The 89,198-nt window shown below is 39.1% G+C and carries 77 protein-coding genes and 1 pseudogene; 35 read left to right on the top strand and 43 right to left on the bottom strand.

What is annotated here, in order from left to right:
• Positions 1 to 153: 153 nt before the first annotated feature.
• The 4 genes from AC1M9D_RS06380 to AC1M9D_RS06365 all read right to left on the bottom strand — a co-directional run bounded on the left by AC1M9D_RS06380 (position 154) and on the right by AC1M9D_RS06365 (position 5,908).
• Positions 154 to 873 carry a carbonic anhydrase gene (locus AC1M9D_RS06380; protein WP_481611757.1) on the bottom strand — a complete coding sequence of 240 codons (720 nt, stop codon included), beginning with the start codon at positions 871 to 873 and terminating at the stop codon, positions 154 to 156.
• Positions 874 to 1,231: 358 nt separating this feature from the next.
• On the bottom strand, positions 1,232 to 2,953 hold the full coding sequence (locus AC1M9D_RS06375; RefSeq protein ID WP_481611756.1) for a thiamine pyrophosphate-dependent enzyme: 1,722 nt from the start codon (positions 2,951 to 2,953) through the stop codon (positions 1,232 to 1,234).
• Positions 2,954 to 3,141: 188 nt separating this feature from the next.
• Positions 3,142 to 4,188 carry a molecular chaperone DnaJ gene (locus AC1M9D_RS06370; protein ID WP_481611755.1) on the bottom strand — a complete coding sequence of 349 codons (1,047 nt, stop codon included), beginning with the start codon at positions 4,186 to 4,188 and terminating at the stop codon, positions 3,142 to 3,144.
• Between the two features lie 58 nt (positions 4,189 to 4,246).
• Positions 4,247 to 5,908, bottom strand: coding sequence for a sensor domain-containing diguanylate cyclase (locus tag AC1M9D_RS06365; protein WP_481611754.1), 1,662 nt, complete (start codon positions 5,906 to 5,908; stop codon positions 4,247 to 4,249).
• Between the two features lie 310 nt (positions 5,909 to 6,218).
• On the opposite strand from AC1M9D_RS06365, the gene AC1M9D_RS06360 reads away from it, so the two are divergent.
• Positions 6,219 to 6,896 carry a YetF domain-containing protein gene (locus AC1M9D_RS06360; RefSeq protein WP_481611753.1) on the top strand — a complete coding sequence of 226 codons (678 nt, stop codon included), beginning with the start codon at positions 6,219 to 6,221 and terminating at the stop codon, positions 6,894 to 6,896.
• Positions 6,897 to 6,978: 82 nt separating this feature from the next.
• On the opposite strand, the gene AC1M9D_RS06355 is transcribed toward AC1M9D_RS06360, so the two are convergent.
• Positions 6,979 to 7,971 (bottom strand): NAD(P)H-quinone oxidoreductase, encoded by a 993-nt coding sequence (locus tag AC1M9D_RS06355; RefSeq protein WP_481611752.1) that lies wholly within the window; start codon positions 7,969 to 7,971, stop codon positions 6,979 to 6,981.
• A gap of 131 nt (positions 7,972 to 8,102) precedes the next feature.
• Here AC1M9D_RS06355 and AC1M9D_RS06350 point away from each other — a divergent pair, with 131 nt between their 5' ends.
• The 3 genes from AC1M9D_RS06350 (at position 8,103) to AC1M9D_RS06340 (ending at position 13,676) form a co-directional block, all read left to right on the top strand.
• Positions 8,103 to 8,393 (top strand): hypothetical protein, encoded by a 291-nt coding sequence (locus AC1M9D_RS06350; protein ID WP_155756968.1) that lies wholly within the window; start codon positions 8,103 to 8,105, stop codon positions 8,391 to 8,393.
• Between the two features lie 138 nt (positions 8,394 to 8,531).
• Positions 8,532 to 10,991 carry a glycerophosphodiester phosphodiesterase family protein gene (locus AC1M9D_RS06345; protein WP_481611751.1) on the top strand — a complete coding sequence of 820 codons (2,460 nt, stop codon included), beginning with the start codon at positions 8,532 to 8,534 and terminating at the stop codon, positions 10,989 to 10,991.
• 264 nt (positions 10,992 to 11,255) lie between these two features.
• Positions 11,256 to 13,676 (top strand): glycerophosphodiester phosphodiesterase family protein, encoded by a 2,421-nt coding sequence (locus tag AC1M9D_RS06340; RefSeq protein ID WP_481611750.1) that lies wholly within the window; start codon positions 11,256 to 11,258, stop codon positions 13,674 to 13,676.
• Positions 13,677 to 13,732: 56 nt separating this feature from the next.
• Here the strand turns inward: AC1M9D_RS06340 and AC1M9D_RS06335 are convergent, their stop codons facing one another.
• The 4 genes from AC1M9D_RS06335 to cysD form a co-directional block, all read right to left on the bottom strand.
• The gene (locus AC1M9D_RS06335) at positions 13,733 to 14,608 is read right to left on the bottom strand and encodes an SDR family oxidoreductase (RefSeq protein ID WP_481611749.1); all 876 of its coding nucleotides are present in this window, start codon (positions 14,606 to 14,608) and stop codon (positions 13,733 to 13,735) included.
• A 121-nt stretch (positions 14,609 to 14,729) separates the two neighbouring features.
• Positions 14,730 to 14,978: a DUF2798 domain-containing protein gene (locus tag AC1M9D_RS06330; protein WP_481590616.1), complete on the bottom strand. Its 249-nt coding sequence runs from the start codon at positions 14,976 to 14,978 to the stop codon at positions 14,730 to 14,732.
• Positions 14,979 to 15,568: 590 nt separating this feature from the next.
• A complete protein-coding gene (gene cysN / locus AC1M9D_RS06325; protein ID WP_481611748.1) occupies positions 15,569 to 17,185 on the bottom strand; it encodes a sulfate adenylyltransferase subunit CysN in 1,617 nt (538 codons plus the stop codon).
• A 125-nt stretch (positions 17,186 to 17,310) separates the two neighbouring features.
• Positions 17,311 to 18,225, bottom strand: a complete 915-nt coding sequence (cysD, locus tag AC1M9D_RS06320) for a sulfate adenylyltransferase subunit CysD (RefSeq protein ID WP_035266686.1) — start codon at positions 18,223 to 18,225, stop codon at positions 17,311 to 17,313.
• Between the two features lie 141 nt (positions 18,226 to 18,366).
• Between cysD and AC1M9D_RS06315 the strand changes: the two genes are divergently transcribed.
• Together AC1M9D_RS06315 and AC1M9D_RS06310 are read left to right on the top strand one after the other, a co-directional pair.
• Entirely contained in the window at positions 18,367 to 18,810 is a 444-nt protein-coding gene (locus AC1M9D_RS06315) for a GNAT family N-acetyltransferase (RefSeq protein WP_481611747.1), read from the top strand.
• Positions 18,811 to 18,825: 15 nt separating this feature from the next.
• Positions 18,826 to 19,353 (top strand): hypothetical protein, encoded by a 528-nt coding sequence (locus AC1M9D_RS06310; protein ID WP_481586517.1) that lies wholly within the window; start codon positions 18,826 to 18,828, stop codon positions 19,351 to 19,353.
• A 48-nt stretch (positions 19,354 to 19,401) separates the two neighbouring features.
• On the opposite strand, the gene AC1M9D_RS06305 is transcribed toward AC1M9D_RS06310, so the two are convergent.
• On the bottom strand, positions 19,402 to 20,850 hold the full coding sequence (locus AC1M9D_RS06305; RefSeq protein WP_481611746.1) for a capsule assembly Wzi family protein: 1,449 nt from the start codon (positions 20,848 to 20,850) through the stop codon (positions 19,402 to 19,404).
• 301 nt (positions 20,851 to 21,151) lie between these two features.
• A complete protein-coding gene (lysS, locus tag AC1M9D_RS06300; RefSeq protein ID WP_092766879.1) occupies positions 21,152 to 22,681 on the bottom strand; it encodes a lysine--tRNA ligase in 1,530 nt (509 codons plus the stop codon).
• 247 nt (positions 22,682 to 22,928) lie between these two features.
• Here lysS and AC1M9D_RS06295 point away from each other — a divergent pair, with 247 nt between their 5' ends.
• The gene (locus AC1M9D_RS06295; RefSeq protein WP_035266673.1) at positions 22,929 to 23,441 is read left to right on the top strand and encodes a YqiA/YcfP family alpha/beta fold hydrolase; all 513 of its coding nucleotides are present in this window, start codon (positions 22,929 to 22,931) and stop codon (positions 23,439 to 23,441) included.
• A gap of 31 nt (positions 23,442 to 23,472) precedes the next feature.
• Here the strand turns inward: AC1M9D_RS06295 and AC1M9D_RS06290 are convergent, their stop codons facing one another.
• Positions 23,473 to 24,009: an adenine phosphoribosyltransferase gene (locus AC1M9D_RS06290; protein ID WP_481611745.1), complete on the bottom strand. Its 537-nt coding sequence runs from the start codon at positions 24,007 to 24,009 to the stop codon at positions 23,473 to 23,475.
• Between the two features lie 492 nt (positions 24,010 to 24,501).
• Between AC1M9D_RS06290 and rubA the strand changes: the two genes are divergently transcribed.
• The 4 genes from rubA (at position 24,502) to oxyR (ending at position 27,843) form a co-directional block, all read left to right on the top strand.
• Complete coding sequence (rubA, locus tag AC1M9D_RS06285; protein WP_000760495.1) at positions 24,502 to 24,666, top strand: rubredoxin RubA; 165 nt, start codon at positions 24,502 to 24,504, stop codon at positions 24,664 to 24,666.
• Positions 24,667 to 24,745: 79 nt separating this feature from the next.
• Positions 24,746 to 25,924: an NAD(P)/FAD-dependent oxidoreductase gene (locus AC1M9D_RS06280; protein ID WP_035266666.1), complete on the top strand. Its 1,179-nt coding sequence runs from the start codon at positions 24,746 to 24,748 to the stop codon at positions 25,922 to 25,924.
• Positions 25,925 to 25,985: 61 nt separating this feature from the next.
• Positions 25,986 to 26,921 (top strand): alpha/beta fold hydrolase, encoded by a 936-nt coding sequence (locus AC1M9D_RS06275; RefSeq protein WP_092766881.1) that lies wholly within the window; start codon positions 25,986 to 25,988, stop codon positions 26,919 to 26,921.
• Positions 26,922 to 26,937: 16 nt separating this feature from the next.
• Complete coding sequence (oxyR, locus tag AC1M9D_RS06270; RefSeq protein WP_035266662.1) at positions 26,938 to 27,843, top strand: LysR family transcriptional regulator OxyR; 906 nt, start codon at positions 26,938 to 26,940, stop codon at positions 27,841 to 27,843.
• A gap of 51 nt (positions 27,844 to 27,894) precedes the next feature.
• On the opposite strand, the gene ppk1 is transcribed toward oxyR, so the two are convergent.
• Entirely contained in the window at positions 27,895 to 29,973 is a 2,079-nt protein-coding gene (gene ppk1 / locus AC1M9D_RS06265; protein WP_035266707.1) for a polyphosphate kinase 1, read from the bottom strand.
• 123 nt (positions 29,974 to 30,096) lie between these two features.
• Positions 30,097 to 30,771 carry a monofunctional biosynthetic peptidoglycan transglycosylase gene (gene mtgA, locus AC1M9D_RS06260; protein WP_035266660.1) on the bottom strand — a complete coding sequence of 225 codons (675 nt, stop codon included), beginning with the start codon at positions 30,769 to 30,771 and terminating at the stop codon, positions 30,097 to 30,099.
• Positions 30,772 to 30,847: 76 nt separating this feature from the next.
• On the opposite strand from mtgA, the gene AC1M9D_RS06255 reads away from it, so the two are divergent.
• Entirely contained in the window at positions 30,848 to 31,660 is an 813-nt protein-coding gene (locus tag AC1M9D_RS06255) for a rhomboid family intramembrane serine protease (RefSeq protein ID WP_481611744.1), read from the top strand.
• A gap of 31 nt (positions 31,661 to 31,691) precedes the next feature.
• Here AC1M9D_RS06255 and AC1M9D_RS06250 read toward each other — a convergent pair whose 3' ends face one another.
• Both AC1M9D_RS06250 and AC1M9D_RS06245 read right to left on the bottom strand, forming a co-directional pair.
• Complete coding sequence (locus AC1M9D_RS06250) at positions 31,692 to 34,178, bottom strand: ABC transporter permease (protein WP_481611743.1); 2,487 nt, start codon at positions 34,176 to 34,178, stop codon at positions 31,692 to 31,694.
• Positions 34,175 to 34,888 carry an ABC transporter ATP-binding protein gene (locus AC1M9D_RS06245; protein WP_373683294.1) on the bottom strand — a complete coding sequence of 238 codons (714 nt, stop codon included), beginning with the start codon at positions 34,886 to 34,888 and terminating at the stop codon, positions 34,175 to 34,177. Before AC1M9D_RS06245 ends, AC1M9D_RS06250 begins: the two co-directional genes overlap by 4 nt.
• A 41-nt stretch (positions 34,889 to 34,929) precedes the next feature.
• Between AC1M9D_RS06245 and AC1M9D_RS06240 the strand changes: the two genes are divergently transcribed.
• A complete protein-coding gene (locus AC1M9D_RS06240; RefSeq protein ID WP_481586523.1) occupies positions 34,930 to 35,574 on the top strand; it encodes an arylesterase in 645 nt (214 codons plus the stop codon).
• A gap of 76 nt (positions 35,575 to 35,650) precedes the next feature.
• Here the strand turns inward: AC1M9D_RS06240 and AC1M9D_RS06235 are convergent, their stop codons facing one another.
• The gene (locus AC1M9D_RS06235) at positions 35,651 to 36,265 is read right to left on the bottom strand and encodes a carbonic anhydrase (RefSeq protein WP_481611742.1); all 615 of its coding nucleotides are present in this window, start codon (positions 36,263 to 36,265) and stop codon (positions 35,651 to 35,653) included.
• Positions 36,266 to 36,584: 319 nt separating this feature from the next.
• On the opposite strand from AC1M9D_RS06235, the gene AC1M9D_RS06230 reads away from it, so the two are divergent.
• Both AC1M9D_RS06230 and AC1M9D_RS06225 read left to right on the top strand, forming a co-directional pair.
• Complete coding sequence (locus AC1M9D_RS06230; protein WP_481595816.1) at positions 36,585 to 37,595, top strand: alpha/beta fold hydrolase; 1,011 nt, start codon at positions 36,585 to 36,587, stop codon at positions 37,593 to 37,595.
• A 17-nt stretch (positions 37,596 to 37,612) separates the two neighbouring features.
• The gene (locus tag AC1M9D_RS06225; protein ID WP_481611741.1) at positions 37,613 to 38,614 is read left to right on the top strand and encodes a hypothetical protein; all 1,002 of its coding nucleotides are present in this window, start codon (positions 37,613 to 37,615) and stop codon (positions 38,612 to 38,614) included.
• Positions 38,615 to 38,642: 28 nt separating this feature from the next.
• Here the strand turns inward: AC1M9D_RS06225 and AC1M9D_RS06220 are convergent, their stop codons facing one another.
• From AC1M9D_RS06220 to nfuA, 3 genes are all read right to left on the bottom strand, one after another.
• Entirely contained in the window at positions 38,643 to 39,914 is a 1,272-nt protein-coding gene (locus AC1M9D_RS06220) for a class I SAM-dependent methyltransferase (protein WP_481594414.1), read from the bottom strand.
• Between the two features lie 70 nt (positions 39,915 to 39,984).
• Positions 39,985 to 42,243 carry a TonB-dependent receptor domain-containing protein gene (locus AC1M9D_RS06215; RefSeq protein ID WP_481611740.1) on the bottom strand — a complete coding sequence of 753 codons (2,259 nt, stop codon included), beginning with the start codon at positions 42,241 to 42,243 and terminating at the stop codon, positions 39,985 to 39,987.
• 223 nt (positions 42,244 to 42,466) lie between these two features.
• The gene (gene nfuA, locus AC1M9D_RS06210; RefSeq protein WP_035269609.1) at positions 42,467 to 43,105 is read right to left on the bottom strand and encodes a Fe-S biogenesis protein NfuA; all 639 of its coding nucleotides are present in this window, start codon (positions 43,103 to 43,105) and stop codon (positions 42,467 to 42,469) included.
• Between the two features lie 159 nt (positions 43,106 to 43,264).
• On the opposite strand from nfuA, the gene AC1M9D_RS06205 reads away from it, so the two are divergent.
• From AC1M9D_RS06205 to AC1M9D_RS06195, 3 genes are all read left to right on the top strand, one after another.
• Positions 43,265 to 43,882: a rhomboid family intramembrane serine protease gene (locus AC1M9D_RS06205; protein ID WP_035269610.1), complete on the top strand. Its 618-nt coding sequence runs from the start codon at positions 43,265 to 43,267 to the stop codon at positions 43,880 to 43,882.
• A 156-nt stretch (positions 43,883 to 44,038) separates the two neighbouring features.
• The gene (locus tag AC1M9D_RS06200) at positions 44,039 to 44,992 is read left to right on the top strand and encodes an ABC transporter substrate-binding protein (RefSeq protein ID WP_481611739.1); all 954 of its coding nucleotides are present in this window, start codon (positions 44,039 to 44,041) and stop codon (positions 44,990 to 44,992) included.
• A 159-nt stretch (positions 44,993 to 45,151) separates the two neighbouring features.
• Entirely contained in the window at positions 45,152 to 46,693 is a 1,542-nt protein-coding gene (locus tag AC1M9D_RS06195; RefSeq protein WP_481611738.1) for a hypothetical protein, read from the top strand.
• Between the two features lie 74 nt (positions 46,694 to 46,767).
• On the opposite strand, the gene AC1M9D_RS06190 is transcribed toward AC1M9D_RS06195, so the two are convergent.
• On the bottom strand, positions 46,768 to 48,390 hold the full coding sequence (locus AC1M9D_RS06190; RefSeq protein ID WP_481611737.1) for an inorganic phosphate transporter: 1,623 nt from the start codon (positions 48,388 to 48,390) through the stop codon (positions 46,768 to 46,770).
• Positions 48,391 to 48,848: 458 nt separating this feature from the next.
• Between AC1M9D_RS06190 and metH the strand changes: the two genes are divergently transcribed.
• Complete coding sequence (gene metH, locus AC1M9D_RS06185) at positions 48,849 to 52,535, top strand: methionine synthase (protein ID WP_481611736.1); 3,687 nt, start codon at positions 48,849 to 48,851, stop codon at positions 52,533 to 52,535.
• 55 nt (positions 52,536 to 52,590) lie between these two features.
• On the opposite strand, the gene AC1M9D_RS06180 is transcribed toward metH, so the two are convergent.
• Positions 52,591 to 53,691 (bottom strand): RelA/SpoT domain-containing protein, encoded by a 1,101-nt coding sequence (locus tag AC1M9D_RS06180; RefSeq protein WP_481611735.1) that lies wholly within the window; start codon positions 53,689 to 53,691, stop codon positions 52,591 to 52,593.
• A gap of 20 nt (positions 53,692 to 53,711) precedes the next feature.
• Positions 53,712 to 54,886 (bottom strand): IS3 family transposase gene (locus AC1M9D_RS06175; protein ID WP_481611209.1). Its coding sequence is split into 2 segments (ribosomal slippage): positions 53,712 to 54,634 and positions 54,634 to 54,886, totalling 1,176 coding nucleotides; the frame shifts between segments, so codons are not numbered across the junction.
• A 584-nt stretch (positions 54,887 to 55,470) separates the two neighbouring features.
• On the opposite strand from AC1M9D_RS06175, the gene dhaK reads away from it, so the two are divergent.
• The gene (dhaK, locus tag AC1M9D_RS06170) at positions 55,471 to 57,201 is read left to right on the top strand and encodes a dihydroxyacetone kinase subunit DhaK (protein ID WP_481611734.1); all 1,731 of its coding nucleotides are present in this window, start codon (positions 55,471 to 55,473) and stop codon (positions 57,199 to 57,201) included.
• 73 nt (positions 57,202 to 57,274) lie between these two features.
• Here dhaK and AC1M9D_RS06165 read toward each other — a convergent pair whose 3' ends face one another.
• The 9 genes from AC1M9D_RS06165 to pnuC form a co-directional block, all read right to left on the bottom strand.
• Positions 57,275 to 57,568 carry a cold shock domain-containing protein gene (locus AC1M9D_RS06165; protein WP_481594426.1) on the bottom strand — a complete coding sequence of 98 codons (294 nt, stop codon included), beginning with the start codon at positions 57,566 to 57,568 and terminating at the stop codon, positions 57,275 to 57,277.
• A gap of 70 nt (positions 57,569 to 57,638) precedes the next feature.
• The gene (locus AC1M9D_RS06160; RefSeq protein WP_481611733.1) at positions 57,639 to 58,898 is read right to left on the bottom strand and encodes a glutaminase; all 1,260 of its coding nucleotides are present in this window, start codon (positions 58,896 to 58,898) and stop codon (positions 57,639 to 57,641) included.
• Positions 58,899 to 58,939: 41 nt separating this feature from the next.
• A complete protein-coding gene (locus AC1M9D_RS06155) occupies positions 58,940 to 59,503 on the bottom strand; it encodes a GGDEF domain-containing protein (protein WP_481611732.1) in 564 nt (187 codons plus the stop codon).
• 24 nt (positions 59,504 to 59,527) lie between these two features.
• The gene (locus AC1M9D_RS06150) at positions 59,528 to 60,157 is read right to left on the bottom strand and encodes a hypothetical protein (RefSeq protein ID WP_481611731.1); all 630 of its coding nucleotides are present in this window, start codon (positions 60,155 to 60,157) and stop codon (positions 59,528 to 59,530) included.
• A gap of 226 nt (positions 60,158 to 60,383) precedes the next feature.
• Entirely contained in the window at positions 60,384 to 61,544 is a 1,161-nt protein-coding gene (locus AC1M9D_RS06145; RefSeq protein ID WP_481611730.1) for a GGDEF domain-containing protein, read from the bottom strand.
• Positions 61,545 to 61,600: 56 nt separating this feature from the next.
• Positions 61,601 to 62,089, bottom strand: a complete 489-nt coding sequence (def, locus tag AC1M9D_RS06140; protein WP_481611759.1) for a peptide deformylase — start codon at positions 62,087 to 62,089, stop codon at positions 61,601 to 61,603.
• A 151-nt stretch (positions 62,090 to 62,240) separates the two neighbouring features.
• Positions 62,241 to 63,374, bottom strand: a complete 1,134-nt coding sequence (locus AC1M9D_RS06135) for a GGDEF domain-containing protein (protein ID WP_481611729.1) — start codon at positions 63,372 to 63,374, stop codon at positions 62,241 to 62,243.
• Between the two features lie 357 nt (positions 63,375 to 63,731).
• Positions 63,732 to 63,998 carry a hypothetical protein gene (locus tag AC1M9D_RS06130; RefSeq protein WP_481611728.1) on the bottom strand — a complete coding sequence of 89 codons (267 nt, stop codon included), beginning with the start codon at positions 63,996 to 63,998 and terminating at the stop codon, positions 63,732 to 63,734.
• A 101-nt stretch (positions 63,999 to 64,099) separates the two neighbouring features.
• Positions 64,100 to 64,681, bottom strand: a complete 582-nt coding sequence (gene pnuC / locus AC1M9D_RS06125; protein WP_481611727.1) for a nicotinamide riboside transporter PnuC — start codon at positions 64,679 to 64,681, stop codon at positions 64,100 to 64,102.
• 191 nt (positions 64,682 to 64,872) lie between these two features.
• On the opposite strand from pnuC, the gene AC1M9D_RS06120 reads away from it, so the two are divergent.
• Both AC1M9D_RS06120 and AC1M9D_RS06115 read left to right on the top strand, forming a co-directional pair.
• The gene (locus AC1M9D_RS06120; protein ID WP_481611726.1) at positions 64,873 to 65,646 is read left to right on the top strand and encodes a crotonase/enoyl-CoA hydratase family protein; all 774 of its coding nucleotides are present in this window, start codon (positions 64,873 to 64,875) and stop codon (positions 65,644 to 65,646) included.
• A gap of 22 nt (positions 65,647 to 65,668) precedes the next feature.
• Complete coding sequence (locus tag AC1M9D_RS06115) at positions 65,669 to 66,568, top strand: alpha/beta hydrolase family protein (protein WP_481611725.1); 900 nt, start codon at positions 65,669 to 65,671, stop codon at positions 66,566 to 66,568.
• 8 nt (positions 66,569 to 66,576) lie between these two features.
• Here the strand turns inward: AC1M9D_RS06115 and AC1M9D_RS06110 are convergent, their stop codons facing one another.
• Positions 66,577 to 67,026, bottom strand: a complete 450-nt coding sequence (locus AC1M9D_RS06110; RefSeq protein ID WP_481611724.1) for a hypothetical protein — start codon at positions 67,024 to 67,026, stop codon at positions 66,577 to 66,579.
• A gap of 353 nt (positions 67,027 to 67,379) precedes the next feature.
• Between AC1M9D_RS06110 and AC1M9D_RS06105 the strand changes: the two genes are divergently transcribed.
• The 3 genes from AC1M9D_RS06105 (at position 67,380) to AC1M9D_RS06095 (ending at position 69,905) form a co-directional block, all read left to right on the top strand.
• Positions 67,380 to 67,580, top strand: a complete 201-nt coding sequence (locus AC1M9D_RS06105; RefSeq protein ID WP_481611723.1) for a hypothetical protein — start codon at positions 67,380 to 67,382, stop codon at positions 67,578 to 67,580.
• A gap of 267 nt (positions 67,581 to 67,847) precedes the next feature.
• Complete coding sequence (locus tag AC1M9D_RS06100) at positions 67,848 to 68,912, top strand: aromatic ring-hydroxylating dioxygenase subunit alpha (protein ID WP_035269112.1); 1,065 nt, start codon at positions 67,848 to 67,850, stop codon at positions 68,910 to 68,912.
• Between the two features lie 51 nt (positions 68,913 to 68,963).
• Complete coding sequence (locus AC1M9D_RS06095) at positions 68,964 to 69,905, top strand: PDR/VanB family oxidoreductase (protein WP_481611722.1); 942 nt, start codon at positions 68,964 to 68,966, stop codon at positions 69,903 to 69,905.
• Positions 69,906 to 69,955: 50 nt separating this feature from the next.
• Here the strand turns inward: AC1M9D_RS06095 and AC1M9D_RS06090 are convergent, their stop codons facing one another.
• The 3 genes from AC1M9D_RS06090 to mhpT form a co-directional block, all read right to left on the bottom strand.
• Positions 69,956 to 70,645, bottom strand: coding sequence for a GntR family transcriptional regulator (locus AC1M9D_RS06090; protein WP_180028003.1), 690 nt, complete (start codon positions 70,643 to 70,645; stop codon positions 69,956 to 69,958).
• Between the two features lie 126 nt (positions 70,646 to 70,771).
• On the bottom strand, positions 70,772 to 71,230 hold the full coding sequence (locus AC1M9D_RS06085) for a MarR family winged helix-turn-helix transcriptional regulator (RefSeq protein WP_179997673.1): 459 nt from the start codon (positions 71,228 to 71,230) through the stop codon (positions 70,772 to 70,774).
• A gap of 64 nt (positions 71,231 to 71,294) precedes the next feature.
• Complete coding sequence (mhpT, locus tag AC1M9D_RS06080; protein WP_481590589.1) at positions 71,295 to 72,527, bottom strand: 3-(3-hydroxy-phenyl)propionate transporter MhpT; 1,233 nt, start codon at positions 72,525 to 72,527, stop codon at positions 71,295 to 71,297.
• A 269-nt stretch (positions 72,528 to 72,796) separates the two neighbouring features.
• Here mhpT and AC1M9D_RS06075 point away from each other — a divergent pair, with 269 nt between their 5' ends.
• From AC1M9D_RS06075 to tnpC, 10 genes and pseudogenes are all read left to right on the top strand, one after another.
• Entirely contained in the window at positions 72,797 to 73,630 is an 834-nt protein-coding gene (locus AC1M9D_RS06075) for a p-hydroxycinnamoyl CoA hydratase/lyase (protein WP_035270071.1), read from the top strand.
• A gap of 49 nt (positions 73,631 to 73,679) precedes the next feature.
• Complete coding sequence (locus tag AC1M9D_RS06070) at positions 73,680 to 75,131, top strand: aldehyde dehydrogenase (RefSeq protein ID WP_481611721.1); 1,452 nt, start codon at positions 73,680 to 73,682, stop codon at positions 75,129 to 75,131.
• Positions 75,132 to 75,209: 78 nt separating this feature from the next.
• Positions 75,210 to 77,096 (top strand): feruloyl-CoA synthase, encoded by a 1,887-nt coding sequence (locus AC1M9D_RS06065; protein ID WP_481611720.1) that lies wholly within the window; start codon positions 75,210 to 75,212, stop codon positions 77,094 to 77,096.
• Between the two features lie 72 nt (positions 77,097 to 77,168).
• A complete protein-coding gene (locus tag AC1M9D_RS06060) occupies positions 77,169 to 78,308 on the top strand; it encodes an acyl-CoA dehydrogenase family protein (protein WP_035270077.1) in 1,140 nt (379 codons plus the stop codon).
• Positions 78,309 to 78,356: 48 nt separating this feature from the next.
• Positions 78,357 to 79,610, top strand: coding sequence for an OprD family outer membrane porin (locus AC1M9D_RS06055; protein WP_481611719.1), 1,254 nt, complete (start codon positions 78,357 to 78,359; stop codon positions 79,608 to 79,610).
• A gap of 52 nt (positions 79,611 to 79,662) precedes the next feature.
• On the top strand, positions 79,663 to 80,196 hold the full coding sequence (locus tag AC1M9D_RS06050; RefSeq protein ID WP_481586546.1) for a DUF3237 domain-containing protein: 534 nt from the start codon (positions 79,663 to 79,665) through the stop codon (positions 80,194 to 80,196).
• A gap of 22 nt (positions 80,197 to 80,218) precedes the next feature.
• Positions 80,219 to 80,605 carry a PaaI family thioesterase gene (locus AC1M9D_RS06045; RefSeq protein WP_481611718.1) on the top strand — a complete coding sequence of 129 codons (387 nt, stop codon included), beginning with the start codon at positions 80,219 to 80,221 and terminating at the stop codon, positions 80,603 to 80,605.
• Between the two features lie 14 nt (positions 80,606 to 80,619).
• On the top strand, positions 80,620 to 81,012 hold the full coding sequence (locus tag AC1M9D_RS06040) for an MFS transporter (RefSeq protein ID WP_481611717.1): 393 nt from the start codon (positions 80,620 to 80,622) through the stop codon (positions 81,010 to 81,012).
• Positions 81,005 to 81,472, top strand: coding sequence for an IS66-like element accessory protein TnpA (gene tnpA, locus AC1M9D_RS06035; protein WP_481611716.1), 468 nt, complete (start codon positions 81,005 to 81,007; stop codon positions 81,470 to 81,472). Before AC1M9D_RS06040 ends, tnpA begins: the two co-directional genes overlap by 8 nt.
• A gap of 87 nt (positions 81,473 to 81,559) precedes the next feature.
• Positions 81,560 to 83,094: pseudogene (gene tnpC / locus AC1M9D_RS06030) on the top strand (IS66 family transposase).
• Positions 83,095 to 83,183: 89 nt separating this feature from the next.
• On the opposite strand, the gene pcaG reads toward tnpC, so the two are convergent.
• The 7 genes from pcaG to AC1M9D_RS05995 form a co-directional block, all read right to left on the bottom strand.
• A complete protein-coding gene (gene pcaG, locus AC1M9D_RS06025) occupies positions 83,184 to 83,813 on the bottom strand; it encodes a protocatechuate 3,4-dioxygenase subunit alpha (protein ID WP_092766915.1) in 630 nt (209 codons plus the stop codon).
• A 14-nt stretch (positions 83,814 to 83,827) separates the two neighbouring features.
• Positions 83,828 to 84,553: a protocatechuate 3,4-dioxygenase subunit beta gene (gene pcaH / locus AC1M9D_RS06020; RefSeq protein WP_092766916.1), complete on the bottom strand. Its 726-nt coding sequence runs from the start codon at positions 84,551 to 84,553 to the stop codon at positions 83,828 to 83,830.
• A 35-nt stretch (positions 84,554 to 84,588) separates the two neighbouring features.
• Positions 84,589 to 84,987: a 4-carboxymuconolactone decarboxylase gene (gene pcaC / locus AC1M9D_RS06015; protein ID WP_035269644.1), complete on the bottom strand. Its 399-nt coding sequence runs from the start codon at positions 84,985 to 84,987 to the stop codon at positions 84,589 to 84,591.
• Positions 84,988 to 85,034: 47 nt separating this feature from the next.
• A complete protein-coding gene (locus AC1M9D_RS06010) occupies positions 85,035 to 85,817 on the bottom strand; it encodes an alpha/beta fold hydrolase (RefSeq protein ID WP_481611758.1) in 783 nt (260 codons plus the stop codon).
• Positions 85,814 to 87,172 (bottom strand): 3-carboxy-cis,cis-muconate cycloisomerase, encoded by a 1,359-nt coding sequence (pcaB, locus tag AC1M9D_RS06005; RefSeq protein ID WP_481611715.1) that lies wholly within the window; start codon positions 87,170 to 87,172, stop codon positions 85,814 to 85,816. Before pcaB ends, AC1M9D_RS06010 begins: the two co-directional genes overlap by 4 nt.
• 62 nt (positions 87,173 to 87,234) lie before the next feature.
• Entirely contained in the window at positions 87,235 to 88,440 is a 1,206-nt protein-coding gene (gene pcaF, locus AC1M9D_RS06000; protein WP_481611714.1) for a 3-oxoadipyl-CoA thiolase, read from the bottom strand.
• A gap of 126 nt (positions 88,441 to 88,566) precedes the next feature.
• A partial coding sequence (locus AC1M9D_RS05995; protein ID WP_481611713.1) for a 3-oxoacid CoA-transferase subunit B occupies positions 88,567 to 89,198 on the bottom strand: 632 nt, incomplete at its 5' end.

Below are 89,198 nucleotides of genomic sequence, written 5' to 3'. Positions count from 1 at the left end.
CCGCAAACGGCTGGTTAAGCCCAGAAGCCTTTGAACAGAAATATTTTAAGAATTTAGAGGGATTTGTTGTCCACGATACTGTCTAGGATCAGGAGAGGAGAAAATTATTAGAGAACTCTATGCTCTATCAATATTTCCTCCACTCCCTTTTTATCAATTCTCCACAACTACACGGCCATTCAACGGCTGAATAGGACGATTATTCGGATGACCAAGCAACTTAGCAAAGTCCTCAATCTGCTTGACTGAGGCTGTTTGGATCTCTTTTAAAATTAGCCAGCGAACACCCTCAGAACATGGTGGTGTAGTAAGCGACCCACTAAAACGATAATAATTCAAATTCTTTGGCAATAAATGATTAACAGACTGGGGCTGTTTTAACACAACAGTTTGCCCTTTTAGCTTCGGTAATGAATTCCATATTCTTGCCAACTGCGGATTCTCGGCACCTTGTGCATACATCATACCCACAACAGCCAGCTCTCCTTTGGCATTGGCATGTACAAAATGAATTTCTAACGGATATTGCTTCCCATGAATTTTATTTTCACTCGGGGTATGCAAATGAAATTGTTTGAGTTGAAAACGATCACCATCCAGCATCAACTCTCCGCCCTCTTTAAAGTCGACTTGAACCGTATGACCATTGTTATGAATACGTTGAATCAAAGTTTGATAGCTAAACTGCAATGGTTTCAAATCCGCTTTTACAGAACGCTCAATGTTAATTGGTGACTGATTCTGACCAGAACAGGCTGCAAAATTGGGACTCAGTGTGTTCCATTGTTCAGGGTGGTGATAATCCCAATCTGCACCTGCCCATACACTTGAAGAAAGAATAGAAAGTGAAAATACTTGAAAAAAACTTCTCATCATTAAACCTTAATACGCGAACCGTTCATTAATTTATGTGATTTTTACCATTATTATTTTAATCTATTTGATATTCTCATAGATCAAATGAACTCCACATCTTGATCATGACTGAATCAAAAATGGAACACAGTTATAGAAACTATGAGCAGTTTGAACAATGACGATATTGATCAAAATGATTTTATGAAGGGTTAATACTTATTTTTTAAGATAATTTTTATTGTAAATTTACTGTATTTTTTATTATAATTTTACTTAACGGTATAAAAAAAGCTTCTTCAAGACTAGCAGATATAAATATCGCGTGAGTACTTGAAGAAACTGTCATAAAAAATGATTAAAGAGACGAACGATTTTATTTAATAAAATTATTCACGATTAGATCTTTAACCTCATCTCCTCGACCAGCTAAAACCGCCTTCATCGCATACAATGAAGTCGCCTTCACTTGCTCAAATTTTGGTTCTGGTGGCATCACCAACTCTACAGGGTTGGTATGAATATCGATTAGTGCAGGACCATCATGAGCTAAAAACTTCTGAATAGCTGTTTCCAAACCATGACCATCTTTTTGAGTCATGCCATAAATCCCGATCGCTTCAGCGACTTTGCCAAAATCAGGGTTCGCTAATTTGGTAAAATTATCCAGTAAGCCATCAACTTTTTGTTCAAGCTCTACAAAATTGAGCGAATGGTTATTAAAGACAACAATTTTGATCGGCAACTTTTCCTGTACGATGGTCATGAGATCACCCAACAGCATACTCAGACCACCATCACCACATAGCGCAATCACCTGACGTTCAGGAAAGGCTTTTTTAATCCCGAGTGCTTGAGGCATCGAGTTTGCCATCGTACCGTGCAGTAAACTACATAGCAATTTACGCTTACCATTGGTATCGATGTGACGAAGCATCCATAGTTTCGATGAGCCTGCATCTCCAGTGAAAAATGCATCATCATCTGCATATTTGTTGAGAAGCGCCACCACATATTGCGGGTGGATCAAACCATCTTTACCTATACGCTCTTCTTTCAAACGAGCTGCATCTGCAACTTTCTTTAAATCTAAGCACTCTTGAATAAAGTGTTGGTTCTGCTTGTTTTCAACTAAAGGGATTAATGCACGCAGCGTTGGTGCAATATGTCCAACAGCACCAAAATCTATAGGATAGCGACGACCTAAATGAGTAGCATCGACATCGATTTGAATAATCTTCGCGTGTTTAGGATAAAACTGTGGCCACGCAAAGTCCGTTCCAAGCAGTAACAATACCTCACTATGATTAATCGCATGTAAGGCTGCTTTATTACCATACATACCATTCATCCCCATATTATGAGGATTATCATATTCAATAAAATGTTTCGCACGTGAGGTATGCACAACGGGTGCATTTAATTTTTTCGAAAGTTCAACCACTTCATCGTGAGCATGCTGAGCTCCAATACCCGCATAAATCGTGACTTTTTGATGAGCATTGATGACGTTTTTAATCTGATCAAGTTCAGCAGGATTAGGCGTAGTTTCAGGCTGCGGATGATGTACCTTGAAATCCAATGTTTCCTGAATATATTGACTGCTGATATTGGTTGGCATAATGACCACCGCTACGCCACGTTTATTCAGTGCTGCCTGACAGGCCAATGTCATCACATGTCTGACTTGACTGGCTGCTTTGATCTCCTCGCAATATACAGAACAACTTTTATAAATTTCTTTAAAGTCGACATATCGGGGAAAATCTAAATAGCCTGCTTGTTCGGTTGAAAGTTGGCTTGCGATCAAAACCACAGGAGCACCATTACGGTGTGATTCGTACAGACCATTAATAAAATGCAAGCTTCCAGGACCACATGAGCCAGCACATACTGTCAAATTGCCACTCATCAATGAATCTGCACCTGCTGCAAATGCACCTACTTCTTCATGGCGAACATTGATCCATTGAATAGAACTACTTGATAAAGAATCGGTAAAGTGATTAAGCGTATCTCCAACGATGCCGTAACAGTGCTTTACGCCGACTTGTTCCAACACTTCAATCATAATGTCTGAGACTTTTTTACTTTTCATGTTATTCCTAGTTTTAGTTTTTAGAGCATTATCGTTATATTATGGTCAATACATCAAATAAATGCGACAAAATACACATTTTATATAAATTATAATATTAATTTTTTAATAATAGGACAATCAACCATTGAGAAATACGGAATGAGTAGATGTCATTAACAGCTATTTATAGCTCGTATGTTTTAGATTCAAAGAAGTGAATGTTCAATCAAAAATGCTAACCCGGAAGCTTTTGACATTTCAATTAAACGCTGCTTTTCCAATTTGAGTTGTTGTTTTAACGATGAAACATCTTGGTCAATCTGTTGATAGAGTTTTTGAATATTTAAAGCACCTTGTGTTTTTTGTACTCCAATTTTTGCCTTGTTTGACCACACTAAGCTATTAATCAATATCTGGATTTGCTTTTCTAAAGTTAAACTCTGTGCTTGCAATACTTGTTGATAGTACTTCAATTGATCTTGCTGAATAGCTTTCTGTATACCGACTTGAAGTTGCTCAACTTCAAGTTGTAACTTCAATAGCGTGAATAAATCCTCTTGCTCATAAGCTTCATTAACACGTTGTAATAATGCCGTCTTTGCAGCCTTTTTGGATTCATCAGGTTCACGGTCTGGATGAATGATAGATGCAGTTTTGAGATATACTGTTTTCAGGGATTGATTCACTAACTTTTCTGCTTCGGCTTGTTTATCTTGCTGCCGTTTAAGTTTGGCTTGCTGCCTTGCTTGTTGATACTGCGCTTTGTCCCACAATGAATCGTCATCAATCGTTGAATCATTTTGTTCACCATGAGCATCTGGTGCTTGACTAGATTCTAAGTTGTTCTTTTTATCTTGCTTATTTCGTGGTTGAGCAAACACCTGTTCGAAATAAATATGTAATTTTTCAACTGTCTCAATTTGAGTTTCATTGAGCATATTTGATTTGCTCAACATTTGGGTCAAGTTAAAACACTTCTCTTCTACTGCCTTTTGAGACGACTTATTTAAATCAATTTGACTTAGGCTATTCCATAGACTTTGTAATTGCTGAAACAGCACTTGATAAACATCACGATAGACAGGAATAAGTTTCTTCTGCGTGTAGGCACGAATTTCTTCTTGCGCGTGTTGCCATGCGGATAATTGTAATTTTTGCTGTTCAATTTGATCAATCAAAATCCGTAACTTATGATCTTGAGGAACTTGAACAAGTTGTGCAAAAGAACTGGTTTGAATTTTGAATGAAGTCACGTTAGGTGCTTAGTCCAATGAGAGAATACTGAGTTTAGCAAAATGTGGATGCTTTATTTTAAGCATCGATTACAGTTTGATTTCGACCATTGGCTTTTGCTTGATAAAGATGTCGATCTGCTCGTTTAAGAATGGCATAAGCATCAGTATCGTTGAGATCAGTCACACTGACACCAATACTGACGGTCAAAGTTTTCTCTGCCAAAATAACAGCTTGTTCCACCAATGTACGAATTTTCTCTGCCAAAATTTGCGCACCCATTAGATGTGTTGCTGGCAATAAAATTACAAATTCTTCACCACCATAACGTGCCACAAAATCGGTCTCACGTGTTGCTTGATCAAGGATTTTTGCCACTTGTTGTAACACTTGATCCCCTTGATCATGACCATATCGATCGTTGACTTGCTTAAAATAATCGACATCCAATATAAGTGCTGCATAGCCAATTTGATTTCTTTTATGTTGAGCAAACAGGTCTTCAAGTTGTTCGTTTAAAGCACGGCGATTGTGTAAACCTGTTAATGCGTCATGTCGTGACAATCGAATCAACTCAAGATTAGCCAATTCAAGTGCTCGAGTGCGCTCTTGAACCTTACGCTCTAGAGATTGGTTTGCCTCAAGCAATTGTTGTTTCTGTTCCAATAAGGTATGCGTCATGCTTTGTAGAGAATGTGATAATCCTTGGATTTCACGGATGCTGCTTTGACTATGAAATGCCGTATGCACGTCTCCCTGTTCGACCGCATAAGCCGATTTAGCTAAAGCCTCAATGGGTCTGCTCAATTTATTGGCAAGTTGATAAATCACATAAAAGATAAATAGCGAGACGAATAAACCAATCAGGAAGATTTTGAACTGCAAATCACGCATATCTGCCAAAGCAATCGCCAAAGGTTGACGAATTACCACATGCCAACCAATATCACTTTTTGTCTCAGACTCCACCGCAATATTTGCGGTTAAGAAATCCTGCCCTTCATTCCAATCATCAATATAATAAAGTGCATCGTTGACTTGAAGTTGAGGTGGCTTGACTCGTCCAATACTTTTAAATGGATACAGCAGTTCACCCTGTTTGTTTAAGATAAAGACTTCTATGCCACGCTGAGATGCTGTTTGAGATAATGCTTTATTGAGAATATGACGTGCCCACTCCCAATCTGCATGTGCAGCTAACACTCCTTTTAATTTTTGAGTATTTGGATCATAGATTGGTGTTGCGAAATCAATAAAACGCATCGGCTCATGAGGATTTAAAGCTTGAATTTTTTTTGCCAATAACACAGCTTCATGCACATCACCTAAGTATGTACCCTGTAAACCTGCCTTAAACCATGGCCGTGAAGAAACGTTTTCACCTTCAAGAATACCATCCGCAGCAATTTGAACATCACCGTTTAAATCTGTTACCCCCATCCAAGCATAATAGACATACGCATTTTTGACTTGTTCCAAGCGTGTACGAACACGTGGATCATCTAGACTTGCTTCTGAAAAGAATGGAGATTGGCTGAGCAGCACCATTTCGCGCTCGCGTTCAGCAAGAGAAGTTGCCAAGGCATTACTGATATTTTTTGCTGCGACATGTAGGGTCTGTCCACTGGCTTTAGCCAAGTGCTGAGATGCGATATTTCCAATATACAGGGATACGCATATCCCAAGGATAATGGTTAACCCAGCAAATATGAACAGAACGCGATTACGGAATGAATCCAAAATACACCTTAACTCTTGGTTAAACACCGAAACATGCAACCATAAGAATATAACAGAATATTACAAATACATAACAAACATTTCAGCTCATTGTAATGAATAAAAAATGCCAACCTTATCTCATATATTCAAAATCCTGATTAACATTAACAACTGTAATTCCACTCCCTATCTTTTTAAACAACATGATTTAATATTCAAGTCACGCACCACATCTACATACAGTCATAATAATTCGACAATAATTCTGTATTTCTTTTTTTTGGCGCTTGATAGCTTAAGTAGAATCACCTAGAAAATTGAGGAACAAATGGATTTTGCTTCTATCTTTTTTTACGACACCACATGGGTATTTGTTTTCGAGATTTTAATCCGATGTGTGGTGATGTATTTACTCATCATTCTTTTTCTTCGTTTGACAGGCAAGCGAGGGGTTAGACAGCTGTCTATCTTTGAAGTTGCCATTATTCTTTGTCTTGGATCGATTGCTGGAGATCCAATGTTTACGGAGGATTTACCCTTAATTCAAGCCGTAGTCGTCATGAGTGTGATCATCTTACTTTACCGCACCACAACGTGGTTAATGATGAAATATCAGCCTTTCGAAGACTTAGTCGAAGGTAAATCCTGCTACATCGTGAAAGATGGCATGCTCGTCCTTGAAGCATTCAAGCAAGGCAATATGTCGCATGATGAGTTCTTTTCGGAAATGCGTCGTCAATCTGTTGAGCATTTAGGTCAAATTCGAGTCGGTCTATTAGAGTCCGATGGGAATTTCAGTATTTTGTTTTATCCCGATGAACAAGTTAAATATGGCTTACCAATTTTTCCAGATCAAGCTCAATCAATATACAAGGTAAAACCTAGCGTAATATATGCGTGTACACATTGTGGATTCTGTACTGAACTTCAACAACCACTTCAAGATTGTCCGCGCTGTTCTTGCCAAGATTGGACGCAAGCAATGAACAGTCTAAGAATTGGTTAGCAGATGAATAATCTACAGTCTGTTGGGACGAAGCAGATTATTCATCCTCAGCGCTGACTCAATCGAACATAGGTGGTTGAGATTAATCCAAGACTTTCACCACAATTTTACCAATGTGATCACCTGCATCCATTGCCAAATGAGCCGCTTGAATCTCATCAAAATTAAAAGTTTTATAAATCATCGGTAGACATTCACCTTTTGCCCATAACGGCGCAACATGTGTCTTTAAATCTTGAGCGATTTTGGCTTTTTCTGCTGTGGTACGTGCACGCATGGTTGAGCCAGTAATGGTTAAACGCTTCATCATGATTTGACCTAATTTTACGCCGTCAGCTTTAGCTCCTCCAAGAAATGCGATATAAACCAAACGCCCATCACGACGTAATACATTCAAGTTTTGGGCTAAATAAGGCGCTCCAACTATATCTAAGACAATATCTACGCCATTTTCTTCTGTCGCTTGCTGAATGACCTGTTCAAAGTCTTCCGTTTTATAATTAATTGCATGCGTCAAATCTTGAATTGCTTTTACTTTCTCATCTGAGCCAACAGTCGCAAAAGTTTTTAAGCCAAATGCGTTACACAACATTAATGCTGTTGTTCCAATCCCACTGGTTCCGCCATGGATTAAAGCCGTTTCCCCCGCTTTAGCTTTGCCCATTTGAAAAATATTCGCCCAAACGGTAAAAAATGTTTCTGGAATTGCAGCAGCTTGAATATGACTCACCCCTGCAGGAATATTAATCAGCTGAGATTCAGGCACCACACAGTATTCGGCATAACCACCACCATTGGTGAGTCCACACACTTGATCCCCCACCTGATAGGCGTTTACCTCAGCCCCTACTGCAACGACTTCCCCTGATACCTCTAACCCAGGTACAGGTGTGACCCCTTTAGGCATTGGATATAAACCTTGGCGCTGTAAAATATCAGGACGGTTAATGCCGAAAGCATGTACTTTCACCAAGACTTCATTGTCTTTAGGTTGCGGAATATCAACCGTTTCATAAGCCAACTTCTCAACGCCGCCTGGTTCAGTAATGATCACATGTTGCATGCTTTGTGCCATAATCAAATCCTTTATTTACAATACTTTTCATTCATTTCAATCAATTTCATCATAGTTGATCGCATTGATAAAGTCCTGTATTACTTATGTATAAGGATGAAAACGAATCATTATTTTTTGGGGAAAATAATATGCGTTACTTGCTGCAATTTATTTTGCCATGCAGTTTTGCTGCCTTGGTCATCATCTGTTGGACTTTTTTGTTAAGTTTTCCATGGGATTCAGCAGTAATTGCGATGATCTACTTCCAAATTGGGCTGGTGTTGTTATTGCTATACATTGAATACGATGCGAGCAAAGTGGATGGTGCAGCAGGTTGGACTTTTTTAGTTTTCTGTTTTTTTGAAATGATATTGTTCGTCGCTTTGGGGATCATTCGTGTCATTATTGGTGGATGGCAAGTTTTAAATCTTTTATTTTGAACCTTGCCTCAGACACGAATATTAAAATAACTCAATAATATAAACAAAGCTTCGTATTTTTTTGATTTACAACGGAATTGTAACCTTAATTTCATCGATTTTAAGGTCGTCATGGATCGTACACTCGAGAATTTTAAAATGAAAAAGCAGACTCTAGTTGTCACACTATCGCTCATGCTCGGTTTAGCAGGATGCTCTGGGGAAGATCAACCTAAATCAACATTACCAAATACCCCTGAGCCACCCATACCAATTCAACCTGAAGATCCAAAACCATCCCTACCACCAGATCTCGAACCTGAAACACCGATCAATGTTCCACAACCAAACACTTATTTAAATCTGGATTTTACTGAACTTTATTCAATACCTTCTGATTGGAATATTCTGCCTTCAAATCCAGGTAGCATTCAATTTAAAGAAGGTGCCTTACTGATTGATGGTCGCAAAGATTTAACCAAACCCACCACCATCATGTTAAGTTCGGATTTTCAAAAGCTTCGCAACTATAAAATTGAGTTAGAATTTGAATACCTTGAGCGTAATAACGGTACTCGTTGGGGAAGTATTATTTATAGAGCTTCAGATGTGTTTGCTCAACCTGAATATACACCATACTACCAATTTGCTATTCGTGCAGATGCATCTGCTTATAATGGTCTAGAACTCGCACTTAGACGCTCAAATAACACATGGAATGTCATCAATACATCCAAATTCGAATCAAACATTGCTTTAAATACACCTTATAAGGCTACAGTTGTTGTTCATGATCAACGTGTTCGTCATTACTTGAATGATCAATTGGTTTTTGATGGTGAATTACCCACCAACCTAAACCAAGGTGCCATTGGACTTTCAGCAGCAGGATTGCTGATGAAGGTCAACACAATACAGGTGATTGAACAACTTGATGCCCTCCCTACTCAAGATCGGATTACAGATGTCATTGATCACAAATATCCGGTTGCAATGGCGCCTGCTTTAGCGCAACCAGCCGACTCATTAACAAATGATAACGCTCATACCGCCACTTATATTGCTTACCAACTTGATGAACAATTATTTTTAAAAGATTTCGACAATAAGACCTCGATGCGCCTCAGAAGTCTTCTTTCTGATCAAACCAAAAGAACACTTCCTCTTCTGCATATCGACTCTGAAAACACACTGGCTGAATTAAGATCTTTGTCTTCAGATTATGATTTTAGTGATGTCACGCTAGTCTCTGATGATCCATATCTATTAAGAAAAGCGCGTGTGGAGATTCCAGAAATCCGTACAGCATTGGACTGGTCTGAAAAGGGCAATTTGATTTCAGATCAAAATAGTGTTGTGAAAATTGCACAGGCAACCAATACATCACTTTCTAAAATTGTGATTTTACCAGCCCATTTGGTTCAGTCTCATGTAGTTGCACACTTGCAACGTTTATTGATCACACCTTGGGCAGGTTTTACCCACAATATTTCTGGACAGACCAGTCCTAAGCTTGATGCCTATCAAGCTGCTGAGATATTAACAACAGGCGTAAATGGCATTTATACACATCAGCCTGAATTATTTCATTCCATCATGCGCTCAATGGCGCCCAACACCCTACTTCGTAAACCACTCATTACAGGTCATCGTGGAATTCCATCTCAAGTTGATGAAAATACCCTTGAAGGTATTCTTAAGGCGATAGAAGTTGGTGCTGATGCCGTGGAATATGATGTCTATCTGACGAAAGATGACCATGTCGTTTTAATGCATGATAAATCGGTTTTACGCACAACGGGTATCGCAAAAAATATTGAGAACATGACGCTCGAAGAAGTTCGTAAACTAAAAACGACCGGGCAGCGACTTGCCATACCAACGATGGATGAAGTATTGGCTGCAGTAGTTAAAAAGTACCCACATGTCACCAATTTTATCGAGATTAAGAGTGCAAAACCCGAAATAATTTTAAAAATTAAAGATTTACTTGATAAATATGATGCATATGGTCAAGCCATTGTCATAAGTTTTGATGGGCAACAAATTCTTGAAATGAAGAACACTCTAAAAGGTGTATCAACGGGTTTATTGGTATATCCACCAAAGGAACAAACTACTTTTCTAAACATTCGAAGAATTTTGGAAACAACACGACAATTTTCTTCGACATTCAATCCGAATTATAGTGGTTTGAATCAGGACGTCATGTATCTGGCAAGTTTACGTGGGGTGACCTTCTGGCCTTGGACGTTCCGTTTAATAAAAAATGATTTCTATCGTATGTACATTCAAGGTACACATGGGTTGACCACAGATTATGCGCAAGATGCATCTAATTTTGTGGTCAAAATTAAAACTCCACGACAAATAACAGCAACTGTTGGTCAACCTTTACAAATCGCTGGGCAAAAATTAACGCAACTGGGTCAATCTAGTTACCAAAGCTTCAATACGATGCTCGTACTATCAGGCTCTGCAAAATATACTCTAAATGGTCAATCTGTGAGTTTCAGTGAACGTGGTACAGCCTATGTCATGCCAAGCTACCAATACACCATAGCACCCAATTTCACCTATACCATCTATGCAAAACCCGTGACTGTGACCATTCAATAAGCACATCACATTGATATTTGGAGACCAATTCAGTTCGCTGAGTTGGTTTTTTTCGAAAATCGCATTTTCCCTCATCTTTTCATAAGATTTCAACTGGACTTTTAATGATGTTCACCGCTTAAACACGACAGTATTTAAAACTGATGAATTTCATAAATATTTAATATGTAATATTTTTTTTACTTTATGACAAATCCATAGAATTGTCATTTTATGTACTTAGATTGTGTCTCGCTTAGGGACATACTTTTCGAGTACTTTTTAATGATGAAATTTACAACACTGACGTCAGCAATATTATTAACATTAAGCTTAACGGCTTGCTCCGATGATGATCAAAAAAATGCTGTATCAAATCCAGATCAAACGGAAAATCCTAATCCATCTCCTGAACCAGAAACACCAGACATTGAAGTACCTGTACCCGAAATACTTTTTGAAGAAAATTTCAATGCTTTAACTACTATTCCAAACAATTGGACTCAACTTCGTAGCAATCCAGGGAATATTGAAGTTAAAGATGGAGCACTACTCATCAATGGTACGGCGCACGATACACAAATGACGACCATCATGTTGCCAAACGAACTACAGCAACATCGTAATTATCGTATCGATATGGATTTTGCTTTCTTAGAAAATAACAATGGCGGGCGTTGGGGTAGCATCATCTATCGTGCCGCTGATCAATATGCTGATCCAGCTTTTACGCCGTATTACCAATTCGCATTTCGTGTTGATGCAACCGCTGCAAGTGGTCTTGAACTTTCTATGCGTCAACCTAACAACACATGGAATGTTTTACAGAAATCTGCATATAAAGAGAATTTTGAGTTAAATAAAACCTACAAAGCAACAGTCATCGTACATGGCCAACGCGTACGCCATTATATTAATGATGAACTCGTACTCGATAGCACGCTACCTTACAATTTAAATCAGGGTGGCATTGGCATTTCTACAGCTGGCGCTTTGATGCGTGTAGATTCAATTAAAGTGACTGAGCAACTTGAAGCCCTACCAGAGTCTAATCGAGTTACAGATCTAATCGATCAGCAATTGCCAGTCTCTATGGCACCAGCACTCGCTCAGCCTGCTGGCGCAACTACACTGAACTCAGCTCCATTAGCAACTCATGTTGCCTACCAACTGGATGAGCAACTCAATCTTCTTAACCAAGATCAAAAGAAAATTACTCATTTAAAAGATTATTTAAATGATTCAACACGACGTCATATTCCGCTATTAACGATCAATTCAGAAACAACAATTCGTAATCTGAAAACGTTGACAGAAAACTATGATCTCGCTGATATCACCTTGGTGTCGGATCAGCCTGAACTCTTACGTAAAGCTCGTGTTGAAATCCCTGTATTGCGTACAGCACTCGACTATTCAAAACAATCTGGTTTAACCAATAGTAAATCAGATATTGTAAAAATTGCTCATAATACCAATTCTTCTTTATCAAAAATTGTCATTTTACCGTCGCACTTAGTGCAATCAGAAGTCGTATCTCATCTACAACGCTTATTAATTACACCTTGGGCAAGCACACTTCATCCAGATCAAAAAGATGGCATTGATGCATTCAAAGCAGCTGATATTTTAAGCACTGGGATTAATGGGATCTATACACAACAGCCAGATGTTTTCCAAAACATTATGAAGCAGATGGCACCGAATACCCTGTTAAGAAAACCCCTCATCACAGGCCATCGTGGCATTCCAGCTTTAGAGGATGAAAATACTTTAGAAGGAACAATTAAAGCTATTGAGGTGGGTGCTGACGCAGTTGAATATGATGTCTATCTATCGAAAGATGGTCATGTTTTCCTAATGCATGATGGAACATTAACTCGTACCACAGGTGATAATAGAAATACTGAAGATCTCACCTTAGCTGAAATTCGTCAGTTACGTACGATTCCCAATGGTCGCCCAGTTCCAACCATGGATGAGGTTTTGGCTGCAGTCAAAAAATACCCCCATGTGACCAATTTCATCGAAATTAAAAGTGCTAAGCCTGAAATTGTAGCGAAGATTAAAGAGCTTTTAGATAAGCATAATGCCTATGATCAATCGATTGTTATTAGTTTTAATGGTGATCAAATCTTACAGATGAAAAATACCTTACCGGGTGTTTCTACAGGCTTCTTAACGAGTACGCCGAACGCACAAAGCAATATTGTAAACACACGTCGAATATTAGACGCGACTCAAAAATATTCTTCTACATTTAACCCGTCTTTTGCAGGATTAAGCAAAGAGTTAATGTCAATGGCGAGCTTACGTGGCGTAACTTTCTGGCCTTGGACATTCCGTACCAATAAAGATGATTTTAATCGTATGTATGTACAAGGAACACATGGCTTAACCACCGATTATGCTCATGAATCTTCTGATTTAGTCGTCAAGATCAATACTCCAGGTCAAATTAATGCGAAAGTGGGACAGCCTGTTGTTTTTAGTGGAGAAAAAGTTACTCAAATAGGTAAGGCTTCAGCACAAAACTTTAATTCAATGATTGTTCTGCCTGGTTCTGCCAAATATAGTAAAAATGGTCAGTCGATTACGTTTAGTGAAAAAGGCAAAGCCTATGTCATGCCGAGCTATCAATACACGATTGCTCCGAATTATAGCTACACCCTGTACGGTAAACCCGTGACAGTCACGATTCAGTAAGAAACTTTAAATTTACATGCCCAATTGTTAAGTTTAAAGCTTCAATTGGGCATTTCTTATTTTTTTAAATTTTGAATCACTTCGGGTAAAAAAGAACGGTGAAATCCATCATAGGCTTGATTATTCTCAGCCGGACTTAATGGAAATATACGTGTGCCTTGAGAAGCTGCGCCATCAATCCGTATCGTGACACCCGATATAAATTTAGATGCTTCAGACAATAAATAGACGATAGCTGATGACACCTCAGCTTCTGTTCCCATGCGTTGCAAAGGAACTTTCTCCGCCATACTTGGAATCACTTTTTCAGCCATTTCACCAGTATATGTATCCATACCTGATGACAAAATCCATCCAGGTGCTACGGCATTCACACGAACTCCTGATTTACCCCATTCGACAGCAGCTGTCTTGGTCAGATTATCAACCCCTGCACGGGCTGCGCCTGAATGTCCCATATTCGGCATACCTCCCCACATATCAGCAGTCATGTTGACAATACTTCCACCATGCTTATTCATCCATTGATTGTAAGCTTCGCGCATAAGATAGAATGTAGCGTGTAGATTGTTTCGAATGACAGCATCAAATCCATTGGCTGAGATTTTTTCTAAATGCGCTGGAAATTGTCCGCCTGCATTATTCACCAAGCCATCAATTCGTCCGAATTTTTCAATTACTTCGCTTATCATGGCTTTCACTTGTGCTTCATCACGATTATCACAAGCGATGCCATAGGCCCTACCACCATCTTCCATGATTTCAGCAACAACTTTATCGAGTTTTTCTTGGGTACGCCCTGTAATAATCACTTGTGCACCCAATGATGCAAGCTCATGAGCTGTACAACGTCCAATACCAGAACCACCTCCTGTCACAATGATGACCTGATTCTGAAATAAGTTTTCCTTGAATACTGAGTTATATGTCATGCCAATCCTTAGGTTGTAGTTTTTATCGACTTGCAAAATTATCCCGATTTTTTAACAGTTGCAAGATCATAGAATTTTATAATTGTTGTTTTAAATGCTAATCAAACCTTTCATTCAAGGGCTATGGTATCGTTTTTACAAAACGCATTAAGATTTTTCTTACCACAGGTAAAAATATTAAAATCAATGGAAATGCGATTAACCAAGACATTGCCCACGTCTTTATCCAGACCACCCAGATCCCATCAAAAATTCCACGATTCATTACAATATTAATTAAAGAAATTGAACCACTCATCAAACATGACAAAATTAACGGCATCAGCCAATTGAGATGTTTGGGGTGAAATTTTGGGAGTGCTTTATTCATTGTAGCGCCTAATCATTTCATCTCATTTAATTTAGCACCAATGCAATCACTATTCCTATATTTTTCAAGTTTCAAGCACACAAAACTAATCCAATATCGTTAAAATTTTGAACCTTGAGGCATGATTTAATATTTTTTCTTAGTAAATGACTATTAAATAGAATGGATTAGTTTCCATCTTAATCAAGACTCATGAGCAATAAAAAAATATTTAACTTTAAACGATGATTTTATTTTTTAGCTTTTCTACTCTACGAAAATGTTTTAAGTTTTTAGTTCAATTTTACCGTTAATCTCTATTCTTTAGATTCGAAGCATTTTTTTTTCAGTTTTTGCATAGCTTCTCTAGGCATAGGCGCTGTCATCATTTGTTGGTATTCTAAACAAGCTTTACTAGGGTGTTTTTGTTGTATCGGAGCATTAACACATGCCGTTAAGAGCATCAAAAGCAAATACGCTACTATTTTCATCATATCTCGAATTTATCGTTAATGTTCATTCTATCTTAGCTCATTAGGGCTAGTGTGGTCGTTATTGAATTTTAAATAAAAAAACCCGCCATCAGGCGGGTTTTTTTAAATCAGTCAATCTTAAAGACGAACCAATTCCACAATCTTCTCAGCCAATTCTTCAGCAGCTTCTACTTCAAAACTTGCATCCGTACCTGTTGCAGTATCAGTAATGACCACCACTCCAGTTTCACGTAATAATGCAACTTGCTCAGCAGTTAAACCAGCTTTAGCAATCGCGACAACACCTTGTTGGATCAATAAGCTTTCTAATACTTGTGCATTCACAATTGCAGCATTTGATACAGTTACCGCAGCAGGTTTTTGACCCAAACGCGCCGCACGTGCTTCTGATGTTACAGGCTCATTATGTGCAGTCCACTCAACTGCCTCTTCAACCATACCTGCACCAACTGTAACGTTGCTTAAGCGGTCAATAAAGATAAATGAACCTGTGTAACGGCTATCTTGATAACGGTCAAATACGACTGGTGCATCAAATTCAATCGTTACATTCGCAATCGCATTCAGCTCTAAGTTTTCAACTTGAACTTTTTCAAGCGTATTTACGTTTGTACGGAAGTTAATTGCTGTTACCTTAGCAGGAACAGTTTGCGTACCAATCTTCACGTTATATAACTTACCAATCGCAAGCGGTTGATCTGCCATCCATACAACAGTCGCTTGAACAGAACGAGAAATTGCCGGTACTTCTTGGTCTCCACGTACAAGTACGTTACCACGAGAAATATCAATCTCGTCGTTTAACGTTAATGTCACTGCTTGACCAGCAACTGCACGTTCTAAGTTACCATCAAAAGTCACGATTTCTTTAACTGTAGATGATTTACCTGATGGCAACGCAGTAATCGTATCTCCAACGTTGATATCACCTAGTGCGATCGTACCGCAGAAACCACGGAAATCGAGGTTAGGACGGTTCACATACTGTACAGGGAAGCGGAAGTCAGCTTTAGCTGAAGTACGATTAATCTCTACAGATTCAAGCGTACCCATCAAAGTTTCGCCTGTGTACCACGGCGTATTTGGAGATTTGTTTACAACGTTATCACCATTTAACGCAGAAATCGGCGTAAAGATGATGTTAGATGGTTTACGGTCACCCAATTGTGCAACAAAGCCTGCATATTCAGTTTGAATCTCATTGAATCGTGCTTCAGAGAATTCAACCAAGTCCATTTTGTTGATCGCAACAATAATGTTCTTAATACCAAGTAAGCTTGCAATATACGTATGACGACGTGTTTGTGTCTGAACACCGTAACGCGCATCAATTAAAATGATCGCAAGATCACACGTAGACGCACCTGTAGCCATGTTACGTGTGTATTGTTCATGCCCCGGAGTGTCGGCAATAATAAACTTACGTTTTTCTGTAGAGAAATAACGGTAAGCTACATCAATCGTAATACCTTGCTCACGCTCTGCTTGTAAACCATCTACAAGTAGCGCTAAGTCAGGTGCATCCCCTGTTGTACCGACTTTTTTAGAGTCACGTGTCACGGCTTGCAATTGATCTTCATAAATCAATTTTGAATCGTAAAGTAAACGACCAATTAAAGTTGATTTACCATCATCTACGTTACCGCAAGTCAAAAAGCGTAATAAGTCTTTATTTTCGTGTTGTTTTAAATAACCCAAGATATCTTGGCTAATCAAATCTGATTGATGAGACATGGCTCATAGCTCCACAAATATGTTGAAATCGGTGTATTTGAATCCCCCTCGTTCCCCCTTTGAAAAAGGAGGATGACTCCTCTCTTTTACAAAGAGAGGAGCAGCACTGCTGCGGCAGAGAGATTCTAGAAGTAACCTTCTTGCTTTTTCTTTTCCATCGAGCCCGCTTCATCATGGTCAATCATTCGACCTTGGCGCTCAGAACTCGTTGCAAGCAACATTTCTTGGATAATTTCTGGCAAGGTGTTAGCAGTCGACTCCACCGCACCTGTCAATGGGTAACACCCCAAAGTACGGAAACGAACCGATTTCATTTGTGGAACTTCACCTTCTTTTAAAGGCATACGCTCATCATCCACCATAATTAATGTACCACTACGCTCAACAACAGGTCGTTCTGCCGCTAAATACAATGGAACAAGTGGAATACTTTCTAAGTAAATATATTGCCAAATATCAAGCTCAGTCCAGTTCGACAATGGGAACACACGGATACTTTCGCCTTTATTCACTTTACCATTGTAAAGATTCCAAAGTTCTGGACGTTGGTTTTTAGGATCCCAACGATGTTTATCATCACGGAATGAATACACACGTTCTTTGGCACGTGATTTTTCTTCATCACGGCGAGCACCACCAAATGCAGCATCGAACTTGTATTTATCTAATGCCTGTTTTAAACCCTGAGTTTTCATGATATCAGTATATTTCGAACTACCATGATCAAATGGGTTAATCCCAGCATCCTTACCTTCTTTATTTTGGTGGACGATAAGATCGAAACCGTGTTGCTTAGCCATATTGTCGCGGAAAGCAATCATGTCCTTAAATTTCCAACCTGTATCTACATGTAACAGTGGAAAAGGGAGTTTTGCAGGATAGAATGCTTTAAGCGCTAAATGCAGCATAACTGCCGAGTCCTTACCAATCGAATAAAGCATGACTGGATTTTCGAATTCTGCAGCAACTTCGCGAATGATATGAATACTCTCAGCTTCAAGCTGTTTAAGATGAGTAAGTCTTTCCTCATTTAATGACATGGACAACACCAGCTAGAATATGTGTACTTATGACACTTTTGAAAATTTATATTCATTATAGTGATTTAGACAACGGAGCTTTATCTCGTTTTTTTATATTAATATACTCAAATAGAATATAAGCAAAGAGACAATCTAATTATGATAACAATTACAGGCCTTTCAAATATAAAATACCAAGAATGGTTAGCCCTTTGGTCAGCTTACCTTGAATTCTACAAGACCGAATTGAATCCTCAACAAGCGGCTCTGACTTTCAAACGATTATCTGATGCGTCGAAAACCGATATGTTTGGCTATGCCATTATAAAAAATCAAAACGTCGTCGGAATTGTACATCTCATTTCTCACGCAAGCACTTGGACTAAACTCCCTTATTGTTATCTCCAAGATTTGTTTATTGATGCAAATTATAGAAATCAGGGCTTAGCCAGGAAATTAATAGAATTTAGCTATGACGAATGTAAAAATAGTTATGATAGAGTGTATTGGCTAACCCATAAAAGCAATGATAATGCTAGACTTTTGTATAATCGTGTTGCAACCGAAACGGGATTCATTCAATATAAAAAATCTCTAAATTAGTTATTTTTATCTCCCATGCTTAGCCTTGAATCTCTTAAACAACATTTAGAGCGAGCTCAAATTGCTGGTCATATTTATCAGCATCATCAAATTCTAGTGTTACAAGAACCGTTTACTGAAAATGGTTCTGCTTTAAATATTTTTGTTCAGCACGAGTTAACTGCTGATCAAATTGGCTTACAGTTTGCTGTTGAACATACTGATCAAAAACTAAAGTTCTTGATTGGCGTTACACATAGCAATCAAGATCATAGAAGTGAAATTAGTATTGGTCATTTAAAAGGCAATCAAAAAGCTTTTAATTTGTGCTACGCCTTTTACAATTATCCAAAACATTTTTTTGTAGTTGAAACAGATTTATATGCGAACGCTGAGCAATTTAAAGACTGCTTAGAAAAGCAATTATTCAGTCAGCCTGAGCTTAGTTTTTTAGACACAGCCACTAAAGTAAATCCAATGGGACAGAATTACCCATGGATGAAGGATTATATCGCGCAACTTAGCTTAGAAATGAAAGTTCGGATACAAACAAGTCTCATGTAAAAAAAGCCACCTTTTTAGGTGGCTTTTTCAAATACTAATCTAAGAATATTAACGTCCCAGTTTTTTGACATCTAAAGGTATTTCAATACCAACAGAAGCACCTGCATCATTACCATGACGATCTGAATCTGCAATCCAACCATTAATCTTTAATGGCAAATTCGGCTTCACAAAATGCGTCCAAGTTAAATCTAATGCTTGGATATCATCTTCCTCAGAAAATGCAGCATTGGTATCTCGATTTGATTGATTTACTTTTGCAAATAATACGCGACCTGAAAGTCTATTCATGGCATCAAAACGAATATTTCCACCCAAAGAAATCATCTCACCATCTCCTCCAATCGCATGTGCAAGAGGATAGCCATGTTGATAATATCCATCTGTATAAACACTGTGATTATAAGATATTCCTTGGGCCTTCCCATTTGTAGTGGTGTCTACCCACTCAGCATAAACCTGATAAGGCATTTTTTTTAAAGATGAAGAATAATCCACCCCAGCCTGATACATTTTCTTAGCAGGTAAGCCACCTGCTTCATCTTCCCCCACGTATTGAGCATAGACGCCGATTGGCTGGTTCAATAAATAGCTTAGATTCAAACGCGCATCAAATCCAGCAATCTGGTTAGATGGATTAACAGTATCCCCGTAAACATTATCTTTACCAATCCAAGCATCCCAGAGAGTTCCTAAATCCTCAGGGCGACCTTCACCCCCCCATTGAATAATGCGTGATGCACCGAACTCTAAATAAGGTAGTGGTTGTGCGGTCAAACGTAAACCAATAATTTTCGCATCAGGAACTGCTTTATAATCATCTAACTGGCCGCCAAAAGCTTGGTATTGCCAAGGCCCGATCCATGAGAGCCATTTATGATCAAAAGCAACCTGTTCAGCACGCTGTAGAGTGAAACCATATACTGATCGACTTGCATCTCCACGTATCAAACTACCATCGTGTGCAGGCCCCCAGTAGGTTGGAATCTGACCAGCAATGAGCCATTGATTCCAAAGTTTACCCGCAAGATATGAGCCTTCTAGGTTAACGTCTTGCCCATTGTCTATCTGAGGGTCTTTTTCACCTCTAACTTTGAGCTTCGCATCCCAATTTTGCCCCCCAAGATTTAACTCTGCACCAAGCGCATATTGTGCTTTTTGATGATCGGCAAAAGATTGTGGGATTTTCTTTTGATCACTCTCAGCGAAAGCATCAACTTTTAATGTTTCATTTTGCTGCTGAATCGCTCTTTCGACTTCCTGGATAACCTTTTGTTGTTCAATGGAGTTAATTTTAGCATTGGTGAGGGCACGTTGGACTTCATCACCACTTAGCGGCCATGTCGAGGTGCTTATTTGAATCACACCTTGTTGATTCAGCCAATTTAAATCATCTCTCAGGTTTTCATCGTTGAGGAGAATGCCATTGGCAAAGACCAATGGACTAGAAAATATTAAGCTCGATGATAGGATTTTTATAAGTCTATTCGGGTTCATCACAAATCAATTTAGGATTATATCTTATTGATTATTTGAATTTTTAATTTATAAATCCATTAACTTTACATTAAGTATTTAATTAGATACATTTAACAACATTGTATAAATATTTTGATAAACATACAGCTGGTTAAACAGATTAGCTTTAATGATAATTTTCTATATTTTTTATCACCTTAATTAAATATTTTGTGATTAAAGCCTCAAAATACACTCACACTAAAAAACATTTAAATTTAATTTTATGTTAAGAAAAATTAAAAAAGCCCTTCTAAGAAGGGCTTTTTTAATTTCACTATTACGCATTTTTGTGACGCATATGTGGGAATAAGATCACATCGCGAATACTTGGCGCATTGGCAAATAGCATTACCAGACGATCAATACCAATCCCTTCACCTGCTGTAGGAGGTAATCCATATTCAAGCGCCTCAACGAAGTCGGCATCATAGTGCATTGCTTCATCATCACCCGCATCTTTTTCAGCTACCTGTGCTTGGAAACGCTCAGCCTGGTCAATTGGGTCATTTAACTCTGAGAAGCCATTTGCAAGCTCACGACCACCAATGAAGAATTCAAAACGGTCAGTAATGTGCGGGTTGTCATCGTTACGACGTGCCAATGGAGAGGTTTCCGCAGGATATTCAGTAATGAAGGTCGGTTGACGAAGTTTCGTTTCAACAGTTTCCTCAAATACAATCGTTTGAAGCTTACCTAGACCAAAACCTGGCTTCACTTGCTCTTTAAGTTCATTCTTAACAAACTCAGCTAAGAACTCGCGATCATTTACATTTTCAGGTGTAAATTGTGGGTTATGTTCAAGAATTGCATCAAACATTGAGATTTTCTTGAATGGACCTTTGAAGCTATACACTTCTTCGCCATAAGGTACATCTGTCGAACCTAAGATATCAATTGCTAGTTTTTCTAGCATTTGCTCTGTCAGTTCCATCAAGTCTTTGTAGTCTGCATAAGCTTGGTAGAATTCGATCATGGTGAATTCTGGGTTGTGACGTGTAGACACACCTTCATTACGGAAGTTACGGTTAATCTCAAACACACGTTCAAAACCACCTACAACCAAACGCTTTAAGTAAAGTTCTGGTGCAATACGTAAGAATAATGGCATGTCTAAGGCATTGTGATGCGTTTCAAATGGACGCGCAGAAGCACCACCTGGAATCACATGCATCATTGGCGTTTCAACTTCCATATAACGTTTTTCAGTCAAGAAGTTACGAATACCAGCAACTACTTTTGCTCGAATTTCAAAAGTCTTACGCGTTTCTTCGTTCACGATCAAATCAAGATAACGTTTACGATATTTTACTTCTGTATCTGTTAAACCGTGGAACTTGTCTGGAAGAGGACGGAGTGATTTAGTGAGGAGTTCAAAATGTTCAATATGCACATAAAGATCACCTTTGCCTGAACGTCCAATGTAACCTTCAACGGCAATAATATCACCTAGGTCTAAACCTTTAATGGTGTCTAAAGTCTCTGCAGATAATTCTTTACGTGCAACATAAAGCTGAATACGGCCGGTCATGTCTTGGATCACCATGAACGAACCGCGGTTCAACATCACCCGACCCGCAACTTTGACATAAACTTTTTCACTGCCTTCAATTTCTTCTTTTGATTTATCAGCAAACTGATCCTGAAGGTCTTGTGCATAATGTTCACGCTTAAACGTGTTTGGCCAAGGGCTAGTGCCCTGCTCTTGAGCCTTATCTTGAATCTGTTTTAACTTGGCATGACGCTGTGCGATTAAATCGTTTTCGGAAATGGCTTGTTCAGAAGTCGATTGAGCGTTTTGTTGCGTCATCTCTGCCTCGTAATTTTATTTAAAAAAGAAGTTGCATAGCATAGCAGAATTCAAAGTACTTGAGCATTAGAAAATAATCAGCCATTTGAAAAACGCTTAATTTCATCCACTAAAGTCTAGGTCTGAACATTTCTTAGACCAAAAGCTAAGTTGTACTTTGAATACAGCACTCTACAATCATCCTATAAATTGTGGAAAAGTATACTTTCAACAATCATAAAAAATAGAATGGATTTAATGATGACTTATGAACACTCAAGACCCTAAAGTATTGTTTATGCATGGATTAGATTCTTCAAGAGAATCTACCAAGTTTCAGGCAATTCTTTCTAAAAATAAATATTGCATTAATGTTGATTATCGAAATTTAAAATACGCTGCTGTTGAACGTTTTTATATCGATATGATCGAGAAAATTAAACCAGACATTTTAGTAGGACATAGTCTAGGTGGTTACTGGGCATTAAAGATGTCAAATCGATTTCAACTTCCTGCTGTGATTGCAAATCCGAGCCTAATGCCATCTTTTGATCCTGATTATCCAGCGATTACAATTGAGGAGCTTCAATCCAAAACCTCATCTCAAATCGCTTATATCGAACTTGGTGATGAACTGATTGATATGCATAGTACCTCTGACTTATTAGAGCCATACATGTACGTTGAAAGTATTATTGGTGGCCGTCATCAACTGGAAAACCCTGATCGCCTGAATTACCTGATCGGATTAGTCAGCCACTCAAATCATCAATCACATTAAAAAAGCCTTGTGAATCACAAGGCTTTTCGACTTAAATTTGAGGTTTTGATTTATCGTCCAAAACAGACCAAATATTCATTCCTAAATCCGCGTGTAAGTCTGGCAAATCAAGGAAAATACTCGCCCCTAAAACAGTGTGCTGACATTTATCCATCAATTGCTTAACTGCTTTTAATGTACCACCTGTGGCCAATACATCATCAACAATAATCACTTTTTGAGCCTGTACATCCGCAGACATTTCTAAACGGTCCATGCCATACTCAAGGCTATAGCCCACACCAATTACTGGTGGTGGTAATTTTCCAGCTTTACGAACCAACAACAACCCCTTACCAGTACGTTGCGCCAACAAACTCGCCAAAACAAACCCACGTGCTTCAACCGCAACGAAACTCTCTACCACTGCCAATTGCTCCGCAGGAATACTTTCGATTAAGGCGTCAGTTAAAGGTGCAATGCTCTGCATGAACAAAGGAGTTAAATCAAAGAAACAAATTCCTGGTTTTGGAAAATCTTGGACCGTACGAATGTGTGACCACAATGATGTAGACAAAGAAGTAGACATAGGAGATAAAAATTAGACAAAAGAATGCGTGAATTTTAACGAATTATTGACAAAAAATATAGCAAACATGAGCTAAGAAAAAATACCAACCAATATAACTTATTGATTTTTAATAAACCATTTTTTAATTAAATAACAAGTATAAAACACAAACAGTATAAATTTTATATGAATAGCTGGTAAATCAATACGCGACAAAAGTCTGACAATTTTTTTTAAATCATAATACATATAATTTTGGCAAATATTTCAAAGATTTAATGCTCAGTCCTATCATGCATTAGCATAATTAGCATGCGTTTTGTCCTAATCTGCCATTCAGCTTCTCTTTTAGTCAGCTAAACTCCGTTATTTACTTTACTTTCCACCTCGAACTGCGTAAAAATTTGCTTGAATATGAACGATAAAAATTCATATCACTCGAGTCTAGGTGTGAGAAAGATTTTGGCTGACACCAATAAATGGAATTGTCAGTATTTTTTGGAGAATCAAATGAAAAAATATCAATGCATCGTTTGTGGATGGATTTATGACGAAGCAGAAGGCTGGCCACAAGATGGCATTGCTGCAGGCACTAAATGGGAAGATATTCCAGATGATTGGACTTGCCCAGATTGCGGCGTATCAAAAGCAGATTTTGAAATGATTGAAATCTAATACAGATTTCCTTTAAAGACCATTTTGATATGGTCTTTTTTCTTATTTACTAAAAAAATTATCAGTATTGGAGAGTACTATGCAACCGATCATCATTGTTGGCTCTGGCATGGCAGGTTACACATTAGCGCGAGAGTTTCGCAAACTAAATGCTGAACAAGCACTTGTTATGATTTGCTCAGATGATGCGGTGAACTATGCAAAACCAACTTTATCTAATGCACTTGTAGGTAAAAAAGCGCCAGAGCAAATTGCCTTAGGTGATGCTGAGAAAATGTCTGCGCAATTGAATATGCAAATTATTCATCATGCGACTGTAACTTCAATTTCTGCAGATCAACATCAATTGACCTACACAAAAGATGGACAAGCTGAAAACCTTATATACAGCAAATTAATATTAGCTGTAGGTGCTAACCCTATTCGTTTAGCCATTTCAGGTGATGGCGCTGATGATATTCATGTAGTTAACTCACTGATTGATTATCGTGAATTTCGCTCTAAGCTCGACCTTAAACAAGACAAGCGTGTTGTCATTTTAGGTGCAGGCCTCATTGGGTGTGAGTTTGCCAACGATTTACAGAACACTGGTCATCAAGCGACTGTGATTGATCTTGCCCCACAACCTTTGGGTCGCCTTCTACCAGAACACGTTGCACATGCTTTCCAGCAAAATCTTGAAGAAACAGGTATTCAGTTTGCATTAAGTACCACCGTAGATCGGGTAAGTAAAAACTCAGACGAAAGCTATACCGTAACGCTTGCAAATGGACAGAGCTTTACAGCTGACGTTGTTCTTTCTGCTGTTGGCCTGCAACCCAATACATCAGTTGCACAAGAAGCAGGAATCCATACCAGCCGTGGGATTGTGACTAACACTTTAATGGAAACCAATAAAACCGATATTTATGCATTAGGTGATTGTGCAGAAGTAAATGGTTTACTGCTTCCGTATGTCATGCCAATTATGCAACAAGCACGTGCTTTAGCTAAAACATTGTCTGGTGAAAATACACAAGTTCATTATCCAGCGATGCCAGTTGCAGTGAAAACTCCTGCTGCACCACTGACTGTATTACCTGTACCTCAAGGTGTAGAGGCAACTTGGGAAACTGAAGAACTCGATGACGGAATGATTGCTAAAGCACTTGACCAAGAATCAACGCTTCGTGGATTTGTGCTACTTGGACCAACAGCAGCGAAGCAACGTTTAACATTGACCAAACTGGTTCCAGATTTAATTCCAGCTGCCGTTTAATTATTCAAAGATTTAGGGTATTTTCAAATGAAAGTACCCTTTTAGTTTGGACACAATAAAAATGAATAACGCACTAGAATATCAAGTTTCACCTTATGCTCCATTCATGCAAGAAAGTAAAGTGAGTCTAGGCAATGGGATCGACCTTCATATTGAAGTTGGAGGCAAGGCTGAACATCCTACGATTATTCTCATCATGGGACTGGGTGCGCAGATGCTTTTTTGGCCAGATTTTTTTTGCAAATCTTTAATAGACCAAGGTTTCAGAGTCATTCGTTTCGATAACCGAGATATTGGCCTCTCAACAAAAATTAAGCACAAGGGACCTCGCCTCAATACATTTAAACTTATGGGTCGATTTGCTTTTGGTCTAGGAAATCAAGGCTCTCCTTACAATTTATATGATATGGCTGAAGATGTAGCGTTACTCATTGAACGATTAGGTCTTGAAAAAGCGCATATTATTGGTGCATCAATGGGGGGAATGATCGCTCAGATATTGGCAGCAAAATATCCAGAAAAAGTGGATAAACTAGGATTATTATTTACCAGTAATAATCAGCCATTTCTTCCGCCACCATTTCCAAAACAATTATTTAGTCTTATTGGTCGCCCTGCATCGAATGATGAAGATGGTATTGTAAATCATAGTATTAAAGTCATTCAGACGATTGGTTCACCTGGTTACGTCAATCAATTGGAAGTTATTCAAAACGCGCGTAAATTATATAAGCGTAGTTATCATCCAGCGGGTGTACTTCAACAGTTTTTAGCAATATTATGTACAGGCTCATTAGTTTCTATCGATAAGCAAATTCAAAAGCCAACACTGGTTGTACATGGCTCAAAGGATCGTCTACTCCCTTTTAGCCACGGCAAGGCAGTATCAAAAGCAATATCAGGCGCAAAGTTTGAATTAATCGAAGGAATGGGGCATGATATTCCTGCGCATTTCATCCCACAACTGAGTGGTTTGTTTGCAAAACATTTTAAATGATAAACACTAGGACACTATGGCTGCATTACCATCCCTAAGACAGCTGTCATATCTCGTGACTCTGTCTGAGACGTTGCATTTTACAGAAGCAGCACGTCGCTCATTCGTTACTCAGTCTACGCTTTCTGGCGGGATTATGGAGCTCGAGCGTTTATTGGGTGGCGTTCTCGTTGAACGTGATCGCCAAAATGTACGTTTAACCCCTCTCGGTGAGCAAGTGGTTGCACGAGCACGTGTCCTTCTTGCTGATGCTCAAGATCTCATGCGACTGAGCCGTGAGATGAGCGAACCACTTACTGGTGATCTTCATTTAGGAATTATTCCAACGATTGCACCATTTATTTTGTCGCAATTGTTAGAAGAAGTTCATAAAGAGCTGCCTAAAATTCAACTACATCTTCATGAAGCACAGAGTGAACATTTGGTTGAAAAGCTAGAACATGGCAATTTAGACATGATCATGTTAGCGCTCCCATTCGACACACGTGGCTTAAAAGTCGCTGAAGTTGCGAAAGAGAGTTTGTACTTAGTTGCAAACAAAGCTGACCACAAAACGGCGCAAGCTAAATCTCTAGAAGACCTTGATTTGACACACCTCATGTTGCTTGAAGAAGGTCATTGCTTAAGAGACCATACTTTAAGTGTATGCCCTATCGGTGAACGCAAGAATGATCATCGCCTTAAAGCGAGCTCATTACCAACCTTGGTTGAAATGGTGAGTTCTAATCTGGGCTTTACATTACTACCTCAGATTGCGGTAAATACACATATGCTGAAAAATAATGATCAATTGGTGATCCGCCCAATTGAGAATGCCCCTTCACGCATTCTGTCATTAGTGACGCGTAAAAGTACGCCATTGCAAAGCGAATTTGATGTCCTTTTACAAATTCTACAGCGCATTACTGCTGATATTTGCTAATAAGTCATCACAAAAAGGAGCCATTTGGCTCCTTTTTTTTATAAAAATCATTTAAGATTTAAAGAGTTCAAGCAATTTATGTTGCGCATTATGAGGAGTCTCACCTTCATCGCATTGCGCACGTGACCAAGTTCCATCACCATTTAACAACCAAGCTTGTTGATTATCTTTCATATAATTCAATAAACCATGTTGATAAATGTGCTTTCTCAAAGTTGGATCCTCAACAGGGAAACAAACTTCAACACGATTAAATAAATTACGATCCATCCAGTCTGCGCTTGAACAATACAGTCGTGGTTGCCCTGCATTTCCAAAATAATACACACGTGTGTGCTCTAAGAATCGTCCAACGATAGAGCGCACACGGATATTCTCAGAAAGCCCTGGCAAACCTGGTCTTAAACAACAAATTGAACGTATGATTAAATCAATCTGCACACCAGCTTGTGATGCTTCATAAAGTTTATTAATCAGTTGCACTTCAGTCAGCGCATTCACTTTCACAATAATCTGAGCTGGCTTACCCGCTTTGGCGTGAGCAATCTCTTCATCAATATAACTAATTAACTGTGTATGCAACGTAAATGGCGCATGAAGTAATTTCTTCAATTTTGCCATTTTGCCCATTCCAGTCAACTCTTGGAATATACGATGCACATCTTCACAAAGCTCTTTGTCCGTTGTCATCAATCCGTAATCGGTATAGATCCGGGCATTGGTTGCATGATAATTCCCTGTACCTAAGTGCACATAACGAACCAATTTATTATTTTCACGGCGCACAACGAGAATCATTTTTGCATGTGTTTTATAGCCTACGATGCCATAAACCACCACAGCACCAGCCTCTTGCAAAACATTTGCTACCGCAATATTTGACTCTTCATCGAATCGCGCTCGAAGTTCAATGACAGCTGTGACTTCTTTACCATTACGTGCAGCTTCAGCCAACACTTGAACAATCTCAGAATCAGGCCCACTTCGATATAATGTTTGCTTAATCGCTAAAACTTGTGGATCTCGTGCTGCCTCACGTAATAAATTAATAACTGGAGCAAATGATTCAAATGGATGATGTAAAAGAATGTCTTGTTTCTTCATTGCAGAAAAAACATTTTCAGACTTCTTTAATACTTTAGGAATGACCGGCGTATGTGAGTCATATCTCAAATGCGGACGTTTAAAATTAGACACTAAACGTGCCAAGTTCACAGGTCCATCAACTTTATATAATTGTTCTTCATGCAAGTCGAATTCGTTGAGAAGGTAATCATAAATATGTTTTGGGCAATTTTCTGTCACTTCTAAACGGACAGCACGTCCAAATCGACGAGAGTTTAACTCCCCTTTTAATGCTTTTGCCAAATCTTCGACATCTTCATTAAGGGCTAAATCCGCATTTCGCGTCACACGGAATTGATAGCAACCTGTCGCAGTCATTCCTGGGAATAAATCAGAGACATGCTCATGAATAATCGCTGACAGCATCACGTGGTGTTCTTTACCATCGGTTAACTCGTCAGGTAAACGAACCACACGTGGTAAAGAACGTGGCGCAGGGACAACAGCTAAATCAATCTGTCGTCCAAAAGCATCTTTACCTTCTAGAGTGACGATAAAGTTGAGTGATTTGTTGACTAGACGCGGGAATGGATGTGCTGGATCTAAACTAATTGGAGTAAGTACTGGCGCAACTTGTTCCTGAAAATATTTTTTAATCCATTGGGATTGAGCAGGTGTCAACTCTCCTCGACGTAAGAAGCAAATATCTTCTTCACGTAATTTTGGAAAAATTTCATCATTCAAAATACGATATTGACGCTCTATTGCAGCATGCGCAGTCTGTGAAATTTTCTCAAGAACTTGCTTTGGTGTTAAACCATCTGGACTACGGCTTTCATTACCGAGCTCCAATTGCTCCATGACACCCGCAACACGAATTTCAAAGAATTCGTCCATATTTCTTGAAAAAATCAATAAGAAATTCATTCGCTCAAGTAATGGATGCAATGGATCAACCGCTTGTTCTAAAACACGAAGATGAAAGTCTAAAATCGAAAGTTCACGATTGATATATCGTTCATTATAAGTATATTCAGTTGGAGTATTTGTCATCGCGGTATTCATACCACAAACCTGCATGCTAAAGATCTGTCTTAAGTATGCTTCAAATTTATGACAATTTCATAAAAAATGCACATGATCACTGTGCATTTTTGATCTCACGAGAGTTTTTTAAACAAGTCCATCTCACGGAATTCTTGAAGCATTCATGTAACGCAAAATAATTCGCTGTTTATTTTTGAGTTTACGATCTTGACGGTGGTGTTGATAATAACGCGGATTCGGCAAGATCGCTGCCAAAAATGCGGCTTGCTCACGTGTTAGACTGCTTGCAGATTTTCCAAAATAATGACGTGCTGCAGCTTCCACACCAAAGATATGATCTCCAAATTCAATGGAGTTCATGTATACCTCAAGAATGCGTTGTTTTGACCACATACGCTCCATCATGACTGTGGCGACAGCCTCTTGTCCTTTACGTAAAAAAGAACGCTTATTAAATAAAAATAGATTTTTGGATAATTGTTGGGAAATGGTAGATCCACCCGCAACCACTTGTTCTTTTTCTTTATTTCTTTCCAAAGCATGTTTTATGCCGTCAAAATCAAAACCATGATGTTGCATAAATTTAGCATCTTCAGCTGCAATAATCGCACGTTTCAGATGATCACTGATATTCTCATAATCACGCCATTGATGCTGAATAGGCTTCGAACTGTCGGTCCAATATGTCCAACGCATGAGCATCGTTGTATCAACAGCATTGGTTCTCCACCATGCAAGACTTGAAAAAATCCATAGTTGAATTACAAGGATGATACTGACAATGACCAATAAAGTTCGAACAATAAATGCTTTCATGTCAGTGTGTTGCTCCTTTTGTTAGCTTAGTGCATGCTTGACCTTAATCCATATCATTATCACAGAATACAATGACATGACTGAAATGCAACCACCCCAATTTCAAAGCCAATCACGTCTACCCTTAAGTCAGATTACGTTTTTACTCATTACACTGAATGTTGGACTTTTTATCTGGCAAATCTTTAGCGGTGTGGATGTATCAAACCCAGCAACAATAGATGCTTTACGCTGGGGTGCTGATTATGCACCGCTGACTTATTTAGAGGAACCCCTTCGGATCTTCAGCAGTACATTTTTTCATTTTGGTCTTATTCATTTAATGCTCAATATGTGGGCATTGTATATCTTTGGCAATGTCGCTGAGAAAACATTTGGGCATGTTTATTTTCTAGGCTTGTATCTATTAGCAGGCATTATGGGAAGCTTGGTCAGTGGGCTGATTGATATTCGGAATAGTTACGAGCTATTGGAGCATGTCAACCATGATTTATTTCCACGTGTATCCGCAGGTGCATCAGGTGCCGTTATGGGTTTAGGTGGTGCTTTAACGCTCTTATCTCTTTTTCCCCCTTTACCACAACAACAATTTCTCTTTGATCGTAAATCGCTGCTGATCATCTTGGCATTAAATATTGGTATGGGATTCATGATCCCTGGAATAAATAATGCAGCGCATATTGGTGGAATGTTGATGGGTGCAGTCATGTCTTTATGTTGGTACATCGGTCAACGATTTAGACTAGGCTTCACCACTACCATCGTGGTACTTCCTCTAGGCATCTTCTTATGTTGGCTCATGTATCAATATAACTTAGGCTTAGTGAGCGGAATACAATCCATTTGGGCTGAAATGTTGAAGCAAATGAAAATGCAATTGGCATACTAATTCCAATTGCATTTTTTAGACCTCATAAATTTTATGATTGATTAAGTTCGCGCAAGCTTTTTAAAGGAGGAATCTCAGTTAAGTAGCTTAAACGATAACGACCAATCAGCGCACATAAGATCATCATGCTCATGGGTAGAATCACCCAGATTTCCCAATGCGGTTGTATTGCGAGATCCATTTTATAACTGGCGATCGCACTGATGACCTCAGCAAAAAAACACGATACTAAGCCAGCCATAAAGCCGATAAATCCAATTTCTAAACTCAACATATTTTTCAAATTGGATTTTGAGCTGCCAAATGATCTTAAAATCGCGACTTCTCGCTTTCGCTCATCCATCAATAAATTAATGCAAGCAATCAACACCAAAAAACCTGAAACACTCACGAGAAGCGCAAGAATGGTAATAATTTGAACCAGTACGGATACTAAGTTCTTAATTTCCTCTAAAATTAAGGAAACATCGATAAATACAGTATTTGAGAACTGCTGAATTAGATTGACCAACTTGGATTTTTGATCTTGAGGTACAAAAAAACTTCCTAAATAACTTCCAGCATTTTCATCCATCGTATTCGGTGCAAAAATGAAGAAAAAATTTGGACTGAAGCTTTCCCACTCGACTGTTCTTAAATTTACAACTTTGGCTTGAAGTTCACCTTCTGGCAAGCTAAAGCTGAGTTGATCACCCACTTTTATCCCTAACTCTTCAGCAAGATTTGCTTCAACAGAAACATCTCCCACCTGCTGCAATTGCGGCTGTCCACTGACAATGACATTATCTTCTGGATAGCCTTGAGCTTGAGTCAAATTCAACTCTCGTCTGAGTGAGTTATTTTGCGCTCTTAATGATTCTGAAAATGGCTGACCATTATGTTTAATTAGGCGTCCGCGGATATTCGGATACAAGGGTGTACTTGGCCAACCTTCTTTTTCGATCTGAGCTTTAAATTGCTCAACTTCATATGGAGGAAGACCATAAATAAATTGATTTGGCGTACCTTCAGGTAACTGTTGCTGCCAACGATCTAATAGATCCGTCCTTAATACTACAAGAACTGTAATCAGGCTCAGACCTAATGCAAGTGCAGTAATTTGAAGTGCTGTTTGATTAGGTACACGTACATAGGCTGACCATCTATTTTTCAAAGATTTGATCATCTTTAATAGCAACCAAACTATGCTGAACATACTTGCACACAATGCGAGGATCGTACCGATAACGAGCAATGAGAGCTGTAAATTTTGAGTGAGCAAAATACAAAATAAAATAAGACTTACAGCTCCCGCTCCCAATAAGGTCAAGAGAGAACGCGTAGATTTAACATCCTCACGGATAACACGAATTGGAGGCGTATTTAAGAGCTGCATCAAACTTGGGACAATAAATCCAAACATCACAATGACACTGGTGAATATTGCAATCGGCAAAGGACCCAAAACCAAATCAAACAAGCTAAATTGGATGTCTAAATGCGGAATTAGTTGTAACATAAACTGCAATAAAATATAGCCTAGACCAATCCCTAATCCAGTACCGATGAACATCGCAATTGCGACGGCAATCATAAGCAATGCAATATAGTTCTTAAGAATTTGGAACTTTGCAGCCCCCATACATCTCATTAAAGCAACATGATCTTGATTTTGTTGAACGTACCGTTGACTGGTCAATGCAATTGCAATACCGCACAGTAAAATTGTAAGAATGTTTGCAAGCTGTAAAAAAGTATCTAGATTTTCAATTGGACGCATCAAGCGGGTATTCGCCTCATCCGCAGTTCTCAAGCGAATTGAGCTTTGGGTTTCCATTGCTTGCTGATCATCTGCATTTGGTTCAATCATTTTTTTAGGATAGAGCTGATCAAAATAAGCCGTAAACTCATTAAGTCTATTCGGCTCACCAGACATAAGCAGACGATATTCGATACGACTTCCAGGCTGAATCGCATTGGTTGCCGCAACATCAGATTGTGAAATGATCACTGTAGGTGAAAAGGCTGAAAATCCGAGTTCTTGGTTAGAATCCTTTTCAGTGACTCCTGTGACTGTAAAACTCGCATCTGCGATTTGAACCCTCTCCCCTATTTTGACATTTAATAAATCTAAAGCACGTTGACTCAGCCATACCTCTTCTGACCGAATAGCAGTTTGATCAGGTTGAATAATGAGTTCACCACGTAGCGGAAAATTGGACTCAATCGCTTTGACATTCACCATGACAAATTGTTCATCAGTATGTGCCATTGAACCAAAAACCGTCACTTGGGACTGTTGTAGATTGAGTTGGTTCGCCTTCTGTTTAAATTTTTCATTGAGCGGATATTGATCACTCAACACTAGATCTGCAGCTTGAAGCTTAGCAGCCTGCAATGAAACAGCTTGTTGAATCTGATCATTACTGAACTTTAAAGCGGTTGTCGCACTAATCGCGAGACTCAATGCAAAAATGAGCAAATAAATCCCTGTGCTAGCAAAACTTTGCTTCAACAAAGGTTTGAATAGCGCACTCATACACGCTCTCCAGAAGCTGAAGCGCCTTGCACTTTTTCTAATTGACCATCGATCAATTCATAATGCGTCTCACATTTTTGTGCTAGCTTTTGATCATGGGTGACTAAAACCAATGTAGTGCCCAGCTCCCGATTCAAATCAAATAAAAGCTGTTCAATCTCCTGGGCTGTCGTCCCATCTAAATTTCCCGTTGGTTCATCCGCAAATACAATTTTGGGCTCAGCAATTAAAGCGCGTGCAATTGCTACGCGTTGTTGTTCTCCCCCAGACAGTACTTTAGGTGTTTGAGTACTTTGACGATCTAAACCCACTTTGTTCAACCAATAAAGGGCTTGTTGTTCTGCTTTGGCATAATCAAAATTCTTTTGAATTCTCAGCGGTAACATGACATTTTCAAGCGCAGATAAAGAAGGTAAAAGCTGAAAGGATTGAAATACAAAACCAATATTTTCAAGTCTAATTTGAGCGCGTTGCTCTTCGCTTAATTGCTCAACTGCTATACCATTAATCGACAATGTTCCTGAACTTGGCTGATCTAATGTCGCCAGAATTCCCAAGAGTGTAGATTTTCCAGAACCCGATCTGCCTGTGATTGCGACTTGCTCGCCAGGATAAATTTGTAGATTTAGATTCTCAAAAATCGTCAACTTTTTTTGTTGGATCTGTATCGTTTGTGTCAATTGCTGTGCAGAAATTAACGCTTGTGGCATGATTGAAGAAGTTGAGTCATTACGAACCATAGAAAGCCTTTATGCAAATCAGTCAAAGTTTAAATATTGTTACGTTGAGAAAAACTGCCTTTTTATTTATCTGCAGTTGTCTGTTTCTTTTACCGATCAATAGCTTTGCAAAAACTATCCTTATTCTTGGTGATAGTTTAAGTGCTGGTTACGGCGTACCCACCGAGAAAGGTTGGGTCAATCTTTTGCAAAAACGTCTTGATCAACAGTATCCGAAACAACATCGAGTGGTCAATGCAAGTGTCAGTGGTGAAACAAGCAGTGGTGCATTAGCACGTTTGCCTAAATTGCTACAAACACACAAACCAGATATTGTCGTAATTGAATTGGGAGGTAATGACGGTTTACGAGGTCAACCTCCAAAAATGATTCAACAAAACCTAACTCGATTAGTTCAATTGAGCCAAAAATCTAATGCCAAAGTACTCATATTTGGCATGAAGATTCCTCCAAACTATGGCTCAGCGTATAGCAAAGCCTTTGAAAATAATTATAAAGTTGTGAGCCAGCAATTTAATGTGAAGTTGCTCCCTTTTTTTCTAGAAGGTGTTGCTGGAAATAATAAACTCATGCAAAAAGATCTGATTCATCCTAATGAACAAGCTCAACCTAAACTCTTAAATAATGCATATCCTTATATTAAAGGCGCTCTATAAAGTTATAGACATATAGATCCATAAATCCCAATCAATAAAAAAGCCAGCTTAAGCTGGCTTTTTTAAAATGCTGATATTAGAAGTCAAAGAATGTAACTTCACCTGTTTCAAGTGAGTATTCTGCACCTACAACTTTTAATTTACCTTGTGCAATCAAGTTTTCCAACACCGCAGAACCATGGCGCAACTGGTTAACTGAAGCAAAAACATTTGAGCGAACCGCGTGTACTGAAAGCTTTTTCAAATCATCTTTTAACTCAGTTTGCATTAAAATTTCGACTGATGGACGTACGCGATTGACAATAGACATCAAATTAACAGATGGCGGTTGTTGAGGATTACGTAATGCTTCAATCGTTGAGTCGATTGCGCCGCAATGTGTATGACCCAATACAATCACTAAAGGACAATTAAAACTTTCGGCTGCAAACTCCACACTTCCAACTTGAGATGGAGCTACGATATTGCCTGCTACACGAATAACAAATAAATCACCTAAGCCCTGATCAAAAACCATTTCAGCTGGAACACGTGAATCAGAACATCCTAATACAATCGCAAATGGCTCTTGAGTTTCAGCCATCTGAGCACGCTCATGATGCGTCAATAATCGTTGATGCTTGGTTTGACCTTCAACAAAACGTTGATTACCAATTTTTAAATGTTCTAAAGCTTCTTGTGCAGTTAGCATCTTGTATCCATGGTTTATCAAGGTTTGAGGTAATTTTAATACTGTGCTTTTTGATTGTCACTGACAAAATTTAAACTCTGTTACAATTTTTGTTAATTGCTAAAAATATCTTCAATTTCTTCAAATCTGATGATTATGATCATTCCTTACTAAACACTTTAGCAGCTGATTCAGCGCTTAAATTTATGTTTTTGAAGTAAAACTTATTTAAATCGAGAATCAATTATCACAAAAATAGGATTTATTTTTTACTTTTAACTACTACTTTATAAAAGTCACTTGATTATAATGTCGCCCTGTTTTAAGGGATTTCACCTGCATGTTTGTTCATCTTCCTTTACCCACATTAAAGCATCAACATTTATTTTGCATTTTACTCACGTTAATGCTCAGCCTCGGCATCTCATCTACCCGAGCAAATACTGTTGAATTCATCGACTATCAAAAAGTTTTAAATGAAGAACGTGCTTGGGCAGGACTATCCAATAAAACAATTCGCGTCGGTGATGTTGTGTGGTCTTATAGCGAAGGTGGTCCTGCTGATCGACCTGCCTTACTGTTAATTCATGGTATAGGCATGAACCGAGACAGTTGGAATCATGTAGCTCGGAATCTCACACAGCAATATCGCGTCATTATCGTTGACTTGCCTGGAAGTGGACAAACGCTAACACCGAAGGGATTTGACTTATCACTTCCTCATCTGACTGAACAGTTACGTCGTTTTGCAGAAGCATTACGCATTGAAAACCAGCTTAATCTAGCGGGTCACTCTGTCGGTGGATCAATCGGACTGATGTATGCTGCTAAATATCCTCAAGAAATGAAAAGTTTATTTCTGATCAGTGCCGGTGGATTATTCAGAAGCAACAAAACATTCTTCCTCAATAACCCAATTTATTTAAAGCAGCTTTTAATCTCACAACCTGGTGACTTGAATTATGTTTCTAGGAGAGTCATGCATAAAGCTCCCTTCGTACCCAGTTTAATCAAGAAACAACAAGAGCAAGCACTTATTCAACGCGCGGCGGATACATCTGAGCTGATTCATCAGCTTGTAAAACTCAATCAACAGTACACCGTTGAATCATTTGCTCAATTGTTAAAAAATATTGAGGTTGAAACATTGATTTTGTGGGGAAAACAAGATCAGATAGTAAATGTTGAAGTTGCACATGAATTAGGGACCGCCTTAAAAAAAGCACATCCCCCTATTCTATTAGATCAAATTGGTCATACACCTATCGTAGAAACACCTGATCTTGTGGCGCAACATTACTTAAGTTTTTTAAATAAGATGAATACCGTTAAAACGTCATCGTCAAATTAAGGATATTGAGAATTTTCATGGAAAAAAATCCTAAAATCGAACAGTTGATTGAGGCACATTTGGCATTTCTTGATCATGAATTTTCTCAAGATGACACCATTGAAAATGAATTTTTATATTTTTATCAATGGTTTCGAAAACAACCTTTAAGGCAAATTTGGTCTTTCGAGGCGATTAATGCACTGCTTCAAAAACAAATTCTGAATACACCTACAACTGATTCTCTCATTCAACAGATTGCGGAGCATATTCGATTTGCGTTGGTTCACCCGCTTAATGAAACGACTCAAATCGAAGATATTATCTCGGTTCACACCATTGATCGAATTGCACTTTATATTTCATCTAAAAGTGCTCACCGCCAAGCTCTAATTAAACGTATTGTGAACAATCCCGCATTTTCGAGTATGCTCACCGAGTTAATCCATCATTCTATTCAGGATTATATTGATAATTCAGTGATGAATAAAAAAGTACCCGGTGTCGGCCGCTTTATGAAAATGGGGAAATCAGTTCTTGAAAGTGTCACTGATTCAAATCTTGATGATACGGTCAAACATTATCTTCAAAAAAATATTATCAAGATCAGTCAAATTAGCGAACAAGTGATTAACCAACACTTTGATGATAATAAGCTATACCACTTTCAAGCCAATCTTTGGCACAAAATAAAGCAAGTCCCACTCTCTGCTGTTAAAAACTATGTTGAGATCAATGATCTACCAAATACTGTGGCAATGGGACATGATATTTGGGACAACCTCCGTCAAACTGAATATCTAAAGCAACAAGTACACGATGGTATTTACACGTGGTATTGCCATAATCAAGACCGCTCTTTTGATCTGATCATGCAAGATATCAATATCAACGAAAGCCTTGTTCAAAATGAATTAAGTGCTCTACTCTGCCCCGTAATTAAGCATATGATTTCTAGTGAACACCTTAAACAACGTGCACGTGTATATCTTGAAAAATTCTACTATTCTGAATCTGCACTAAGTATTCTCACATCTTAATTATAAAACCGCTCCTTAGAGCGGTTTATTAGAAATATGTCGTCGGTATTTGAATCTGAATTTGATGCTCACTCAGCCATGAATTGAGACGTTCTATTTTACGTAGGTCCTTTGATTTTCTATGCTCGCTTATAGGGTAGATATAATGGCAATTCATCAATAAAAATATACTCTCAACAAGTAGTTTTAAATTTTGCTGAAAACAAGGAAGGTGATGTAACTGTTGAAAAGTTTTAGAACCTGTTCTTAAACTTTCAATAATTGCACTGATCACCTCCTTCGGAGCTTGAATTGGGCCAATTGATGTTTTTAAATTAATATTATCCAATCGCTCATTGTTAAGAATAAGATCTAATCTAATCTTATGTAAAATTCCTAAATGGTCTTCAAAACGGTAATTCACTGATTTTTTTTGAAACAAATCCATACGCTGCTTTGAATCCCGAGCAATATCTTTTAGATACTCTTTTGTATTCGAAATATTCACATCTGATATCAACTGTTGCAAGTCGACTGGAATGCTAAGAGAATCTAAGTTTTCAGTTGGAACTGCACTCCCAATATATGATAGATCAGCTTCGATCTTTAAAATCTCATGTACATCTACACTATAAAGGGGTTGCCAATAATTAGTTAAAAGTTCGTGAGCGAGATAATTGGTATCATTTTTTAATGTATTCACAATTCCTTGTATTTTGTCATATCCAATAAAAGCGCCTCTCCGATTTAATTCACTCACTAGTGCTGTAGACAATTCAATACTTTGAGCAGATTGCTGAGACGTATTTTTATCAACCAAGTTAAAGATTTTTTGAATAGGCTGTAAAGTAGCGGATCCAGGAAAGCACATATAGTGTAAATAGAATAGCCCTTGGTCCTTTAAAGATTTATCTAGAATCTGCCTAATAAAATATTGATTGTGTTCAGAAACCCAAGAATACACTCCATGACAGACAATGAAATCAAACACTTCATTATTATTTTTGTTAAATTTTTCAAAGTCTATATTTAAGAATCTTATATTGCTTAACTGTAAGGATTGAGCAAGCTCTGTAGCTCGTTGTATGTGTTTGTCATTAAAATCCACTCCGACAAACTCAGCGTGCGGATTTGCAATTGCTGCCACAATCAAGTTAAGACCACAACCACAACCTAACTCTAAATATCGAAAATTTTGAGATATATCTGGCGCTATATAACCTTGAAATTGGCTGATTGTACTCAGCCAAATTGGCTGCATCTCTGGATAAAAAAACATAGGATAGATGGTGTCAACCACATAGCCATCGACGCGCTTCATTATTTTCCTTCTAAACTCGACTATTCAAAGCTTGGAGTGAGATTCTCGCTCTCACTCCAAGCACAAGACATTAAAACTTATAATTCAAGGCAAAGCTGTAACGTCGACCATCAAGCACCCAATCATTTCCATCTTTCAGTACATTTTTGTTTGCAACATTATATACACCAGTAGATAGCTGGAATTGGTCACTATACTTATACACAGCTCCAACATCTACAAATGTATAAGCTGGTGTTTTATCTCCATCGGTATCACCCACTGTTTTGCCACGATAATTCAATTGAGTCCATAAATACAATTGATCATTAAAGTCCCAATCCAAGCCTGCATTAAACATATGTTTAGGCAAATTATTCAATGGTTTACCTTCATACTGTCCAGATTTTTGCTCACTATCTGTGAATGTATAAGAGTGTCTATATTTTAAGTAATCTGTAATGTTGTAATCTGTGGTCAGTTCAAGCCCTCTAATTTCGGCCTTATCAATGTTATAGTTGAGTGTATAACCATTTGCGTTATATGGCAGATTAGGGTTGGACTGATAGAAAGCACTGCTATTAACGAAATCATTAATTTCAGATTGAGTGTAAGGCGGCTCACCGTCATTTTTTGGGGGAAGTCGACTACCATCTAAACGACCAGATCGAGTAATTTTATCGTTAAAGTCAGTTTGATAGACCATAAGACTTGCAGATAAACCCAATTCAGGATGAGTGAATGCAAAACCTGTTTCATACGTTAAACTGGTTTCTGGCTTTAAATTTGGGTTTGGCATAATTGCCCCGCCCATTGAGTTCAGCATGTAATCTGGAGAAGAATTACGTAAGCTCGGCGCTTTATAGCCTGAAATTACACCTCCTTTTAAAGTCACGTTGTCTGTAGCTTTATAAACTGCATATGCCTTTGGACTGAAATTATCACCAAAAAACTCATTTTCATCGAAACGACCACTTAAGGTTAGTGCTAACTTATCACTGACATTCCAAGTATCTTCTGCAAAAATAGACCATTGATATCGATCCATTTTAGTGACTTTACCAGCCATCGCTGCATTTTGGTTACTTGTACCATCTTCAAGATTTTCTTTTAAATATCGCCCGCCAATGGTCAGACTATGATCTTCGAAAAAGTACGTTCCTTGTGTATTGGCTGTGATAGTCTCAAATAAAATCCCACCTGGATTTTGAACTTTACCCACAGTACGCCCTGTAATTGCATTATTTTTATCTTTATCATATTGCAAGTAAGAAGTAAGTTTTAGATTGTCGTAATCACCATCATGAGTAAGACTAAAATTATTTTTTTCTAATTCGGAGTAAGTCCCTGTATTCGGTACGACATCTGAACGATAGATTAGCTCACCATCATCATTACGATTATTCGTATTATATGCTGGATAATAATTTCCATTAGATAGAACGAAATCTTTACCATCAATATCAACTTTAGGACCCGTTACTGAAACATACTGGGTATAACTTTTACCTGGGTTGTGTGTACGCTCTTGTTGAGTTCTTACATATTCAGCAGTGAGTGTGTTTTTTTCATCTGGTGTAAAAACAAACTTTGTACCTAGATTTGTTTTTTGAAAATCTGGTTCACTCTCACCTGTTTCGGCTGTATTTTTTTGTAATGAACTTTCTTCAATCGTTTGAAGACCAGCTGTAACTTGGACCGAAAGAAGCTTATCAATTAATGGTGCATTTACATACAAGCTGGTATTGGTTGCGTCGTTGTTAACGTCATTCGATTTACCAGCTTTGATATATTCTGTTCGAATACTTGCAGTCAAACGATCTTGATGCTTTTTAGTAATGATATTAATTACACCACCCATAGCATCAGAACCATATAGAGAGGATGACGGGCCTCGAATCACTTCAATACGTTCAATTGATTCTATTGGCGGTAAGAAGTTTACTGATGCTCCTTGAACCCCCCCATTTGTTGTTAAAAGACTACCATCATTCATTGGACGTCCATCTACTAAAAATAGGGTATAAGCTGATCCCATACCCCGAATGGAGATCGTCTGGTTCGTTCCACCGCCTTGTACAAATACACCTGGAACATTTTTCAATGCATCAGTTACATCACTATAAGATTTTTTTTCTAATTCTTCGGCAGTAATCACTGAAATCGTAGCAGCAGCATCCGCTATATTTTGCTCATAACCACTCGCTGAAGTTACGACAATTGTTTTTAACTTAGTTGTATCTTGTTTTGCATTAGTATCTTGACCAATTTGCTCTTGTGCAAAACTTGAAACCGACATGGTGGTTAGGACAGCAAACGCTAACTTAGATTTTAAAAATGTCTTTTGCATTGTGTAATTACCAAAGAATGTGTGGAGAGATCTTGTTCGAATTGTGTCGCATTGTAACAAATGATAATCACTTTGCAATAGATTATGATAACTATTCTCATTTATAGTTTTGTTTTTACATTTCAATTTTATTGATATTACTCATTTTATTCAGTTTTCAATAAAAAAAAGCCCCCTTTTAATGGGAGCTTTTCAAATCTGCTTTTGTAAATTTAAAGGCGACTTATTTCATATAAGCGCCTTCAGATTGACTGTGGTCTGTTTGATCCACGACACGTTGTAACTCTGGAATATGCTGTTTTAGCGTAACTTCAACACCTTGTTTAAGTGTCACATCAATCGCTGAACACCCTTGACAGCCACCACCAAATTTCAAGACCGCTGTTAAACCATGCTCAGCATCTTCAACCACTTCAACCAATGCACAGTTTCCACCATGCCCTGCTAAACCAGGGTTAATTTCTGACTGTAATACATAGGTTATACGTTCTTCAATCGATGCATCTGGACCTACACGTGGCACTTTCGAGTTAGGTGCACGGAAAGTCAACTGACCACCAAAGCGATCTTTGTTGTAATCAATCACTGCATCCAATAAGTATGGGATTGATGGTGTATCAATATATGCAGCAAATTTTGGATATTCTTGTTTATAGTCGGTTGGAACGACTTCATCTGGTGCACTATACGCCATGCAGCATTCAGCACGTGGTGTACCCGGATGTTCTACGAAAACACGTACCGCGATACCAGGAGTATTTTGCTTCTCTAAAAGTTCAAACAAATACTCTTGCGCAGTTGGTGTAATTAATAAATTTGGAATTTCTTCAGCAACTGCAGTGCTGGTGTTCTCAGTCGACATAACAATTTTTCCTCAAGCTGAAGACTCTATTTTAACTGAAGATCGGGGATAATATTTAAAATTCAACTAAATTTGTCAGAATTATTATATTAATAACAATTAAATTTAAAAAAATGGCATGATGAATAGAATTAAAGCAATTTATTCAATCTTATCCATATGCTTGATTTACCTTTTAATCATACTGTCACCATCGTTTTAATTACGGTTGCCATTTCACTGGTTGCATTTTCCAATCAAAATATTATGAATCGTTTGATTTTTTGGCCTCCAGCCATGCAGAAAGGTCAATACGATCGATTTATCACGCATGGTTTTATACATGCAGATGGAACACATCTACTGTTCAATATGATCACACTCTTTTTCTTTGGAAGTGTAATTGAGAGTTTTTATCGACAATACTTATATGAACTCGGATTTGTTCTGTTCTATTTAGGCGGTTTAATCGCGGCAATTATTCCAAGCTATTTAAAACATAAAAATGATCACCGCTGGGCAAGTCTAGGTGCCTCTGGAGCAGTATCAGCAGTCTTGTTTGCTTATATTTTATTTCAACCATGGAAACTGATATTTGTCTTCTTTATTCCAGTTCCAGCCATTATTTTTGCCGTGCTTTATGTTGCTTATAGTATTTGGTCAGGTAAACGTGGAAACAGTAACATCAACCACAGTGCACATTTATGGGGTGCAGCCTACGGTGTCGTGGTTACGATATTGATTGAACCTCAAATTATTCCACATTTCTTCAGCAAGTTGCTTCAACTACCGCTCTAATTCTTTGATCATTGCGGGGGCTTAAAACACTCCGCACAAATACCCTTAAATTCAAAGTTGATGCTGGTAAATAAATCAAAAACACAAATTCAACAATGATAATGATTATCATTTATATATTCATGTTAAGCTTTTATCAAACCTCGAGGTATTGATATGACTTACATTAAACTTCCATTGGCACTCATTCTTTCATTCAGCGCCTTTGTTTCATATGCTCAACCTGTTCAATTCACTTATCAAGATCAAACTATTCAACTTCAAAATACGCCACAGAAGCTGGCTGTTTACGAACTATCCGCGTTGGATACACTGAATGCTTTAGGTATTCAAGCATCAATCGTACCCGAAACTACTTTTGTTGGTGCTTTGAAAAAATTTAATGACAAACAATATGTAAAAGCTGGATCTTTATTTGAACCCAACCAAACCTTATTAAAAGAACAAAAGCCAGATCTCATCATTGTCGGCGGGCGTTCTGCTGCAAAATTAAATGAGGTCAGAAATATTGCACCTGCAATCAACCTCTGGCCTGATACTCAAAACTTCAATCAAGACCTGAAAAATCGCACACTTTTTTTAGCAAAAATGTTTAATAAGGAACAACTCGCACAATCTAAATTAGATCATGTCTATGCCCTTCAAGCACAACTTAAACAACTCACTAAAGGCAAATCCGGCCTGATGCTTTTTGCCATGGGTGAAAATTTTATACCGCATGCAAAGAATGAAAGATTTGGATTTACCTATGATATTTCTGGCTTAAAGTCAGTGGTGCCGCCTGCAGCACCTCAAGCCTCAAGTGCTCGACCTGCTCCAAACTCACCAGAAGCTCTTGCTGCCGCGCAACGCAATTTAGAGCGTCTAGTACAAGCAATAAAACAAAATCCTGATTTCATCATTGTGTTAGACCGTGGTGCTGTAAACACGCAAAACTATGCTGCGAAACAACATATTCAATCACATCCATTACTCAAGAATAGTCAAGCAGTCAAAGAGAATCGTGTCATCTTTGTTGATGCCGATGCCTGGTATTTAACGGGCGCTGGCTTAGATAACACTGCATTTATGTTAGAAGAATTGATCAATGGTATAAAAAATACTAAATAATTGATTTTATTTATAAAGGAAGTCTTAGGCTTCCTTTTTTTAGAAATATCTCGTAATAATTCAATCAATATCTGGTAATTAATGCCACCTAGATCATTAATTTTGTCAGGATAATGTAGGCATCCGCGAATTTATTCATTTTTTTTTGAGATTTTTTGCATGTCTAATCAACCTGATGGTTTACAATTTTCCTCTAACACGTCCTCTAAACCCAGCAGTTCAAAATCAGGCCAACGCATTGTCAGTGCGGCATTACAACAAATTCAGCCAGAATACGCTGATGCAGTTATCAATGAAAAGAATTGGCGCAAATCCTATCCGATTCATTTTAAACGGTTGGTAGAATGTGGGCTCTCATCACCTGAAGCTGCGCTGCGCATCGCTCATGATGGACTTCAACAAGCTTATGAAGAGTTTAGTTTTCAACGTGATCAACATACACACGCATTGAATGAAGTGATGAATCTTAAATCAACAGATTTAAATACCTACACACTTCAAGGAAACTCTACTGCTGAGCCGCAATGGTTTGTACCTTATCAGGGTAAAAATTTAGAAGGTCAAGCCCTACTCGAGCAAATTCAACTTTGGTTAGACCGAGGTATTATAGAAGCATCACATGCTCAGGCACTACAAGCGTGTGTGCAGCATCCAGAGTGGTTTGACCTTTCGGATCGAACAATGGTGCTGTTTGGTGCAGCTTCTGAAGCAGGGCCTTTACCTTGGCTAGCGAAATGGAAAGCCAATATCGTGGCGCTTGATTTAAATCATGAGCGAGTATGGACAAAGATTTTGAATACTGTTCTGCAAGGCAATGCGACCTTATACGCTCCAAGTGTCGAATCAATAGATTCATCTGCATCTATACGTGAAGCTGCAGAGCGTTTAGGCGTTAACTTATTAACAGATACCCCTGAGATTGCACATTGGCTCACCCAGTTTGATCGAGACTTAGATCTTGCCGCGATTGCGTATTTAGATGGCGAAAAGCACGTTCGTGTTTCTATGGCGATGGATGCCATTATGCAACATGTCAGCCAACAAAAATCCAATACCAGTTTAATGTATATGTGTACGCCCACTGACGTCTACGCTGTACCACAGGAAGTTATTCAAGGTGGATTAGATAAGTTTAAATCACGCTCTAAACTTGAAAATATTCTGTCCAAGAGTATTTCGACTGTCTCTCGTGATTATTTTTTCAAACAAAATGAAGAACGCTTATTTCAATGTCATGATAAACAGTATGGGATCTGCGACTGTCTTGTGGTTGAACAAGGTCCAAATTATGCGTTGGCGAAAAGGATTCAACAATGGCGCGCTACGTTAGCACGGTCACAAGGTCAACGTGTCAGCATTAATATTGCTCCATCGACCACTACACATTCGGTAACCAAAAACCCATTATTAAAAGCTGCTTTCAATGGTGCCAATTTGTTTGATGTTGAAGCATTTGAACCCGCGACGACCAATGCGATTATGGCTGCGTTGTGGATTCATGATTTGAGAAACCCACAGTCGGTTGCCAATCCTGACATCGCCCTCAATCATCCATTAGACTTAATCATGCATGGTGCTAATCATGGTGGATTATGGCGTGTAGCATATCTCGCACGCACCGCCCTACCATTTGCCGCATTATATGGTTTTGCTGAGGAAAAACTCCCCTTGAAAAAACTTTGGTCTAAATTCCAAAAATAAGCGTCATAAACAATTGATCATAAAAAAAGCGCTGATTGTTCAGCGCTTTTTTAGTCTTTAAGTATTGAATTCAATCAGGTGAACTGAAGGAACAACCAGAATAAACCACCTGATAAACAGATTGTTGCTGGCAGTGTGAAAATCCACGCTGATAAGATTGTGCGAACCATTTGGAAGTTTAAGCCCGACTTATTCGCAACCATCGTACCTGCTACAGCAGAGTTTAAAACGTGTGTTGTTGACACTGGCATACCAAAGCCATCAGCAGCAGCAATCGTTGACATTGCAACTAACTCTGCAGACATCCCCTGACCATAAGTCATGTGTTGTTTACCAATACGCTCACCAACGGTAACAACAATACGTTTCCAGCCTACCATCGTCCCTAGACCTAATGCCAATGCAGTCGCAACTTTCACCCATGTTGGAATGTATTGAAGGAATGAATCTAAGTTATCACGGTAGTTGTCCACTGTTTTTTCTTGCGCTTCAGTCATGGCAGGTAAAGCTTCTGCTTTATCTAAACGCTTGAATGCAGTCGTGCTGAGGTACATATCATTACGGAATTCAGCCACTTGATCTTCAGGAACATCTTTAATGGATGTGTAGTTTCCTACTTTTTCACCTAAATGATCCGTTAAACTTGCCAAAGCTGGCACAACTTCAGGCGTGATTTCTTTGGTTTGGATATATGACGTGATAATTTCACGCGCTTTTTCATCTGGAATATCTTGGTGATTTGGATAAATCAAATCAGCAGTTTGAGCAGATAACTGACCAAACGTTTGGATATGTTGTTGATCTAGACTCTTGTTTAAAGAGTATGCCAATGGCACGATCCCGATCAGAATCAACATAATCAGACCCATACCTTTTTGACCATCATTTGAGCCGTGTGCAAAACTTACACCAGTACACGTGAAAATCAAAATGGCACGAATAAGTGGCGGCGGCGGTTTATTCCCTTCCGGTGGTTGGAATAATTCCACTTGTTTCTTAAAGATTTTTTTAACCAATAAGAACAATACAGCCGCAAATGCAAAACCGATTAATGGTGAGAATAAAAGTGCTTTACCCACTTTCATCACCTGTTCCATGTCTACACCTGACGCACCATTACCTGCGTTTAAGATGTAGTTCATGATGCCCACACCTAAAATTGAACCGATCAGTGTATGAGAGCTAGAAGCAGGGATACCGAGGAACCAAGTTCCTAAGTTCCATACGATTGCGGCAATCAACATGGCAAAGACCATGGCAAAACCAGCACCTGAACCGACGTTCATAATCAATTCAACAGGCAATAGCGCGATAATACCGTAGGCAACTGCACCACTTGCGACCATTACGCCAAGGAAGTTACAGAAGCCTGCCCACATTACAGCGACAGGTGCAGATAAAGCGTTGGTATAAATAACTGTTGCCACAGCATTGGCCGTGTCATGGAAACCGTTAACGAACTCGAAACCCAATGCGATAAACAATGCCGTGGCCAACATGATCACAGCATAAAGATTTAAAGCAGGCACATGAGATAAATCAGCAGCCAACTGAAAACCAATGTAAATCAAGGTTGAAACAATCAGTGTAAGGAACACTGGCATAAAGAATTTCGGCGTTGGCACGTGAACATTCGTCGACTGCATAGGCGTTGACGATTGTGCTGAATCTGAAACTGGAGTTTGATTAGAATTCATGCAAGCAGAGAAAGAGGATAAATATCCCCTCTATTGTTCAATTTAATTATTACAATTATATGACAAAGAGCTGTCATATAAGTCATCCAAACGACACTTATTTAAGAAAATTAAACTTTAAAAACAACCAATATTCAAAATTTAACAATAATAATCAGATAGTTAATACAAAACCCTCGTCTTTAATCTTTATTTCAATCGGTAATTAAATAGATGAAATAAAGATGACATCACTGTCACATTTGTTACAACGGCAGTTATTATTACATTAGATTATGACAACATGATGAAATATAGACAGTTTCAGTTTTGATAGATTGATCATCGTAGTTGATGGATGAAATTCATCCTTAATTTTTTGGGAATAGGTTCATAAATTTTTATTTATCAGAAAAGTGGACGTAACTCTGCTAAAATATTGCACCATTATTTGTGCAGATTTTTGTGAGAGTCATTTGATGTCTACCCTCGCCACCTTAAAAGCGCTTCTTGCCAAACGTATCCTGATTATTGATGGTGCAATGGGTACCATGATCCAACGCCACAAATTGGAAGAAGCTGATTACCGTGGTGAACGTTTTGAGGATTGGGCCTACGACCTTAAGGGTAATAACGACTTATTGGTTCTAACTCAGCCACAGATTATTCAAGGCATTCATGAAGCTTATCTTGAAGCTGGTGCAGATATTATTGAAACTAACTCGTTCAATGGAACACGTGTTTCAATGTCTGACTACCATATGGAAGATTTGGTTCCTGAGATTAACCGTGAAGCAGCTCGAATTGCCAAAGAAGCATGTAAAAAATACTCAACACCTGAAAAGCCACGTTTTGTCGCGGGCGTATTAGGACCAACGTCACGTACCACTTCAATTTCACCAAATGTAAATGATCCGGCATTCCGTAACATCACCTTTGATGAGTTAAAAGTTAACTATATAGAAGCGACTAAGGCATTGATTGAAGGTGGTGCAGATATCATCTTGATTGAAACGGTCTTCGATACCCTAAATGCCAAAGCTGCCATCTTTGCAGTGAAAGAAGTGTTTAAAGAAATTGGTTACGAACTGCCAATTATGATTTCGGGCACCATTACCGATGCATCTGGCCGTACACTCACAGGTCAAACCGCAGAAGCATTCTGGAACTCAATGCGCCATGCAGAGCCTTTATCGATTGGCTTTAACTGTGCACTGGGTGCAGATGCGATGCGTCCACACGTCAAAACCGTGTCTGACGTTGCGGATACTTTTGTTTCAGCGCATCCAAACGCTGGCTTACCAAATGCCTTCGGTGGTTATGATGAAACTCCTGAAGAAACTGCAGCATTTATTAAAGAATTTGCTGAAAGTGGCTTAATTAACATTACGGGTGGTTGTTGTGGTACGACGCCGGATCATATTCGTGCGATTGCGCAAGCAGTTGAAGGTATTGCGCCGCGTCAAATTCCTGAAATTGAACCTGCATGTCGTTTAAGTGGTTTAGAGCCATTCAACATCACCAAAGATTCATTATTCGTCAACGTCGGCGAACGTACCAACGTCACAGGTTCTAAAAAATTCCTTCGTTTAATTAAAGAAGGTAACTTCACCGAAGCTTTAGATGTTGCTCGTCAACAAGTTGAAGCCGGTGCTCAAATCATCGACATCAACATGGATGAAGGTATGCTCGATTCGCAAGAAGCGATGGTGCATTTCCTGAATCTGATCGCATCTGAACCTGATATCTCTCGCGTGCCAATCATGCTCGATTCTTCGAAATGGGAAATCATCGAAGCAGGTTTAAAATGCGTACAAGGTAAAGCGGTTGTTAACTCAATTTCCTTAAAAGAAGGTTATGACGAGTTTGTAGAACGTGCTCGCCTATGCCGTCAATACGGTGCGGCAGTGATTGTCATGGCGTTTGATGAAAACGGTCAGGCGGATACTGCTGAACGTAAAAAAGAAATCTGTAAGCGCTCTTATGATGTCTTAGTCAACGAAGTGGGTTTCCCATCTGAAGATATTATTTTTGACCCGAACGTGTTTGCGGTCGCAACAGGTATTGAAGAACACAACAACTACGGTGTGGACTTCATTGAAGCAACCGGTTGGATTAAACAAAACCTTCCAAATGCGATGGTGTCAGGCGGGATCTCAAACGTATCGTTCTCATTCCGTGGTAATGAGCCTGTTCGTGAAGCGATCCATGCGGTGTTTTTGTATCACGGTATTCAACAAGGCTTAACCATGGGTATCGTAAACGCAGGTCAGCTTGCGATTTATGATGATATCGATGCTGAGCTGAAAGAAGCGGTTGAAGATGTGGTGCTGAACCGTAACCAAGGCGCAAGCGGTCAAGAAGCGACTGAAAAATTGCTCGCTGTTGCTGAAAAATATCGTGGTCAAGCGGGTGCGCAAAAGGCTGAAGAAAACCTTGAATGGCGCAATGAACCGGTTGAAAAACGTCTTGAATACGCGTTAGTTAAAGGTATTACGACTTATATTGATGAAGATACAGAAGAAGCACGTTTAAAATCAGCTCGTCCACTTGATGTGATCGAAGGTCCGCTGATGGCAGGTATGAACGTGGTGGGTGACCTGTTCGGTGCCGGCAAAATGTTCTTACCACAAGTGGTGAAATCTGCACGTGTGATGAAACAAGCCGTGGCTTGGTTGAATCCGTTCATTGAAGCAGAAAAAACCCAAGGCGAAGCCAAAGGTAAAATCTTGCTTGCTACGGTAAAAGGCGACGTTCACGACATTGGTAAAAACATCGTGGGTGTAGTACTGGGCTGTAACGGTTATGACATCGTTGACCTTGGCGTGATGGTACCGTGTGAGAAAATCTTACAAACAGCGATTGATGAAAAAGTCGATATCATCGGTTTGTCTGGTTTGATTACACCGTCATTGGATGAAATGGTCTTTGTTGCTAAAGAAATGCAACGTAAAGGTTTTAACATTCCATTGATGATTGGTGGTGCAACAACATCGAAAGCGCATACTGCCGTGAAAATTGCGCCGCAATATCACAATGATGGCGTGTACTACACGGCTGATGCTTCACGTGCGGTGGGTGTTGCAACACAACTTTTATCTGCTGATATGAAGCCACAATTGGCAGCGGACTATACGGCGGATTATGAAAAAATCCGTACGCGTCTAGCGAATAAGCAACCGAAAGCTGCAAAACTGTCTTATGCTGAATCAGTTGAAAATGGCTTCAAAATTGACTTTGAAAAGCATGCACCTGTAAAACCAAACTTTATTGGTTCTGAAACATTCACCAACTATCCTTTAGAAACGTTGGTGGAATACTTCGACTGGACACCATTCTTTATTTCTTGGAGTTTGGCGGGTAAATACCCGAAAATCCTTGAGGATGAAGTCGTTGGCGAAGCTGCACGTGATTTGTTTGAACAAGCACAAGCGATGCTCAAAGACATTATCGAAAATAAACGTTTCGATGCGCGCGCTACTTTCAGCCTTTACCCTGCCAACCGTGTTGCAGCAGACACTGTTGCGGTAACTGATGAAAATGGCAATGTGACGCATACCTTTGAGCATATTCGTCAGCAGTCTGACAAAGTCACAGGTAAAGCGAATTTCTCACTGGCTGACTTTGTTGCACCGAAAGATGTGGCTCAGGATTATTTGGGTGGTTTCACTGTATCGATCTTTGGGGCAGAAGAACTTTCGCAAGAATACAAAGCTAAAGGCGATGACTATAACGCGATTATGGTTCAAGCTTTGGGCGACCGTTTTGCTGAAGCCTTTGCAGAACATTTGCACCAACGTATTCGTAAAGAATTTTGGGGCTACCAAGCGGATGAACAGCTTTCAAATGAAGAGTTGATCAAAGAGAAGTATGTGGGTATTCGTCCTGCACCGGGCTACCCTGCTTGTCCTGAACATTCTGAAAAAGCGCCGTTGTTTGATTGGTTAGGCACCACTGACAAGATCGGAACTTACTTAACCAGTAGCTTTGCGATGTGGCCACCTTCATCAGTGAGCGGTTTCTACTATGCAAACCCTGAAACTGAATACTTTAACGCGGGTAAGATCTCTGGCGATCAGCTAGAAGATTATGCGAAGCGTAAAGGTTGGACGTTAGATGAAGCGAAACGTTGGTTAGCGCCGAATTTGGATGATTCGATTGTTTAATTGATTTAGTCGTTATTGCTATGAAAAATCCCCTCACGTGAGGGGATTTTTAGTTCTATACATTCGATAAATCGTACTTATGTAATCCAACTTCGCCCAGATTCGCCGCTATTTTTATTAAACCTAAATATTTTAAAAATAATTCAGAATCTGCAAAATAATTTGGGTAGGCCTCCTTAAGTCCTCCTAATGCATTAGTTGAAACTAAAGCAATCACCCAATTTGGATTTTCTAATAGAAGTTTTTCATACTCTGCATAACGTTGTGTAGCTTTTAAATAGTTTTTCGATTCAAAAATTTCTATATCAACACTACCTTTGACCGTATGCAACCTAAGTAATGCGTAACCTTCTTTTGACTTTATAATAGTATTTTCAACTTCACTTAATAAATTTCTATAATCGATGAAGTTTTGTTGTAAAGTTTTCCCGAACTGATCTGATTTATCTAGAAAATTTCTTATCTCAATACATTGGTATATAAACTTCTTGTTCATTAAAACTACCGATAAATAGTCCTTGGTTAACCTCTCCATATCATTTTTTTTAAAGAACTCTGAACTATCAATTAATGCAAACTGATCAGAGACATTTTTGAAAAATTTTAAAAAATCAACTTCACCATCATCACTTTTTAAGTTCTGTTGAGTAAAAATATCTATAATTTCTAGACTAGTTGCCCAGCTGTGTTGCAATCTTGTTCTGATTTGGACTTCTATCTTTCTATAATCACTATATTCATTTAAAAATTTAGCAACTAAATGTATCCCTCTATAACCATTTTCTTTTGGCGATGAAATATAGTCATCAAATTTAATCAGCCTTTCATTTTCATAGAAGCATAATTCATTAAGTAGTACCTTTTTTACATTTTTAAGCTTATTTAAATCTGAAATAACGATTCGTAACCCTCCAATATCTTGTACATTTGTTAACTGCATTACCTGTTTATTCTTAGCTTTTGCATACCTCAATTTTTTTCTAATTGAATCAAATCTTTTTAATCTTTTTGCCAAAAAAGCATTTTTATCTATTTTAAAAATGTACTTTAGTAATAACTGTTCAGTTTGTTGTAATGGCAAAATATGTGCATTTCTCCAATAAGTGAGAACATCTAGTGTATGTTCTAACCTCGCACTATCCAAATTGTCTTCCAATAAGGCTGTTCCTGTAGAGGTCAACAAATATTGGACATAGTTTTAAGTTTTTGTTCAGCCTCACAAGGGCTGATGCCATCATTAAATTGATGTGGTCGTATCTGATTGTAATATTTCATCAGATACAGACCGATATCTAGCTTTGCTTCTTCAATTGAGTGATATCCGAGTTTAGGAATCCATTCAGTCTTAAGGCTCCTGAAGATTCGTTCTGTTGGAGCATTATCCCAACAGTTACCTTTTCGGCTCATACTTTGTCGCATGTCATAATGCTCTAACCTCTGTCGAACGAGATGACTTTTATATTGGCTACCTGAGAAGCATTGCTTCGCAAGAGAATGAAAGATGACACCAACAGGCTTTCCTCTACGATGCCATGCTTCATCTAAAGCCTTAATCACTAAATGCTGATCTGCTTTTGCTGATATAGACCAACCAATGATTCGACGTGCATATAAATCAAGAACGATAGCAAGGTAAGCCCATGTTTTACCTGTCCAAATATATGTAATATCGCTGCTCCAAGCATGGTTAGGTTGAGCAGGTTTAAATTGCCTATTTAATGTATTTGGGGCAACAGGAATATCATCAACATTGCTTTGATACTTGTGCCTCTTACGCTGTTTGGAAACAAGCCCCAATTCACGCATCAACTTACGTACCAAATAGCGCCCAACACTAATACCTTGATTCAGTAGCATTGATCGAATTCCACGACTGCCGAGAGAGCAACGACTCTGTCTAAAAAGACTCTTGATCATCACTTTAAGCTTGATGCGATCTGGATTCGAACTTTTACTTTTTGAACAGTAATGGTAGTAACTTGAACGAAGTACACCAAAGACGTGACATAGTAATTTAACAGAGCTTAGCTTTCTTAATTGATCGATCAACACATATGTTTGAATTCGTCTGACATTAAGAGAGCTGTAGCCTTTTTTAGAATAATCTTCTCCTGTTCGAGTTGATGAATACGAGCTTTAAGTTGCTGTATTTCTCTTTGCTCGGGAGTTAAAGCAGTGGCTGTTGGAGCTTGACCTGTACGTTCCAGTTGAAGTTGATCGACCCAACGTTTTAATGCTGTTTGTCCAACATCTAAAGCACGACAGGCTTGAGAAATTGAATAGCCTTGATCAAGCACAAGGCTAGCTGCCTCTAATTTGAATTCTGGAGTGAATGTTCGTCTTGTTTTCATTGAGCACCTCTTTGGTGAATACATTATCACCTAATTTAGTGTCCAACTTTATTAAACCACTACATCCCGCTCTCTTTACATCACCATTTGAATAAGGTTTAGTTTTGCTCATGTTTATTCTAAAGTTCTTTATGTGTTTTTGATTTTACTATTAGCATTCTATTTAAACAAAACTCTTGATTAATTTTAATTAAATATTATAACTCTCCGCCTTGCGAAGCAGTGCTTCTCATTCCATTGGGAGAGGTCAAACCGACATATCACAACAAAATCCCATGAGGCTTGTTTTAAATTTTATTATAGGGTTTCATATTCTCTTTTTTGGGACTCCCCTAACCCTGAGCTATGTATGACGCAAGGAAAAAAGGTAACTCCACACAAACAAACAAATGAATTCCGTGACCGCCCCTCTCTTTTTCAAAGGATGAGCAGCACTGCTGTGCAAGGGAGAGGTAAAAAACCGCCCCTTTTCTAACCACTCCTCCCCCAAACCATCCGTTTTAACATTTTTAGATCAGCAAATATTTTAACTTTAATGAATAATTAATACTTATTAATGAAATTACCAAAAGTTTGATATTTCCATGAAAAAACTCATCAACCACCCTGAAAACTTGGTTGTCGACATGTGCAAAGGCTTTGTCTTGGCACACCCAGAACTCGCATTTACTGAGTCTCACAAAATTATTTCAAGACAAGAAAAACATAATAATGTTGCACTGATCAGTGGTGGCGGTAGCGGGCATGAACCTGCACATGCGGGCTTTGTCGGTAAAGGTATGTTAGACGCAGCCGTATGCGGAGACGTATTTGCATCTCCATCGCAAATTCAGGTCTATAAAGCATTGCAACACGTCGCAACTGACAAAGGTGTGCTGATGATCATCAAAAACTATTCTGGTGATATGATGAATTTCCAGAACGGTGCAGCTTTAGCAACTGAAGATGGCATCAAGGTTGACTACGTCAAAGTGGCAGATGATATTGCAGTCAAAGATAGTTTATATACCGTCGGACGTCGTGGTGTCGCAGGCACAATCTTTGTTCATAAGATTGCAGGGGCTGCCGCATCAAAAGGCTTAGAGCTGAGTGAAGTTAAAGCGGTGGCACAGAAAGCCGCAGCCAATGTCATCAGTTTAGGTTTTGCCTATAGCTCATGTACTGTTCCCGCCAAAGGTACACCTACTTTTACCCTTGCCGATGATGAAATGGAATACGGCGTCGGTATTCATGGTGAACCAGGCATCCGTCATGAAAAAATCTTGCCAGCAAAAGAACTGGCACAACGTATGGTCGATGACCTGTTTTTAGATCGTCCAGACATGAAAGAAGTTGCAGTATTGATCAATGGCTTTGGTTCTACCCCAATGCAAGAACTGTATCTGTTTAATCATGATGTATGTGAACACCTTGCACATAAGGGCATCAAAATTTACCGTACCTTTGTCGGCAACTACATGACCAGTATCGACATGAATGGCGCATCCATTTCATTACTTGAATTGGATGATGAACTCAAAACATACTTAGATGCCGAAGCCAACACCCCTGCCTTTAAACTTGATGGTTCACCTGCTTTAGCCATTGAGTTTGCAACAAAGAATACTAATGCTCAACAACAAGGTAACAACCAAGTTGAAACTGCAGCAGAACATGCTGAAATTCAAAATGAGCAATTCACCATTGAAAACATGCGCTATGTAGTCGATGTCATGGCAGCATGTATCATTAAAAATGAAGTGCCATTTTGTGAGTTAGACGCACACGCAGGCGATGGCGACTTCGGCATGAGTGTGGCTAAAGGCTTTAAACAACTCAAGAAAGAATGGCAAAGCTTGATCCAAGCAAAGCATATGGATGAATTCTTGCTCAATAGCTCCATGATCATTATGGAACATTGTGGCGGTGCATCAGGTCCAATCTGGGGTTCAGCATTCCGTGCCGCAAGTAAAGCCATTCAAGGTAAAACCACGTTAAGCGTGGCGGATTTTGCCGATATGCTGCAAGCCGCAGTAAAAGGTATTCAAACCACAGGCGAACGTTCATTTGGACGTGGCGCTGTTGTCGGTGATAAAACGTTGATCGATGCTTTAGTGCCATGCGCAGATTCATGGTCAGCCAACACCGACAAAAGCTTTAAGGAAAACTTTATCTTAGGTGCTCAAGCTGCTGTTCAAGGTGCTGAATCGACCAAAGAGATTGTTGCACGTATGGGTCGTGCAGGTACTGTCGGGGTTCGTAGCTTAGGCTATCCTGATGCAGGTGCATATGGTTTAGGTGTGATTTTTACCGATATTGCTGATCATCTAAAATAACATCTAAACATGACATGAATGATTGATCTGTTCTACAAAAAAGCCCTGATGATTCAGGGCTTTTTTTTGCTTTTTATTTTTTAAAACTTGATAATAATGCGCTGGTAATCGACTGATTATGTGATGCCACACGAGACTTCTTCGCTTTCGCTGACTGGTCAGCTACACGTTGAATTTTGACTGCTTTTAATTTACCTTGATTTTCAACAACCTGAAATTTGACTCGGTCATTGCGTTTTGGCTCACCTTCATCTGCAGGAAAGTCAGAAATGTGGAAAAAAATATCCTCACCTGCACCACCAATAAAACCAAAACCTTTATCGGCATGATAAATTTTAATTTTGCCTTGCTGGACTTCAGACTTCATAACATTCCCAAAAAACGGTATACAATTGTCAATATTATACACGCATCTTAAAGTGCATCATCTTTGCTGATCACTTTAAATAATCATACAAGTGCTGTTGGACAATGACGCGTTTGTGTCCTTTACTTTGTTGTTCCGATAACAATGATTCCGCATCTAAAACCACCACTTTGTGACCATCTTCCTGTAGACGTTTCACACCTTCAAATAACATTCGAGCACCGACATCATGGATCAAGGTCAAATGTGTAAGATCAAGCACTACTTTATTTTTACCTACAGGCTCATTCTGTAACTCACGCAAGAACATTTCAGTCTCTGTAAATTGCAAGACACCACGTAGCTCATACACCACCATGCCATCATCATACTCACGGCGACTTTGGATAATGGTTTGTGCTGAAGGGGTTCCCTCCATTAAATGTAATCCCATATCACTTGATAGACGTTCAAAGATTTCCACACCTCGAACACTGTTGCCATGGCTGTCTAATTTAGGCGAAAAAACCGCAATTCCAACCTGACCTGGTAAGACACCAATGATCCCCCCTGCCACACCACTTTTGGCAGGAATACCAACGGTGGTCAACCAATCTCCAGCTGCATCGTACATACCACACGTCATCATGACGCTAAGTACCTGACGACATACCTGACGATCTAAAATACATTTTCCCGTAACAGGGTCTTTTCCGCCATTCGCCAATACACTGCCCATTCGCGCTAAATCTTTCACGGTGACTTTAATCGCACACTGTTGAATATAACCATGAACAATATGTTCTGGGTCTTCTTCTAGTACGCCGACGGTACGCAACATATATCCAATCGAAAGATTACGAAATGCTGTTTTGAGTTCAGATTGATAGACTTGCTCATCAAAGGTCAATTCACGCCCACACAGTTCACTCAAGAAACGTCGTAAATGTTCAGCACGAGAAACAGTCTTTTTATGAGGTAATAAAGAATGTGTCGTAATCGCACCCGAGTTAATCATTGGGTTCTTGGGAATCGATCGTTCTTTTTCTAATGAGATTTGATTAAATGCTTCCCCCGAAGGTTCAACACCAACTTTTTCTAATACCTGAGTCAAACCATGTTCTTGAATCGCTAACGCATAAGCAAATGGTTTAGACATTGATTGAATCGTGAACTCAACTTCATCATCCCCTGAAGAATAAATCGTACCATCAATGGTTGAAAGTGCTAAAGCGATACGATTTGGATTGGCAGCTGCCAGTTCTGGAATATAGTCAGCCAATGCTCCTTCGGTATTCGCATGACATTGGTCCAATACATGGGCAAGATAATCAGGTACAGGTGTCTTCATTTTTATTCTCTTGGTGATGAGTGGAGACCCAAAATAAGATCTCAAATGTTAAATTCAGCTGTCGATATCGTGTCACATTTGACTTGATTACGACCATTTTGCTTTGCAAGATATAGTGCTCTATCCGCTGCACTATAAATCCTTTGCTTTACTTCGTCTGTGTGTAGATATGGTAAATTTTGTGACATCGCCACGCCAAAGCTTGCGGTCACTTGAATAAAAGTCGCTGGGCTAATCTCAATTTTTTCACTTTCGATCGTTCGACGGCAGCGTTCTGCGATGTTTAATGTTTCGTCGATATCACCATCTGTCAGTACTAGAACAAACTCTTCACCACCGAGCCGTCCCACTATATCCTCTTCTCGTGTTTGCTGTTTTAAAATGAGAGCAATACGTTTAAGTACAAGATCACCAACATCATGACCATAATTGTCATTAATCTGCTTGAAGAAATCGAGATCTAAGATGATGAAAGCAAAGCTGCGATTTTGTTGAATTAACTTACTAATAAACTGATTGATGTAACGACGGTTATAGAGGTTGGTTAACGCATCTTTCTGACTTAGTACTTCAATCTTACGCTCACGTCGTCTCCACTGCGACAAGATCAACTCAAAAAATACTGCTGATCACAACAGTATGGGTAAATATAGTACCGCCATACTTTTCAGCCAAAAAGGATTGGCATACAAATTAGATTGATTCAGTGCATCACTAAACAATGGTGCATAAGTCAATTGACCATTGGCCGTCAGTACTGCCAACCACACGATAATACAAGCAATAATAAAAGAGACGCTATAGATGATGCGCTGTTCATATAACACAAAACCAATTAATACAATATTGACCGTTCCCGCCATCACCGCAGGACTATAAATCCCAACCGTATATCCTGAAAAAATGACAATCAATCCATAAAATAAGGGGATTAAATAGCCCAAGATTCGGCGAGCAGTAGCATTTTTTCGAAGCATTAAAGCGATTATCAGAAAACACGTGGTCAAAATCACTTGTAAACATGTGGTCAATGTCCGATGAGGATAATATTCTGGATCTAACCAAATTTGATATTCTGAATGGAAAGTTAGGTAGTACCACAACCAATGACCAATGAGCATCAACAGCCCAAATATAAGTAACAGAATCCCTTTATTAAAGTTGGACCAGTTAATAATAGAACGTTCAGATTCTAACAAGACATATTTGATTGCTTGTAATAAAGTGAGTTGGTGTTGTACTTCATTCTCTCGAGTCATCATCTAATTGTATTGTCGAATATTCATATTTATTTTTATTAAAAATTGGATGTATTCAGCGATCATGTCAATGCACTTTAAGCATTAAAAAGACTGCTTTATCGTTCAGATCAATTTATGGATGAATTTGATGATCACTGACAAAACAAAAGCATCGCTATAAACAACACCTAAACGTATGTTTCTCTATAGTTAGTAGTACCAAAACCGAAATTTAATCATTCAACTAAGCTGACTGATATAACTGTACCTGATTTCGTCCGCTTTCTTTGGCAATATATAAAGCGTGATCTGCACAATGCGTAATGACGTCTTGATCAGATAACTCATGGGATAATGCAATACCGAAGCTTGCCGTCACATTTAACGAAGTTCCATCGTCCAGCACAATTGGCTGCTGTGCAATTGCATTACGGCAACGTTCTGCAATATCAACCGCTTGATCACGACTGAGATTGTCCAGAATTAATATAAATTCTTCACCGCCATAACGTCCAACCGTATCACCAATACGAACATGATATTCCAAACGCGTCGCCACCTGTTTCAGGACTTCATCTCCTGCTGCATGACCATATTGATCATTAATTTGTTTGAAATGATCCAAATCCAATAAGATCACAGCATAATCAGCACGATCCTGCTGAAAATGTGATAACACTTCATTGATTTGACGACGGTTATAAACGTTCGTTAGTGCATCAAATTTACTGCTGGTTTCGAATTGTTTTTCACGACTGCGCCATTGGGTGAGTAAAATCTCAAAGAATAAAACACTCATAAGTAAAATGGGCACGTAGAGCTGTACCATGCTCATGACCCAAAAATCATTTTGGTAAACGATACTTTTATTCAACTCATCACTAAACATAGGTGCATAACGAATTCGATCGATATGCGTCAAGTAACACGTTAATAACGTGTATATCGTAATTGGAATTGCAATCCCATAAATAATTTTACGGCTATAAAATACCAACCCGACCAATACAATACTGATGAACCCCGCCATCGTTGCAGGGCTATAAATTCCAATCGAATACCCTGAATAAATCATGGTCATTCCAAAGAAACTAGGAGCAAAGTAAGCAATGAAGGTTTGAAACTTAGCGATATGCTGAAACTTGAAACAACTCCAAAACAGGACAAGATAAATCACGGAGGTCACCAACAATTGGGTAACACGTAATTCAAAATAGTCAGGATTTAACCACTGTGCTTTTTCAGGCGTATAAAAAGCCACAATTAACCAGCGAGCGACCTCAAGTTGGCTTAGAATCCCAAAAAAGAGGATAAGCCGTCCCTTTTTAAAATCACTCCAATTGATCAGCATATTTTGAGGATCAAGGATGTACGTATTGGCCACACGATACAATCGCTTAATCATATGTTGAATCTTCCTGATTAACTTCATTATGTCCTTTTATCTTTTATATTGTCTTTTTAAGCAGCGTGAACTCGCTCTACAAACAAGATCCCATCAAGATGGTCAATTTCGTGTTGAACGATTCGTGCAGGGAATCCTGAAAAAGTCTCAGTAATTTCCTGTCCTTGCATATTACGATAACGGACACGGATTGATGAAGCTCGAGCTACTTCCGCACGTCGATTCTCTACACTTAAACATCCCTCTTCTCCTAAAACAACATGATCAGAACGCTCCAATACTTCAGGATTAATCATGTAAATAGGCTCCATCTCAGGCGCATCGGGATACCGTATATTGGGTTTTGAAGCGACGATAATAATCCTTTTAGAGACATAAACTTGTGGTGCAGCAATACCGACACCATTGCGCTGTTGCATCGTAAAATTCATTGCTTCAACCAGATGCGTTAACCAGCTACTACTAAACTCAAGTTCACTTACCGGCGATGCAACCAATTCAAGGATCACTTCACCTTTTTGAGCAACGGGTAGTATCGTTATAATACGTTCATCTCAATTATGATAAGAATTTGATCTTCATAATTTTTTAAATTTTAAATCAAATATTTGATTAATAGTCAACCAATCTTAAAGCATTTCAAGATGAAGTAAAACTGATTTAAATGACGAATTTGTGACCTGATAATTTTACGGCTCAAGTTTCACTTTTTTGTATGACATCAGCATCCTGAAGTTCGTAGTAGTGTCTAACCTGATTACGACCACGTTTTTTTGCCAGATATAATGCTTGATCTGCATGACGAATCACCGCTTCTTTATTTAAATTAAATTCAGAAATGGCTATACCAAAGCTTGCTGTCACTCTGATCGTCGTACGTTCATCGATATAAAAGAGCTCATTTTCAATTTCTTTGCGACACCGCTCTGCGACCTCCATCGCAGCTCTGAGGTTTTTATTCTGCAACAGCATCACAAACTCTTCACCACCAAATCGCCCGACAATATCTGTATCACGTATATTTTGACGTAGTACATTGGCAACACGCTTTAAGACGTTATCTCCGATATCATGACCATAGTTATCATTAATACTCTTAAAATGATCAAGATCTAACAGAATGAGAGCAAATTTTCGTTCTTGTAATTGAATTTCATTGAGTTCTAAACCTATTTTTCGACGGTTATAAATCCCCGTAAGCGGGTCCATTTGACTCATTAAATTAATTTGTTTTTCTCGATTTCTCCATTGCGTCAACAAAATTTCAAACAATACAAAAGTCGCAAAAAAAATAGGCACGTAAAAATAAAGTTGTGAATAAACCCAGAATTCATTAAATACCATGACTGAATAATTGAGCTGATCACTAAAGACCGGTGCGTAGGTCATATAACCCAATGCACTACTGACAATTGCAATGAGCATATATACAGTGACTGGTAAAAAAAGCAGATATACAATCTTGCGTTCAAATAAAACCAAACCAACTGTTAAAATACTGATAAATCCCGCAACGGTAGCAGGACTACTGATACCAACCGAATAGCCACCATAAATAAAGCTTACGGAAAATACCAAAATAATAAAGTAAGGTAAATATTGTCTCACCCACTCTTTATGACGCCATATGACACAAGGAATAATCAGTAAGAACTGTAATGCACAGCACAGTAACATTCGTGACAGGTGAAAATGATAATAGTCAGGATTGAGCCAATGATGTAATGCAGGATGATGGAATGAAAATAAATACCATGCGATCCAGGTTATATGTGCAAGTCCGCCCAATACCATGACCAGAATACATTTATTTAAGTTACTCCAATTCATCAAGACACTTTGATTCATAAATGAATGAAGTGTATAGGGGCGAAAAATCCGATTGAATAGTTTTAACATAATGAACTAACCCAATAGAAACAGCTCATCAAAACAAACTATATTTTCATTTGACTCTAAAATCATTAAATCTATTTCACCCCTATAAAATATAGTGACTAAAGTCACATATTTTTTATTATAATTGCACTTATTATCACAATCTAACCTTAAGATTAGGATTTATCAAGGTTTTTTTACCATTTATTCTATTTTTTTTTAAAGCTTTATTTTGATTAAATTCAGCTGACGAGACGCTAAAGCTTTTTAATTTGATTCAGCTAAAATTGCTAAGCACACTCTAAACTCTTATAGATGGAGTTCTCGATAAATGACTTTAATTTCTTGTGCAATGTGAATACTAACTTGATGATGCAAATATTGAATCAAAATATCAAACTGCTCTACACCATCGTCTAATCCAGTACAACAATATTCAGTATGAGGAGGAAGCGTTTTTAACCACTGACATTGATAAAAATCGGCAACTGAGTCAAAACTAAGATAGTGGTGCGGATGCTGTTGTAATGCTTTTACAAATTGCAGAAATCTAGCTTCCCAAAAGTGGATAATCATACATTCAAGGTCGATTGGTTAAATTCAATTTCATTGTTATGTCAATTCGCTTTAATTTGCAGATCGAATCATTCAAATCAATGTCCATGGATGCAAATGCTTTAGATTGAGTAGACGGTTTGCTGTTGAAGTTGATATTTTTTCTTCCACTGAAGATAACCTAAGAATGCTAAAACAGTAAATGCGGTATAAAGCCCAGCCGTCAAATATAGATCTTTATACATAAACATCACGACATAGATGATATCCACCGCGATCCAAGCAGGCCAAATTTCCAAATATCGTTTTGACGTCCAATATGTAATGAGCAGACTTAAACTTGCCAATTGAGCATCTAAATAAGGAATGGAAGCATCCGTAAAATAATCCAGACCTAAACCAAAAATAAATCCTGCCAACATTGTAAAAAACACATGTTTGATAATTCTCAACCCTTGAATACGATTGATGGCAAGTTGCTCTTGTTGTTTAAACTGAGCTTTCCATATCCACCACCCATACACACCTAAACCGATAAACACGCATTGCAATATCGTTTCACCATAGAGTTGATAATCATAAAATAACTTTGCATATAAGCCATAAGCCACGAGATTCACAGGCCAACACCAAATATTACGGCGAATAGTGAGGGTTACACCCAATACACTCATCAATACTGAAATAATTTCTAAAAGGCTCATACACTACGTAAAATGATCGTGGTTTATTTGATACGCCTATCCTAACGCATATTGAATGGCACCATACATGATTCTTAACGAACACGACTTAGCGCTGTTCAATTTGAACTGCACAGTTTTGACCTAACCATTAAACTCCTCTAAAAATAGAATATCCTCAATAGAAAATAATAATGATGAATACAACTCAAATGACCAGAATAACTATTGAAATTCGTAATCATCTGATGCTGATTGGTTTAAACCGTGCTGCGAAGCGCAATGCATTTGACAGTCTTATGATTGATGAACTTTCACAAGCACTTACCACCTACGAAGACCAGACCGATTTACGCTGTGCTGTCATTTATGCACATGGAGAGCACTTCACGGCAGGATTAGATCTGGTTGAACTTCAGCCGCGTATGTCAGATGGTATATTTTCGGAAGATATGAACCTGATTAACCCATGGGGCACGACTGGTCGTAAAAGAAAAAAACCAGTCGTTGTCGCTGTGAAGGGATATTGTTTTACTGCTGGAATCGAATTGATGTTAAATGCGGATATCTGCATTGCCCATCAAAATACGCAATTTACTCAACTTGAAGTACAACGTGGCATTCTCCCCTTTGGCGGAGCAACTTCACGCTTCGTTAAAACTGCAGGTTGGTCTAATGCAATGCGCTACTTATTGACGGGGGATTTTTTTGATGCTGCAACTGCATATCGACTTCATTTGATTACTGAAGTAACAGAACAAGATCCGCTTGATCGTGCCATTGAACTTGCCGAATCCGTCGCTTCAGCTGCTCCACTCGCTGTTCAAGCAACATTGGCGGCTGCTCAGGAAGCGATTTCACATGATGAACAGTACGCTTTTAATCAGTTAAAGACTCATCTTCTTCCACTAATACAATCTGAAGATGCAGTCGAAGGTATGCGAGCAATGAGCGAAAAACGTCAACCTCGCTTTAAAGGTCAATAGTTCAATATCGGGAAATATAGACATGCAAGCCATTCCAAATGTGAACCAGATGCCAAGAAGCATCAATAAAACTCAAGTTCAGTTTCCTGCCTTAGATAACTATATGCTCACCGGCACTCGCTACCTATCATCTGGTGTGAAGACTGTTGCACGTATTATTGTGGCTTCAGCGACGGCGGTTCCCCAACCTTTTTATCGCAGATTTGCAGAGTATGCTGCAGAACGTGGTTTTGAAGTGCTAACCTTTGATTATCGTGGTGTGGGGGCATCATCTCCAGCACAACTCAAAGGTTTTAAAATGAGTTATTTGGATTGGGGTAAACTTGATCTCGCTGGTGCCATTGAATACTTTTCTAGCGATACTTTCCCCTTATTTGTGACTGCACATTCTTATGGTGGTCAAGCCTTGGGACTTACCCCTAATCATCATCGAGTCAGTGCCATGTGTTGCTACGGCACAGGTGCAGGTTGGGCAGGATATATGCCGTTCAAAGAAAGATTCAAAGTATCCGTGATGTGGAGTATTGTGTTTCCACCCATTGTCGCAGTCACAGGTTATTTACCTTGGAGCAAATTCAATATGGGCTCTGATCTGCCTTTAGGGGTATATCAACAGTGGCGTCGTTGGTGCAAAAATCCGTTATATTTTTTCGCTGACCCAGAGCAACAAGATTTAAAAGCACAATATGCAAGTGTTAAAACCAAAATTTATGCTGTTTCAGCATTAGATGATGATTGGGCTCTCCCTAATTCGAGGCAAGCCTTTATGCAACATTATCGTTCTGCTGATATGTGCTACATTGATATCACAGCCAAACAGTATCAAATGCCTGCAATTGGACACATGGGATATTTCAAAAAAGGCGCAGAAAAAATTTGGGATGACATGCTCCAAAATTATCTCAATTTAGTTAATGATTAAATTCTAAATTACTGAATGAACTCAGATTGATGCTCTACCCCTTGTGCGTCAGTATGTCGATACATGATGCCATATTGACTTACATAATATTCAAGGGATTGATTGCGATATTCCCATAAAATCGACCACTCACCTAAATCAAATTGATTGATCTGACATAAAGTTCGTGATGGCATCTTGTTCAAAAACTCATATTGAATTTGCTGAGCAAACTTGATATCACGATGATTTACACGTTTCTCAAACAGTAATTTTGCAACCTCATCAAACATACGAATATCTTCGACAGAATCCGTATCATACACCAAGCGCGCCGGCTGGCTGAAATCAGTAGGCTTGAGGAGTTTTGTTAAATCAAAGTGCCTCTGCGTATTCCCCATAATCAATTTAGGTTGTAATAATAGTCGCCATACGGCATAGCAACTGACCAAAGCAAAACACACCACGATTAGCATCATATTTTTTACTCATTCCGATGATTATTCATTGAATCGTTCATTACAGAAATGATTATTTCTTTATTTTTATTGTTAATTTTCTTGGTGTTATTAAGTTTTAACTTTTAAAATATTAACTTAAAAACCAGTAGAGCGATGGCACGAAACGTAACAACTCATTTCAAAATCCACATGTTATGTAAACCGTGTAAATCTAGGTAATTTTATTCAATTAATATGACTTAAAAGTGCGTTGAAAGATTCTCATTAAAATAGGGTTTAAAATCTTGGTGTTCTAAATCATTACGTCATGTTTTGTCGTTTAACTTGATACGCATCTACACTATTCTTTTCTCAAATTCTATAATTTAACCATGAACTATTCCCGTAAACGCAAACCCATTACCAGTGCATGGCCAGTTGAGCATGATTGCTTCCTCATTGAAAACAGTCATCTTCAACTCGAAGCATTGCAACAGACGCTTCCTTATTCTGCTCAAGAAATTCAATTTCGCCAAGAAATCTTGGGGCTCACGAAACGTCGTCGTCAAATGAAAAAATTAGGTCAATTTTAATTTTCTAATGAAGCTAAAAATAAAATCCCAATAATCGATCAAGTTTAAGCATTTTTTGTTTAATGAATTAACCCTCGTCCCCTCTCTGACAATGAATCAATTTCGCCATATTCTTGGATGGTGATTTGCCATCATTTTTGCTCAACAATAATTATTATTTAAATGCTCTCTCAAAAATGGATCCAAAATATTTATTTTTAAAGATTATTGTTGACTTTTTATCTAAAAAATAGAATTATTGGATCCAATTGATAAGGAGATCAACTCATGTTTGTAAAAAATGCTTGGTATGTGGCGGCACGACCTGAAGAAGTACAAGATAAGCCTCTAGGAAGACAAATTTGCGGTGAAAAAATGGTTTTTTATCGTGGTAAAGAAAACCAAATACATGCCGTTGAAGATTTTTGCCCACATCGCGGTGCACCTTTGTCATTAGGCTTTGTTGAAGATGGTCAACTCGTCTGTGGTTATCATGGGTTAGTGATGGGATGTGACGGCAAAACGGTTTCAATGCCTGGGCAACGTGTACGTGGCTTTCCTTGCAATAAAAGCTATCGCGCAATTGAAAAATTTGGCTTTATTTGGGTATGGCCAGGAGACCAATCGCTTGCAAGTGAAGATCAACTCCCAACTTTAGAGTGGGCTGAAAATCCAGAATGGGCCTATGGTGGTGGACTATTCCACATCAACTGTGATTACCGTTTGATGATTGATAACTTAATGGATCTCACCCATGAAACATATGTTCATGCAAACAGCATTGGTCAAAAAGAAATTGATGAAGCTGCACCAACCACTCGTGTTGATGGTGACCACGTTGTGACTGAACGTCATATGGAAAACATTTATGCACCTCCATTTTGGCAAATGGCTCTAAAAGGTAATAATCTCGCTGCAGATGTTCTAGTAGACCGTTGGCAAATTTGTCACTTTCATGCACCTAGCAATGTTCATATTGAAGTTGGTGTTGCCCACGCAGGACATGGTGGTTACAACGCACCGGAAAATAAAAAAGTGTCTTCAATCGTTGTAGATTTTATTACCCCCGAAACGGAAACGTCTCACTGGTATTTCTGGGGAATGGCTCGACACTTCCAACCCGACAACATCGAATTAACTAACCAAATTCGTGAGGGACAGGGCAAAATTTTCTCGGAAGATTTAGATATGCTTGAACAACAGCAACAGAATTTATTGAGACATCCTGATCGTAAATTGCTGATGCTGAATATTGATGCAGGCGGTGTTCAATCTCGAAAAGTAATAGACCGCTTGATCAGCTTAGAGCAAACGAATGATGAGCAGAAAATTACAACTTTGAATGTTGTTTAAAGTAGACCCACATTTTATCAGTTTTTCATTTTACCAAGGAGCGATACTCACATGGATGTGACTATTCAGAAGATTTATCGTCATAATGAACACATTTTATCTTTCGAACTGGTAAACACCCATGGTGAATTATTACCAGCTTTTCAAGCCGGTGCACATATTGATGTGCACTTAGGTAATCAATTAATTAGACAGTATTCTTTGGCAAATTGTAGTTCAGAGCAGCACCGTTACGTCATTGGTGTCCTGAATGATCCTTTATCACGTGGTGGTTCTAAATTTATTCATGAACAACTTCGTGAGGGTCAGCAGCTCAAGATTAGTGAACCACGAAATTTGTTTGCCTTGGTTCCTGAGACAGAATATGCATATTTGTGTGCAGGTGGAATCGGTATCACTCCTATCTTAGCAATGGCTAAAGAGCTTAAACGCAATAATCAGCCCTTCCAATTACTGTATTTTGTGAAAACGAGAGCTTCTATTGCATTCCAACAAGATTTAGAGGCTCTAGGAGATTCCGTCCACATCCATATTGATGATGAACCTGAAACACATATTCTTTTGAATACAATCTTTGCCTCTCCTCGTATCGATCATCATATTTATGTATGTGGCCCAGATGGTTTTATGAACTATGTGATCCATACCGCAGATACGCTCTCTTGGCCTAGTCATCAAGTACATAAAGAGCATTTCAGCGCACAAGCTATTGATACCAGTCAAGATGGCAGTTTTGAAATTGAGATTTTAAAAACAGGGCAACGTATTCATGTCGCAGCTGATCAATCTGCAGCACAAGCTTTAGAACATGCTGGAATCTGTATCCCTTTATCTTGTGAACAAGGTATTTGTGGCACTTGCTTAGTGAATGTAGTTGAAGGTGAAATTGATCACAGAGATATGTATTTAACTGAAGAGGAACAAGCTGCAAATGATCAATTCACACCATGTTGCTCAAGAGCAAAATCTCAACGAATTATCATTGATGTTTAATTTGGATCGATAGATTTTCAAGTGTAGCCCTTCATTAATTGAAGGGTTTCTTATATAGACCCATCTGTGTGAAAAATTGAACGCATAGTCTCCCCTAAAGTAACCACATGACTATGCTCACGCATTAAACTTTCAGCGCGTGCTGAGTCTTGTTGCTTTAATGCATTGAATATTGAGCAGTGTTGGATATGCGCATATTGCAAACGACGAATTTCAGACAGCGCATTATTTTTATCATAAGTCAGTGCTTGTGCAGATGCCATAGGTAACTGATTGTTTTTACTGAGTGCTTGCACAATTGCGATATTATCCGAGCCTTGAATAATAGTATTGTGAAAAATAGTGTTGTAATGATGGTAGGTTTCTAAATCATCGCTTGTTAATTCTGGTTTATTGAATATGGAATCAATTTGCGTAATACAATTCAAAAGTGTTTGATGTTGATCTATCGTCATGCCTTTTTCAGCAAGCGTTTTTGCAGCAAGACCTTCTAAAACTCCACGTACATGCAAAGCATCATGAACTAATTTAGATGAAATTTCTCGAACAGTATAGCCTCGAGTTGGATTTTTAACGAGTAAGCCTTCTTGCTCTAAAAGCCGAAAAGCCATTCGAATAGGTTGACGCGATACACCTAGCATTTCAGCAGTCGGAATTTCAGCCAAACGAGAACCTCCTGCAATCTCCCCAGAAATAATCATTTTTCGAAGTTCAATTAACACTTGCTGCCCTGAAGACATATACCTACTCAATTGTTTTGATCATGATTGATCCTAACGAGTCAGATTTGGAATATCAATCTCTGTTGACTTAAAGGACTCTTTTAGGCCGGAAATTCACTATTCTATTTTTGATAACTGAGGTGATTATGAGTTCGTATCATCAATATTTATTTTTTGAAGATTGGTTGCCATTAATTCTAAATTGTTTCGAATTAAATAAGCTAAATGGATATCTACCCCATCTAACATTTTTTGTTCTATCTCATTAACAATGTTTCGACATTGTTCGAGTTTTTCAAATCCTTTAGGCGTTACATTAATTAAAATTCTTCGTCCATGTGAGGGATCTGAAGCTCTACTGATCCAATCGTGGTTTTGTAAATCTTGTAGAATTTTATTGGTAGATTGCGGTTTAATAAATGAACGTTCTGCAAGTTTTGCATTAGATAGATTGCCTTTCGCAGCGATAACTGACAATGCTGTAAACTGAGATAAGGTGATATCTAAGTCTTTTAAACGTTCAGTTAAAAGTTTACTCACAATACGATCAACCCTTGCAATTATATAGCTCAGTGTCGGAATCGAATGATTAACTTCTGACATTTTATATTCCTTAATAGATGAACAAAAGTATGACTACTGTCGTAATCATACTTTTAACATATGTTTAACGTGTAGTTATATTTAGAACAGCATCAGACTGCTCTGGACGTGGCTTACGTACAAGCATTAATGCCGCAATAGCTGCAAATAAAATCAGTGGAATACTTGCACCAATGACCATTGCTGAACTAGAACCTAACGACAGTAGCATTCCAGCAAATAGTGGTCCTGCAAAAGATCCTATACGCCCTACTGCGACTGCAGCACCTACACCCGTGCCACGCATTTCTGTTGGATAGAACATCGCTGCCAATCCATAGAGCGCTGATTGGCCACCTACAATAAATAGACCACAACCCACAGCAGACAATACAAGTAAAGCAACAGTTGGAGAGATTGCAAGACAGCACAGTGATAACAAGATGCCAATATATATAAATTTAATTACAGTACTCATGCGAATCTTATCAAGTAAAGTTCCCATGAGAATCGACCCGAAGATACCACCGATGTTGTAACCAATTTGAACATAGTTCGCTTCTGTTTTTCCTAAACCTTGTGCACCCATCAATAGTGGCAACCAGTTGAGTAAAAAATATAAAACAACTAACGTAAAGAAAAAACTGATCCAAATTTGAATCGTGGAAAAACGCCGTTCTTTTGCAAACAACACTTCAAAGAATGGGGTAGAAGTTTTATTCTTCGTCGCTGTTAAATAGTCTTTAGACTCCGGCAAATACTTCATTAGCAAAGGGATTAAAAGAATTGGAGCGAAGCCACCAATGTAGAAGATATGTCTCCATTGCGCATCACCAGCTAAACCCATTGCCACGAATGATGTCAACATTCCACCAAATGGAATACCGCTATACATAATACTGACTGCAATGCCTTTATGTTTCTCTGACACTGCCTCAGATGCCATGGTGATCATCATTGGTAAAGCGCCACCCATCCCTAACCCAGTTAAGAAACGAATGATTAAAAGCAGTGTATAATCAGAAGCATATGCCGTTAGAACTGACATCACTCCAAAAATTAAAATACTGGTCAATAGAACTGCCTTACGCCCAATTTTATCAGCGTAACGACCTCCTAATAATGCACCAGGTAAAGTACCCAAGATTGCCGCGCTAAATGCCCATGCCATTTGAGTATTATCTAAGCCAAACTCTGCTCGCATCCGTGGTGCTGCTACGCCCATTGATTGAAGATCGAAACCTTCAAATACAGCGATAGCGAAACACAGTACGAGTGTAAGCGTAGCTTTAGTCTTACTACTTACACTTTGTTCCATTTTTTATTGTCCCTTTTAGAGCTTTTAAAATACTTTTAAAAAAATACACATCCTATGTATTGCCTCCGTCCAGGCAACTCAAAAAATATCACCTAAACTTATAAAATAATCAATATTTTTTTTAAATAAAATTAATTTAAAATATTATTCTATTAATTATCAATATATTATAAAAATTCTATAAAAAATTCAAAAAACACTTGTATGTAAGTTTAACTGATATTATATTAATTCCAACAGGACATAAAACAAACACTAAGGAGCTTATCATGTCTTATCAAAATCGCTGGTCCACTGTAGATGTAAAAGTTGAAGCTGGCATTGCTTGGGTCACTTTAAATCGCCCAGAAAAGAAAAATGCGATGAGTCCAACCTTAAATAAAGAAATGATTGATGTACTTGAAACGCTTGAACTCGATCCGGAAGCAGGTGTTTTGGTACTCACTGGTGCTGGGGATTCTTGGACAGCAGGTATGGACTTGAAAGAGTACTTCCGTGAGGTTGACAGCCAGCCAGAAATTTTCCAAGAACGAATTCGTCGTGATGCATCACGTTGGCAATGGCATTTACTTCGTTTTTATTCAAAACCAACGATTGCAATGGTAAACGGCTGGTGCTTCGGTGGTGGATTCTCACCACTAGTCGCATGTGATCTAGCCATTGCAGCAGATGAAGCTACATTTGGCTTGTCTGAAGTGAATTGGGGAATTCCTCCAGGTAACTTAGTGAGCAAAGCTATGGCTGATACAGTTGGTCATCGTGCTTCTATGTACTACATCATGACAGGCAAAACCTTCTCTGGTGTTGAAGCTGCAAATATGGGCTTAGTGAACAAGAGTGTTCCACTTGCACAATTACGTGCAGAAGTAACTGAATTGGCAAATAATTTGCTTGAAAAGAATCCAGTTGTACTGCGTACTGCGAAGAATGGTTTTAAACGCTGTCGTGAGCTGACTTGGGAGCAAAACGAAGATTACTTATACGCCAAACTGGATCAATGCAACTACCGTGATGATGAAGGTGGTCGTGCACAAGGTATGAAGCAATTCTTGGATGACAAAACAATCAAACCAGGTCTTCAAACTTATAAACGTCCTGCTTAAGCAGAATCTACTTTTTTCGTCATGATGGACATGTAAGGAAACATTCACCATGCAAAACGTACAGTTACTTATTCACGGCCAATCTGTTGCAGCAAGTTCAGGACAAACTTTTGAAAGAATCAGTCCAATTAATGGCTCAATCGCATCAACGAGTGCAGCAGCGACTTTAAGCGATGTTGATCGTGCAATTGAGTCAGCGCATGAAGCATTCAAAACTTGGTCTGTTCTATCACCAACAGACCGACGTTTAAAATTGCTTAAAGCTGCAGATTTGATGGATCAAAAAACTGAACAGTTTATTCAAACTGCAATACATGAAATAGGTTCAACTGCGACGTGGTATGGCTTTAATGTCCATCTTGCTGCCAATATGCTGAGAGAAGCAGCAGCCATGACTACACAAATTGATGGAAATATTATTCCATCAGATGTTCCTGGCAATATCGCTATGGGTATTCGCGTTCCATGTGGTGTCATCGTTGGTATGGCGCCGTGGAATGCTCCTGTTATCTTAGCCACTCGTGCCTTAGCGATGCCTCTGGCTTGTGGGAATACAGTCGTACTTAAAGCATCTGAAGCTTGCCCTGCAACACATCGATTAATTGGGGAAGTACTTCATGAAGCAGGTATTGGCGATGGTGTTGTCAATGTCATTACTCATGCCCCGCAAGATGCTCCACAGATTGTAGAGCGTTTAATCAGTCATCCATTGACTAAAAGAATTAATTTTACAGGTTCAACGCATGTAGGACGAATAATTGCACAAACTGCAGCGAAATACCTCAAACCATTGTTGCTGGAACTTGGTGGCAAAGCACCGGTCATTGTATTGGAGCAAGCGGACCTGGACGAAGCCGTTAATGCCATCAGTTTCGGCGCTTTTTTCAACCAGGGACAGATCTGTATGTCGACAGAGCGTGTTCTTGTGGATGAAAAAATTGCAGACCAATTCATCGAAAAATTGATCAATAAAGTTCAGAATATCAGAGCAGGAAATCCACTTGAGAGTCAAGAACCCCTGGGCGTTCTAGAAAGTTTAAAAGCTGCAACAAGAATCAAAAATTTAATTGAAGATGCACGTGAAAAAGGTGCATATTTACCACTGGGTTTAAGCATTGATGGTGCTATGATGCAACCTACTATCGTAGTTGACGTCACTAAAGATATGCAGATTTATGCCGAAGAATCTTTTGGTCCTGTGTGCACCGTTCAACGTTTTAAAACTGTTGATGAAGCAATCGAATTAGCAAATGACTCAGAATTTGGATTATCTGCAGCAGTTTTTAGTCAAGATTTATCTCTAGCTCTAGATGTAGCTAAACGTATCGAATCAGGTATTTGTCATATTAATGGTGCAACCGTTCATGATGAAGCGCAAATGCCTTTTGGTGGCGTGAAACAAAGTGGTTATGGACGATTTGGGAGTAAAGTCTCAGTTGCAGAGTTCACTGAGCTGCGTTGGATCACCATGCAAACCAAAACTCGTCACTACCCTATTTAACGAACATTTCAAAGAGTTGACATGAAGTCAGCTCTTTTCGTTGGAAAAGAATAGCTAAAAATACATGGAGTGAAAATAATGTCGAATATGATGGTTCATACGCATAAATATCCTGAGCGATTTGTTAAATTAGGCAGTCACGAGATTGAGTTTCAATCTAAAAATGGCACTTTGTATATTTCCCCAAAAGAACAACTTAAACCATACCCACAAAAAATTACTGACCGTTTAATTCAATATGCTCAAACATATCCCGATCGTGTATTCGCAGCAAAACGTGGTCATGATGATGAATGGATTAAGCTTACATACGCAGAAACATTAGATCGAGCATGGCGTATTGCACAAAGTTTGAAACAGTATTCACATCTTTCAACTGAACGTCCTATTGTTATTCTATCTGGGAATGATCTAGAGCATCTTACTTTGTCAATGGGAGCAATGCTTGCAGGGATTCCATTCTCCGCAATTTCTCCTGCCTATTCACTTATTTCTAAGGATTTTGGCAAGCTCAAACATGTGTTTGATGTTCTAACACCAGGTTTGGTTTTTGCTAATGATGGTCAAGCTTTTGCTAAAGCGATTGAACATTGCTGTGATACAGATGATATTGTGATAGTTACGAATTCTGGAAAACTTGGTGAGAAAAATTGCCTTGCTTTCTCTTCACTCCTCTCCTCTGAAATTAGTGATATTAAAGATCATTATGAGACCATTGATGAACATCAAATAGCGAAATTTCTATTTACATCTGGCTCAACTAAAATGCCGAAAGCGGTACCTACAACGCATCTAATGCTATGTACCAATCAGCAGATGCTGCTTCAGACCTTCCCTGAGTTTGAAGAGACCCCCCCAGTATTAGTTGATTGGTTAGCATGGCACCATACTTTTGGTGGCAGTCATAATGTAGGAATCGCATTATATAACGGCGGCACAATTTATATTGATGACGGCAAGCCAGTTCCAGGAAAGATGGAAGAAACCATCAGAAATCTTAAGGAAATTGCACCTACTGTGTATTTAAACGTTCCTAAAGGATGGGAAGAAATAACCGTAGCTCTTGAACAAGATGCTGAGTTACGTGAAAATTTTTTTAGTCGAGTTAAAATTTTGTTTTTTGCTGGTGCTGCACTATCAGAAGCTGGTTGGAACAGACTTGACCAAATCGCGCAGTCACACTGTGGAGAACGTATTCGTATCATGAGCGGTTTGGGGATGACTGAGACTGCACCATCATGTGTGTTTACAACTGGTCCCAAAGTAATGGCTGGGTTCATTGGATATCCAGCTCCAGGTTGTGAAGTGAAATTAGTTCCCTATGGTGACAAACTTGAGTTTTGTGTTCGTGGTAAAAATGTCATGAAACATTACTGGCATCTACCTATGGAACAACAAGCTAATATCTTTGATGATGAAGGCTTTTATCGCACCGGGGATGCAGTGAAATTAGTGGATCCATCCGACCCGAGTCAGGGACTCATGTATGATGGCCGTATAGCTGAAGATTTTAAGTTAAATACAGGTACCTTTGTCAATGTTGGAACTTTACGCAATAAAGTTCTCATTACAGGTAATCGATTTATTCAAGATGTTTGTATTACTGGTTCTAATTTAAGTGCGATTGGATTTTTAATATTTCCCAAAATTGCAGATTGCGCTGAGTATGCAGGATTAGATTTAAGTCTAGTTGGTGCTAAAGAGGTGCTTCTACACCCTAAAGTTCAACAGTGGTTTAAGCAGTTTTTAATTGATTTCAATAAAGATGCGACAGGTAGTTCAAACACTGTTTCGATGCTTTACCTCATGATTGAACCTCCACTTCTTGATGCAGGAGAAACCACTGATAAAGGCAATCTCAATCAAAGTGGTATTTTGAAACGTCGCATAGCAATGGTGGAAGAGTTATACGAAAAAAACATCAATAATCCACTCATTATTCGCATTCCAACCCTTAGAAATTAACTCAACTTTTTTATTCAGCAGCGTTTAGTCAAACGCTGCTTAGACAGTTGCATTCAAAATTAGGATAACGCTATGCAGAAAGATAGTGATTTTGAGCTGTTTCGGGACAATTATCGACGCTTCCTAGCAGAGTTTGTCGCCCCATATTATGAGTCATGGGAAGAGCAAGGACTCATGCCTCGACAAGTTTGGGATCAACTTGGACAAAATGGATTTTTATGCGTCGATGTGCCTGAACAATATGGAGGTTACGGCGCACCGATATATTATTCACAAATGATCGTTCAAGAAACTGCTCGAGCGGGCTTCTCTGCGTTAGCCGTTGCAATCGGTGGTCAGAGTGAACTTGTTTCACCCTATATCCAGAATATTGGAAGTGAAGATCAAAAACAATATTGGTTACCTAAAATGGTATCCGGTGAAGTTGTTACAGCTATTGCAATGACTGAAGCCAATGCAGGTTCGGACCTACAAGCCATCCGCACTCAAGCCTTATTAGATGGCGATCATTATGTGGTGAATGGCTCAAAAACGTTTATATCGAATGGTCAACATGCAGATCTCATAGTTTTAGTTGCTAAAACTGATCCTCAAGCAAGAGCTAAAGGTATTTCGATTTTATTGGTGGATGCTCATTTAGATGGAGTAAAAAAAGGTCGTGGTCTAAAAAAAATTGGACTTCAATCTCAAGACACTGCCGAATTATTTTTTGACCAAGTCAGAGTTCCTAAAGACCAATTATTAGGTCAGGAAGGTCAAGGCTTTAGCTATCTCATGCAAGAACTTCCACGTGAGCGTTTGAGTATTTCTCTCATGGCATTAGGCGCTTTGCAAGGTGCTTTAGAAATTACTCAAGAATATGTCCTCGAACGTAAAGCTTTTGGACAATCAATTGCACAATTTCAAAATACTCGTTTTGTAATCGCTCAAGCCAAAATTAAAACTCTAGCAGCAGAAGCCTTTGTCGAAAAATGTAAGTCGCTTTATCAACAGGGAGTATTGGATGTAAGCGAAGTTGCGGCATTGAAATGCTTCATCACTGATACCCAATGTGAAGTCATTGATCAACTTCTGCAATTGTTCGGGGGATATGGATACATGCGGGAATATCCAATATCTCGATTTTATGTCGATGCACGTGTTCAAAAAATTTATGGGGGAACCAATGAAATTATGAAGGAAATCGTTGCAAGAGAACTTTTAGGAAAATAACACAAAGATTACCTCTATGTATTAATACTATTTCAGGATGAAATAAAGATGAAAAAATTATGGATCACACCACTTCTATTATGTACCGCTCCAGCATTTGCAAATAATTTTGTCGACCAAAGTAAAGTCGAATTAACTGCACGTAACTTCTACTTTGACCGTGACTTTAAAGTTGAAAATAGATACCCCGCATTAAGAGACTGGACACAAGGATTTATCTTTAAAGCACAATCTGGATTCACCGATGGAACGATTGGTTTTGGTTTAGATCTATTAGCGACTGCAGGTTTTAAACTGGATGCTGATGCTAAATATGGAGGTACAGGAAACTTAATTCGTTCCTTGGAAACCAACGAGCCTGCAGATCAATATGGTGAAGTTGGAGTCACTTTAAAAGCTAAAGTTTCTGAAACCGAGGTACGTATAGGGACTCTTCAACCCATGACTCCTGTTTTAGTCGGCTCTCCAGCACGGCTTTTACCTCAAACGTATCGAGGTGTTGCAGTTCAATCTAAAGATATTCAAGGTCTGGATCTCCAAGCATCCTATATTGATGAAGTCAATCAACGTGATTCTACAAATTATGAAGCTATAAAAATCTCTGGAGTAAATGGTCGTTATATTTCTGAAGAAACAGATTATTTGTATTACTTAGGTGGACATTATGACTTGACTAATAATCCATTACGTTTGACTGCATTTCATATGGATGTTAACGACTTATATCACCAATCGTTGTTAGGCATAACCTATAAATATCCAATCTCAAATCAATCCACTTTTACAACGCAGTTGCGTTACTACATCAGCGATGAAGATGGGACTGCTAAAGCGGGTTTAGTCGATAATAATTTACTTCATAGCCATTCAGAACTTCAACACCAAAACCATAAGTTTATCTTTTCTACATTTCACCACTTTGGAGGTACTGCTTTTCCGTACTTAACTGGAGGAGAAACTGGACTAGCAATTGATACTTGGACTGGTGAGTTTTTGAATGCGAAAGAGCGTGTTTATAGCCTGCGTTATGAATACGATTTTAAAGACTATATTCCAGGTCTTCGTTTTATGACCCGCTATACCCATGGTAGCAATATTTACGCACCACAGTTGGGTGGTACAGATTTTTCAGAAGATGAATTGGATTTTGATCTAGCTTACACAGTTCAAAATGGTCCACTAAAAAATTTAGGTTTACGCGCGCGTTACGCGATCTACGATAATGATATGCCAATTACCGCCAATATTAAGCCAGCCAATGAAACTCGTATCAATATTGATTACACGTGGAAATTTAAATAATAACAAAAGGGTTCTTTACTGAGGAACCCTACCCTCTCTAAGGATAATAAGTATGAAATATTTAATCGGCTTATTGGTCTATACCACCAGTGCATTAAGTTTGGCAAATACCCAATATTCACCACAACCCATAAAACTTGAACCCCTTGCGACATTCAATGTTGAACTCACAGCCCCAGTTTGGGAATTAGGTAAAACTTCAGATTTAGGGCAAAGACGCATAATCCCAATCACTGGAGGAACTTTTTCTGGACCAAGTTTGAAGGGGCGTATTCTTAACAATGGTGCAGATTGGCAAAAGGTCGATAGCAAAGGTTTGGCATATATAGATACGCGCTATTTATTAGAAACTGATGATGGTGCTCTGATTTATTTACAAACTAAAGGTTATCGCCATGCTTCACCACAAGTACTAGAACAATTAAGTCGTGGCGAAGATGTTAATCCCACTCAGTATTACTTCAAATTAACCATGCAGTTTGAAACTAGCTCAGAAAAATATGCATGGTTAAATCAGACAATTGCAGTTGGAAGCGCAATGCGTCTCGGTAAAGCCGTGATCTATGATGCATTTGCAGTGAAATAAATATTAAAAGGAGTACTTTTCAATGGACGAACAAGTTTTATCTAATTTACCCCCTATTCATCATTTATTGGGTGGTCATCAACTTCAGTGGAACAAGGAAAAGCGAGAAATTTCAGTTCAATATACTGCTCTTGAAAGTTTTACTAATCCTAGGGGAAGTGTTGAAGGAGGCATGATCTGTGCCATGCTTGATGATGCAATGGGGATTTTAGCTGCCTTAAATCAAACAGAAAAACCAGCTGCCACAATTAATTTAACAATTGATTTCTTCAGACCATGTGAAGTTGGTGAAGTATTGGCAAAAGCGTGGTTCATTAAAGAAGGACGTAAAATTTTAAGCATTGAGAGTGAAGCTTGGCAGCATGGAAAGTTAGTGGCAAAAACCAGTGCTGCATTTATGGTTCTATAAGGATTAAAAAAAGAATGGATATCTTAAAATTAAAGGATTGTGTCGATAATGACAAAATAAGTTCATATCAAAAATTCGTCGTTTTTTTCTGTTTTATTTTATACATTATCGATGGATTCGATTTCATGATAATGGCTTATTTGGCAAGTTCAGTTGCCAATGAGTTTTCATTAACTGGTACTAATATAGGAACTTTAATTAGTGCTGGTTTAATTGGTATGACCGTCTGTTCATTTTTACTTGCACCTCTCGCAGATAAAATCGGCAGACGTAATTTAATTAACCTTTGTCTATTAATCTGTGGCTTGAGCATGTTTGCATCTGCATTTTCAACCGATTTTAAGCAATTGGTTCTGTGCAGATTTTTCACTGGTGTTGGTATTGGTGGTGTTCAAATCAGTGCATAGTGTCCACTTAAATTTAAGTGGACACCTATTTATGGATTTAAAGACAGTTATAGACACTGCACCAACGCTAAAAAAGCCCCGTCGAACCTTCACAGCTGAATTTAAACATCAACTTATTCAGCAATGCCAGCAGCCAGATACATCAGTGGCTAAGGTCGCAATGCAACATCAGATCAATGCCAATCTGCTACATAAATGGATTCGTCAGTCCAGATCAATGCCCCCTGCATTAAAAACCCCATCCATTCCACAGACTGACTTTCTTCCGGTCATTCTTCACCCGACTCCAGTCAAACAAGAAGCACCTCTACCACCTGTGCCAGAGAAGAAAGCTGTCGCTCATATCAGGATTCCATTACATGAGGCACCAAGTTCCGCAAGGGATCAGATGATCGAGATCGACTGGCCGGTGGAGTCAGTAACTGAATTACTGTTGCTGATCCAGGGTTTGACTCAATGATTCGTATTGATGAGATCTGGTTGTCTACCCAGCCGATGGACATGCGTGCGGGTATGGATACGGCCATGGCGCAGATTATGAAAGCCTTTGGCTCAATCAAATCAAGAATTAGAAAAATCAAACCAGCAATTGGATGCCAAAGTTCAGCATCTTTCTATTCTCAATCAAAAATACGAGCATGAACTGGCGCTGTTTAAAAAGCATAAATTCGGCAGTAAAAACGAACATCTCACCGCAAAACAAATCCATCTATGGGACGAAGCAGTCGAAGAGGATATCGCAGCCGTTGATCTGGAACTGGAACGGCTGAATGCAGATAAAACTGATGCAGCGACACAGAAAGCCACAGTCAACAAACCTAAACGTCGACTGCTGCCAGATCATCTACACACCATCCGTATTGAGCATGAACCTGCATCAACCCAATGCAGTTGTGGCTGCCAGTTACGTCGTATCGGCGAAGATATCAGTGAAAAACTGCATTTCAGACCGGCACAGTTCTACAAGGAACAGCATGTGCGTGGCAAATGGGTCTGTGATCAGTGTGACACTCTGACTCAGCAAGCGATGCCAGCCTATGTGATTGATAAAGGATTGCTTCACCTGAATTGCTCAGCCATGTGCTGGTGTCAAAGTATGCCGATCATTTGCCGCTGTACCGTCAGCGCCTGATCTATCAGCGGGCTGGCATTGATCTGTCCAGATCCACTTTATCTGACTGGATTGGTCGCTGCGGTGTGGAACTGGAACCTCTGGCCAATGCCTTAAAACAGGTGGTACTGCAACAGCGGGTGATCCATGCAGATGAAACACCGGTGACGGTCATGCAGATGGGTGAAAATGAGAAAAAGCCCAAAAAAGGTTATGTCTGGGCCTATGCCAGCACACAGTACAATCCAGTTCAGGCAGTGATCTATGACTTTCAAGATAGCCGTTCTGGCCAGCATGCTGAAGACTTCCTGAAAGGCTGGCAGGGTCATTTGGTCTGTGATGATTACAGTGGTTATAAAGCACGCTTTAGATCAGGTCAGGTCATTGAGGTGGGCTGCATGGCACATGCACGTCGTAAATTCCATGAACTACATGTGACCAAGAAAAGTCAGGTCGCTGAACAGGCATTAGTGCTGATTCAGAAATTATATGCGATAGAAGCAGAATTAAGAAAAAAGACCGATGGTACAGCGGAAGACCGCTGCGAATACCGACAACAGCATAGTCAACCGGTCATGCAACAACTATATGAATGGCTCAACCAACATCAGCTGACGGTGCCATCGAGTTCTCCAACCGCCCGGGCGATCAATTACAGCCTAAAACGTTGGACTGCTTTAAGCCGCTATCTGGATGATGGCAATCTACCCATAGATATGAGCAGCATTGCTGCGCAAGGGATAGAGAACCAAATGCGTCCCTGGGCCTTGGGGCGTAAGAATTGGCTATTTGCAGGTTCGCTGCGCAGTGGTCAACGAGCTGCCAATATCATGACTTTAATCCAGTCAGCAAAGCTGAATGGCTTGGATCCGTATGCCTATTTAAGTGATGTGCTGAAAAGGTTGCCAACACATAAAGTGCCCCAAATAGAAGAATTACTACCTTACCGCTGGAAACCTGAACCCCGTTAAAACTTGGCGATGGCGTTCAGCGGATGCTTACGATAGAAACAACAAAAGGTCAGTGAAATCACTGACCTTTTTAATTTCTTGTTCAAAGTTTAAATATCAAAGAATACCGTTTCATTTTCACCTTGAATACGAATATCGAAACGATAAACGATCTGACCATCACGCTCTTCACGCTTAGCAATGAGTGTTTGACGACGTGGCGCCCACTCAATACCATTCAAAATTGGGTCTTTCGCATTCGCTTCAGCTTCGTCCTCAAAGTAAACTCGAGTATGTAAACCTAAATTGATACCACGCGCAAAAATAACCAGCGCGATATGTGGTGCTTGCTGTGAACCCTTACGTCCAGGAACAGCACCTGGTTTGATCGTATCGAAGCTCCAAAAACCAGTGTCAAAATCCGCACCCGCTCTACCCCAACCTAAAAAGTTTGGATCTGGCTGCTTCCCTTGCGTATCCTGCTGACTTGGATAAACACCATTAGCATCAGCTTGCCAAATTTCTACGAGTACATCGCGAAGTGGTAAACCCAGTCCGTCAAAAACTTGCCCTTCGAGGCGAATACGTTCACCTTGAGTGCCATCTTTCACCATTTGATTATTAAAGCTATGCTCAAATACTTCTATACCAGCTTGATTAGGCATTAATCCAATATGGACATATGGACCACCTGTTTGAGATGGTGTTTCGTGTAATTCTTCAAATTTCCAGCCATTCATCCTGATGCTCCCTATCAAGTCAAATCATTTTCAAAATATGTCGCACGACGACCACGTAAAGTAATGTCAAAACGATAGCAACGACTATCTGCTTCAATAAAGTTGCTCTTGTCTTCGAGCGCAATTAAAGCTCTTCGCTGTTGTTCTGAAGGAACAGTTTTTAAAATTGGACAGCTATCAATTAATGTATCGCCTTCAAAATAAAACTGGGAAATCAAACGCTGTGCCCAGCCATCTGCCATCACAGAAAAATGGATATGTGCTGGACGCCACTCATTGATACGGTTACGCCACGGATAAGGTCCTGGTTTTATCGTTCTAAAAATGAAGAATCCATTTTCATCTGTGAGCATTCGACCGCAACCACCAAAGTTAGGGTCCATAGCTCCCACATACTGATCATTTGGATGGCGATAACGTCCTGAGGCATTCGCTTGCCATACTTCAATCAGAGCATTTTTAACAGGACGACCAAATTGATCACGTAAATAACCATGAATAATGACGCGTTCACCAACAGGTAAACCATCTTTTGCATAATTTAAAATTAAATCATTGTCTTTAGGACCCAATAAATCTGCGCTAAAGTGAGGTGCAGTAACCTCGGTTAATGTTTGCGCAATCGAAATCAGTGCATTTTTCGGGGAACGTAATACACTGGTTTTATATCCCGGCGCATATGCTGGCGGATGATCATCTGTATTTCGCTGTGCATAAGCACCCATCAGAATTTGAGACATGAATCTCTCCTTATTCAATTTAAAATATCGTCCGTTTATTTAATTTTCTCAGGCGAAATGCCTAACTCTGCAAATACTTCTTCTGCCATATGCATTGCAGCATTGGCTGCAGGAAGTCCTGCATATAAAGACGCATGCAAAAATAATTCTTTAAGATCATCTTTTGTAACGCCATTGTTGAAACAAGCACGAATATGCATTCTAAGTTCTGCTTCACGCCCCAATGCAAGTAAGATTCCAATCGTCACCAAACTACGTGTGTGTCTTGGCAGTCCTGGTCGTGACCAAACCTCACCCCATGCAAAACGACTAATAAAGTTTTGAAAATCAGCATTAAATTCATTTAAATTTTCAAGTGAACGCCCGACATGGGCTTCACCCAAGACTTCAGTACGGACTTCTAGCCCCTGCTTATAACGTTCTTCATCATTCATGAGGTTGTTCCTCTTTAAAATTGAAATTATTTGATGTTCAGATGTGCTTAAGACTGAATAAAAGCAAGCAATGTTTGGTTAAATTCAACTGGTCGCTCAATATTGGATAAATGCGATGCATCTATGACTGCAAGTTGACAGTCAGGTATATGTTGTTTTAAAAACTCACCATCATTCACTGTGGTCACAGGATCTAAGCCGCCACATAATGCCAAACAAGGCACAATAATTTTTCCAAGTTGATTGCGTAAATCCGTCTGAGCTAAAGCACGACAAGAGGCTGCATAGCCTTTAGGCTGAGTGACAGACAAACTCTGAATGGTTTTTTGAGCTGTCACATCGTGTAAATAATCAAATTGTTCACTAAACCAACGCGTATGTGTAGTACTGACGATATCAGCCAAACCATTTTGTTCAACCGTATCTGCACGACTCAACCATGCCTCGGTATTTCCAATTTTTGCTGCCGAATTTGCAATCGTAATAGAGTTAAAACGCTCTGGTGCAATTATGCCTAATTGAATGCCAGTAACCCCCCCCATGGAGATACCACAAAAATGTGCTTTTTCTATAGAGAAATGATTGAGTACATCAAGGACATCATTGGCTAAATCAATGATTGTGGTATTTTCAATGACAGTACTTCTTCCATGACCACGTGTGTCGTAGCAAATCACATCATAATCTTTGGAAAAATAATCAATTTGGGCCTGCCACATGCCATGATCAGTACCCAGTGAGTTTGAAAAAATGATGCTTGGTTTTGTATGGTCACCAAAACGATAGACCGCAAGCTGCTGACCATTACGATTATTGATTAATGTCATTATGGTGTACTTCCTTGAACGCTCTCTAGTACCGCATCTATTTGTGCTTGAGTATTTCCTAGATAATGTTGCGGATTAAAAATCTGACGGAGTTGATCTAGATCAAAAATAGCTAATATTTCTGGATTATTTTGTACAACATCGAGTAAATGTCGTTGTTCGGCAACGGCTTGCTTACAAGCATCTTCCACAAGATGATGTGCATTTAATCGCCCCATCTGAGGTGCGAGTGACATCATCAGTGCTTCAGCCATGATTAATCCTTGCGTGCACTCTAAATTTCTTAACATATTTTCAGGATCTACTTCTAATCCCGTAAATACATCGATTGCTCTACTTAAACTACCCGCCGTCAGTTGAAATAACTCTGGTAACGCTAGCCATTCAGCATGCCATGCACCTAAACTTCTTTCATGTTCTTGTACTAAGCTTTGGTAGATACTTGACATTAATGCAGGGACGCGATTTGCAGCGGCTAGAATTGAAGCGGCTGCAACAGGATTACGCTTATGAGGCATCGTCGATGACCCTCCACGCCCAGTACCACTCGGTTCAAACACTTCTGCAATTTCTGTTTGCATCATGAGTGACCAGTCACGGGCCATCTTGCCCAAGTTTCCTGTAATCGTTGCAAGTACATGTGCAATGTCGGCTACACGATCTCGTTCCCCATGCCATGTACATACGGGTGTATTTAAACCAAGTTTTTGTGCGTAAGTACTCACTACAGCCGAACCGTATTCAGTTAATGAAGCTAAAGTACCTACCGCACCACCTAACTGCGCTGTTAAGACATGTTGCTGTAACTGCTGAACACGCTTTAAATCTCGATCTAAACTAGAGAGCCACCGTGCTGTTTTATGTCCAAAGGTAAGTGGTAAACCTTGTTGCAACCATGTACGTCCAATCATCACCTGATCACGGTATTGAATCGTCAGTTTTTTAGTTGCCTGAATAGCTTGAATAAGTTGCTTTTCGATCAGCTGTAACGCATCTTGAGCTTGCAGCATAAAGGCCGTATCAATGATATCTTGGCTGGTCGCACCCCAATGCACATAACGGGAAGCATCTTCATTGATTTTTTTTACAGCAGCAGTGAATTGCTTTACGAATGGAATTGCAATATTGCCAGCGAGTCCACTGGACTGTGCCAAATGATCAAAATTAATAATGGAATGAATTTCTTGTTCTGCAACACGTTGAATCGTTTCAGCAGCAATAAAGGGAATAACACCAACTTCAGCTTGAGCTTGAGCCAGTGCAACCTCTGCACGCAACATATATTTTACGAGTGCTTCATCACTAAATATGATATTTACATCATTCTGATAAAACAAACTTGCATATAACTGACTCATAACTTATCCCTATTACGCTTCATCATGTTTTTCACCATAAAGCGTATGTCCAAAAATTGCTGTTAAACTTTTTCAATAATTAAAGCGATGCCTTGACCCACACCGATACACATAGAGCACAATGCATATTTGCCACCAGTTGCCTCTAGTTGGTTGAGAGCAGTCGTCACCAAACGCGCACCTGATGCACCCAATGGATGACCTAGTGCAATTGCACCACCATTTGGGTTTACACGCGCATCATCGTCGGCTAAACCTAGGTCACGTGTACATGCCAATGCTTGTGCTGCAAACGCTTCGTTCAGCTCAATCACATCCATTTGCTCTAGTGTTAAACCTGTTTGTGCTAACAGTTTTTTAATCGCAGGTGCAGGACCAAAGCCCATAATGCGAGGTTCAACCCCAACAGTGGTTGCACCAATTACTTTGGCACGAGGTTTTAAACCATATTTTTCAACAGCTGCATCAGACGCAATCAAAATTGCAGCAGCACCATCGTTAATGCCTGATGCATTACCTGCGGTTACTGTACCGTCTGCTTTTACAACAGGTTTTAACTTAGTTAACGCTTCTAAAGTGGTTGATGCACGAGGATGTTCATCTTTTGCCACCACAACCGCATCACCTTTACGCTGTAGAATAGTCACAGGCACGATTTCTTGATCAAAGAAACCACGTGCTTGCGCTGCAGCCGTACGTTGTTGGCTGGTTAAAGCAAATTGGTCTTGATCAGCGCGGCTAATGTTGAACTGTTCAGCCACGTTTTCGGCCGTTTGCGGCATGGTTTCAACACCATACATTTCTTTAAGCTTCGGGTTGATAAAACGCCAGCCCATGGTGGTGTCTTCAATCTTTTGACTACGACCAAATGCACTCTCAGATTTACCCATCACAAATGGGGCACGTGACATAGATTCAACACCACCTGCCACAATCACGTCAGCTTCGCCTGCTTTAATGGCACGCGCGGCCATTGCTACGGTATCGAGTGATGAACCACATAAACGGTTGACTGTGGTTGCAGGTACTGTATATGGAATACCTGCTAAAAGCGCCGACATACGACCGACGTTACGGTTATCTTCACCGGCTTGGTTGGCACAGCCAAATAAAACGTCATCGACGACATTCCAATCCACAGAAGGGTTACGTTCCATTAACGCTTTTAATGGCACTGCACCTAAGTCATCCGCACGGACAGGAGCTAAACCACCGGCATAACGACCAAAAGGCGTACGGATGGCATCAATGATGTATGCGTTTTTCATTTATTAAATCCTTGTTAGCAAGCCTCTCCCTTTTTTAAAGGGGGGTTGGGAGGGATTTAAAAAAATATGATTTATTCCTAAGAATCCCCCTAAATCCCCCTTTATAAAGGGGGACTTCCTCTTTATTTATAGTGTTGCATCAATAAGTTTGGCACCCGTCATCGATTGAAGCTCTTCAAAAGATAAGCCTTCAACTTTCTCAATGACTTTCATGCCATCTGCCGTCACATCAATCACACAAAGGTCCGTATAAATGCGGTCCACACATTTCAAACCTGTCGCAGGATAAGTCAGCTCAGCAACGATTTTAGGTTCGCCTTTTTTAGTGACATGATCGGTGGTGATGAAGACTTTCTTCGCACCCACGGCTAAGTCCATTGCACCACCCACAGCAGGGATGGCATCAGGTGCACCGGTATGCCAGTTTGCAAGATCACCATTTTCAGCGACTTGGAAAGCACCCAAGACTGCGATGTCTAAATGACCACCACGCATCATGGCAAATGAATCACCATGATGGAAGAAAGCTCCGCCTTCTAGCAGGGTTACAAACTCTTTACCCGCGTTAATTAACTCAGGGTCACGGTCTTCTTCCGCAGGGGGGGGACCAAAGGCCAATAAACCATTTTCAGAATGTAAAAAGACATCTTTGTCAGAAGGTAAGTAACTCGAGATTTTAGTTGGTAAACCAATCCCAAGGTTGACATAAGCACCATCAGGAATATCTTGTGCAACACGTTCAGCAATTTGATCACGGG

The organism is Acinetobacter sp. ANC_7682, assembly GCF_056779795.1.
The sequence above is the reverse complement of the archived record's forward strand: the minus strand, read 5'-3'. Positions and strand labels throughout refer to the sequence as shown.

Bases quoted from the DNA above. Each gene is read 5' to 3' on its own strand.
- AC1M9D_RS06195 (WP_481611738.1), top strand. From the start codon at position 45,152: ATGTCTAATCAACCTGATGGTTTACAATTTTCCTCTAACACGTCCTCT.
- AC1M9D_RS06110 (WP_481611724.1), bottom strand. From the start codon at position 67,026: ATGATGCTAATCGTGGTGTGTTTTGCTTTGGTCAGTTGCTATGCCGTA.
- AC1M9D_RS06220 (WP_481594414.1), bottom strand. From the start codon at position 39,914: ATGAAGCGCGTCGATGGCTATGTGGTTGACACCATCTATCCTATGTTT.
- AC1M9D_RS06350 (WP_155756968.1), top strand. From the start codon at position 8,103: ATGCGTTACTTGCTGCAATTTATTTTGCCATGCAGTTTTGCTGCCTTG.
- AC1M9D_RS06200 (WP_481611739.1), top strand. From the start codon at position 44,039: ATGACTTACATTAAACTTCCATTGGCACTCATTCTTTCATTCAGCGCC.
- AC1M9D_RS06100 (WP_035269112.1), top strand. From the start codon at position 67,848: ATGTTTGTAAAAAATGCTTGGTATGTGGCGGCACGACCTGAAGAAGTA.
- pcaG (WP_092766915.1), bottom strand. From the start codon at position 83,813: ATGAATGGCTGGAAATTTGAAGAATTACACGAAACACCATCTCAAACA.
- rubA (WP_000760495.1), top strand. From the start codon at position 24,502: ATGAAAAAATATCAATGCATCGTTTGTGGATGGATTTATGACGAAGCA.
- AC1M9D_RS06115 (WP_481611725.1), top strand. From the start codon at position 65,669: ATGCAAGCCATTCCAAATGTGAACCAGATGCCAAGAAGCATCAATAAA.
- AC1M9D_RS06190 (WP_481611737.1), bottom strand. From the start codon at position 48,390: ATGAATTCTAATCAAACTCCAGTTTCAGATTCAGCACAATCGTCAACG.
- mhpT (WP_481590589.1), bottom strand. From the start codon at position 72,527: ATGGAACAAAGTGTAAGTAGTAAGACTAAAGCTACGCTTACACTCGTA.
- AC1M9D_RS06280 (WP_035266666.1), top strand. From the start codon at position 24,746: ATGCAACCGATCATCATTGTTGGCTCTGGCATGGCAGGTTACACATTA.
- AC1M9D_RS06310 (WP_481586517.1), top strand. From the start codon at position 18,826: ATGCTTAGCCTTGAATCTCTTAAACAACATTTAGAGCGAGCTCAAATT.
- AC1M9D_RS06255 (WP_481611744.1), top strand. From the start codon at position 30,848: ATGACTGAAATGCAACCACCCCAATTTCAAAGCCAATCACGTCTACCC.
- dhaK (WP_481611734.1), top strand. From the start codon at position 55,471: ATGAAAAAACTCATCAACCACCCTGAAAACTTGGTTGTCGACATGTGC.
- AC1M9D_RS06040 (WP_481611717.1), top strand. From the start codon at position 80,620: ATGGATATCTTAAAATTAAAGGATTGTGTCGATAATGACAAAATAAGT.
- AC1M9D_RS06070 (WP_481611721.1), top strand. From the start codon at position 73,680: ATGCAAAACGTACAGTTACTTATTCACGGCCAATCTGTTGCAGCAAGT.
- AC1M9D_RS06130 (WP_481611728.1), bottom strand. From the start codon at position 63,998: ATGATTATCCACTTTTGGGAAGCTAGATTTCTGCAATTTGTAAAAGCA.
- AC1M9D_RS06085 (WP_179997673.1), bottom strand. From the start codon at position 71,230: ATGTCAGAAGTTAATCATTCGATTCCGACACTGAGCTATATAATTGCA.
- AC1M9D_RS06060 (WP_035270077.1), top strand. From the start codon at position 77,169: ATGCAGAAAGATAGTGATTTTGAGCTGTTTCGGGACAATTATCGACGC.
- AC1M9D_RS06205 (WP_035269610.1), top strand. From the start codon at position 43,265: ATGCTTGATTTACCTTTTAATCATACTGTCACCATCGTTTTAATTACG.
- AC1M9D_RS06045 (WP_481611718.1), top strand. From the start codon at position 80,219: ATGGACGAACAAGTTTTATCTAATTTACCCCCTATTCATCATTTATTG.
- cysN (WP_481611748.1), bottom strand. From the start codon at position 17,185: ATGTCTCATCAATCAGATTTGATTAGCCAAGATATCTTGGGTTATTTA.
- AC1M9D_RS06345 (WP_481611751.1), top strand. From the start codon at position 8,532: ATGAAAAAGCAGACTCTAGTTGTCACACTATCGCTCATGCTCGGTTTA.
- metH (WP_481611736.1), top strand. From the start codon at position 48,849: ATGTCTACCCTCGCCACCTTAAAAGCGCTTCTTGCCAAACGTATCCTG.
- AC1M9D_RS06245 (WP_373683294.1), bottom strand. From the start codon at position 34,888: ATGCCACAAGCGTTAATTTCTGCACAGCAATTGACACAAACGATACAG.
- AC1M9D_RS06150 (WP_481611731.1), bottom strand. From the start codon at position 60,157: ATGACTCGAGAGAATGAAGTACAACACCAACTCACTTTATTACAAGCA.
- AC1M9D_RS06065 (WP_481611720.1), top strand. From the start codon at position 75,210: ATGTCGAATATGATGGTTCATACGCATAAATATCCTGAGCGATTTGTT.
- AC1M9D_RS06340 (WP_481611750.1), top strand. From the start codon at position 11,256: ATGATGAAATTTACAACACTGACGTCAGCAATATTATTAACATTAAGC.
- mtgA (WP_035266660.1), bottom strand. From the start codon at position 30,771: ATGAAAGCATTTATTGTTCGAACTTTATTGGTCATTGTCAGTATCATC.
- AC1M9D_RS06335 (WP_481611749.1), bottom strand. From the start codon at position 14,608: ATGACATATAACTCAGTATTCAAGGAAAACTTATTTCAGAATCAGGTC.
- oxyR (WP_035266662.1), top strand. From the start codon at position 26,938: ATGGCTGCATTACCATCCCTAAGACAGCTGTCATATCTCGTGACTCTG.
- AC1M9D_RS06120 (WP_481611726.1), top strand. From the start codon at position 64,873: ATGACCAGAATAACTATTGAAATTCGTAATCATCTGATGCTGATTGGT.
- AC1M9D_RS06375 (WP_481611756.1), bottom strand. From the start codon at position 2,953: ATGAAAAGTAAAAAAGTCTCAGACATTATGATTGAAGTGTTGGAACAA.
- AC1M9D_RS06315 (WP_481611747.1), top strand. From the start codon at position 18,367: ATGATAACAATTACAGGCCTTTCAAATATAAAATACCAAGAATGGTTA.
- AC1M9D_RS06230 (WP_481595816.1), top strand. From the start codon at position 36,585: ATGTTTGTTCATCTTCCTTTACCCACATTAAAGCATCAACATTTATTT.
- pnuC (WP_481611727.1), bottom strand. From the start codon at position 64,681: ATGAGCCTTTTAGAAATTATTTCAGTATTGATGAGTGTATTGGGTGTA.
- AC1M9D_RS06380 (WP_481611757.1), bottom strand. From the start codon at position 873: ATGAGAAGTTTTTTTCAAGTATTTTCACTTTCTATTCTTTCTTCAAGT.
- AC1M9D_RS06055 (WP_481611719.1), top strand. From the start codon at position 78,357: ATGAAAAAATTATGGATCACACCACTTCTATTATGTACCGCTCCAGCA.
- cysD (WP_035266686.1), bottom strand. From the start codon at position 18,225: ATGTCATTAAATGAGGAAAGACTTACTCATCTTAAACAGCTTGAAGCT.
- AC1M9D_RS06090 (WP_180028003.1), bottom strand. From the start codon at position 70,645: ATGTCTTCAGGGCAGCAAGTGTTAATTGAACTTCGAAAAATGATTATT.
- AC1M9D_RS06050 (WP_481586546.1), top strand. From the start codon at position 79,663: ATGAAATATTTAATCGGCTTATTGGTCTATACCACCAGTGCATTAAGT.
- AC1M9D_RS06145 (WP_481611730.1), bottom strand. From the start codon at position 61,544: ATGATTAAGCGATTGTATCGTGTGGCCAATACGTACATCCTTGATCCT.
- AC1M9D_RS06165 (WP_481594426.1), bottom strand. From the start codon at position 57,568: ATGAAGTCTGAAGTCCAGCAAGGCAAAATTAAAATTTATCATGCCGAT.
- AC1M9D_RS06215 (WP_481611740.1), bottom strand. From the start codon at position 42,243: ATGCAAAAGACATTTTTAAAATCTAAGTTAGCGTTTGCTGTCCTAACC.
- AC1M9D_RS06305 (WP_481611746.1), bottom strand. From the start codon at position 20,850: ATGAACCCGAATAGACTTATAAAAATCCTATCATCGAGCTTAATATTT.
- lysS (WP_092766879.1), bottom strand. From the start codon at position 22,681: ATGACGCAACAAAACGCTCAATCGACTTCTGAACAAGCCATTTCCGAA.
- AC1M9D_RS06235 (WP_481611742.1), bottom strand. From the start codon at position 36,265: ATGCTAACTGCACAAGAAGCTTTAGAACATTTAAAAATTGGTAATCAA.
- ppk1 (WP_035266707.1), bottom strand. From the start codon at position 29,973: ATGAATACCGCGATGACAAATACTCCAACTGAATATACTTATAATGAA.
- pcaH (WP_092766916.1), bottom strand. From the start codon at position 84,553: ATGTCTCAAATTCTGATGGGTGCTTATGCACAGCGAAATACAGATGAT.
- AC1M9D_RS06290 (WP_481611745.1), bottom strand. From the start codon at position 24,009: ATGTCTACTTCTTTGTCTACATCATTGTGGTCACACATTCGTACGGTC.
- AC1M9D_RS06225 (WP_481611741.1), top strand. From the start codon at position 37,613: ATGGAAAAAAATCCTAAAATCGAACAGTTGATTGAGGCACATTTGGCA.
- pcaC (WP_035269644.1), bottom strand. From the start codon at position 84,987: ATGAATGATGAAGAACGTTATAAGCAGGGGCTAGAAGTCCGTACTGAA.
- AC1M9D_RS06105 (WP_481611723.1), top strand. From the start codon at position 67,380: ATGAACTATTCCCGTAAACGCAAACCCATTACCAGTGCATGGCCAGTT.
- AC1M9D_RS06250 (WP_481611743.1), bottom strand. From the start codon at position 34,178: ATGAGTGCGCTATTCAAACCTTTGTTGAAGCAAAGTTTTGCTAGCACA.
- AC1M9D_RS06355 (WP_481611752.1), bottom strand. From the start codon at position 7,971: ATGGCACAAAGCATGCAACATGTGATCATTACTGAACCAGGCGGCGTT.
- AC1M9D_RS06240 (WP_481586523.1), top strand. From the start codon at position 34,930: ATGCAAATCAGTCAAAGTTTAAATATTGTTACGTTGAGAAAAACTGCC.
- AC1M9D_RS06075 (WP_035270071.1), top strand. From the start codon at position 72,797: ATGTCTTATCAAAATCGCTGGTCCACTGTAGATGTAAAAGTTGAAGCT.
- AC1M9D_RS06360 (WP_481611753.1), top strand. From the start codon at position 6,219: ATGGATTTTGCTTCTATCTTTTTTTACGACACCACATGGGTATTTGTT.
- pcaF (WP_481611714.1), bottom strand. From the start codon at position 88,440: ATGAAAAACGCATACATCATTGATGCCATCCGTACGCCTTTTGGTCGT.
- AC1M9D_RS06275 (WP_092766881.1), top strand. From the start codon at position 25,986: ATGAATAACGCACTAGAATATCAAGTTTCACCTTATGCTCCATTCATG.
- AC1M9D_RS06095 (WP_481611722.1), top strand. From the start codon at position 68,964: ATGGATGTGACTATTCAGAAGATTTATCGTCATAATGAACACATTTTA.
- AC1M9D_RS06295 (WP_035266673.1), top strand. From the start codon at position 22,929: ATGAACACTCAAGACCCTAAAGTATTGTTTATGCATGGATTAGATTCT.
- AC1M9D_RS06135 (WP_481611729.1), bottom strand. From the start codon at position 63,374: ATGAATTGGAGTAACTTAAATAAATGTATTCTGGTCATGGTATTGGGC.
- pcaB (WP_481611715.1), bottom strand. From the start codon at position 87,172: ATGAGTCAGTTATATGCAAGTTTGTTTTATCAGAATGATGTAAATATC.
- nfuA (WP_035269609.1), bottom strand. From the start codon at position 43,105: ATGTCGACTGAGAACACCAGCACTGCAGTTGCTGAAGAAATTCCAAAT.
- AC1M9D_RS06160 (WP_481611733.1), bottom strand. From the start codon at position 58,898: ATGAAGACACCTGTACCTGATTATCTTGCCCATGTATTGGACCAATGT.
- AC1M9D_RS06330 (WP_481590616.1), bottom strand. From the start codon at position 14,978: ATGAATAAAGCACTCCCAAAATTTCACCCCAAACATCTCAATTGGCTG.